74 protein-coding genes and 1 tRNA gene (1 of these 75 running past the window's edge) are annotated in these 115,343 nt (G+C 67.4%); 23 read left to right on the plus strand and 52 right to left on the minus strand.

Going from position 1 to position 115,343, the window contains the following annotated elements:
• The first annotated feature begins 152 nt into the window (after positions 1-152).
• Together RMP09_RS09390 and RMP09_RS09395 are read left to right on the plus strand one after the other, a co-directional pair.
• Positions 153-569 carry a F0F1 ATP synthase subunit epsilon gene (locus RMP09_RS09390; RefSeq protein ID WP_310565716.1) on the plus strand — a complete coding sequence of 139 codons (417 nt, stop codon included), beginning with the start codon at positions 153-155 and terminating at the stop codon, positions 567-569.
• 111 nt (positions 570-680) lie between these two features.
• On the plus strand, positions 681-1,268 hold the full coding sequence (locus RMP09_RS09395) for a cyclic nucleotide-binding domain-containing protein (protein WP_310565717.1): 588 nt from the start codon (positions 681-683) through the stop codon (positions 1,266-1,268).
• Between the two features lie 33 nt (positions 1,269-1,301).
• On the opposite strand, the gene RMP09_RS09400 is transcribed toward RMP09_RS09395, so the two are convergent.
• The 3 genes from RMP09_RS09400 to RMP09_RS09410 are packed head-to-tail and all read right to left on the minus strand — an operon-like array spanning position 1,302 to position 3,336.
• Entirely contained in the window at positions 1,302-1,829 is a 528-nt protein-coding gene (locus RMP09_RS09400) for a TPM domain-containing protein (protein ID WP_310565718.1), read from the minus strand.
• A gap of 5 nt (positions 1,830-1,834) precedes the next feature.
• Entirely contained in the window at positions 1,835-2,740 is a 906-nt protein-coding gene (locus RMP09_RS09405) for a TPM domain-containing protein (RefSeq protein WP_310565719.1), read from the minus strand.
• Positions 2,737-3,336, minus strand: coding sequence for a LemA family protein (locus tag RMP09_RS09410; RefSeq protein WP_310565720.1), 600 nt, complete (start codon positions 3,334-3,336; stop codon positions 2,737-2,739). Before RMP09_RS09410 ends, RMP09_RS09405 begins: the two co-directional genes overlap by 4 nt.
• A 162-nt stretch (positions 3,337-3,498) precedes the next feature.
• On the opposite strand from RMP09_RS09410, the gene RMP09_RS09415 reads away from it, so the two are divergent.
• The 3 genes from RMP09_RS09415 to RMP09_RS09425 are packed head-to-tail and all read left to right on the plus strand — an operon-like array spanning position 3,499 to position 5,534.
• Positions 3,499-3,936, plus strand: a complete 438-nt coding sequence (locus RMP09_RS09415; RefSeq protein ID WP_310565721.1) for a nuclear transport factor 2 family protein — start codon at positions 3,499-3,501, stop codon at positions 3,934-3,936.
• Positions 3,937-3,959: 23 nt separating this feature from the next.
• Positions 3,960-4,955 (plus strand): YheT family hydrolase, encoded by a 996-nt coding sequence (locus RMP09_RS09420; RefSeq protein ID WP_310565722.1) that lies wholly within the window; start codon positions 3,960-3,962, stop codon positions 4,953-4,955.
• Positions 4,956-4,967: 12 nt separating this feature from the next.
• Positions 4,968-5,534 (plus strand): DUF2946 family protein, encoded by a 567-nt coding sequence (locus RMP09_RS09425; protein WP_310565723.1) that lies wholly within the window; start codon positions 4,968-4,970, stop codon positions 5,532-5,534.
• Positions 5,535-5,605: 71 nt separating this feature from the next.
• On the opposite strand, the gene RMP09_RS09430 is transcribed toward RMP09_RS09425, so the two are convergent.
• The 11 genes from RMP09_RS09430 to RMP09_RS09480 all read right to left on the minus strand — a co-directional run bounded on the left by RMP09_RS09430 (position 5,606) and on the right by RMP09_RS09480 (position 20,481).
• Positions 5,606-6,466, minus strand: coding sequence for a c-type cytochrome (locus tag RMP09_RS09430; RefSeq protein ID WP_310565724.1), 861 nt, complete (start codon positions 6,464-6,466; stop codon positions 5,606-5,608).
• A 240-nt stretch (positions 6,467-6,706) separates the two neighbouring features.
• On the minus strand, positions 6,707-8,572 hold the full coding sequence (locus tag RMP09_RS09435) for an alpha-amylase family protein (protein WP_310565725.1): 1,866 nt from the start codon (positions 8,570-8,572) through the stop codon (positions 6,707-6,709).
• Positions 8,573-8,588: 16 nt separating this feature from the next.
• Positions 8,589-10,229: an alpha-D-glucose phosphate-specific phosphoglucomutase gene (locus RMP09_RS09440; RefSeq protein ID WP_310565726.1), complete on the minus strand. Its 1,641-nt coding sequence runs from the start codon at positions 10,227-10,229 to the stop codon at positions 8,589-8,591.
• Positions 10,230-10,318: 89 nt separating this feature from the next.
• Complete coding sequence (locus tag RMP09_RS09445; protein ID WP_310565727.1) at positions 10,319-11,965, minus strand: alpha-glucosidase family protein; 1,647 nt, start codon at positions 11,963-11,965, stop codon at positions 10,319-10,321.
• The gene (locus tag RMP09_RS09450) at positions 11,962-13,305 is read right to left on the minus strand and encodes a GH1 family beta-glucosidase (RefSeq protein ID WP_310565728.1); all 1,344 of its coding nucleotides are present in this window, start codon (positions 13,303-13,305) and stop codon (positions 11,962-11,964) included. Before RMP09_RS09450 ends, RMP09_RS09445 begins: the two co-directional genes overlap by 4 nt.
• A gap of 142 nt (positions 13,306-13,447) precedes the next feature.
• Positions 13,448-14,620 carry a carbohydrate ABC transporter permease gene (locus RMP09_RS09455; protein WP_310565729.1) on the minus strand — a complete coding sequence of 391 codons (1,173 nt, stop codon included), beginning with the start codon at positions 14,618-14,620 and terminating at the stop codon, positions 13,448-13,450.
• Complete coding sequence (locus tag RMP09_RS09460; protein ID WP_310565730.1) at positions 14,617-15,621, minus strand: sugar ABC transporter permease; 1,005 nt, start codon at positions 15,619-15,621, stop codon at positions 14,617-14,619. Before RMP09_RS09460 ends, RMP09_RS09455 begins: the two co-directional genes overlap by 4 nt.
• Before the next feature lie 147 nt (positions 15,622-15,768).
• Positions 15,769-17,070, minus strand: a complete 1,302-nt coding sequence (locus RMP09_RS09465) for an ABC transporter substrate-binding protein (RefSeq protein ID WP_310565731.1) — start codon at positions 17,068-17,070, stop codon at positions 15,769-15,771.
• Positions 17,071-17,138: 68 nt separating this feature from the next.
• Positions 17,139-18,140 (minus strand): sn-glycerol-3-phosphate ABC transporter ATP-binding protein UgpC, encoded by a 1,002-nt coding sequence (locus RMP09_RS09470; protein WP_310565732.1) that lies wholly within the window; start codon positions 18,138-18,140, stop codon positions 17,139-17,141.
• A gap of 167 nt (positions 18,141-18,307) precedes the next feature.
• A complete protein-coding gene (locus RMP09_RS09475; RefSeq protein ID WP_310565733.1) occupies positions 18,308-19,396 on the minus strand; it encodes a substrate-binding domain-containing protein in 1,089 nt (362 codons plus the stop codon).
• A gap of 185 nt (positions 19,397-19,581) precedes the next feature.
• Entirely contained in the window at positions 19,582-20,481 is a 900-nt protein-coding gene (locus tag RMP09_RS09480) for a carbohydrate porin (protein WP_310565734.1), read from the minus strand.
• 332 nt (positions 20,482-20,813) lie between these two features.
• Between RMP09_RS09480 and RMP09_RS09485 the strand changes: the two genes are divergently transcribed.
• Both RMP09_RS09485 and RMP09_RS09490 read left to right on the plus strand, forming a co-directional pair.
• Positions 20,814-20,889: transfer RNA gene (locus RMP09_RS09485), tRNA-Arg, on the plus strand.
• Complete coding sequence (locus RMP09_RS09490; protein WP_310565735.1) at positions 20,862-23,006, plus strand: site-specific integrase; 2,145 nt, start codon at positions 20,862-20,864, stop codon at positions 23,004-23,006. Before RMP09_RS09485 ends, RMP09_RS09490 begins: the two co-directional genes overlap by 28 nt.
• Positions 23,007-23,136: 130 nt before the next feature.
• On the opposite strand, the gene RMP09_RS09495 is transcribed toward RMP09_RS09490, so the two are convergent.
• The 4 genes from RMP09_RS09495 to RMP09_RS09510 form a co-directional block, all read right to left on the minus strand.
• A complete protein-coding gene (locus RMP09_RS09495; protein WP_310565736.1) occupies positions 23,137-23,691 on the minus strand; it encodes a hypothetical protein in 555 nt (184 codons plus the stop codon).
• On the minus strand, positions 23,688-24,800 hold the full coding sequence (locus RMP09_RS09500) for a hypothetical protein (protein WP_310565737.1): 1,113 nt from the start codon (positions 24,798-24,800) through the stop codon (positions 23,688-23,690). The genes RMP09_RS09495 and RMP09_RS09500 overlap by 4 nt, the downstream gene beginning before the upstream one ends.
• 85 nt (positions 24,801-24,885) lie before the next feature.
• Positions 24,886-25,203, minus strand: coding sequence for a hypothetical protein (locus RMP09_RS09505; protein WP_310565738.1), 318 nt, complete (start codon positions 25,201-25,203; stop codon positions 24,886-24,888).
• Positions 25,204-25,396: 193 nt separating this feature from the next.
• On the minus strand, positions 25,397-25,864 hold the full coding sequence (locus tag RMP09_RS09510) for a hypothetical protein (protein WP_310565739.1): 468 nt from the start codon (positions 25,862-25,864) through the stop codon (positions 25,397-25,399).
• 118 nt (positions 25,865-25,982) lie between these two features.
• Between RMP09_RS09510 and RMP09_RS09515 the strand changes: the two genes are divergently transcribed.
• A complete protein-coding gene (locus RMP09_RS09515; protein WP_310565740.1) occupies positions 25,983-26,651 on the plus strand; it encodes a recombinase family protein in 669 nt (222 codons plus the stop codon).
• A gap of 45 nt (positions 26,652-26,696) precedes the next feature.
• On the opposite strand, the gene RMP09_RS09520 is transcribed toward RMP09_RS09515, so the two are convergent.
• The 7 genes from RMP09_RS09520 to RMP09_RS09550 all read right to left on the minus strand — a co-directional run bounded on the left by RMP09_RS09520 (position 26,697) and on the right by RMP09_RS09550 (position 35,428).
• Complete coding sequence (locus RMP09_RS09520; RefSeq protein ID WP_310565741.1) at positions 26,697-27,221, minus strand: hypothetical protein; 525 nt, start codon at positions 27,219-27,221, stop codon at positions 26,697-26,699.
• A gap of 1,202 nt (positions 27,222-28,423) precedes the next feature.
• Complete coding sequence (locus RMP09_RS09525; protein WP_310565742.1) at positions 28,424-29,938, minus strand: amidase; 1,515 nt, start codon at positions 29,936-29,938, stop codon at positions 28,424-28,426.
• A 4-nt stretch (positions 29,939-29,942) separates the two neighbouring features.
• Positions 29,943-30,914, minus strand: coding sequence for a tripartite tricarboxylate transporter substrate binding protein (locus RMP09_RS09530; RefSeq protein ID WP_310565743.1), 972 nt, complete (start codon positions 30,912-30,914; stop codon positions 29,943-29,945).
• On the minus strand, positions 30,911-31,573 hold the full coding sequence (locus tag RMP09_RS09535) for a TetR/AcrR family transcriptional regulator (RefSeq protein WP_310565744.1): 663 nt from the start codon (positions 31,571-31,573) through the stop codon (positions 30,911-30,913). The genes RMP09_RS09530 and RMP09_RS09535 overlap by 4 nt, the downstream gene beginning before the upstream one ends.
• A gap of 141 nt (positions 31,574-31,714) precedes the next feature.
• Entirely contained in the window at positions 31,715-33,622 is a 1,908-nt protein-coding gene (locus tag RMP09_RS09540; RefSeq protein ID WP_310565745.1) for an alkyl/aryl-sulfatase, read from the minus strand.
• Positions 33,623-33,641: 19 nt separating this feature from the next.
• A complete protein-coding gene (locus RMP09_RS09545) occupies positions 33,642-34,628 on the minus strand; it encodes a tripartite tricarboxylate transporter substrate binding protein (protein WP_310565746.1) in 987 nt (328 codons plus the stop codon).
• 35 nt (positions 34,629-34,663) lie between these two features.
• Positions 34,664-35,428, minus strand: coding sequence for a glucose 1-dehydrogenase (locus RMP09_RS09550; protein WP_310565747.1), 765 nt, complete (start codon positions 35,426-35,428; stop codon positions 34,664-34,666).
• Between the two features lie 77 nt (positions 35,429-35,505).
• Between RMP09_RS09550 and RMP09_RS09555 the strand changes: the two genes are divergently transcribed.
• Positions 35,506-36,033, plus strand: a complete 528-nt coding sequence (locus RMP09_RS09555; RefSeq protein WP_310565748.1) for a nuclear transport factor 2 family protein — start codon at positions 35,506-35,508, stop codon at positions 36,031-36,033.
• A gap of 14 nt (positions 36,034-36,047) precedes the next feature.
• On the opposite strand, the gene RMP09_RS09560 is transcribed toward RMP09_RS09555, so the two are convergent.
• Genes RMP09_RS09560 through RMP09_RS09605 form a run of 10 tightly spaced genes read right to left on the minus strand, consistent with a single transcriptional unit; the run spans position 36,048 to position 45,729 of the window.
• Positions 36,048-36,863 (minus strand): SDR family oxidoreductase, encoded by an 816-nt coding sequence (locus tag RMP09_RS09560; RefSeq protein ID WP_310565749.1) that lies wholly within the window; start codon positions 36,861-36,863, stop codon positions 36,048-36,050.
• Positions 36,860-37,621, minus strand: coding sequence for a glucose 1-dehydrogenase (locus RMP09_RS09565; RefSeq protein ID WP_310565750.1), 762 nt, complete (start codon positions 37,619-37,621; stop codon positions 36,860-36,862). The genes RMP09_RS09560 and RMP09_RS09565 overlap by 4 nt, the downstream gene beginning before the upstream one ends.
• Entirely contained in the window at positions 37,618-38,574 is a 957-nt protein-coding gene (locus RMP09_RS09570) for a branched-chain amino acid ABC transporter permease (RefSeq protein WP_310565751.1), read from the minus strand. Before RMP09_RS09570 ends, RMP09_RS09565 begins: the two co-directional genes overlap by 4 nt.
• Positions 38,574-39,455 carry a branched-chain amino acid ABC transporter permease gene (locus tag RMP09_RS09575; protein WP_310565752.1) on the minus strand — a complete coding sequence of 294 codons (882 nt, stop codon included), beginning with the start codon at positions 39,453-39,455 and terminating at the stop codon, positions 38,574-38,576. Before RMP09_RS09575 ends, RMP09_RS09570 begins: the two co-directional genes overlap by 1 nt.
• Before the next feature lie 7 nt (positions 39,456-39,462).
• A complete protein-coding gene (locus RMP09_RS09580; protein ID WP_310565753.1) occupies positions 39,463-40,167 on the minus strand; it encodes an ABC transporter ATP-binding protein in 705 nt (234 codons plus the stop codon).
• Positions 40,160-40,921: an ABC transporter ATP-binding protein gene (locus tag RMP09_RS09585; protein WP_310565754.1), complete on the minus strand. Its 762-nt coding sequence runs from the start codon at positions 40,919-40,921 to the stop codon at positions 40,160-40,162. Before RMP09_RS09585 ends, RMP09_RS09580 begins: the two co-directional genes overlap by 8 nt.
• The gene (locus RMP09_RS09590) at positions 40,918-41,802 is read right to left on the minus strand and encodes an SMP-30/gluconolactonase/LRE family protein (RefSeq protein WP_310565755.1); all 885 of its coding nucleotides are present in this window, start codon (positions 41,800-41,802) and stop codon (positions 40,918-40,920) included. The genes RMP09_RS09585 and RMP09_RS09590 overlap by 4 nt, the downstream gene beginning before the upstream one ends.
• A gap of 34 nt (positions 41,803-41,836) precedes the next feature.
• Positions 41,837-43,069 (minus strand): ABC transporter substrate-binding protein, encoded by a 1,233-nt coding sequence (locus RMP09_RS09595; protein WP_310565756.1) that lies wholly within the window; start codon positions 43,067-43,069, stop codon positions 41,837-41,839.
• A gap of 31 nt (positions 43,070-43,100) precedes the next feature.
• Positions 43,101-44,744 (minus strand): long-chain-fatty-acid--CoA ligase, encoded by a 1,644-nt coding sequence (locus RMP09_RS09600; RefSeq protein ID WP_310565757.1) that lies wholly within the window; start codon positions 44,742-44,744, stop codon positions 43,101-43,103.
• 13 nt (positions 44,745-44,757) lie between these two features.
• Positions 44,758-45,729 carry a Bug family tripartite tricarboxylate transporter substrate binding protein gene (locus tag RMP09_RS09605; RefSeq protein WP_310565758.1) on the minus strand — a complete coding sequence of 324 codons (972 nt, stop codon included), beginning with the start codon at positions 45,727-45,729 and terminating at the stop codon, positions 44,758-44,760.
• Positions 45,730-45,982: 253 nt separating this feature from the next.
• Here RMP09_RS09605 and RMP09_RS09610 point away from each other — a divergent pair, with 253 nt between their 5' ends.
• The 12 genes from RMP09_RS09610 (at position 45,983) to RMP09_RS09665 (ending at position 58,881) form a co-directional block, all read left to right on the plus strand.
• Positions 45,983-47,164: an acyl-CoA dehydrogenase family protein gene (locus tag RMP09_RS09610; protein WP_310565759.1), complete on the plus strand. Its 1,182-nt coding sequence runs from the start codon at positions 45,983-45,985 to the stop codon at positions 47,162-47,164.
• A 15-nt stretch (positions 47,165-47,179) separates the two neighbouring features.
• Positions 47,180-48,235 carry an acyl-CoA dehydrogenase family protein gene (locus RMP09_RS09615; protein WP_310565760.1) on the plus strand — a complete coding sequence of 352 codons (1,056 nt, stop codon included), beginning with the start codon at positions 47,180-47,182 and terminating at the stop codon, positions 48,233-48,235.
• A 13-nt stretch (positions 48,236-48,248) separates the two neighbouring features.
• Positions 48,249-50,357 carry an acetate--CoA ligase family protein gene (locus RMP09_RS09620; protein WP_310565761.1) on the plus strand — a complete coding sequence of 703 codons (2,109 nt, stop codon included), beginning with the start codon at positions 48,249-48,251 and terminating at the stop codon, positions 50,355-50,357.
• Between the two features lie 12 nt (positions 50,358-50,369).
• Positions 50,370-51,146, plus strand: a complete 777-nt coding sequence (locus RMP09_RS09625) for an enoyl-CoA hydratase/isomerase family protein (protein ID WP_310565762.1) — start codon at positions 50,370-50,372, stop codon at positions 51,144-51,146.
• 21 nt (positions 51,147-51,167) lie between these two features.
• Positions 51,168-51,800, plus strand: coding sequence for a TetR/AcrR family transcriptional regulator (locus RMP09_RS09630; protein WP_310565763.1), 633 nt, complete (start codon positions 51,168-51,170; stop codon positions 51,798-51,800).
• A gap of 29 nt (positions 51,801-51,829) precedes the next feature.
• A complete protein-coding gene (locus RMP09_RS09635) occupies positions 51,830-53,485 on the plus strand; it encodes an NAD(P)/FAD-dependent oxidoreductase (RefSeq protein ID WP_310565764.1) in 1,656 nt (551 codons plus the stop codon).
• Between the two features lie 4 nt (positions 53,486-53,489).
• A complete protein-coding gene (locus tag RMP09_RS09640; protein ID WP_310565765.1) occupies positions 53,490-54,764 on the plus strand; it encodes a DUF1254 domain-containing protein in 1,275 nt (424 codons plus the stop codon).
• Between the two features lie 261 nt (positions 54,765-55,025).
• Positions 55,026-55,553 carry a cupin domain-containing protein gene (locus tag RMP09_RS09645; protein WP_310565791.1) on the plus strand — a complete coding sequence of 176 codons (528 nt, stop codon included), beginning with the start codon at positions 55,026-55,028 and terminating at the stop codon, positions 55,551-55,553.
• A gap of 35 nt (positions 55,554-55,588) precedes the next feature.
• Positions 55,589-56,554 carry a VOC family protein gene (locus RMP09_RS09650; protein WP_310565766.1) on the plus strand — a complete coding sequence of 322 codons (966 nt, stop codon included), beginning with the start codon at positions 55,589-55,591 and terminating at the stop codon, positions 56,552-56,554.
• 42 nt (positions 56,555-56,596) lie between these two features.
• The gene (locus RMP09_RS09655) at positions 56,597-56,821 is read left to right on the plus strand and encodes a recombinase-like helix-turn-helix domain-containing protein (protein ID WP_310565767.1); all 225 of its coding nucleotides are present in this window, start codon (positions 56,597-56,599) and stop codon (positions 56,819-56,821) included.
• A 39-nt stretch (positions 56,822-56,860) separates the two neighbouring features.
• A complete protein-coding gene (locus tag RMP09_RS09660) occupies positions 56,861-57,892 on the plus strand; it encodes an aromatic ring-hydroxylating dioxygenase subunit alpha (RefSeq protein WP_310565768.1) in 1,032 nt (343 codons plus the stop codon).
• Between the two features lie 23 nt (positions 57,893-57,915).
• Positions 57,916-58,881 carry a PDR/VanB family oxidoreductase gene (locus RMP09_RS09665; protein WP_310565769.1) on the plus strand — a complete coding sequence of 322 codons (966 nt, stop codon included), beginning with the start codon at positions 57,916-57,918 and terminating at the stop codon, positions 58,879-58,881.
• A gap of 27 nt (positions 58,882-58,908) precedes the next feature.
• Here RMP09_RS09665 and RMP09_RS09670 read toward each other — a convergent pair whose 3' ends face one another.
• From RMP09_RS09670 to RMP09_RS09750, 17 genes are all read right to left on the minus strand, one after another.
• Positions 58,909-59,097, minus strand: a complete 189-nt coding sequence (locus tag RMP09_RS09670) for a hypothetical protein (protein ID WP_310565770.1) — start codon at positions 59,095-59,097, stop codon at positions 58,909-58,911.
• On the minus strand, positions 59,097-60,236 hold the full coding sequence (locus tag RMP09_RS09675; protein WP_310565771.1) for an FAD-dependent monooxygenase: 1,140 nt from the start codon (positions 60,234-60,236) through the stop codon (positions 59,097-59,099). The genes RMP09_RS09670 and RMP09_RS09675 overlap by 1 nt, the downstream gene beginning before the upstream one ends.
• A gap of 17 nt (positions 60,237-60,253) precedes the next feature.
• On the minus strand, positions 60,254-61,036 hold the full coding sequence (locus tag RMP09_RS09680) for an SDR family oxidoreductase (protein WP_310565772.1): 783 nt from the start codon (positions 61,034-61,036) through the stop codon (positions 60,254-60,256).
• Between the two features lie 128 nt (positions 61,037-61,164).
• Positions 61,165-61,602: a Rid family hydrolase gene (locus tag RMP09_RS09685; protein WP_310565773.1), complete on the minus strand. Its 438-nt coding sequence runs from the start codon at positions 61,600-61,602 to the stop codon at positions 61,165-61,167.
• The gene (locus RMP09_RS09690; RefSeq protein ID WP_310565774.1) at positions 61,599-61,940 is read right to left on the minus strand and encodes a hypothetical protein; all 342 of its coding nucleotides are present in this window, start codon (positions 61,938-61,940) and stop codon (positions 61,599-61,601) included. The genes RMP09_RS09685 and RMP09_RS09690 overlap by 4 nt, the downstream gene beginning before the upstream one ends.
• A 4-nt stretch (positions 61,941-61,944) precedes the next feature.
• On the minus strand, positions 61,945-62,934 hold the full coding sequence (locus RMP09_RS09695; RefSeq protein ID WP_310565775.1) for a tripartite tricarboxylate transporter substrate binding protein: 990 nt from the start codon (positions 62,932-62,934) through the stop codon (positions 61,945-61,947).
• 11 nt (positions 62,935-62,945) lie between these two features.
• Positions 62,946-64,418, minus strand: coding sequence for an aldehyde dehydrogenase (locus RMP09_RS09700; RefSeq protein ID WP_310565776.1), 1,473 nt, complete (start codon positions 64,416-64,418; stop codon positions 62,946-62,948).
• An 8-nt stretch (positions 64,419-64,426) separates the two neighbouring features.
• Complete coding sequence (locus RMP09_RS09705; protein ID WP_310565777.1) at positions 64,427-65,215, minus strand: aspartate dehydrogenase; 789 nt, start codon at positions 65,213-65,215, stop codon at positions 64,427-64,429.
• A 22-nt stretch (positions 65,216-65,237) separates the two neighbouring features.
• Positions 65,238-66,896, minus strand: a complete 1,659-nt coding sequence (locus RMP09_RS09710) for a thiamine pyrophosphate-binding protein (RefSeq protein WP_310565778.1) — start codon at positions 66,894-66,896, stop codon at positions 65,238-65,240.
• The gene (locus tag RMP09_RS09715) at positions 66,893-67,741 is read right to left on the minus strand and encodes an IclR family transcriptional regulator (protein ID WP_310565779.1); all 849 of its coding nucleotides are present in this window, start codon (positions 67,739-67,741) and stop codon (positions 66,893-66,895) included. Before RMP09_RS09715 ends, RMP09_RS09710 begins: the two co-directional genes overlap by 4 nt.
• A gap of 5 nt (positions 67,742-67,746) precedes the next feature.
• On the minus strand, positions 67,747-68,592 hold the full coding sequence (locus tag RMP09_RS09720; protein ID WP_310565780.1) for an alpha/beta fold hydrolase: 846 nt from the start codon (positions 68,590-68,592) through the stop codon (positions 67,747-67,749).
• Between the two features lie 145 nt (positions 68,593-68,737).
• Positions 68,738-69,235, minus strand: a complete 498-nt coding sequence (locus RMP09_RS09725) for a cupin domain-containing protein (RefSeq protein WP_310565792.1) — start codon at positions 69,233-69,235, stop codon at positions 68,738-68,740.
• Between the two features lie 248 nt (positions 69,236-69,483).
• Entirely contained in the window at positions 69,484-70,236 is a 753-nt protein-coding gene (locus tag RMP09_RS09730; RefSeq protein WP_310565781.1) for an SDR family oxidoreductase, read from the minus strand.
• A gap of 5 nt (positions 70,237-70,241) precedes the next feature.
• The gene (locus RMP09_RS09735) at positions 70,242-71,012 is read right to left on the minus strand and encodes an ABC transporter permease (RefSeq protein ID WP_310565782.1); all 771 of its coding nucleotides are present in this window, start codon (positions 71,010-71,012) and stop codon (positions 70,242-70,244) included.
• 34 nt (positions 71,013-71,046) lie between these two features.
• The gene (locus RMP09_RS09740; protein WP_310565783.1) at positions 71,047-72,045 is read right to left on the minus strand and encodes an ABC transporter substrate-binding protein; all 999 of its coding nucleotides are present in this window, start codon (positions 72,043-72,045) and stop codon (positions 71,047-71,049) included.
• Between the two features lie 53 nt (positions 72,046-72,098).
• Positions 72,099-72,911 carry an ABC transporter ATP-binding protein gene (locus tag RMP09_RS09745; protein WP_310565784.1) on the minus strand — a complete coding sequence of 271 codons (813 nt, stop codon included), beginning with the start codon at positions 72,909-72,911 and terminating at the stop codon, positions 72,099-72,101.
• 150 nt (positions 72,912-73,061) lie between these two features.
• Positions 73,062-73,880, minus strand: a complete 819-nt coding sequence (locus RMP09_RS09750) for an FRG domain-containing protein (RefSeq protein ID WP_310565785.1) — start codon at positions 73,878-73,880, stop codon at positions 73,062-73,064.
• Between the two features lie 772 nt (positions 73,881-74,652).
• On the opposite strand from RMP09_RS09750, the gene RMP09_RS09755 reads away from it, so the two are divergent.
• Positions 74,653-75,360 carry a SapC family protein gene (locus RMP09_RS09755; protein ID WP_310565786.1) on the plus strand — a complete coding sequence of 236 codons (708 nt, stop codon included), beginning with the start codon at positions 74,653-74,655 and terminating at the stop codon, positions 75,358-75,360.
• Between the two features lie 239 nt (positions 75,361-75,599).
• Positions 75,600-115,343 carry part of the coding region annotated (locus RMP09_RS09760; protein WP_310565787.1) for a hypothetical protein on the plus strand (this coding region is incomplete at its 3' end). Its footprint extends 3,070 nt past the window's final position, so 39,744 of the 42,814 annotated nt are shown.

Genomic DNA, 115,343 nt, shown 5'->3' on the forward strand with positions numbered 1-115,343 from the left:
CGAGTGCGATCACCTGCCCGAGCAGGCCTTCTACATGGTCGGCACGATCGACGAGGCCTTCGAGAAGGCGAAGAAGGTGGCCTGATGGGGCTGGGCGCTGCGTGTCGGCGCCCGTCCTCTGACCATCGTTTTCCCTTTTCACAGGAGTCAATATGAGCACCATCCACGTCGATGTGGTCAGCGCCGAAGAGTCCATCTTCTCCGGCGAGGCCAAGTTCGTGGCCCTGCCGGGTGAGGCGGGTGAGCTGGGCATCCTGCCCGGTCACATTCCGCTGATCACCCGCATCAAGCCCGGTGCCGTGCGCATCGAAAAAGCCGACGGCGGCGAAGAGTTCGTGTTCGTGGCCGGTGGCATTCTGGAAGTGCAGCCCCACTGCGTGACCGTGCTGTCGGACACCGCCATCCGCGGTCACGATCTGGACGAAGCCAAGGCCAACGACGCCCGCAAGGCCGCCGAAGAGGCCGTCAAGAACGCCAAGAGCGATATCGACCTGGCCAAGGCCACGTCGGAGCTGGCGGTGATGGCGGCCCAGATCGCAGCCCTGCGCAAGTACCGCCAGAAAAAGTGAAACGCCGTGTGCGTTTTGCCCGCCCAGACCGGCCCTGAGCCGGTCTTTTTTTGCTCCAAAGCTGGCGCTGTGCGCGCGCGGCTGGGATGATGTTTGCAGGAGTATTTCGGCATGGTCGACCTGCGCGCTTCATCGATGTTTGAGAACCCGGATCTGGCGCCGGAAGAGGTGGCCGCGCGCATGCTGGTCACGCCCACCGCACTGGACGATCTGACCGTGGCCGACGCGATGAAGGTGGTGGGCTACATGCGGCCCAGCGTGATCCCGTCCGGCACGGTGTTCATCGAAGAGGGCGAGATCCGCAAGACGGACTACATGATGCTGGTGCTCGAAGGCGACATCGCGGTCGAGAACGAACTGCCCGGTCTCAACGAAAGCATGGTGGTCAACGTGATCGGCCCGGGGCACCTGATCGGCGAGATGGGCCTGCTCGATGGCTCGCCACGTTCGGCCACCTGCACGGCCACCACCGACATCGTCGTCGCGATCCTCACGCGCACCGCGCTGATGCGCCTGCTCAGGGACGAACCGCGTGTGGGTGCGCGGCTGCTGCTGGCCATTTCCACCCGCATGGCGCAGCGCCTGCGCGAGACCACCCGCAAGCTGCGCACCTTCGCGCAGATGAACAAGGCGATGCACGAAGAGCTGCAGGTGGTGATGAACAACCGCACCGTGCGCGGCGACCAACGCGCCAAGTGACGCGCGCAGGCTGCGCCAGCGGGGCGCGCGGCCTCAGGCGCGTACCAGGGCGTCGGGCAGTTCGTCCGGGTTGACGGTGTCGGCGTCGGCCGGAAAGTGTTCCACCAGCAGGGCCGAGACTTCTTCCAGTGCCTGGGTCAGACCATCTTCAAACGCGCCCTCGCGCAGGCGTTGCCCCAGCCGGTCCACCACCGCCTGCCATTGCGCAGCGTCGACCACGCGGGCCAGCCCCCGGTCGGCCACGATCTCGATGGCATGTTCGGCCAGCAGCAGGTAGATCAGCACGCCGTTGTTCTGTTCGGTGTCCCAGATGCGCAGGCGCCCGAACCATTCGAGCGCGCGCTGGCGCCCCTGCCGGCGCGCGGCCGTGTCATCGTGCGCTTGCCAGGCCAGCGACCAGGGGAGGGCGGCTTCGACGCAGATGCGCACCTCGCCGGTGTGGCGCCGTTCGCTGGCGGCCACCCGCTGGGCCAGCCGTTCGGCCATGCCGTCCGGCACGGCGCGCCGGGTGTCGGCCGCGTACAGCCACAGGTGGCGCCACAGCCGTTGCAGTCGGGTCATGGGCATCACCAGCCCCCTGAGGCGCCGCCGCCCCCGAAGTTGCCACCGCCGCCCGAGCCAAAGCCCCCGCCGCCGCCGAAGCCCCCACCCCCGAAACCGCCCCGGCCGGGGCCGTCCCAGCCGCGGCTGCGGCCCGATCGCACCGGCGCCGAGGGCAGGTGCTGCATGAACAGCGCCACCAGCAAGGCCAGCAGCCCCGCGCCGATCGCGATCCAGAACACCGCGGTGATCATCCAGGCGATACCGCCAGCGGCACCGCCGGTGAGCAGCACGCCGAGCTTGTTGCCGAAGATGCCGCGCAGCACCGCCGACAGGATGGGCACGGCGAAGGCGCCGAAGATCAGCAGGTCCATCGGCTCGAAGTCGTTCGATGAGGCGTCGTGCTGCGCAGGCGCGGGCAGCGCCTCGCCCGCGATCAGCGCCAGGATCTGTTCCACGCCGGCGCGGATGCCGCCCGCGTAGTCGCCTTGCCGGAAGGCGGGCGCCACGGCCTGGTCGAGGATGCGTTTGGCCATCAGGTCGGGGATGGCGCCTTCGAGCGACTTGGCCGGAGCGATGCGCATGCGCCGGTCGTTCTTGGCGACCACGAACAGCAGGCCGTCGCCCACGTCCTTGCGCCCGATCTTCCAGGCGTCGCCCAGGCGCTGGGTGTAGTCGGCAATGTCTTCCGGCGCGGTGGTGGGCACGATCAGCACCACCACCTGCGCGCCGCGTTCCTGTTCGAAGCGGGCCAGCCGTTCTTCGATGGCCGCCAGCGCCGCCGCGTCCAGCGTGCCGGTCTGGTCCATGACGCGCGCGCGCAGTTCGGGCACGGGCAGCAGGTCCTGGCCCCAGGCCAGCCAGGGCGCGAGCGCAAGGGCCAGCCACAGCAGCAGGGTGCGCACGGGGCGTGCGCCCGCCAGGGCGGTCATTTCTTCTCGAAGTCGACCGCGGGCGGCGCCGAGATGGCGGCCTCGTTCTGCACCGTGAAGTTGGCCTTGGGCGCGTAGCTGAACACCATGGCCGTCAGGTTGGTGGGGAAGCTGCGCGTGAGCACGTTGTACGACTGCACGCTCTGGATGTAGCGGTTGCGCGCCACGGTGATGCGGTTCTCGGTGCCTTCGAGCTGCACGCGCAGGTCGGAGAAGCCCTGGTTGGCCTTGAGGTTGGGGTACTGCTCGACCACCACCATCAGGCGGCTCAGGGCGCTGCCCACCTCGCCCTGTGCGGCCTGGAATTTCTGCATCGCCGCCGGGTCGTTGACCATCTCCGGCGTCATCTGGATCGAGGTGGCCTTGGCGCGGGCTTCCACCACTTTGGTCAGGGTTTCCTGCTCGAAATTGGCCTCGCCCTTGACGGTGGCGACGATGTTGGGAATCAGGTCCGCGCGGCGCTGGTACTGGTTGAGCACCTCGGACCAGGCCGACTTGCTTTCTTCGTCCAGGCGCTGGAAGTCGTTGTAGCCGCAGCCGGTGGTCAACAAGGCGGTGGACAGCAGGGCGGCGGCCAGCAGGGCACGGTTCTTCATCGGGTTCCTCCGGGGCAAAGACCTATCATAGTGCGAGGCCTGTGGGACCCGAACCCGCGCGGTGACCGCCCCCGGGCCAGCGCACCGCGCGACCGGGTGCCGGCGACCCAGGGGCCCGTCCCGCGAGACAATGCCGCCTGAACCCCCCATCCCACCCCCGCCATGCGCAAACCCAAACTGCCCCCGGGCTCACCGGACGACACCGAACACGCGTTCTACGAAGCGCTGCAGCACGCCGACATCGACCGCCTGATGGCCTGCTGGACCGACGAGGACGACATCGTCTGCGTGCACCCGGGCGGCCCGCGCCTGGTCGGCCATGCGGCGGTGCGCGCCGCCTTTGAAGCCCTGTTCGCCAACGGCAGCCTCAAGGCCGTGCCCGAGAAAGTGCGCCGCCTCGATGCCGGCGGGTGCAGCGTGCACAGCGTGGTCGAGCGCATCGAGGTCATGGGGCACGACGGCCCCAGCAGCGCCTGGGTGCTGGCCACCAACGTCTACGCCAAGACGGCGCAAGGCTGGCGCATGGTGGCGCACCACGCCAGCCCCGGGTCGGCCAGCGAACCGACCGAGGCGCAGCCCCCCTCCACCCTGCTGCATTGAGCCCCGGCGACCGGAGCGAACGCATGAACCCCGCCTGGGATTACCGAGCGCCCTGGTGGCTGCCGGGCGGCAATGTGCAGACCCTGTGGGCCGCGCTGGTGGCGCGGCGCCATTTCGGCCCGCAGCCGACCTGGCAGCGCCGCCGCTGGACCACGCCCGATGGCGACTTCATCGACCTGGACTTTGCGCAGCACGCCAGCGCACCCAACGCGCCGCTGCTGGTGCTGTTCCACGGCCTCGAAGGCTCCTCGGCCAGCGCCTATGCGCAGGCCTTTGCCGACTTCTCGGCCGCGCAGGGCCTGGCCTTCGTGGTGCCGCATTTCCGCGGCTGTTCGGGTGAACTGAATCTGGCGCCCCGCGCCTACCACTCGGGCGACTTCCACGAAATCGACTGGGTGCTGCGCCGCCTGGCGGCCGAGCACCCGCAGCGCCCGCTGCTGGCGGCCGGCGTTTCGCTGGGCGGCAACGCGCTGCTGCGCTGGGCCGGCGAAATGGGCACACAGGCCGCGCCGGTGGTGCGGGCGGTGGCGGCGGTCTGTTCGCCGCTGGACCTGGCCGCCGGCGGTCACGCCATCGGGCGCGGCTTCAACCGGCTGGTCTACACCCGCATGTTTTTGCGCAGCATGGTGCCCAAGGCCTTGCAGAAGCTGCAGCAGCACCCCGGCCTGTTCGACCGCGAGGCCCTGCTCGCCGCGCGCGACCTCTACGCCTTCGACAACATCTTCACCGCACCGCTGCACGGTTTTGCCAACACCGAGGACTACTGGTCCCGCGCCTCGGCCAAGCCGGTGCTGGCACACATCCGCGTGCCGGCGCTGGCGCTGAACGCGCGCAACGACCCGTTCGTGCCCGCCGCTTCGCTGCCGGTGGCGGGGACGGTCGGCCCGCATGTCACGCTCTGGCAACCCGCGCAGGGGGGCCATGTGGGCTTCCCGGCGCCGCTGGGTGCCCTGGGCCTGCCGGGCCATGTGCGCGCCATGCCCGAGGCCGTGGGCGCCTGGCTGCTCCAGCAACTCTGAACGGAGACCCTCATGGACGACATCGTCAAAGCCGCGCTCGCCAAATGGCCCAACGTGCCGCATTGCCACGGCTGGCTGGGGCTGGACTCGCGCGGCCAGTGGTACATGCGCGACGACCGCTGCCAGCGCAGCGGGCCGTTTGCGCTGGAGCCGGGAGAGGCCGCCACCGCCTGCAAGGGCTCGCTGCTGCGGCACGACAAGCTGATCGACTTCATCCACCGCAACTGCGCGGCCGACGCCGCCGGGCAGTGGTTCTTCCAGAACGGGCCGCAGCGCGTGTACCTCGAACTCGAAGCCACGCCCTTCGTCTGGCGCCTGCAGCCCGACGGGCGGGTGCTGGCCCACACCGGACAGGACGCGGGGGCCGTGCAGCGCTGCCTGCTCGACGAGCACGGCCACCTGTACCTGGAGACCGCGCTGGGCCTGGGCCTGGTGCACAGCAACGACATGGGGCTGGCCGCCGACGCCGTGGAGCGCGCCGACTGGGTGCCCGAAGCGGTGGCGGCCGCCGAACTGCCCGCGGCCTGGCGCTTTGTGCGCAGCCCGCAGCGCCTGACCGGGCAACGGCCCTGGGTCTAGGGCAACGCTGAACCGCAGGCGCAAAAAAGCCGGTCACGAGGACCGGCTTTTTTTGTGGGGGTTGACCCTGCTTACTTGACGGCGGCGGCCATGTACTCGACGGCGGCCTTGATCTCGGCGTCCGACGCGGTGGTGCCCCCCTTGGGCGGCATCGCGCCCTTGCCCTTGATGGCCGAGGCCGTCAGGCCGTCCACACCGGCGCCCAGGCGCGGGCCCCAGGCGGCCTTGTCGCCGAACTTGGGCGCACCGGCCACACCGGCGGCGTGGCAGACCATGCAGGCCTTTTTGTACAGGCCTTCGCCATCGGCGGCGGCCGGGGCCGCCGCGGCGGCGGGCGCTGCAGCGGGAGCGGCGGCCACCACAGCGGCGGGTGCGGCCGCGGGGGCGGCCGCGGCCGGGGCGGCTTCTGCACCGGCCGGGGCAGCGGGCTCGGCCAGCTTGCCGCCGGCGGCGTTGGCCATGTAGACCACGGCGCGGCCGACTTCGTAGTCGCTGAAGTTGCCGCCACCCTGGGCGTTCATGTTGCCCTTACCCTTGAGGGCCGAGGCCAGCAGGGCGTCGTAGCCCTGGCCCACGCGGGCACCCCAGGCGCCGGCGTCGCCGAACTTGGGTGCGCCCCCGGCGCCGGTGGCGTGGCAGGCCGCGCACTGGGTGTTGTAGACCGCTTCACCGGTGGCCAGGGCGCGCGGGCCGCTGTTGCTCTGGAGTTCGACCGTGCCCACACGGGCGATGCGCTTGGCGGTGGCGATCTCGGCGCTCACCGCGTCGGCCTGCGACAGCACGCCGGTGGTGGGCTTGGCGTCCGAGGTGACGTAGTACACCAGGCCGATGATGATGAACACTGGGGCCACGAAGGAGAAGAACGACGTCCAGAGCAGCTGGGCGGGCGTCTTGATCGGGCCGGTGTGGGAGTCGTGCGCGTGGTCGCTCATGGTGTCCTCTGAGGGTGGCGAATCGGTGCCAATGGGGTTCCGGGGGGCGTTGGGGCGTGGCCTGCCACGGGCAGGCAACCCGCGATTATAGGCAAGGGCCTCTGGCCAAAAGCTTTCGGGGAACCAGGCCCACCGGGGTGCTCAGCGCCTGCCGTGACGCCAGGGCGTGCGCCGCAGGCCGTGCAGCCAGGCCGGGCCGACGTGACACAGTGCCCGGCAGGGTTGTTGTGGTCACGGTGTTCACGGCTGTTGCAGCCAGAGTTGCTGGTAGGGCTGCAGCGTCAGGCCTTCGCGCAGCGCAAAGCCGCCGCCGCCGACCAGGTCGACCGCCTGCGCCGGCAGGGCGGCCAGCACGCTGGCGTCCACCGCTTGCACCTGTTCGCTGAAGTTGGCCAGCACCAGCACGGCGCCACGGCCCTGGCCGCGCTGCAGGCCCAGCACCGCCGGGTTCTGCGTCCAGAACGGGGTCAGCGTGCCGCCCGCGAGCGCGGGCAGGTGGCGGCGCAGGCCGATCAGGTGCGTGAGCCCGGTGAACATGCGGCCAGCGGGGGTGCTGGGGTCGCGGCGCTGGGCGTAGCGCGCGTCGTCGCGCGCGGGGCGGTGCAGCCAGCGGCTGTCCACCGCCTTGTGCGCGTCGTCCTGCCAGGTGTGGTCGTTGAGCGTGGCCACCTCGTCACCGAGGTAGATCAGCGGGATGCCGCCGCTGGCCAGCACCACGCCGTAGAGCAGCAGCAGGCGCGGAATGCCGTGCACGTCGCCCTGCTCGACGCCGCAGAGCGAGGCGGCGGTGCCGCTGATGCGGCAGTCCCCCGTGGCCGGGTTGTCCTGGAAGGGTTCGCCGCGCGCGAAGCTGCCGGGAAAGCGGTTGACGAAAAATTTGTTGAGAAACTGGCGGTGGGCGAAGCCGTCGATGCCGAAGTGGATGGCGTCTTCGTCGGCAAAGGTCCAGCCGATGTCGTCGTGGCTGCGCACGTAGTTGACCCAGGCGGTGTGGGCGGGCAGGGCGTGGCGGTGTTCCAGCGCGTGCTGCAGCAGGTTGACCTCGCGCGTGGCCAGCGAGTTCCATAGCAGGGCCATCTGCAGCGGGTTGTAGGAAACCTGGCATTCCTCGGTGGAGATGTAGGTCGCCACCTCGTCGGGGTGCACGATGGCCTCGCTCTTGAACAGCAGCGAGGGCGCGGCGATGCGGCACAGCGCGTTGTAGGCGCGCAGCAGGTGGTGCGCCTCGGGCAGGTTCTCGCAGGGCGTGCCCTTGCGCTTCCACACAAAGGCCACCGCGTCCATGCGCAGGAAGTCCACGCCCAGGTTGGCGATGAACAGCATCTCGCGTGCCATGGCGGTGAACACCGCCGGGTTGCTGTAGTTCAGGTCCCACTGGTAGGTGTGGAAGGTGGTCCAGATCCAGCGGCCGTCGGGCAGCTGGCTGAAGGCGCCGGGGTGCTCGTCGGGAAAGATCTCGCGCACCGTCTGCTCGTACTGGTCGGGCTCGCTGCGGTCCGGGAAGATCCAGTAGTAGGCGCTGTGTTCGGCGTCTCCGGCGGCGGCTTTCTGCGCCCATTCGTGCTCGTCGGACGTGTGGTTGAAGACGAAGTCCAGCACCGGAGAGATGCCTGCTTCACGCAGCGCGGTGAACAGCGCGCGCAGCTCGGCCATGCTGCCCAGGGCCGGGTCGGTGGCGCGGTAGCTGCTGACCGCGTAGCCGCCGTCGTTGTGCGGCTGGGGGCTCTTGTAGGGCGGCATGAGGTGCAGGTAGCTCAGGCCCAGTTCCTGCAGGTAGGGGATCTGCGCCTTCAGGCCCTCGAAGCCGCCCGCCCAGAGGTCGGCGTAACAGACGCCGCCCAGCATCTGGTGCGAGGCAAACCAGTCGGGCGCCTGCTCGCGCTGTGCATCGCGTTGCTGCAGGACGGCCGGGCGCTCGCGCCAGCCGTCGTAGGCCACGTGCAGCAGGTCCTCCACCACCTGTTCGAAATCCGGTTGATCACCGTAGAGGTGCGACAGCTCCCGCACCAGCCGGGGACCGTGTGCCGAAAGGCGTTGCGCAAAAGCGGGCCAGTGGGGCTGGGCGCGCAGGGACTGGGCGAGGCGGTGGGCGATGCGGTCGAGCATGGTGGCGGGCAAAGGCTCAGGTCATGACGGTGGGCGCGCTCATGCCCGTGTGGTGTTCGATGCGCGCGAGGCTGCGCGCCAGCGCGATCAGCGGGGCCAGCGCTTCTTGCGCGGGCACGTCGTGGCGCGCGGCGTCGGGTTCGTGGCGTTCGAGGTAGACGCGCAGGGTCGCGCCTTCGGTGCCCGTGCCCGAGAGCCGGAACACCACGCGCGACGAGTCTTCGAGCACCACGCGCACGCCTTGCTTCTGGCTCACCGAGCCGTCGACCGGGTCGGTGTACGAAAAATCGTCGGCCCAGGCGATGGGTTGTCCGGCGACCGTGCTGCCGCCCAGCGAGGGCAGCTGCGCGCGCAGCTCGGCCATCAGCGCGTTGGCGTTCTCGGTCGCGATGCCGTCGTAGTCGTGGCGCGAGTAGACGCAGCGGCCGTGGGCCTGCCACACGCCGCGCACCAGCGCTTCGACCGACTGGCCGGTGACGGCGACCAGGTTGAGCCAGAACAGCACGGCCCACAGACCGTCTTTCTCGCGCACGTGGTCCGAGCCGGTGCCGTAGCTCTCTTCGCCGCAGAGCGTGATCTGGCCGGCGTCGAGCAGGTTGCCGAAAAATTTCCAGCCGGTCGGGGTTTCGTAGCAGGCGATGCCCAGGGCCTTGGCCACGCGGTCGACGGCGGTGGAGGTGGGCATGGAGCGCGCCACGCCGGCCAGGCCCCGGGCGTATCCGGGCACCCGGGTCGCGTGGGCGGCCAGCACCGCCAGGCTGTCCGAGGGCGAGACGATGAAACGCCGGCCCAGGACCATGTTGCGGTCGGCGTCGCCGTCGGAGGCCGCGCCCATGTCGGGCGCGTCGGGCCCCATCAGGTGGGCGATCAGGTCGTCGGCGTAGGCCGGGTTGGGGTCGGGGTGCAGGCCGCCGAAGTCTTCCTTCGGTTCGGCGTGCACCACCGTGCCGGCCGGCGCGCCCAGCTCGCCTTCGAGGATGGCCTTGGCGTACGGCCCGCCCACGGCCCACATGGCGTCGTAGCGCAGGCGGAAGCCGGCGGCGAACAGGCGGCGGATGGCGTCGAAGTCGAACAGCCCGCGCAGCACGGCGGCGTGGTCGGCGACCGGGTCGATCACCTCGATGGCCATGCCCTCCATGGTGTGCGTGCCCAGGGTGTCGAGCGGGATGTCGGCGGCGTCGCTGAGGCGGTACGCCGACAGCGCCTGGGTGCGTTCGTAGACCGCCTGCGTGAGCTTCTCGGGCGCGGGGCCGCCGTTGGTGGCGTTGTATTTGATGCCGAAATCGCCGTCGGGCCCGCCGGGGTTGTGGCTGGCCGAGAGGATGATGCCGCCGCTGGCGCCGCGGCGGCGGATCACCGCGCTGGTGGCCGGCGTGGACAGGATGCCGCCCTGACCCACCAGCACCTTGGCGTAGCCGCGCGCGGCCGCCATCTTCAGGATGGTCTGCACCGCCACCCGGTTGTGAAAGCGCCCGTCACCACCGAGCACCAGGGTCTGGCCGCTGGCCGGCGCGTCGCCGTGCAGCACGTCGAACAGGGCCTGGACGAAGTTCTCCAGGTAGTGCGGCTGCTGGAACACCGTGACCTTCTTGCGCAGGCCGGAGGTGCCCGGCAGCTGGCCGGCGAAGGGGGTGGTGGTGACGGTCTGGATGCTCATGGGGACTCCTGTGGCGACACGTGGGCTGGGGCCGGGTCTCCCCGGCCGCAGGCACCAGTGTCGCCCAACTCGGGAGCCTGCCGGTCCGGTCAGACGCGGTGCAGGAACAGGCCCCCGTAGGCTTCGCAGCGCACGCCGTCGCCGTCGAGGTGGGCGCCTTGCAGGCCGCTGCCGTCCAGCACCGTGGCGGAGCGCCAGGCTTCGGGCAGCGCCAGCCGTGCCGGGCGGTCGCTGAAGTTGAAGACGCACAGCAGCGTCTGCTGCGCGTGTTCGCGGGTGAAGGCCAGCACCTGCGGGTCGGCGGGCAGCAGGCTCATGCGGCCGTCGCGCAGCGCGACCTGCCCGCGGCGCCAGTGCAGCAGCCGGGTGAAGAACGACAGCATCGAGTCCGCCGCGCCGGTCTGGCGGTCCACCGACAGGGCGCGGTGCGGCTCGGCCACCGGCAACCAGGGGTGGCCCCCGGTGGTGAAGCCCGCGTGCGGCGCGTCGGCCTGCCAGGGCATGGGCGTGCGGCAACCGTCGCGGCCCTTGAACTCGGGCCACATGGTGATGCCGTACGGGTCCTGCAGGTCCTCAAAGCGCAGCTCGGCCTCGGGCAGGCCCAGCTCCTCGCCCTGGTAGAGGCAGACCGTGCCGCGCAGGCTGGCCTGGAAGGCCGCGGCCAGGCGCAGCAGGCGCGGGTCGGGGTTGGGGCCGCCCCAGCGGGTGGCCGAGCGCACCACGTCGTGGTTGGACAGGGCCCAGCAGGGCCAGCCGTCGCCCACGATCTCGCCAAAGCGGCCGAGGAAGCCGTGCAGGAAGGGCGCGTCGTGCGCCTCGCCCAGCAGGTCGAAGCAGTAGGCCATGTGCAGCTTGTCGCCGCCCGCGGTGTACTCGGCCACGCGGGCCAGCCCGTCGTCGTCGCCGATCTCGCCCACCATGGTGGTGTCGGGGTACTGGTCGAGCAGGGCGCGCAGGCGCTGCAGGAAGGGCAGGTTCTCCGGCCGGCTCTTGTCGTACACGTGGCGCTGCCAGCCGTAGGGGTTGAAGGGGTTGACCGCCGGGTCGGGGTTGTTGCGGTCGGGTGCGCCGCGGCCCGGGTTGTCGCGCAGCAAGGCGTCGTGGAAGAAGAAGTTGACCGTGTCCAGGCGGTAGCCGTCGACGCCGAGGTCGAGCCAGAACTTCACCGTCGCCAGCAGTGCGTCCTGCACCTGCGGGCTGTGGAAGTTCAGGTCGGGCTGGCTGGTGAGGAAGTTGTGCAGGTAGTACTGGCAGCGGCGCGTGTCCCACTGCCAGGCGCTGCCGCCGAAGATGGACAGCCAGTTGTTGGGCGGGTTGCCGTCGTCCTTGGCGTCGGCCCAGACGTACCAGTCGGCCTTGGGATTGTCCTGGTTGCTGCGGCTTTCCACGAACCAGGGGTGGGCGTCGGCGGTGTGCGAGAGCACCTGGTCGATCATCACTTTCAGGCCGAGTTCGTGCGCCCGCGCCACCAGCGCGCGGAAATCGTCCAGCGTGCCGAACATCGGGTCGACGTCACAGTAGTCGCTGACGTCGTAGCCGAAGTCCTTCATCGGGCTCTTGAAGAAGGGCGAGATCCAGATACCGTCGGCGCCGAGCGCGGCGATGTGGTCCAGCCGCTGCGTGATGCCCGGCAGGTCGCCGATGCCGTCGCCGTTGGAGTCCTGGAACGAGCGCGGGTAGATCTGGTAGATCACGCCGCCGCGCCACCAGTGGTTGTTGGGTGCTTTGGTGCTCATGTCGGTTGCGGGGAAGAAATGAAGTGCTGGAGCCAGTGGGCACTGGCCTTGGGGGTGCGTTGCTGGGTGGCGTAGTCGACGTGCACGACGCCAAAGCGCTGGCTGTAGCCCTGAGCCCACTCGAAGTTGTCGAGCAGGCTCCAGACGTAGTAGCCGCGGATGTCGATGCCGCTGGCGACCATCTGCGCCAGCTGGGCCAGGTGCGATTGCAGGTAGGCCAGGCGTATCTGGTCGTCGCAGGCGCCGTCCACCGCCGGCGTGTTGTCGGCGGCGCCGTTTTCGGTGATCCAGATCGGGGGCAGCGGCCACTGCGCCAGCAGCTTGCGCGTCACGCGCTCCAGGCCCTGCGGGTAGATCTCCCAGCCGATGTCGGTCAGGTCCGGGCGCTGCGGATCGGGCGGCACGAAGCGGTAACCACGGGCCAGCTCGGCGTCGCTGACCGGGGCCTGCGCGATCGAGCGGGTGTAGTAGTTCAGGCCGATGAAGTCCAGCGGCTGCGCGCAGATGGCGGTGTCGCCCGGCAGGCGCTGCCCGGCCAGCGGGCCCATCTGTTCGAGCATCTCGGCCGGCCATTCGCGGTTGAACAGCGGGTTGAGGAACACGTCGTTGCGTTCGAGCTCGGCCAGGCGCGCGGCCGCCACATCGGCCGGGGCGTCGCTGGCGGCGTCGCACAGCTCGGGGTTGAGCACGATGCCCAGCTGCGTGTCGCGGCGCACGCTGCGCCAGGCCTGCAGGCCCAGGCCGTGCGCCAGCATCAGGTGGTGCGCGGCCAGCAAGGCGGACGGCCGGTCCTGCACGCCGGGGGCGAAGACGCCGAGGTCGTGGCCCAGGAAGGCGCTGCACCAGGGTTCGTTGAGCGTGGCCACGCGCGGCAGCAGGTCGCCCAGCTCGTCGGCCACCAGGGCGGCGTAGTCGGCAAAACGGTAGGCAGTCTCGCGCCGCAGCCAGCCGCCCTTGAGGTGCGCGGGCAGGTCCCAGTGGAACAGGGTGGCGTTGGGGGTGATGCCGCGCTCGTGCAGCGCCGTCAGCAGCCGGCGGTAGAAGTCCAGGCCCTGCGGGTTGGCGCGGCCGTCTTCGGTTATCACCCGGGTCCAGGCGATCGAGAAGCGGTAGTGCCGGAACCCGAGGTCGGCCATCAGCGCGATGTCGTCGGGGAAGCGGTGGTAGTGGTCGCAGGCGACCAGGCCATCGCTGCCGTCCTTGATGCGGCCGGGCTGCGCGCAGAAATCGTCCCAGATGCTGGGCAGCTTGCCGCCTTCGCTGGCGCCGCCCTCGATCTGGAAGGCGGCGGTGGCACAGCCCCATTCGAACGAGGCGGGGAAACGTGGACCTTCAGTCATGGAGCGTCAGGAAAGATGTCGGAGAAACGGGGTTGTTCCAGCACACGCCGTGGAACCGGCTCCGCCGGGCCACAGGCGGGGTCCCCCTGGGGGGAAGCCGCGCAGCGGCGCAGGGGGGAGGCGTATTCCCGGCGCAGGGGGGCTACTTCACCGAGCCGGACAACAGACCGCGCACGAAGAAACGCTGCAGCGAGAAGAACACCGCCACCGGCACCGCGATCGAGACGAAGGCGCTGGCGGTCAGGATCTCCCAGCTCTCGCCGCGCGAGCCCAGCAGGTCGTTGAGCTGGATGGTCAGCACCACCTGGTCCGGCGACTTGCCCAGGAAGACCAGGGCCACCAGGAAGTCGTTCCAGACCCAGAGGAACTGGAAGATCGCGAAGCTGGCCAGCGCGGGCAGCGACAGCGGCAGCACGATGCTGGTGAAGATCTGGAAGTGGGTCGCGCCGTCCATGCGCGCGCTCTCGATGATGTCGCGCGGCAGCGAGGCGATGTAGTTGCGCAGCAGGTAGATCGCCAGCGGCAGGCCGAAGGCCGAGTGCGCCAGCCACACGCCCAGGTAGGACTTGGACGGCACGCCCAGGGTCTCGCCAAGCTCGTTGTACAGGCGCAGCAACGGGATCAGCGACATCTGCAGCGGCACCACCAGCAGGCCCACCACCACCACGAACAGCCAGCGCCGGCCGGGGAACTCCATCCAGCTGAAGGCGTAGGCCGCAAAGGCCGCGATCAGGATCGGGATGAAGGTGGCGGGAATCGTGACCTTGAAGGTGTTGAGAAACGCGTTGCCCACGCCCTCGGAGTCGACCACCTTGCGGTAGTTGCTGGCGGTGAAGCTTGGCGGCGTTTCGGCCACGTAGAAGATGCGCACGCCGCGGTCGCTCTCGTAGGCCTGGTTCAGCACCAGCTTGTACTGGCCGTCGGCGGCCACGGTGAGCGTGCCGTCGGGCTGGCCGTCTTCCTCGTCGAAGATCTGCGCATCGCCCAGCGTGATGGTGCTGCCGATGGGGTGTTCGCCCGGTTCGGCCGACTTGGTCGAGAAGCGCTGCAGGCGGGTGGCGTTGCCCTCGGGGAACAGGCGGCCGGCGATCACGAAGCGATCGCCCTCGGGCACCACGCTCTGGGCGCCGGCGGTGCGGCGCATGTCGGGCCGGGTCTGGGTCGACAGCGAGGTCCACCAGCCCGAGGAGACGATCTGTTCGCGGTCGCGGAAGCTGGAGACCAGCAGGCCGAAGGTGGGCAGCACCCAGGCCAGCACGATGACCAGCAGCAGCGCGTGGGAGACCAGCGCGGCGGGGGAGAGTCGGAGTTTCATCGCTGGGCCTCCTCGGCGCGGAATCGGCGGATGTTGAAGGCCATCACCGGCACCACGGCCAGCATCAGCACCATGGCCAGGGTGGAACTGCGACCGTAGTCACCGCCGCCGCGGAACATCCAGTCGTACATCAGGTTGGCCAGCACGCTGGTGTCCCACTGGCCGCCGGTCATGGCCATCACGATGTCGAACACCTTGAGCACGGTGATGGTGATGGTGGTCCAGACCACCAGGATGGTGGACATCACCTGCGGCACCATGACCTCGAAGAAGATCTGCAGTTCGGTCGCGCCGTCGATGCGCGCGGCCTCGATGGTGTCGGTGGGCACGCCGCGCAGCGCGGCCGAGAGGATCACCATCGCAAAGCCGGTCTGGATCCAGATCAGGATCGCCATCAGGAAGAAGTTGTTCCAGAACGGCACCGTCACCCAGGCCTGGGCCTCCAGGCCCATGCCCTGCACGATGGCGTTGAGGATGCCGATCTGCTCGTTCTCCGGGCCGCGGAAGTCGTAGACGAACTTCCAGATCACGCTGGCGCCGACGAAGCTGATCGCCATCGGCATGAACACCAGGGTCTTGGCGGCGTTGCCCCACCAGACCCGGTCGGCCAGCACGGCCACCACCAGGCCCAGCGCGGTCGACGCGGCGGGCACCACCAGCAACCACAGGAAGTTGTTGCGGATGGTGATGAAAAAATTCTCGTCGGTGAGCACCCAGCCGTAGTTCGCCAGGCCGACGAACTGCTCGCCGGTGGCGTCCATGAAGCTCAGGCGCAGGGTCTCGAAAAACGGGTAGACCAGGTACACGCCCAGCAGCAGCAGCGCCGGTGCGATGAACAGCCAGGGGCGCACGCCCTCGCGCAGCCGTTCGCGTTGCTGGCGCGGCATCGAGGGGCGGGCCAGCACATGGTCCAGCAGCCAGTTGCTGCCCGCGAAATACAGCAGGCAGAAACCGACACTGACCACCACGGCCAGAAGGGTCTGGAAGATTGAATCGAACATGGTGGTCAAAGCAATAAGGGGCGACGGGATGGGCGACCCGTCACGCACGCCGCCTCGCGGTCCAGGGCTCCCGTGGAACTGGCTTTGCCAGGCCACAGGGAGCGTCCCCCCTCCGGGGGGAAGACGCGAAGCGGCGCAGGGGGGGGATTACTTCAGGGCTTCCCAGGACTTCTGGATGTCATCGGTGACCGCCTGGGCCGACTTGCCGCCCGAGTAGTCGACCATGCCCTTCCAGAAGCTGCCGGCACCGACGGCGCCGGGCATCAGGTCGGAACCGTCAAAACGGAAGGTCGTGGCGCCCAGCAGGATCTCGCCCTGCTTGCGCTGGCCCTTGGTCTTGTACTTGGCCAGGTCCACGCCCTTGTGCGGGGTCAGGAAGCCGCCGTCGGCCATCCAGGTCTCGTGGGCCTGCGGGTGCTGCAGGTACTCCATGAAGGCACGGGCGCCCTTGCTGTCTTTGGTGATCGTCATGATCGTGCCGCCACCCAGGACCGGGTTGCCCAGCTTCTTGCCAGCGTAGGACGGGAAGTAGAAGAAGTCCGCGTCGTCGGCCTTGCCTTCTGGGAAGAAGGCCGGGATGAACGAAGCCTGGCGGTGCATGTAGCACTTGGGCGGCGAACCGAACAGACCCTTGGGGCTGTCCTTGAAGCTCACCGTGGCCACGGCCTTGGCGCCGCCGTCGACATAAGCGTCGTTGCGGGCGAACCAGCCGTAGGCTTCGATGGCTTCGACGACGCGCTTGTCGTTGAACTTCATCTTGTTGCTGGTCCAGTCGTCGTAGACCTGCGGGCTCTGGGTGCGCAGCATCATGTCCTCGACCCAGTCGGTGGCGGGCCAGCCGGTGGCGGCGTCCGAACCCAGGCCGATACACCAGGGCTTGCCACCGTCGGCGGCGATCTTCTTGGTCAGGTCCTGCAGCTCTTCCATGGACTTGGGCACTTTGTAGCCCTTTTCCTTGAAGTTCTCGGGCAGGTACCAGACCAGGCTCTTGACGTTGACGTTGTAGAACAGGCCGTAGAAATTGCTCTTGCCGTCCTTGCCCTTGTAGGTGCCCAGGTCGGCCCACGAGCTGCCAGCGGCGAAGTTGGCCTTGACCCAGTCGCGCGACTTGTCACCCAGCGGCGCCAGGCCACCGATGGCGGCCATGTTGGCGGCCAGACCCGGCTGCGGGAACACCGAGATGTTGGACGGCGAGCCGGCCTTGATGTCGATCACGATCTGCTGCTCGGAGCTTTGCGAGCAGGCGTGCTTCACGGTGGCGCCGGTGGCCTTCTCGAAGCCGGCGATCACCTTCTTGAACGAGCCTTCTTCGGCGCCGGTCCAGGGGCAGGTGATGGTGACGGTCTCGCCCTTGAGATTCGGTCCCTTGTAGTCGGCGGCCTGGGCGGTGGCGCCCAGTGTGCCCAGCGCCAGTGCGGCGGCGCCGGCGATCGTGGTGGTTTTGTACATCGTGCGTGTCTCCTCGGTGGGTTGCTTTGCGGCCCATCCGCAAAGCGGGTGAAAAAAGGGGTGGGGGGTCAGATCCGCAGGCCGGCGGCGTCGAAGCGGTACAGGTGCTCGGGCCGGTAGCCCAGGCGGACCGGCTCGCCGGGCTGCACCGTCACCGTGCCCTCGACGCGGGCTGTCAGCTCGCCCAGGGGGCCGGCGTCGACGTAGGCAAAGGTCTCGTTGCCCAGCATCTCGGCGTGGCGCAGCGTGCCCTCGATCGGGCCGCCGGCTTCCAGCCGCAGGTGCTCGGGGCGCACGCCAACGCAGTGGGCGCCCTGGGCCTGCGCGTGCGGACCTTCGATGAAGTTCATCTGCGGCGAGCCGATGAAACCGGCGACGAAGCGCGTGGCCGGGCGGTGGTACAGCTCCAGGGGTGCGCCGACCTGCTCGATGCGGCCCTTGTTGAGCACCACGATCTTGTCGGCCAGCGTCATGGCCTCGACCTGGTCGTGCGTCACATAGACCATGGTCGCGCCCAGGCGGCGGTGCAGGGTGGCCAGCTCCACGCGCATCTTGGTGCGCAGGGCCGCGTCCAGGTTGGACAGCGGCTCGTCGAACAGGAACACCTTGGGGTTGCGCACGATGGCGCGGCCGATGGCCACGCGCTGGCGCTGGCCGCCCGACAGCGCCTTGGGCAGGCGCTGCAGGTAGTCGCCCAGCTGCAGGATGCCCGCGGCCTCGTTGACCCGGCGCTGGATCTCGTCCTTGGGCACCTTGGCGATCTTCAGGCCGAAGGCCATGTTGTCGTAGACCGTCTTGTGCGGGTAGAGCGCGTAACTCTGGAACACCATCGCCACGCCGCGCTCGCTCGGCGGCAGGGTGTTGACCACCTGCTCGCCGATCTGCAGCTCGCCGCTGGAGATGTCTTCCAGCCCCGCGATCATGCGCAGCAGCGTGGTCTTGCCGCAGCCCGAAGGCCCGACAAACACCGCGAACTCGCCGGGTTCGATGTCCAGATCCACGCCGTGGATCACGTCCACACGGCCGTAGCTCTTCTTGATGTCTCGCAAACGCAAACCAGACTGCGCCATGGCTGAAAACCTTTCGTGTCGGCCCTGGTGAAGCAATGGGCCGCGGAACCGGCCAGCACCCCTGGCCGTCACAAAATTACAGCATCGATGCAATCGATTGCATGCTGGGGTTTGCCCTAGGTTTTAGGAACAATCGGGTTACGAATCGGCCGGCGGTCGGCCGGGGCTCAGGCGCTGCTCTCGCGCCGGATCAGCTCGGCGGGCAGCACGATGGCGCGGCGCGGCTGTCCGGCCAGCGCCTCGAACAGCAGGTCCACCAGGGCGCGGCCGGCCTCGGCGGTGGGCTGGCGGATGGTGGAGAGGGTCGGGTGCACGTGTTCGGCCAGTGCGATGTCGTCGTAACCCACCAGCCGCACCTGCGACGGAATGGCGATGCCCCGCTCGTTGAGCGAGCCCATCAGCGAGATCGCGGTCACGTCGCTGGAGGCGAAGATGGCGTCGAACCCCAGTTGCTGGTCCAGCCAGCCATCGATCACCTGCCGGATGCGGGTGTCGCCGAACAGGAAGGACTGCAGCAGGCGCGGGTCCTGCTCGATGCCCGCCTCTTGCAGGGCGCGTGCGTAGCCCTGGTAGCGCTGGCCCGCCTCGGGGTGCGAGATGTCGCCGAAAAACGCGATGCGGCGGCAACCGTGTTCGATCAGGTGCCGCGTGGCCAGGTAGCCGCCCTGGGCGTTGTCGCCGCCGACCACGGGGTACAGCGCATCGGGCAGGTTGGCGCCCCAGACCACCATCGGGAAGCCGTTGCGCGTGAGATCGTTGAGGTAGTCGTGCAGGGTCAGCTGGCCGATCACGATCAGGCCGCCCACCTGGCCGCTCTCCACCAGGTCCGACAGCACATGCTTGCGGTTGTCCTTCAGACGCGTCAGCAGCAGGCTCATGCCGCGCTCGTCCAGCGTGTCGGCCACCGAGCCCAGGATGCTCAGCAGGAACGGGTCCGAGATCATCTGCATGCTGTCGCCCAGGATCACCACGCCAATGGTCTGCACCTCGCGCTTGCGCAGATTGGCGGCGCCCACGTTGACGCGGTAGTTCAACGAGCGTGCCAGCTCGGTGATGCGCACGCGCGTGGCCTCGGGGATCAGCGGACTGCCGCTGAGCGCACGCGAGACCGTGGAGGCCGACACCCCCGCCATGCGCGCGATGTCGGTCATCTGCATGCGGCGTTTGCCGTTGCCGGCGGGGCGTTCGGGGGTTGCGGCAGGGGCTTCGGCGGCGCTGGGCGCGGAGGGCTTCTTCGAGCGGGCGGTGTTGACCATGCAGGGATTATTCCATTGCCTTTTTGGCCCTGCTGTGCTGTGGGCGTCTTGCATGCCAGACGAAAAAAAGCCCGACGCGGTGAAGCGCCGGGCCAACTCTGATCGCCTTGAAAAACACGGGTGGGCCACCCGCGCGGCGCAAGCCGCTGAACGCCCACCCGGTGCGGACCGGTAAGGCGGCCCGGTCAGAACGCGTAGTTGATGCGCACGCGGAAAGCGGTGTCGTTGGACTTGCCGGTTTCCTTGTAGAAGCCCAGGGCCGGGGTGATGGAGGCACCCTTCACGCCCAGCAGCGGGAAGGTGTAGGCCGCGTACACCGAGGTCGACTTGACGTTGGTGGCCTTGTTCTTGCCCTGAATGAAGCCGACGCCGGCATCGCCGAAGGTGGCGTTCAGGCCGAACGCGCTCTTGTCCTGCTTGCTGTTGCTGGCGAAGTTGGCGTTGACGGTGGTGCTGCTGTTGACGGCGTAGCCAGCGGTCAGGCCCAGGCCGGTCGACGAGGCGCCGCCGCCGTCGGTCTTGATCGCTTCGACGCCAGCGCGCACGGTCAGAGCGCCTGCGGCGAACTGGACCACGGGACGCAGGCCGTAGCTTGCGCCTTCAGCCTGCTTCTCGGTCACCAGACCCAGTTCGAAGCGGACCGCCGGCGACGCGTTCACGCCCAGGGCCGCGTGCAGACGTCCATCCGTCTTGCGGCCGCGCAGGGTGTTGCCGTTGTAGCCCACGTTGCCGATGTTGGCGGCCACGTCCTTGCCCAGGGGGAACAGGTCCATCGCTTCGAAGCGGCCGATCTTCAGATCCACGCTGCTGCTGCCGGCCTGGACCCAGGCGTCATCGATGCTCACGCCGCTGCCGGTCAGGCCCACCAGCATGGTGCCGCGTGCCTTGACGAAGTAGTCGCCATTCTTGGCTTCGGCAGCGGCGTTGATTTCGACGCGGCCACCGTTGGTGATGGAGTCTTGGGTGGCGGTTTCTTTGCGGAAGTCGGTGTTGGTTTCGAGGTTGGCGTCGAAGCCGACACCGGCGTGGGCGGCGGCGCTGGCGCACAGGGCGGCCACGGCGGCCAGTTTGAAGATGTGTTGCATGAGGGAGCTCCGAATGTGAGGTGTTGTCAAGAAGGGTCTTTTCCGCTGACCGGTGTGCAAAACGCGGGAACCAAGTCTCGAAAAAGCCATCGAATTGCAACATTTGCGCAAACGTTTGCATTTGGTAGAAACCCTGAAAATGGGCGCCGTAACCAGTACGTAACGCTCAAAATCAAGCCGAATACAACGGCATGGAAAGCCCCAATGGTGCAAAGGTTTGCACAGATGTATTAGAGCTGCCTCTTGCGGCTGTCTCGGGGCGGGGACGTGTCACGGAGCCTGCGGGTGGTCCGGTGTCCGTGTGCGAGAATGCAGAGCTGTTTTTCTGCCGTGCGGCTGTAGCTCAGTGGATAGAGTATTGGCCTCCGAAGCCAAGGGTCGTGGGTTCGATCCCCGCCAGCCGCACCAAACACGTTCAAGCTCTTGTTTTGCAAGGGCTTTTTCGTTTCTGCGTGCCCCTGCTCCATCGCCTTGCTACAAGGGGGCGAGAGATGACCGGTCTTTTTCGGCGTGGTGGCATGTGGTGGGCGCGCCTTGTCGTGCCAGAGCGGCACAGGGCCGCGATTGGACGCCGCGAGTTCATCCAGTCATGCCGGACGCATGAACTTCACATCGCGAAGCTGGTCGCGACGGCGCTGCTGGCCGACTGGCGGCGCCAGCTTCTGGCGGTAGAGTGCGCGCCGATGAACTCCGACGTTTTGAAGCTGATCGACAAAGCCCCGACCCTGTCAGCGGGTGGGTACCTGCCTTTGGATGCCGCGGCCGCGACGATTGGGCTTGGAAGAGCGCAGCTGCTGCGCATTGCCAGCGCCCACAACCTGCAGCTGTGGTGCCGACTGAACCGCGTATCGGGCCACGTCGTGGGGGATGCTGACCTTGAGTGGGACAGTTCGTCATACGGCCCTGCGATGCGCATCATTCCTCAGCCATCGGAGATGCCGGACACGGCCATGAAAACCGAGTTCAGTGGGGTACTCCCCTTGCCTGACTCCATGGCGTGCGCGGGCGCGATCTTGGCCGACGGCCTGGAAGTCCTTGATGTGGTGGTGTTGGCTATGCCCAAAAGCCCCAGTCAGGTGTTCATCCCTGATGAGACGCTTCGCGTTCCTGTTGGGCGCCTTGAAGTGCTGGCGTCGCAGGCGGACGCCGTTCGCCGGCACTTCGCGCGCGGGCTCTCCGAAGAGCAAGTGCAACGGGCCCAAGATGCCGCAAAAGCGCTGGCGGCTGGTGGGGCAGTCCAACCCCTGCCCGGCGGAGAAAAACGCTTCAGCGAGGCCGTGGAGGCTTACTGCAGCGCACCCAATGGGTTGCCTGCGCGGTTGCGGGAGGTTGCGGAGCAGCGTCAGCGCAAGAAGGGGTTGATGCTGTTTGCCGAGTTCATGGGCGATCTCCCGCTGTGTGAGATCGATGCTACGAAGCTCCGCGCCTTCCGGGACGGACCGCTGAGAACGCTCCCCGGCAAGGCGAACAACTTGCCGAAGGAACTGCAGAGGGCAACGATGCCGGAGATCGTTGCGGCGCTTAAAGCGGACGGCAGGGACTGGCCGCTGATGAGCTTGGACATGCAGCAAGAGCGGATGCAGTGGCTCTCACGGCTGTTCGTGTGGTTGAAAGATCGCGCCCAGTGGATCGCGACCAACCCAGCAGCCGCATTGGCGGGCGAGTCCGGTCTATCGAAGGCCGACATGGAGGCTCGCCACCGTGAGGCAGCGAACGCTGAGGATGACGAAGAAGACGGCCAGCGGGTGTTCCAAGCTGACGAGCTGGCACTGATCTTCAGTCAGCCCCACTACCGCACAGGTAACGGCGCGCACATCACGAGGCGGAACGAACGCTGGTATCCGTTTGAATACTGGCTGCCTCTGCTGGGCTTGATGGCTGGGTGTCGGATCAAGGAGGCCGCACAGTTGCATCTTGCAGATGTGCGCGTGCTGGATGGTATCCCGTGCCTGGACATCAACAAGGCTACCCCGGACAAGACGATCAAGAACGATCAGAGCAAGCGCTTCATTCCCCTGCACCCCAAGCTGGTCGAACTCGGCTTCTTGGACTACTGCGAGCGTCTGCGTGCCAGTGGCTACCGTCGGGTGTTTCCTGAACTGACCTATGCGTTGACGCCGGCCAGGTACGCGAAGGAGCCCATCCGCAAGATGTCCGCCATGTTGAAGCGGCTCGGTATGCCCCGCGACAACACCCGTGTGTTCCACAACTTCCGGCACAACTTCAACGGTGCGCTGATGCGTGTCCCGATGTCAGCATTGCCGTATGCCGATGAAGGGCTCAAGAGGCTGATTCGCTTTTCGGTCATGGGGCACGAACTGGGTGAAACCGTCAACGAGCGCCACTACAGCCATGCCGCGATGGGGGAGCGGTATGCGCTGGTGTCGTGTGCGCCGTTTGACTTGCCGCCCATCGCGCGGTTTGACATCGACTTTGCGGTGATCAAGGTTGCCGAAGGCTTGGCCAACAAGGGCGGCGAGCGGCGCGGGCGGGAAGACATGGGGACGTTGAACGCCGTCGCGTAGGTGGGCGGGGTTTCTCTGCCGCGATTTTCAAATTCGCCGCCAAGTTGTTGCGCGCAACCCCATCAGGGGTGCCGCGCGTTCTAGGACTTCGCTGAATCGGTGTGCCATGGCTGCGCCATGGTCACGCCACCTAAGCCCCGATCTCTTCTGAGTCTTTCTGCGTCTTGCGGAGACGCTTGACATCTTCGGCCGACAACTCGCTGATGACCAACTCCGGCAGTTCGCTTTCTGTGACCTCCGCACGCTGATCCATGCGCAGACCGTGGCGCAGCATGTCCGAAGTGTTCTTGATGGCGGTGCTGTATGCCGCAGCGGCACGCATGACCAATACCGCTTCACTGAGCGTGCTGGCTTCCAGCTTCTCGGATGCCTGAATCAGCACTTCGCGCAAGTGCCGCGCGTGTGCCAAGTCGTCGGCGACCAACTTTGCAGCCTCGGTGCGGATGGCTTCATCGGACATCACAAGCCCCATCAGATCGGCTCTGGCGGCGCTCAGCGCTTCGCGCTTCAGCGCCCCCTTCTTAGCCCCGTGTTCGGTGAAGTGACGGTGCAGAGTGCGAACCGGGATGCCCAGCCGTTGGCTGATTGCCAAGGCCGTATAGCCCGCCTCCCTCAGCGCGAGCGCTTCGGCGATCTCGTTCGGGGTCGCGGTTTTCTTTTGTGCCGTCTTGTCCGTCTGGTTCATGTGTCTTCTTCTTCGCCTAGCTGCATTTGCTTCTCGATCTCTATGCGTTCACGCTGCTCTGTATCAAGATAGTTAGAAGCCGCGTTTTGGTCGGGTGGGTCGAAACGGTCGGAAGCCGCGTGGACATTGGCTTCCAGCGGTTCGCCGCCCACTGCATCGGCGGGCATGTGTGCCCGAAAATCCTGATCTGTCCTGGGTGTGGGGCGTGGTGCTTTGGGTGCTTTCCAGCGCCGGTCAAGTCGCCGCAGTTCGTCGCGAACGGTGTCATACAGGTGGGTGTCAGCATCGGTGAATCGCCGGAAGCGCGTCGGTTCGCCTGAATACACACCTGCACGGGTCGGGTGCTGGCGGGGATAGCGCCCCCTGCGACCGTACTGCGTCACGCTCCAGTCCAGCGCCTGCACGATGAACGGGCTGAGGCTGCTGGACAGCTTCCGATAGCGCAGGTGGTCCGCGAGGCGCGTCAAACCGATGTCGGCAAGCGAGAGGCCATCAAGCCCCGCCCCGGTCAGTGTGACCTCATGGCGTGCACTCCAGTCCATCGGGGCCAGCGCCTCGCCGCCATCGTTCGTGCACTTCACGTACAGATGGTGGCGAACGGCGGGGCGTGTGCTCTTGAACGCGTCGGTGAGTTGGTGCCCGTCGGCCAACCTGCGCACGAGAGTTCTCCGGTCGGTTAGCTCGCCCTCGCCCACTGGCTTTGAGCCCCGGCCTGCCTGTTTGTAGAGGTGCCAGTGGTGCGCAGGTGTCACCGTTGCGCGCCTGTACAGGTCTGCCGCTACCTCTGCGAGGGCGTGCCTCGTTGCGCCTGGAATGAAAACATCGAGTGCCACTTCCAGCAAGACCAGCCGGCAGTCTTGCGCACCAATGCTGTCCAGTGATGCGCGCAGGGTGGCGTGGTGCGTGGGGTCTTGGATGGTTGCCCGGAACAGAGCACAGGGCGTGTTTTTCTGATCCGGTGGCAGTTCCGTGCCTGCGTCCGTCAGACCTTCTACGAAGGTTGCCCCCAGCCCCTTGTGCAGTCGCCATGCCTGTGTGCTGTGTGCGGTCCGAAACTCGACCTGAATCCGGTCAATGGACAGCTTGACGCTGCGGGGTTGAGGGGGCATGGGTAGGTAAGTCATCGGTGACTGTGCACGCGAGGCAGCAAGGTAAAGCAGTCGCTCGCCTTACCTTGCTGTCTTGCTTATGCCGTCACGGCGTGTCTGTGGTGATGGTTGCGTGCCCATTGCAGGACGCCACAACCACAAAACGCTCTCCGCTTGGCCCAACGCCGTGTGTCACTGTGGCCCAGCCGAGATTGGTGGACTCTGTGACGTTGCTTTTGGCCAGATAGTCCGCTGCGTCGTCGGCAGTCACCGCGATGGCGCGTTCGATGGACAAGCGGATCGACAAATACTTGACTGGGCGACGCAGCGGCTTGCGACCGCAAGCGATGATCGCCTTGTTTGCTTCTTCCACGACGCGTTCTGCCAAGCGGATGGCCTCAAGGTCGGCCTGTTTTTTTGACATGGTTCTTCCATTTCCTTTTGGGGTGGTGCTGGATAGTCCCCACCAGCACCGTCGGGGTTCATCTGATCTTTGGCACGGTTGCGCCGTGATGGGGAGGGTGTTGGCGTGCCGCGACCGTCTGCGCGACCTGTCACGAAGTCCGTCCATGCGCGCAGCTGCATGCGACGGACCGCGTTTTCCGTGGTGACCTGATTCACTTGGCTGCTTCAACTGCCAGGGTGGCGAAGTGGAGGCCATCGCGCATGTTGTTCTTCACAACAAGAAAGTCATCGCCGGATTCATCGTGGCCGAAGATGATCGTGAAGCCCCCGAAGTCCGATTCGCCGAACACGGTTGCGGTCTTCAGGAAGCTGTCCAGTTGCTGGTCACTGAAGGTGCTGCTGCGCCTTGTCAGTGCGTTCGCTTCTATACGCGCCATGTCTTCAGCGCGGCTGCCAAGGTCAAACTCCGCCAGAACGAGCGTGCGCGCGATTGCTTCGCGAAGAGCCACAGTCATGTTCTCTTCACTGGGAACCGTTGCAAGTGCATCAGAGGACCAATCGCGCCAGTTCTTGCCCTGCATGCCGGCAAGCTTGTCGATCAGCTCCCAGGTTGCGTTATCGAGTCGCACGCTTGTCCTGCGGCCGTCTTTGAGCGGGATTGCTTTTTGTGTGTAGTCCATGCATGGCACTGTAACAGATGCTGTACAAAATGTCAACCAATGTGTGAATGGTTATGTTTTGCGCTATGATGTGTCATATCTAAACGGTCGTCTAGGTTTGACACAAAGGGGGTTTTGGATGAAAGCAGCGGTGGTGTATCGACGGGTGTCCACCTCAGAGCAGGGCCGCAGCGGTCTGGGCTTGGAAGGGCAGGCAGAAGCTGTGCGCCGCTTCTGCGAGGCGGAGGGCTTCGAGATCGCTGCGGACTATGAAGAGGTCGCCAGCGGCAAGCTACCGATAGAGGGGCGGCCCGGATTGGCTGCGGCACTGGACCGCGCGCGCAGACTTAAATGTCCTGTCGTGGTGTCCAAGCTGGACCGGTTGAGCCGCGACGTTGCATTCATCAGTGGCTTGATGGCCAGGGGTGTGCCCTTCATCGTTGCCGAGTTGGGCGCGGACACAGACCCATTCATCCTGCACCTCTTCGCTGCGCTGGCTGAAAAGGAAAGAGCGCTGATCTCTTCAAGGACAAGAGCTGCGCTTAAGGCAAAGAAGGATGCTGGTGCTCAGCTGGGTAATCGAACTAACCTTGACGAGGCTCGCTTGAAGGCTCTCAAAAGTAGGACGAGAGCCGCGAATTTGTTTGCTAGCAGCGTCAATCCGATGATCGTGCAACTCCTGGCGATGGAGGGGAGCATGAATGCGGTTGCTAAGCGTCTAAATGAGCTTCGTTTTCTTACTGTGCGCGGCGGGCAGTGGACGGCTACTGCTGTCGCACGGGTGCTTAGACGTGAGTCGCTCCGCTGAAGGCGCAGCCCATAGTCCGTAGGCTTTTATTGCTGCATGACTTAGTCAGACTACTGTCCGGTCTCTGCGAAGTCTCACCCTGAGCACGTTTTCCGGCACTCTAATTTGCTGAGCAAGGTGGAGTGTTGAATTAACGTCAGGTCGTTGCAGTTGAATTGCCGACTGAGCGCTTTGAAGAATGGGTACCCAGCTGTCAGGAATTAGGTAGTACACCGCTCCCATCCACGCGATTTCGTCCACGATGGTCTGGGGCGCTCGCTGTTGGGAAAGGGAGCCGCCTGCCACTAGATCATCGATCAAGTCGTGAACGAGACCTATTGAGGATGTACTCGTGTGTCCGTCTTCATCCAAGAAGCAGTGCATCAACTCCTTGGCGGCGAAAAATCGTGCGACGCAGTAGTTATTCGTCGTGACAACGATCTCATTCCGAATTCTGCGCTCCCCCGGGAGCCGGTAGCGCTTGAAGTAAGCGAGAACGTACTCGTGTGAATAGCTTGTAGCCCACTTGATTTCAGTGGGTGCTTTTATGTTGGCCGAAGCGAGTAGGCTTAACTTTGCTTCCTCGAACACGGGTATCGGTTGACACTCCGAAGCAGTCTTAGGATTAAGTGGGATGCCGCACGCATCACAGACTCTCCTTTGTATTCCCTCTGCTGTCTCTCGAACGAGCCGAAGATAAAACTCTTGAAGACTGGGTGTCTGGAATTCGTGTTGCTCTGTCATCGCAAAAAAAAGGCGCCCTTAGGCGCCTTATGTGTCTCGTTGAGATCAATGCCCTGTGCTGGCAATGATACTTGCGATTTCCTCTGGGATGCGAGAGGTGGGCTGTGGTGCCGACTTCAAAAAGCCAGCCTCAATAGCTGCCTCGGCAGCGAGAAGCTCGTCTTGAACTGCGTCGCTACAGACGCCTTTGCCCGGCAGGATGGCGAACTTAATGTCTACCAGCCCTTTGTCAAGCTGGCCTTGCAACCATGAATCAAAAGTTATAGCAGTCATAATCAACCTTCCCATTGCGGGGCGAAAAGCCCTCCATTATAACACGAAATTTTGTGTAGTGCGCACTGAGTCACGCGGTGTTGTCGTGACTTGCCCTAAGAACCATTCTTATGGTACGAGACTAGCAAGTCAAGCACTACTTGCAAGTCCATGTGGTTTCTTGGCGTGTACATCGGCAAGAAACTTACATGCCTTAAAGGGTGATCGCCCGCTGCTCTACGAGTTCCGCATAAAGTAGTGGCGTGTGAGCTACACTGGCACAAGTGTGTGCTACATATGCGCTTGCAATGAACGCGATAGAGCAGGGGTCATGTCGTGGGTTCGATCCCCGCCAGCCGCACCAAAATCAATGACTTACGTGGGTTTTTCATGGCCCACGGCATCTCAAAGTCATGCCCTCCGGGCTCCATTTCCCTTCCCATCCGGGCCATACGCGCCCAAAAACCGGCGGTCATGGTCTTGAAGTGGGCGTTTCTGTGGCCCATCCATGGCCCACGCGTGGCCCATCGGTGGGTCCGGTTTTCTCCGTTTTCCCGTTTTGGGACCATCGGCCTCCTGGCCCAGGGTCTGAGCCGCTTGCGGCCACCCTCAGTGGCCCAGCTTCGAACCCGGCTGTTCGATCGTGACGCCCTGACGCGTCCCGACCGGGCGCGCCATGCGCGTCCATCCAGAAAACGCCGGCGCGGCGGCCTGGGCCGTGTTGCGCCCCGGCCGCGAATCCAGGCGCTGGAGCGTCGGCGGCGGGCCGGCCGGCGGGCGTGTTCCGCCGATGCCGTTCAAACCGCGGTGCGCGCGGGGCCGGGCCCTTCGGCGGGGCCGGCCATCAAGGGCGGGTGGGTCACCAGGCTTTGCAGCGAGGGGGTCGGCTGGTTCAGCCGGGCTTCGGGGGGCAGCGGGCGCCCCAGCCCGGGCTGCGCCGCGAAGCAGGCTTCGATGGCGGCGGCCATGCCCAGCAGGCGGTCGTCGGCGCGCAACGGCGCGATCAGTTGCAGGCCGAACGGCATGCCCTGTTCGTCCACCCCGCAGGGCAGTGACAGCGCGGGGTTGGTGGCGAGCGTCACCATGTAGGTCAGGCCCAGCCACTCGTAGTAATTGCGCATGTCCTGGCCGTCGATGCGCTCGGCGTACAGCGCAGTCCAGGGGAAGGGCGAGACAGGTGTGACCGGCGCCACGATCAGGTCCACCTGTTCAAACGCGCGTTCAAAGCGCCGCGCGATGCGGGTCTGTTCCAGGTGCGCCCAGGCGCGGTCGCCGAGGGTGATGGCGTGGGCCATCTCCACGTTGGCGCGCACATTGGGGCCGAGCGACTGCGGGTCGGTGCGGTAGGTGTCGGCGAAGGCGGCCACAAAGCTTTCGGCGCGCAGCACATCGAAGCAGCGGTGGCCGTCGGTGAGGTCCAGCGCCACCGGCTCACACGATCGGGCGTGGCGCGCGAGTGCGGCCACGCGCTGGCGGAAGCTGCGGCGGATGCCCGGGTCCACCGCGCAGACGCCGAAGTCTTCCACCGTGCCGATGCGCAGGCCCGACAGGTCCACCTCCTGCAGCGGCCAGCCCTTGCAGACGCCGGAGACGCTGAGCGGGTCCATGGTGTGGCGGCCCACGCTGGCCGAGAGCATGAGCGCGGTGTCGGCCACCGTGCGGGCCATGGGGCCGAGCACCGAGATGACCGACCAGCCCAGCGGGCGCGCGTCGTTGGCCACCACGCCGGGCGAGGGGCGCAGGCCGACCACGCCGCACAGGGCGGCCGGGATGCGCAGCGAGCCGCCGGTGTCGGAGCCGGTGCACAGCGGCAGCATGTGTGTGGCCAGGGCGGCGGCCGAACCGCCCGACGAACCGCCGGCGTTGAGCAAGGGGTTGAAGGGGTTGCCGGTGGCGCCCCAGACCGGGTTGCGCGTATTGCCGCCGGCGCCCATGTCGGGCACGTTGGTCTTGGCGGTGACGATGGCGCCGGCCGCCTTCAGCCGCGCCACCAGCGCGTTGTCGTGCTGCGGCACGTGGCCGCGCAGGCCCACGTTGCCGCAGGTGGTGAGCAGGCCAGCGGTGTCCTGCAGGTCTTTCACGCCCAGCGGCAGGCCGTGCAGCGGCCCCAGCGGCTCGCCGCGCAGCACCTGCGCCTCGGCGGTGCGGGCGGTGGCGCGGGCGCGCTCGAAGTCGGTGGCGCAGACCGCGTTCACCGCCGGGTTCACCGCTTCGATGCGGGCGATGCAGGCGTCGAGCAGTTCGACCGGCGAGAGGTCTTTGTTGCCGATGCGACGGCGCAGTTCGACCGCGCTCAGGTGGACCAGGGACATGCGTTCACTCCAGCGGGATGTTGGCCTTGTGCACGTAGGCGCGCAGCAGCGGCAGTTCGCGGGCCACGCGGGTGTCGTAGCTGCTGCCGGGTTCGTAGGCCACGTCCACGCCGATCTTCTCCAGTTCGGCCCGGGTCGCCGGGTCGTTGACGGTGTCGGCCAGCGCCTTGCTCAGGGCCGTGCGGGTTGCCTCGGGCAGGCCACGCGGCGCGACGATGGCGATCCAGGGCACCATCTCGTAGCCGGGGACGCCCGATTCGGCGACGGTGGGCACGTCGGGCAACTGCCCGTAGCGGCGTTGCGAGGTCACGGCGAGTGCCTTGACCTTGCCGGCCGCGATCTGCGGCATGGCGGCCACGTTGGTGTCGAACGTCAGCGGGATCTGGCCGCCGATCAGGTCCGTCATGGCCGGGGCGCTGCCCTTGTAGGCCACGTGCACCAGGTTCGCGCCGGCCATGACCTTGAGCATCTCGCCGGCCAGGTGGGCGGTGGTGCCGTTGCCGAACGAGCCGAAGTTCAGGCCATTGGGTTCGCGCTTGGACAGCGCCACCAGTTCCTTGAGGTTGCTCGCCGCCACCTTGGGGTGGGCCAGCAGCACCAGGGGCGAACTGCCGATGGTGCCGATGGATTCGAAGCCCTTCTGCGGGTCGTAGGGCAGGTTGCGCTTGATGGCCGCGTTCACCGTGAAGGTGGTGTTGGACGAGATCAGCAGCGTGTAGCCGTCGGCCGGTGCCTTGGCGACGGCGGTGGCGCCGATGGCGGTGCCGGCACCGGCGCGGTTTTCGACGATCACGGTCTGGCCCAGGCGCTTGCCCAGCGGCTCCATCAGCTTGCGGGCGATGGTGTCGGTGGCGCCACCGGGCGGGTAGGGCACCACCAGGGTGATGATCTTGTCGGGGTAGGCGGCCTGGGCCAGCAGGGGCAGGGCCAGCAGGGCGGCGGCCAGGCCGCGCAGGGTCGGGGAGATCGTTGTCATGGGCGTTTCCTCTTGGGCGTGGTGGGCAGGGGGGTGTGTTCGCAGCGTTGCACCAGCAGGGCGGCCAGTTGGTCCAGCTGGGCCGCCATGGCCGCATCGGCTGGCCCGAACAGGCGCACCAGCCCCATGCCGCGCAGGGTGGACATCACGAGGTCGATCAGGGCCGGGGTGTCGGGCGAGGCCGACAGCTCGGGAAACGCGGTGAGGAAACGCTGGCGCAACTGGTCCTGCTGCGTCTGGCGCAGGCCGGCGATGTAGCGCGTGATGTCGGGGTCGGCACCGCAGCCCATGTAGACCTGCCAGGCCACCAGAAAACGCTCGGGCTCGTAGATGCGCTGCCACAGCAGCTGCAGCGTCTGGCGGGCGCGCTCGGCCAGCGGCAGATCGGCCGCTGGCCAGCCGGGCGCGTTGTAGTCGCTGGCCGCCACCAGCTCGTCCACCACCCGCATCATCAGCACCGCCTTGGTCCCGAAGTGGTGCTGAAAGGCGCCCGGCGTGAGGCCGGCGGCCTTGGCCACCTCAAACACCGACGCGCCCTGGTAACCCTTGTCGCGCACCACCTGGATGGCGGCGCGGATCAGCTGCGCGCGCGTGGCTTCGCTGCGCTCGGCGTGGCGGCCGACCGGCTTGTGGGCGGCCTCAGGGGTGGCTTTGAGCATGTCGAAAGATTACACATTACAGGTGTAATGTGATGACCGGGTTTACCCGGGAAGGAGGCGCCCTGGTGGTGTGCCAGGGGCCCGAAACGGCGCCGGACCAACGAACGGCCGAGCGCCTGGAACGCGGGGCGGGAGGGCCGCTCAGGGTTCGATGATGGGAAACATCGGATGGAATTCGTCCAGCGTCTCGATCAGTGCCCGCAGCGCCTGCGGGTCGCCTTCGGTGCGCAGGCGGCCGTCGCCCAGTGCGGTGGCCAGCGCGGTGCGCCCGGATGAAACCGCCGCCAGTTCTTGGCGGGTGGTGCGCACCACCACGTCGGCCGGCTCGCTGTGGCGGCCCGGCCGGTGGACCAGGGCGCCGTTGGACAGCGTGATGCGTTGTGCCTGCGGCGCGGTGGGGTCTTCCAGCAACCAGTCGATGCGCACAGCCAGGGTCTGGGCGCGGGGACCGTTGAGCCGGATGGCGAGGTAGTCGAGAAAACTGTCCAGCGGCAGGATGGCCAGCACATCGGGGCTGATGGGCAGGTTCACCGGCGGGCCCGCGTCGCCGGCGGCGGCCCGCAGTTCCCGGGCACCGAGCAGGTAGGCGTTGCGCCAGGTGGCCGATTCGGCCTGGTAGCCCAGCTGCTCCATGGCGTCGGCGCACAGCTGGCGTGCGGGCCGGTGGCCCGGCTCGGCGAACACCACCTGGTTGAGCACCTCGACGACCCAGCGGAAATCGCCGGCCTCGAAGTCGGCCCGCGCGCGCGCCAGCACGGCGTCTGCGCCGCCCATGTACTGCACGTACTTGCGCGCCGCGGGAACCGGGGGCAGCCGGTCCAGGTGCGCCGGATTGCCTTCGTAGGGCCCCAGGTAGTGCGCGTAGATGGCGTGCACGTTGTGGGTGACCGCGCCGTAGTAGCCGCGCGCAAACCACTGGCCAGACAGGGCGTTGGGCAGCATGAGCTCGGCCGCGATCTCGGTCGGGGTGAGGCCGTGGCTCATCAGGCGCAGGGTCTGGTCGTGCAGGTAGCGGTAGAGGTCGCGCTGGCCCGCCACGTAGTCGGCGATGCGCCGCGGCTGCGCCGGGGTGTTCCACACCGGCCAGTGGTGCTGCACCACCAGCACATCGGCCTGTGGCACGAACGTGTCCAGCGCGTCGTCCAGGTACTTGGACCAGGCCAGCGCATCCCGTGTCTTGGCGCCGCGCAGGGGGCACAGGTTGTGCATGGTGTGGCAGGCGTTCTCGGCCAGGTTGAGCGCGCGCAGACCCGGGAAGTGCAGGTTCATGTCGGCCGGCGCTTCGGTGCCCGGGGTGAGCTGGAACACGACCTCGACGCCGTCGATGAGGTGCCGCTCCAGGGGCTCGCGCACCAGGTGCGTCGGCGCGATGAAGCCGTCGTGGCCGCTGCCCACCGCCTTGCCCAGGCCGCTGTCGACGTGGGCCATAGGGCCGGGCGGCAGGCCCCAGCCGAACTGGAACATGGCGCGCCGGCGCATGGGCACGCCGGCGAGCATGGACTCGGAGAACGACTCTTCGGTGAACCCATGGGGCGCCCAGACCGGCACCCCGCGGGCGAGATCGTCCGGCCCGATCACCCCCCGCACGCCGCCGTAGTGGTCGCGGTGGCTGTGGGTGTAGACCACGGCGCTGACCGGGCGGTCGCCCCGGTGCGCCCGGTACAGCGCCAGCGCCGCGCGCGCGTGCTCGGTGAACTGCAGGGGGTCGATCACGATCACGCCCTGCGCGCCCTCGATGAAGGTCACGTTGGCGAGCGAGAAGCCGCGCACCTGGTAGATGCGCGCGGTGACCTCGAACAGCCCGTGCGTGTGGTTGAGCTGCGCCATGCGCCACAGGCTGGGATTGACGGTGTCGGGCGCCTCCCCGCGCAGGAAACCGTAGGGACGCTGGCTCCAGGCCACACCGCCGCCGTCGTGTTCGATGTGCGCATCGGGCAACGTCGCGATGAAGCCGCGCTGTGCATCGTCGAAGTCGCGCCGGTCCGAGAAGTCCAGTGCGCTGCGGGTGCGCTCGTGTGCGGCCAGGGTGGCGGCGTGTGCGGGGTTCATGCGGGAGCGGTCTCGCGGGTCACTGGGGGGTGAGGTGGATGACCTTGGCCAGACCTTGCCAGCGCTGGATGTCGGCCTTGACGATCGAGGCGAATTCGGCGGCGCTGCGCGCGGGCGGGATGGTCAGGTTCTGCGCCGTGAACCGCTGGCGCAGATCCTCGGTGGCCAGCGCCTTGTTGATCTCCTCGTTCATGCGCTGGACGATCGCAGGCGGTGTGCCGCCCGGTGCAAACACGCCAAACCAGCCCTCGGCGTCGAACTTGTAGCCCTGTTCGGCCAGCGTGGGCACATCGGGCAGGCCCGGTCCGCGCGCCGCCCCGGTCGCGCCCAGGGCCACCAGCTTGCCGCTGCGGATGTGCGGCAAGGGCGAAGCCACGTCGGTGAAGGCGACGTCGAGACTGCCCGAGAGCAGGTCCACGATCTCGCTGGCCGTGCTCTTGTACGGGATGTGCGTGATGAACACCCCGTTCTCTTTCTTGATCCCTTCCATCACCAGATGCCCGGTGGAACCATTGCCCCAGGAGCCGTAGCTGAGCTTGCCCGGATGGGTTTTGGCGAACTGCACCAGATCGCGCAGGTTCTTCAGGCCGGTGGCGGGGTTGGCCACCAGCACGATGCCACCGGTGCCCATCTGCGTCACCGGCACCAGCTCCTTCTCCGTGTCATAGGGCATCTTGGCGACCATCAGCGGGTTGATGGCGATCGACGACGAGGCGGTGAACAGGAAGGTGTGGCCGTCGCCCGCGGCCTTGGCCACGGCCCCGTTGCCGATCATGCCGTTGGCCCCGGGCTTGTTCTCCACGACGACGGGCTGCTTCAGGCTGCTCTGCACCTTGTCCGCGATCATGCGGGTGAACACGTCCATGCCGCCGCCCGCCGGGCCGGCCACCACGTAGCGGATCGGGCGGTCGGGCCAGTTGCCCGGTGTCTGTGCCGCCGCCACGCCGGCCAGGCCGAGCAGTGCCGTGCCGATCAGGCTTCGGCGGCTCAATGTGTTGCGTTTCATGGTGGGTCTCCTGGGGTGTTGGAAGTGGATCAGGCTCAAAGAACGGCCCGGGTGGCGCCGCCGTCCACCAGCAAGGATTCGCCGGTGACCCAGGCGCTGTCGTCGCTGGCCAGGTAGAGCGTGGCCGACGCCACGTCGTCCACCTCACCCAGCCGGCCCAGCGGCGTGCGCGCCAGGCGCTGGGCGGCCATGGCGGGGTCGACGTTGATGCGCACGCCCTCGGTCTGGATGGAGCCCGGGCAGACCGCGTTGACGCGCACGCGCTGAGCGCCCAGCTCCACCGCCGACGCGCGCGTCAAGCCGAGCACCCCGGCCTTGATGCCGGCGTACACCATGGCGTTGGGCATGCCCAGGAAGGCGGCGGCCGAGGCGATGTTGACGATCGAGCCCCCGCCGTTGCGCGCCATCACCGGCGCCGCGCACTGGATGCCCCAGACAACCGAGTCGAAGCCGGTCGCGGTCATGCGCTGCAGCATCTCGGGGGTGATGTCGGCGATGGGCGTGTAGCGCACCCAGATCGCGTTGCTCACCAGCACATCCAGCCGGCCGTGCCGGGCGTCCAGTGCCGCCACCGCGTTGGCAATGGTGGCGCGGTCGGCCACGTTGCCGGCAAACGCCTCCACACGGGCGCCGGCGATTTGCGCGCGCACCTCGGCGGCCGCGGCCTCGGCCCGCTCGGGCTTGAGGTCCAGCATGCCGACGATGGCGCCTTCGGCCACGAAGCGCTCCGCGATCGCACGGCCGATGCCCTGCGCGGCGCCCGTCACCAACGCTACTTTGCCCTGTAGTTTTCCGCTCATATCTTCGTTACCCTCGGTTGACTGATGACGCCGGCGCCCCGGATGGGCACCGATCTTGTGAACTGCACGGACCGACCATGACCCACGAAACCGACCTGACGAAGCTGCTCGACCGCGAAGCCATCCGCGAGGCCGTGTTCGGCTACTGCCGGGGCATCGACCGGCTCGACGAGGCAGCGCTGCGCGCCAGCTACTGGCCCGACGCGACCGACAGCCATGGGGCCTACAAGGGCAGCGCCAGCGGTTTCATCGACATCGCCTTGCCCAAGCTGCGCGAGAGCGGTCGCATGATCCACCACGTCGGCAACCTGTCGATCGAACTGCGCGGCACCCAGGCGGCGGTGGAGACCTACTTCCTGGCCTGGCAGCGCGACCGCGCGGCCGACGGCGGCGAACACGAAACCTTCCTGGCGGGGCGCTACGTCGACCGCTTCGAAAAGCGCGGCAGCGAATGGCGCGTGGCGGCCCGGGTGGTGGTGTACGACTGGGTGCAGCCACTGGGCACGGCGCCGGTGGCGCCCGAGGCCGAACGCTTCGGTCTGCGCACCCCCATCGGGGCCCGCATGCCGGACGATCCCTGGTACGCCCTGCTGGCTTCGCTCTGATGCCATGGTCCGCCTCACGCGCCTTGCCAGGCGGGCTGGGTGAGTGACGGCATCAGGGTGCTCGTCAGGCCGCCATCGACCACCAGGTCGTGGCCGTGGATGTAGCCGGCGTCCGGCCCGACCAGCAGCGAGAGCGCCGCGGCCATGTCGTCGGCCTGTGCGAGGCGGCGCAGGGGGATGTGGGCCTCCCGCTGCGCCCGGGCGCCGGCGCGCTCGTAGGCCGCTGCCGTGCCCGGTGTGACCGTGAGCCCGGGCGACAGGGCGTTGACCCGGATGCCGTCGGGCCCCCATTCGACCGCCATCTGCTTCATCAGCATGAGCTGCGCCGCCTTGCTCGGGCTGTAGGCCGCCAGCGGCGGCGTGGCGTGGCTGCCCGAGACGCTGGTGGTCAGCACCAGGCAGCCGCGCGCCGCGGCCAGTTGCCGGTGGGCCGCGCGGCCGAGCAGCCAGGCGGCGCGCACATGCACCGCGAAGACGCGGTCCCAGTCGTCCACCGATGCGTCCAGCAGCGGCGCTGCAATGGCCATGCCGGCGTTGCTGGCCACGCAGTCCAGGCCCGTGAAGTGGCTGGCCGCGGCGACGATGCGCGCCGGCTCTCCGGGGTCGCTGAGGTCGCCGGCACACACCAAGACCTCGGCGCCACCGGCGCGCAGTTCGCTGGCGAGGGCTTCGAGTTCTCCGGCGTGCTGGTCGGCCAGCACCAGCTGGGCGGGCCGGCCGCGCCAGCGCAGGGCGTCGGCGGCCAGCCGCACCGCCATCGCGCGGCCAATGCCGCGCGCGGCGCCGGTGACGATGGCGCGCAGTGCTGTCGGTGATGCCGGCGTCGTCATGTCGCCAGAAAGCCGCCGTCGACGGGCAGCGTGATGCCGTTGATGTAACTCGCCAGGGGCGAGGCCAGGAAGGCGATGGCGGCGGCCACTTCGTCGGCCTGTCCCAGACGGCCGGCGGGCGTGCGCTTGAGGAAGCCGGCCAGCCGCGCCGGGTCGGACCGGGTGGCTTCCGTCATGGGGGTTTCGATCACGCCGGGCGCGACCGCGTTGACGCGCACGCCGTCGGCGCCCAGGTCGACCGCCAGCGTCTGCGTCATCATGTGCAGCGCGGCCTTCGACGCGGAGTAACCCGCGCAGTTGGCCTGGGCCGAGAACGCCGCCCCCGACGCCACGTTGACCACGCAACCGCGCGTGCGCCGCAGCGCCGGCAGGAAGGCGCGGACCATCGCAAAGGCGCCGTGCAGGTTCACGTCCATCACGCGGTGCACGATGGCTTCGGCGTCCGGATCGTCGATGCCGCGCCGCACCAGCAGGCCGGCGTTGTTGACCAGGATCGCCGCGTCCCCGTGCTCGGCGCCGACCTTTTCGGCCAGCGCACGCACGGCCACCGGGTCGGTCACGTCCAGCGCATGGGCCCAGGCCTGCAGCCCCTGTGCCTGCAGCGCGTCGGCCACCTGCCGGGCGGCGGCACCGTCCCGGTCGGTCACCACCACGCGCGCACCCTGGTGCGCCAGGGCGCGGGCCGCCGCGGCACCGATGCCGCTGCCGGCACCGGTGACCACCGCCAGCCGGTCTTGAAACACCAGTGCCAGGTTCATGTCGTTGCTCCCGAAGCCTGCGCCTGGCGGCGCTGCCGCCAGGCCTTCCATTCGCCCACGACGCCGCGCCGGAACACCAGCACCACGACGATGAACACCAGCCCTTGCAGCATGAGCACCACCTCGGCAAACGAGGCGAAGTAGTTCTGCATCGCCACCACCACGATGGCGCCCACCAGGGGGCCGGCCAGCGTGTTCACGCCGCCCACAATCACCATCAGCAGGGCTTCGCCCGAGGTCGTCCAGCTCACGTCGGTGAGCGTGGCGATCTGGAACACCAGCGCCTTGAGGGCACCGGCCAGGCCGGCCAGTGACGCCGACAGCACATAGGCCGCCAGCTTGTAGTGGTTGACGCGGTAGCCCAGCGACACCGCGCGGGGCTCGCTGTCGCGGATGGCCGCCAGCACATGGCCGAACGGCGAGTGGACCGTGCGGTAGATCAGCCAGAAGCCCAGGCCGACGGCGACCAGCACCACGTAGTACATCGTCAGGTCGCTGTCCAGCGGCAGCAGCCCCAGCAGCCGGCCCCGCGGCACCTCCTGGATGCCGTCTTCACCGCCCGTGAAGGGCGCGCGCAGGGCGATGAAATACACCAGCTGCGCAATCGCCAGCGTGATCATCGAGAACGCGGTGCCCAGGCGGCGGATGGCCAGCAGACCACCGACCAGCCCGATGAAGGCCGCGCTGGCGCTGCCCACCAGAACCCCCATGAGGGGATCGAGCGACCAGACCTTGACCGCGTGGGCGGTGACGTAGGCCGCCGAGCCGAAAAACATGGCATGGCCAAACGACAGCAGCCCCACGTGACCGACCAGCAGGTTCAGCGATGCGGCCAGCAAGGCCCAGCACAGCAGCTTCATCAGGAAGACCGGGTAGGCCACGAACGGTGCCGCGACCAGGGCCACGACGGCGACCAGCAGGAGGCCGATGGAAAGGGGACGAGTGGCCGACATCACAGATCTCCCCGGCCGAACAGGCCCGCCGGCTTGAAGGCCAGCACCAGCAACATGACGACAAACACGACGATGCCCGCGTAATCGGGCGCCAGCAGGCGCGTGAGCCCTTCCACCACCCCCAGCCCGAAGCCGGCGACGATGGCGCCGATGATGGAACCCATGCCGCCGATCACGACCACCGCGAACACCACGACGATCAGGTTGCTGCCCATCAGCGGGTTGACCTGGTAGATCGGGGCGGCCATCACGCCGCCCAGGCCGGCCAGGCCCACACCCAGACCGTAGGTGAGGGTCAGCAGCAGCGGCACGCGGATGCCGAAGCTGCGCACCAGTTGCGGGTTTTCGTGCGCGGCGCGCAGGTAGGCGCCAAAGCGGGTGCGCTCGACAAACCACCAGGTGGCCATGCAGACCACCAGGGAGGCGACGATCACCCACACGCGGTAGGCGGGCAGGTAGGCAAAAGGCAGGCGGATGCCGCCTTCCAGCGGGCTGGCGTAGGGTTGTCCGGTGGCGCCGAATTTCAGCCGGAACGCGCCCTCCAGGAGCAGCGCCATGCCAAAGGTGAGCAGCAGGGCGTACACCGGGTCCAGCCCGTGCAGGCGGCGCAGCATGGTGCGCTCGATCAGCATGCCCAGGCAGGCCGTGACCAGGGGCACGATCAGCAGCGCCCACCAGTAGCCCAGGCCCAGGTACTCCAGCATGGCCCAGGCGATGAAGGCGCCCAGCATGTACTGCGCACCGTGCGCGAAGTTCACGATGTGCAGCAGGCCGAAGATGATGGCCAGGCCCAGGCTGAGCAGGGCGTAGAAGGAGCCGTTGATCAGGCCGACCATCAGCTGGCCGACGATGGCGGCGGGGGGGATGTCGAAGAGGTTCATCGTGTGCTCAGACGCCCAGCAGGGATTCGATGCGGGCGGTGTCGTTGGCCAGGGCGTGGCGATCGCCCGACTCCACCACGCAGCCTTCGTCGATCACGTAGAAGCGGTCGGCCAGGCGGGATGCGAAACGGAAGTTCTGCTCCACCATCAGGATGGTGAAGCCGCGAGCCTGCAGCTGGGTGATGGTGCGCCCGATGGCTTCCACAATCACCGGCGCCAGGCCCTCGGTGGGTTCGTCCAGCAGCAGCAGCTTGGCGCCGGTGCGCAGGATGCGGGCGATCGCCAGCATCTGCTGTTCGCCGCCGGACAGCTTGGACCCGCCGCTGGCGCGCCGGGCCTTGAGGTTGGGGAACAGGTCGTAGATCTCGTCCACGCTCAGGCCGCCGGGGGCCAGCACCGGGGGCAGCAGCAGGTTTTCTTCCACCGAGAGGCTGGCGAAGATGCCGCGTTCCTCCGGGCAGTAGGCGACGCCCAGTCGGGCCACCTTCTCGGGCACGAGGCCGAGTGCGCTGCGGCCGCCAATGTGCACCTGGCCACGGTGGCGCGCCAGCAGGCCCATGATGGCGCGCAGGGTGGTGGTCTTGCCCGCGCCGTTGCGGCCGAGCAGGCACACCACCTCGCCGGCATGGACCTCCAGGTCGATGCGCTGCAGCGACTGCGTCTCGCCGTACCAGGCTGCGAGGTCCTGGACGCGCAGCAGGGGTTCAGACATGGGCGCCTCCCACATAGGCTTCGAGCACGCGGGGGTCCCGCGAGACCTGCTCGTACGGTCCTTCGGCCAGCACTTCGCCCGCCTGCAGCACCGTGATGCAGTCGCACAGATCGGCCACCACTTTCATGTTGTGTTCCACCATCAGCACGGTGCAGCGCTTGGCCACATCGGCGATGAGCTGTGTCACGGGGCCGATGTCTTCGTGGCCCAGGCCCGCCATGGGTTCGTCCAGGAGCACCAGGCTGGGCTCCAGCGCCAGGGTGGTGGCCAGCTCCAGGGCGCGCTTGCGGCCATAGGGCAGGTCGGCCGCGGTGTGGCCGCTCCAGCGGGTCAGGCCGACCGATTCCAGCAATTCACCGGCGCGGGCGCTGAAGCGGTCCAGGGCGCGGGCCGATTGCCAGAAAGCGAAGCTGCCGCCTTCGCGCGCCAGCAGGGCCACGCGCACGTTGTCCAGCACCGAGAGCTGGCGGAACACGGCCGAGATCTGGAACGAGCGCACCAGGCCGAGCTTGGCGACGCTGGCCGCGTCCAGCGGCGTGATGTCGCGGCCGTTGAAGACGATGCGCCCGGACGTGACCGGCAGGAAGCGCGTGAGCAGGTTGAAGCAGGTCGTCTTGCCGGCGCCGTTGGGGCCGATCAGCGCGTGCACCGTGCCGCGCCGGACCTTCAGGTTCACGCCTTTGACCGCATGAAAGCCGCGGAAGGACTTGCCAAGATCGGTGGCTTCGAGGATGAGATCGGAGGGAGGGCTCATGGGAGGGATCGGTAGGGCGTTTCGGGCAGGCCGCGCACACCCAGGCCACGGAGTTCCACCAGGGCGCCGGCGGCGGGGGCATCGCTTTTGAGCACGTTGCCGCTGTCGCGGATGCTGGTGACGAAAAGGGTCTCGAACGACGGCCCGCCAAAGGCCGGACAGGTGGGGTAGGGCACCGGCAGGTCCAGGGAGCGCAACAGACGACCGTCGGGCGCGAAGCACGCCAGCCGGGCGACCATGACCAGCGCCACCCAGACGCCGCCCTCGGCATCGACGGTGGCGCCGTCGGGGCCGGAGCCCAGGGCCCGCGTGTCGGCGAACACGCGGGCGTTCGAGAGGCGACCGTCGACGGCATAGTCCCAGGCGCGGATGACGCCCGCCAGGCTGTCGGCGAAGTACATCGTGCGCCCGTCGGGGCTGAAGCAGATCGCGTTGGACACCGCGATGCCGCCGTCGATCAGCGTGGTGACGCGGCCATCGTGTTCCAGCCGGTACAGCGATCCTTCGGGGTCGCGCCGGTGCAGCACCATGGAGCCGCAGACGAAGCGGCCCTCGCGGTCGCAGCGGCCGTCGTTGAGCCGCATCGGCGGCCGTGGGTGCCGCACCGTGGCCAGCGTGGTCAGCCCGCCCCCGGCGAGGTCCAGCGTCGCGAACCCGTCGCTCAGCGCCAGCAGCAGGCGGCCGGGGCCGGCCAGTGCGATCGATCCCACGTCCTGCGGCGTGGACCACGACCGCACCGTGCCGTCGCCCGCGGGCCACCACCGGTGCACCTGCCGGCCGCTCGTGTCCACCCAGTACAGGGCTTGCTCGTGCGCGTCCCACAGCGGGCTTTCACCCAGCAGGTCGCGCACAGGCAGGGGCAGGTGCTGGGTGGGGGCCACGGTCGGTCCGTCGAGGTTCGGTGGATCGGGGTGATCACTTCTTGACGAAGTCGCAGCCGCCTTCGGCCAGCGGGCGGTACATCTGCTCGGGCGAGAGCTCGCCGACCACGTCGTAGTAGTCGTACTTGTTCTTCACCTGGCCCGCGGTCTTCACCTTCACCGCATAGAGCGGGCGCATCACCTGGCCGTCCTCGCGGATCATCACGTTCTTGCCCGTCATGTCGTTGATGGGCGTGCCCTTCATCTTCGCCACGACGGCGGGGCCGGCGTCGGTGCCGGTGGCCTGCACGGCCTTCAGGTAGTGCGTCACGGCGCTGTAGGTCGCGCCCATGTTGTAGGTCGGCGGCAGGTTGTTGTAGCGCGGCATGAAACGCTGCGCCCACTTGCGCGAATCCTCGGTGCGGTCCCAGTACCAGGGATCGACGAAGCTCAGGCCCTGCGCCACGTCCAGGCCCATGCCGGTGACGCTGTTGATCGCCATGCCGAACACCGACACCACCTGGCCGCCCTGGGCGATCTTGAACTCCGCCGCCTGCTTGAGCGCATTGGTGGTATCCAGTCCGCCGTTGAGCACCACGATGGCCTTGGCGCCGCTGCTCTGTGCCTGCAGCAGATAGGACGAGAAGTCGGTGGCGCCCAGCGGGTGCTTGACCGAGCCGACCACCTTGCCACCGCCGGCCTCGACGAACTTGGTCGCGGCGGCCTGGAAGGCGGCACCGAAGGCGTAGTCGACGGTGATGAAGTAGAAGGTCTTGATGCCCTGGTTGAGCAGCATCTGCACGCCCGCACGCGGGTAGGTGTAGGTGTCGATCAGGAACTGCATGGACATCGGCGAGCAGCTCTTGCCGGTGAGCTGGTCCGACACCGAGCCGGCGATCAGGTAGGGCTTCTGCTTTTCCTTCATCAGACTGGAGACGCCCAGCGCGATGGACGAGGCGGAGCCGCCGACGATGGTGTCGACCTTGTCGACATCGAGCCACTTGCGCGCGGCGTTCAGGCCGACGTCGGGCTTGTTCTGGTCGTCGACCACCAGGATCTCGATGGCCTTGCCGTTGACCTTGCCGCCGAAGTCCTCGACCGCCAGGCGCGCGGCCAGGACCTGGCCGGGACCGCCGTTGCCGGAGTAGGGACCGGCCATGTCGGCCATCACGCCGATGCGGACCGTGTCGTCGGAAATCTGCGCCAGGGCCGGTGCAGCGGACGCCAGCGCCAGGGCAGCGAGGGCGGTGGTCCTGCGCAGCGCGCCGGGATAAATGCCTTGTGTCATCTCATGTCTCCTGTGGTGGTGTGGGGAAAAATCAAACGGTGTCGGTCGGCAGGCGGTGGTGCTGGAACTGTTCGCGCAGGTGGCGCTTCTGGAGCTTGCCGGTGGCGGTGTGGGGCAGGGCGTCCACGATCACCACGTCGTCGGGCTTGCACCAGGTGGCGACCTTGCCGTCGAACCAGCCCAGCAGCTCGTCGGGGCGCACCTGCGCGCCGGGCTTGAGGTGCACCAGCAGCAGCGGGCGCTCCTGCCAGCGGCGGTGGGCCACGCCGATCACGGCGGCCTCCTGCACGGCGGGGTGGCCCACGGCGATGTTCTCCAGCTCGATCGAGCTGATCCATTCGCCACCGGACTTGATGACGTCCTTGGCGCGGTCGGTGATCTGGATGAACCCGTCGCGGTCGATCGTGGCCACGTCGCCGGTGGAGAACCAGCCCTCGGTGTCGATCGCCGGCTCGGCCAGGCCGAAGTAGCCGGACGCCACCCAGGGCCCGCGGGCCCGGAGTTCGCCGAAGGCCACGCCGTCGTGCGGCAGCGGCTGGCCGGCGTCGTCGAAGATCTCGATCTCCACGCCAAAGAGGGGCCGGCCGGCCTTGCACTGCACGTCGTGGCGGGCCGCGCCCTGCAGGCCTTCGTGCTGGGCCAGCAGCCGGCCGACGGTGCCCATCGGGCTGGTTTCGCTCATGCCCCAGGCGTGGATGGCGAAGGCACCGAACAGCCGGTCGAACTTCTCGATCAGGGCGCGGGGGGCCGCTGCGCCGCCGATGACGACGCGGTCGAGGCGGACCTGCGACAGGTCGAGCTCGGCGCCGTGCCGTTCGATGTGGTCGAACAGGCCCAGCCACACCGTGGGCACCCCCATCGTGAAGTTGCAGCGTTCGTCGACCAGCAGGCGGAAGATCGCTTCGCCGCTGAGGTTGGAGCCGGGCAGCACCAGCTTGGCGCCGACCATGGCGCTGGTGTAGGGCACGCCCCAGGCGTTGACGTGAAACAGCGGCACCACCAGCAACACGCTGTCGCGCGCATTCAGGCCCAGGCCGTCGGCCGCGGCGGAGGCGAAGGCGTGCAGCACCGTCGAGCGGTGGCTGTAGAGCACCCCCTTGGGGTTGCCCGTGGTGCCCGAGGTGTAGCACAGCGAGGAGGCCTGGCGCTCGTCCAGGGACGGCCAGCGGAAGTCGGGCGCGGCGCGGTCCAGCAGGCTCTCGTAGTCCAGCACTTCGATGCCGTTGATCACCGGCCGCTGTGGCGCGTCGCACAGCGCCACCCAGTGGCGCACCTTGGGGCAGCGCGGCGCGAGCGACTTCACCAGGTCAACGAAGCCCAGGTCGAAGCACAGCACCTCGTCGCCGGCGTGGTCGATGATGTAGGCGATCTGGTCCAGGTGCAGGCGTGGGTTGACGGTGTGCAGCACCGCGCCCATGCCGGGCACGCCAAAGTACAGCTCCAGGTGGCGGTGGGTGTTCCAGGCCAGGGTGCCCACGCGGGTGGCGTCGCCCACGCCCAGCGCGGCCATGGCGTGGGCCAGGCGCTGCGCGCGGGCGCCGATCTCGCGCCAGCAACTGCGGTGCTGCGTGCCGTCGGGCAGCTGGGAGACGATCTCCCGGTCGCCGTGGTAGTTCGTCGCGTGCGTGAGCAGCGTCGAGATCAGCAGCGGGCGGTCTTGCATCAGGCCAAACATGGTGCTTCCTGGGTCAGTCGGGGCGGATGTTCTTCTCGCGGATCACCGGGCCCCAGGTGCTGAGCTGGCGCTGCAGGTGTTCCGAGAAGGCGGTCTGGCTCACCACGCGCGGTTCGACGCCGGTTTTCATGATGTCTTCGGGCATGTCCTTGCTGACCAGGGCCGCGTTGATGTCGGCGTGCAACCGGGCCTGCAGCGCGGGCGGGGCGGGGGCGGGCACGAAGACGCCGAACCAGCTGCCGGCGTCGAACCGGGCGAAGGAGGGGATGCCCGATTCGGCCACGGTGGGCAGGTCGGGCGCCAGCATCGAACGCTGTGCAGTGCTCACGGCCAGGGCCCTGAGCCGGCCCGTCTTCACATGCGCCAGCGCGCCGGTGGAGTCGAACATGGCCTGCACCTGGCCGCCCATCAGGTCGTTCAGGGCCGGGGCGTTGCCGCGGTAGGGCACGTGGGTGATGGGCACGCCGGCCGCGGCGCCGAACATCTCGGCCATCACATGCACGCTGGAGCCGTTGCCGCTGCTGGCGAAGGTCACGGGGTTGGCGCCGGCCGCGGCGCGTGCACGCATCCAGGCCACCAGCTCGCTCACGTTGCGGGCCGGCACCGAAGGGTGGACCAGCAGCACGCCGGTGGATTCGCCGATCAGGGACACCGGGGCCAGCGCCGACGGCGCGTAGGGCAGGTTCGGCAGCATCAGCTGGTTGCCCACGAAGCCGAAGCTGGTCACCAGCAGGGTGGCGCCGTCACCGGCCGCGCGTGCGACGGCGGCGGTGCCGATCACCGTGCCGCCGCCCGGGCGGTTGTCGACCACCACCGCGTTGCCCCAGGCCTCGCTCAGGCGCCGTGCCAGGGCCCGGGCCAGGGTGTCGGTCACGCCGCCGGCCGCGTAGGGCACGACCAGGGTCACGGTGGCCGCCGCCGCAGGCTGCTGCGCACCGCTGGTGGTGCTCAGCCCAAGCAGCCCCATGCCAGCGACCGCTTGCAAAATTTGTCGCCTCTTCAGGCAGATGTGATCGGCTGTTTTCATGTGATTTTCTGAAAATTTAACCACTCGGTAAGTGAGCGAATGCTAGGGCCCGTGGGGGCGCTTGGCAAGCGGGTTTATTTAGGGTTTTCCTTAGTTATATGGTGTGTTTCGGGGCTCTGTTGCTCCGCTTGTCGCCCGGCTGACAGCTTTTTGTGGGTGCGGGATAGTCCCTATTTGACGTGTTTACTAACCGGTCGGTAGAATTTTCGCCATGACCACCGAATCCCCTCTTTCCGACGCCGACTACGAAGCCTTCCGGCTCGAAGTCGAGGCGTTTGCCCAGTCCCAATGTCCGGCCGATCTGCGCGAGCGGGTGCGCAGCAACGCCAAGCTGGGTCGCGAGGACTACGCGGCCTGGCAGCGCATCCTGAACGCCCGGGGCTGGGCGGCGCCGGGCTGGCCCGAGGCCTTTGGCGGCACCGGTTGGGACATGCGTCAGCGCTACCTGTTCGAGCTGGTCATGGCCGAGCGCGACTGCCCGCCGCAGTACCACCACGGCCTGGGGCACATCGGCCCGGTGCTGCTGCACTTCGGCACGCCCGAGCAGCACGCGCGCTTCATCCCCGGCATCCTCGATGGCAGCGACTGGTGGTGCCAGGGCTATTCCGAGCCCGGCGCCGGCTCCGACTTGGCCGCGCTCAAGACCCGCGCCGTGCGCGAGGGCGACGAGTACGTGGTCACCGGTCAGAAGATCTGGACCTCGCACGCCCACGAGGCCGACTGGATGTACACCCTGGTGCGCACCAGCAGCGAGGGCCGCAAGCAGGAAGGCATCACGCTGCTGCTGATCCCGTTGAACAGCCCGGGCATCCGCATCCAGCCCATCCAGACCATCGACGCCTGGCACCACGTCAACGAGGTCTTCCTCGACGAGGTGCGCGTGCCCGTGGCCAACCGGCTGGGCGAGGAGGGCGGCGGCTGGAAATGCGCCAAATTCCTGCTCGATCGCGAACGCCTGGCGCCCGCCATCGTGGTGCGGCTGGAACGGCTGCTGCAGCAGGTGGCCGCCCAGGTGCAGGTCAGTCCGCACGGCACGGGCCCGTTCGCCGAGCGCCTGCTGCTGGCCGAGGCCGAGGTGCGCGCCGCACGCGAGCTGCTGCTCTCGGCCATTGACGACGAGATGAACGGCCGCCTGCGCGCGTCCAAGAGTTCGGCGCTCAAGCTGCACTGCTCCGAACTGGCGCAGCGCATCATCGGCATCGCCTTCGACGCGCTGGGCCCCCGCCGGGCCGCGCGCTTCGTGCCGCTGGCCGAAGACGGCGCACTGCAGGTGGCCGAAGACGACCAGAGCAACATGATCCACAACTACCTCTTCTACCGTTCGCGCACCATCGCCGGGGGGACGAGCGAGGTGCAGAAGAACGTGATCGCGCGCGAACTGTTCGGCGTTTGACACCAGGAGCCCGACATGCAGTTCAGCGCAGACACGATGTTTCCCGGCGACCTCTTCGAGGCCGCCACCCGTTTTGCCGCCGACACGCTCGCGGCCGGCGACCGCGCCAACGCCTGGCAGCAGGCGGTGGCCATGGGCTGGCCGGCGCTGCTCGTCGACGAGGCGCGCGGTGGCGCCGGCGGCACGCTGGCCGACCTCGGCGCGGTGATCGAGGGCTGCGCCCGTCATCCGGTGGGCCTGCCGCTGGTGCGCCGCTGCGCCCAGGCGCCGGCGCTGCTGATGGCCGCAGGCAGCGCCGGCGCAGACGACACGCTGCGCGCGCTGTGCGCCGGGCAGGTCGACCTGGACGTGGTCGATGCGCCGGCGCTCACTGTCACCGCGCTGGCCGATGGCGGTGTGCGCCTGGACGGCGTGCTGGAAGGGGTGGACGCCGCACTGCCCTTCACCCATGTGCTGGTGAGCGCTGGCGCGTTGCTGCTGCTGGTGCCGCAGGACGCGCTGCCGGCGCCGACGGCGCGCTTCGTCGGCATCGACGGGGCGCAGATCGCCGACCGCGTGCTGTCCGGTCTGCTGTTGCCGGCCTCCGCGGTGCTGCAGCGGGGTGAGGCCGCGAGCAGCGCTGCCGCCATCGCGCAGGACCTGGCCATCTTCGCCACCACGCTGGACATGGCGGCCACGCTGGGCGCCACGATCGAGCAGTGCATCGCCTACCTCAGCACGCGGGTGCAGTTCGGTGTGGCGCTGGCCACCTTCCAGGTGCTGCGGCACAAGGTGGTGGAAATGTACGTGGACTACGAAAGCGCCAGCGTGCTGCTGGCGCGCCTGGTGGCCGACACCGTGGTCACCGGCCGGCTCGCCGCGCGCGACGTGGCGCTGTGCAAGCTGTACCTCAACGAACTGGCGCGTCGCGGGGCCGAGGCCTCGATCCAGCTGCACGGCGGCATGGGCCTGACCGCCGAACTGCCCGCCGGACGCCTGGCGCGGCGCCTGCTGTGTGCCGGGTTCGCGCAAGGCGACCGGCTCACCCAGCTGGCGCGCCTCGCCACCGAACCCACCGCGGCGCGCCTCTGAGATCCTTCCGACCATGCATCCGCTGCACCCCTTCTTCCATCCGCGATCGGTCGCCATCATCGGCGCCTCGTCCGACCCTGAGCGCATCGGCGGCCGGCCGCTGCGGTTCCTCATCGAGGCGGGTTTCGCCGGCGCCCTCTACCCGGTCAACACCGCCGGTCATGCCGAGCTGCAGGGCCGGCGGGCGTACAAGACCGTCACCGACATCACCGAGCCGATCGACCATGCCATCGTCGCGGTGCCCCTGGCCGCGGTGGAGCAGGCCGTGGCCGACTGCGCGCGCCAGGGTGTCAAGGCGGTGCAGGTGTTCACCGCCGGTTTTGCCGAGGCAGGGCCCGAGGGCGCTGCGCTGCAGGGGCGCCTGGTCGAGATCGCGCGCGGCGCGGGCATGCGGCTGATCGGCCCCAATGCGCTGGGCCTGATCAACCCCGCCATCGGCCTGTTCGCCACCTTCTCCACCCTGCTCAACGGCCTCAAACCGGGTGCCGGCCGCATCGGCCTGGCCACCCAGAGCGGCGCGTTCGGCAGCGCCACCTACGGCGCCGCGGCCTTGCGCGGCCTGGGCCTGTCGGTGGCCGTGGCGACCGGCAACGAGGCCGACGTGGACGTGGCCGAGTGCATCGCCTACCTGGCGCAGGACCCCGGGACCCGTGTGATCTGCACCGCGCTGGAGGCCTGCCGGGACGGCGTCGCGTTGCGCGCGGCCTTGCTGGCGGCGGCCGATGCCGGCAAGCCCGTGGTGGCCATGAAGATCGGCCGCTCGGCCCTGGGCGCGGCCGCGGCCGCCACCCACACCGGCGGTCTGGCCGGCAACGATGCGGTGTTCGACGCCGTCCTGGAAGAATGCGGCGCGGTGCGCGCCTCCAGCATCGACGAAATGCTCGACATCGCCCAGTACTGCGATGCCGCCGCCCAGTTGCCGACGGGCCCGCGCATCGGCGTGGTCACCGGCTCGGGCGGCATCGGCGTGCTGATCGCCGACGAGGCCGAGCCGCTGGACCTCAGCTTGCCGCCGCTGCCCGAGAAGGCCTTGCGTGCCCTGCAGGCCGTGCTGCCGTTTGCGGTGCCGGCCAACCCTTTCGACACCACGGCCCAGGTCACCTCGGTGCCGCAGGGCATCGAGCGCACCGTGGGCGCCATGCTGGCCGAAGGGGGCTGTGACACCGTGATCGCCTACCTGGCGCACGCCGGTCTGTCGCCTCAGCGTTTTGCCGGCACGGAGGCTGCACTCGCCGCCCTGGCTGCGCAGCACCCGCAGCAGCAGCTGATGGTGGTCATGCTGGCCACACCCGAGGTGCAGCAGCGCCTGGCGGCGGCCGGCGTGGTGGTGTTCGCCGATGCCAGCCGGGCGGTGCGCGCGCTGGGTGCGGCCTGGTCGATGCGCCAGCGGCGCGCGGCGCTGCACCGCGTGGCGCCGCCCGTGCCCGCGGCCACGCCCCTGCCGGCGGTGGCCACCGAGGCGCAGGCCAAGGCCTGCCTGGCCGCGGCCGGGCTGCCGGTGCCCGCCGAACACGCCTGCGCCAACCGCGCGGCGGCGGTGCAGGCGGCCGACGCCATCGGCTATCCGGTGGTCGCCAAAATCCTCTCCGCCGACATCACCCACAAGACCGAGATCGGCGGCGTCATGCTCCATCTGGCGGACGCCGACGCCGTGGGCCAGGCTTTCGACGAACTGCTGCGCCGGGCCGCGTTGCACCGCCCCGACGCCCGCGTGGACGGCGTGCTGATCGCGCCCATGCTGCGCGGCGGCGTCGAGACCATTGCCGGCGTGGTGAACGATCCCACCTTCGGGCCGATGCTGATGTTCGGCCTGGGGGGCATCGCCACCGAGCTGTTCCGCGACGTCGCCTTCGCCTCCGCGCCGCTCACGCCTGCCCGCGCCAACGCCCTGATCGACCGCACCCGTGCCCGGCAGCTGCTGGCGGGCTGGCGCGGGGCGCCCGCGGCCGACCGCGCGGCCTTGGTGCAGGCACTGGTGAAGCTGTCCGAGTTCGCCGCGGCCCATGCCCACGAGCTGGCAGCGGTGGACATCAATCCCCTGGTGGTGCGCGAACACGGCTGCGCCTGCCTGGACGCCGTGATCGAACGGCGCAGCCCCCTTTCCCCATCTCCCACCCCCTGAACGCGAGGATTTATGAGCAACTGGAACACCCTGATCGTGGACGTGGCCGACCGTGTGGCGGTCGTGACCCTCAACCGGCCCCCCGTCAACGCGCAGAACGCCGAGATGCGCGACGAACTCACCGCTCTGTTCGACGAACTGAGCGACCGGGACGATGTGATGGCCGTGGTGCTGACGGGCAACGGCAAGGTCTTTTCCGCCGGCGCCGACATCCGCGAGCGCCCCAACCTGGGCACCACCCCCGGCGCCTACGGCCGCCACAACCGGCGCGTGCGCGAGACGCACAACGCCATCTCGGAATGCAGCAAGCCCATCATCGCCGCCGTCAACGGGGCGGCGCTGGGCGCGGGCTTCGGGCTGGTCATGGCGTCGGACATCTGGGTGGCCAGCGAGAACGCCTACTTCTCCATGCCCGAGATCAACGTCGGCCTTGCCGGGGGCGTGTCCTTCCTGCAGCGCATCTTTGGCCAGTCGCGGGCGCGCCGCATGTTCTTCACCGGCATGCAGGTCAGCGCGCAGGAGATGTACCGCCTCGGCCTGATCGAGGCCTGCCTCCCGCCCGACGAGCTGATGCCCTACGCCATGGGCATCGCCCACGAGATCGCCAGCAAGTCGCCGGTGGCCGTTCGCCTGGCCAAGGAAGCCGCCCGCATGACCGAGGTGATGCCGCTGCGTGACGCCTACCGCTACGAGCAGAGCAACACCGTGGCCCTGTCCAAGACCGAAGACGCCCGCGAGGCGCAGATGGCCTTCCTGGAAAAGCGCAAGCCGGTCTACAAGGGCCGCTGAAGTCTGCGCGAAGATCTCGCCATGACGACCGAAACCACCACCCACGACTTGTCCGATGGCCGGGAAGCCCAGCTCCTGTCCATTGCCCGCCAGCTTTTTGCACGCAAAGGCTATGACGCGACCTCGCTGCGCGACATCGCCGAGGCGGCCCAGATCACCAAGGCCGCGCTGTACTACTACTTCCCCAACAAGGACACGCTGTACGAGCGCGTGGTCATCGAGTCGATGGCGTCCTTGCTGGCCGAGGTGCAGGCGGCGGTGGGGCGGGCCCACACACCCACCGAGAAGGTCCGGGCGTTCTTGCGGGCGTCGGCCGAATCGATGGAGCAGCGGCGCGACCAGTGGGTGGCGGGTTCCAACGCGTTCTGGCAGGCGGGTGCGACCGGTCGGCGGGGGCTCGCGCTGCAGCACCGCGACGACTACGAGCACCTGCTGCGCCAATGCATCACCGACGGCATCACCAGCGGCGAACTGCGCCCGGTGGACCCCGCCATCGCTGGACGCCTGCTGCTGTCCGGCCTCAACCAGATGGCCCGCTGGCACCGCCCCGGGGGCGACCTGCGCGCCAACGAGGTGATCGACCAGTACCTGGACATCGTCCTGATGGGCCTGATCAACCGCGCCGGACCGCCTGCCAGGCCGCCCGGGGCCTGAACACGACACACACCCGAGAGGAGACCACCATGACCCCTGCCCGCACCGCCGCTGCCGAACGACCCTTGCTCGACGTGATCGTCGTCGGGGCCGGATTCGGCGGCCTCTATGCCACCTACAAGTTCCGCGAGATGGGACTGTCGATCCAGTGCTTTGAGGCTGGCGGCGATGTGGGGGGCGTCTGGTACTGGAACCGCTACCCGGGTGCCCGTGTGGACCTGCCCAGCATCGACTACAGCTTCGGCTTCTCCCGCGAGGTCGAGCAGGAATGGACCTGGTCGGAGTACTTCGCCGCGCAGCCGGAGCTGATGCGCTATTTCGACTTCGTCGCCACGCGGCTGGATCTGCGCAAGCACTACCGCTTCAACACCCGGGTGCAGCGCGCCGAGTGGGACGAAGACCGTGCGCGCTGGGTGGTCACCACCCAGTCGGGCGAGGTGTATGAGGCCCGCTACTGCGTGATGGCCACAGGGCCGTTGTCGGTGCCGCGCGACCCCGACATCCCGGGGCTGGACAAGTTCAAGGGCGAGCTGTACCGCGCGGCCAAATGGCCGCACCAGCCGGTGAGCTACGCCGGCAAACGGGTGGCGGTGCTGGGCACGGGCTCCACCGGCATCCAGATCGTGCAGGAGGTCGGGCCGCAGGCGGGCGAACTGTTCGTGCTGCAGCGCACGCCGAGCTTCACCATGCCCATGCGCAATTTCCCGCTCACGCCCGAGTACACGGCCGAGGTCAAGCGCCACTACCCCGGCCTGCGCGAGGCCGCGCGCAACAGCCCGGCCGGTGGCCTGCGCCCGGCCAGCACGCGCGCCTTCTTCAGTGTGCGGCCCGAAGAACGCCAGAGCCTGCTGGAAGACGCCTGGCAGCGCGGCGGTCTGGCCATGCTGGGCACCTTCTCGGACCTGCTGTTCAACGAAGAGGCCAACGAACAGGTGGCCGAGTTCATCCGCGGCAAGATCGGCGAGGTGGTGAAGAACCCCGCCACCGCCGAGGCTCTCAAGCCGCGCGGCTACCCGGTGTTCGCGCGCCGGCCCTGCCTGGATTCGAGCTACTACGAGACCTACAACCTGCCGCATGTGCACCTGGTCGACCTGACCCAGGAGCCCATCGTCGAGATCACCGAGCGCGGCGTGAGAGTCGGTTCAGGTGGCGCCACGCGCGAGATCGAGCTGGACATGCTGATCCTGGCCACCGGCTACGACGGCCTCACCGGCGCGCTCACCGCCTTTGATGTGGTGGGCAAGCGCGGGGAAACCGTCAACCAGAAGTGGAAAGACGGTGCGCACTCCTACTTGGGGCTGATGCTCGAAGGCTTCCCCAACCTCTTCATGACCACCGGCCCCACCGGCCCGGCGGCGCTGGCCAACATCGTGCGCATCAGCGAGAACGATGTCGACTGGATCGCCGCGGTGATGACCCACATGGACCAGAACGCCCTGGCCAGCGTGGAGCCCACCCAGGCGGCCGAAGACGCCTGGATGGAACTCGTGCGCACGATGGCGCAGCGCTCGCTGCTGTCCAAGGCCAAGACCTGGTACGTGGGGGCCAACGTGGCGGGCAAGGCCCAGGGCCTGACGCTCTACACCGGCGGATTCCCGAAATACCGCGAGCACTGCACCCAGGTCATGCAGCGCGGCTGGAACGACCTGAGCTTTGTGCCCGCCCGGGTCGCGGTGGAGGCCTGAGTCCATGGGGGTGACGGCCGGCGCGGTGGCGTCGGCCTTCGAATACGCCTACCCGCTGTTCGCACTGGCCCGCACACGCTGGCGTGCCGTCGGCGACACGGGCAACCCGCAGCGGCACGCGCCCAACACGCTGCAGCACATCCGCCAGCTCAGCGATGCGCGTTCGCGCTGGATCACGGCGCCCAACAACGACACGCTGTACGCCAACGCCTGGCTGGACCTCAGCCAGGGGCCGGTCCGCATCTCGATGGGCGAGCAGCCCGCGGGCCGGTACTGGTCCGTTGCCTTGATGGACGCGTTCACCAACCACTTCGGCCTGCTGGGGCAGCGTCTGGACGGGACCGGCCCGGTGGATGTGTTCATCGTCGGGCCGTCCCACCGGGGTCTGGCCCTGCCGGGGCGCACCGTGGTGGCGCCGGGGGACGACGCCTGGCTGTTTGCCCGCTTCCTGGTCGAGGGGCCGCACGATCTGCCGCTGGCCCATGCCATGCAGGACCGGCTGGCGGTGCATGGGCCGGGTGACTCCCCCTGCGTGCACCGGTCGGTGCCGGTTCGGGCGACCGATCCCGCCAACTTTCTGGCCGTGGTCAACGAGGCGCTGGGGCGCAACCCCGTCCCGCCCGAAGACGGGCCTTTGCTGGCGGCCTGGTGGCCGCTGGGCCTGCGCCCTGGCGAAAGCGATGTCTGGGCGCGCCTGGACGGCGCCACACAGCGGTCCTGGCAGGCGAACGTGGACGCCGCGTTGGACCGGGTGCGCCGCTTCGGCACCCAGGACCGGCGCAACATCCAGGGCTGGATCGCATCCGACCAGCACATCGGCAACTTCGGAAGCCACCACGGTTTGCGTGCCTCGGTCGCGCTCGGGGGGCTGGGCGCCCTGGCGCCCGAGGAGGCGATGTACTTCGTGAAGTACGACGACGCCGAGGGCGAGGTGCTGGATGGGCAGCACAACTACGAACTGCGCATCCCCGCGGCCGGCATTGCCGTCGATTGGTTCTGGTCGTTCACGCTGTATGCGCCCCAGGCCGATGGCCAGCGCTTCCTGTACGACAACGAGATCGATCGCTACTCGATCGGCAGCCGCACCCGGGGGCTGCGGTACCGGCCGGACGGGTCGCTGGTGATCAGCGTCCGGCACACGGCGCCGGCGGATCCGGACGCCCGGGCCAACTGGCTGCCCGCGCCCCGGGCGCGGTTTCAGATCGCCTTGCGGGCCTACCTGCCGCGGCCGGCGTTGCGTTCCGGTGCGGTGCCGATGCCCGGGGTGTTCAAAGCCTGATGGACGGCACCCCCGCCGCTGCGGCCGCGGCTGCGGGACCTGTCGTTCTGCGCGGCGTCCTGGCATCGGGCGTCCCCATGCCGCGGGCCAGGCCGTGCGTCCAGCCCATCCGGTGTCGGATGCGATGGGGTGGGCCTCAACAGTTCAGTGAATCACTCGGGATTTGATGGACGCTTGACGTGCGCATGTCCTGCCTCTACGATTCAGCTGTTTCCCAAACGAAACATCAGTTCACATACGAAACATGAAGGTCGCGTGACGATGCCTACCGAGCCCATCCCTTCTGCCCGATACCAACCCCCCGTCGGCATGAACCTGGCCGACTGGATGTGTTCCCGCGTGGCGACCCGTGCCACGCGGCGTTACGACTGGGACGCCCTGAAGTTCCAGGCCGACCTGGACCCCCGGTACCGGCGCGCGCAGATGCGTTACGTCGGGACCGGGGCCACCGGCGTCACCAGCGACGAGAACACGGTGCCCGCCGAGCACTTCACCTTCTCGACCATGATCCTGCCGGCCGGGGCTGAGGGCCCGCTGCATATCCACACCGATGTCGAGGAAGTGTTCTTCGTGCTGCGTGGACGGGTCAAACTGATCGCCGAACTCAACGGCGAGACCTGGGCAATGGAAGCCGGCGAACGGGACCTGATCTCCTGGCCGGTGGGCGTCTACCGCGGCGTGATCAACATCGGCGACGAAGAGGCCCTGATGTGTGTGATCGTGGGCAACCCCAAGCCCGTCACACCCACCTACCCGCCCGACCACCCGCTGGCCCAGGTCAAGCGCTGAGCGGGACCCGGCCGCCTCCATCGGAATCCGTATCCATGAACATCCTAGGCATTGACCAGATCACCTTCGGCGCACAGGACCTGCCCACCTGCCGCCGCTTCTTTGCCGACTGGGGCCTGACCCTGGTGGACGAGGACCCGCAGCAACTGGTCTTCGAATCGCTCAACGGCTGTCAGGTGGTGGTGGCGCACAGCGACAAGCCCGGCTTGCCTGCCGGGGTCGAGCCCGACCCGACCTTGCGCGAAGTGGTCTGGTGCGTGGCCGATGCGGCGGCGCTCGACGTCCTGCGCACGCGCCTGCGCGGCCAGCCCGGTTTTGTGGACGACGGCGCGCGCATCGGCTGCACCGACCCCAACGGGCTGGCGGTGCGGGTGCAGGTCACCCGCAAGCGCCCGGTTGAGCTGGCCGCGGCGGTGAGCAACACCTGGACCGAACGCAAGCGCATCAACCAGCCCGCGCCGGCCTACGACCGTGCCACGCCGGTCGAAGTGGGCCATGTGGTGTTCTTCGTGGCCGATCTGGCGGCCACCACCGCGTTCTACGAACAGTGCCTGGGTTTCGTGGTGTCGGACCGCTACCCCGGCCGCGGCGCCTTCATGCGCTGCGCACCCGAAGGGGGCCACCACGACCTGTTCCTGCTGCAACCACCGGTGCCGCGCAAGGGTCTGAACCACGTCGCCTTCACCGTGCGCGATCTGCACGAGGTCATCGGCGGGGGCATGCACATGTCCCGCCAGGGCTGGAAGACCGAACTTGGCCCGGGCCGGCACCCGGTCTCGTCGGCCCTGTTCTGGTACTTCGAGAGCCCGGCGGGCGCGCTGGTGGAGTACTACACGGACGAAGACGAGCTGACAGGCGACTGGCAGCCGCGCGACTTCACCCCCGGCCCCACGGTGTTCGCCGAATGGGCCATCAAGGGCGGCATCGATGGCCACACGCGCCGCCAGCTCAACGCCGAAGCGCCCAGCGGGCGCTTCATGACCGACAAACCCAAGGCCTGACCGGCCGCTCTTTGCTTTTTCACCGTCTGACGGAGACACACCATGCGCACCCCGGAGCTCTACAACGAAACCCACCAGTCCCGTACCGCGCCGCCCACGGCCTACGAAAGCCTGCTCGGCGATTCGATCGAACGGGCGTTTGCGCAGGGCATCCACGACCTGGCCGGCCTGGTGGCCTACCTGAACACCGCCGGCCCGGCCGGCCCCAATGGCCAGCCCTGGACCGAGCAGAGCTACTGCCAGGAAATGGCCCGCCTGGGCGCCTGAGGCGCCCCCCCACCCGATCACCGCGACAGGAGAACACCGATGAACACCGCCGTTGTCAACGTCCAGCTCGATCCCGCAGATGCCGTCCTGGAAGAGGGCCTCAAAGACCTCTGGTACCCGGTCTGCCCGTCCAGCTTCGTGAAGGAAAGCCCGGTCTCGCTGCGCCGCCTGGGCTACAAGATCGCGCTCTGGCGCGACCAGGCCGGCAAGGTCCACGCGCTGGAAGACCACTGCCCGCACCGCGGCGCGCCGCTGTCGCTGGGCGTGATCCTGGGCGACCGCATCGCCTGCCCCTACCACGGCGTGGAGGTGCGCTGCGACGGCACCGTCACCCGCGTGCCGGGCAGCCCGGGCTGCAAGCTCGAAGGCTCGCGCCCGACGCGGACCTTCCACACCGCCGAGAGCAACGGCGCCATCTTTCTCTACAACGCCAGCCACCCGGCGCTGGACGAAGCCCCGCCGCTGCGCCTGCCCGAGCAGCTGACCTCGCCCGAGTGGAGCTCCTTCCTCTGCTACACCGAATGGGGCGGCGACTACCGCTACGTGGTGGACAACGTGATGGACCCGATGCACGGCGTGTACCTGCACAAGCAGTCGCACACCATGAGCGAAGGCGAGAACACCGCCGAGTTCCAGATCCGCGAGGTCGAGAACGGCTTCATCTTCGAGAAGAAGGGCCAGCGCGGCGTCAACTTCGACTGGACCGAATGGCTGGACCTGGGCATCCACGTGATGCGGCTGGAGATCCCCTACCCCAAGACCGGCGGCCCCGGCGGCAACTTCACCATCATCGGCAGCTACACGCCCATCAACCCCCGTGCGGCCGGCGTCTTCCACTGGCGCTGCCGCAAGGTCGACGGCTGGCAGCGCGACACCTGGCGCTTCCTGTACAAGAACCGGCTGGAGCAGCGCCACTGGAACGTGCTGGAACAGGACCGCGTGGCGGTGGAGAACATGGAACCCGACGCCAACCAGCGCGAGCACCTGTACCAGCACGACATGGGCATCGTGCGCCTGCGCCGCCACCTGCGCAGCCTGGCCGCCCGACAGCTGGAGCAACCCCTGCGCTGATACCGTCCACCACAGAGCACACGATGAGCAACGCCACCCCCTTGCAGGCCTGGGTCCACACACTGCGTTTCGAGGCCGACGACGTCATCAGCGTCGATCTCCGCCCGGTGGAGGGCACCGCGTTCCCGGCCTTCGAGGCGGGTTCGCACATTGACCTGCACCTGCCCAACGGGCTGGTGCGCAGCTACTCGCTGTTCAACGACAGCCGCGAGCGCCACCGCTACGTGGTGGGGGTGCTCAAGGACCGCGCCAGCCGCGGCGGCTCGCGCTGTGTGCACGAGCAGCTGCGCGTCGGGATGCGCCTGACCATCGGTGCGCCGCGCAACAACTTCCCGCTGCACGAGGACGCCAGCCACTCGGTGCTGATCGCGGGCGGCATCGGCGTCACGCCGGTGCTGTGCATGGCCCGGCGGCTGCAGGCACTGGGCCGCAGTTTCGAGTTTCTGTACTTCGCGCGCTCGCGCCGCAGCGCCGCCTTCATCGCCGAGATCGAGGCCTTGTGCGCCCCGGTGACCTGGCACTTCGACGACGAGCAAGGCGGGCCGCCCGACCTGACCGCGCTGCTGGGGCGCCGCGCGCCATCGGCCACCGAGCATTTCTACGCCTGCGGTCCCGCCGTGATGCTCGACAGTTTCGAGAAGACCTGTGCCGCCCTGGGGCACACCCAAGCGCACATCGAACGTTTCACCGCGGTGGAGGTGGCGGCCGCGGCCGATGCAAAGCAGCGCTTCACCGTGGAACTGCGTCGCAGCGGAAAGACCTTCGAGGTCACCCCCGAGACCAACCTGCACCAGCGGCTGATCGACATCAAGGCCAACGTGCCCTTCAGTTGCGAGGAGGGCATCTGCGGCTCCTGCGAGACGCGTGTGCTCGAAGGCGAGATCGACCACCGCGACTCGGTGCTCACCGACGCCGAACGCGCCACCAACAGTTCCATGATGGTCTGCGTCTCGGGCTGCAAGAGCGCGCGGCTGGTGCTGGACCTCTGAGCCACACCTGAGCCTGGGCCGCAGGTCTCAGGCCGAGGCGGTGGGGTAGGGGCTGTTGTCGGCGCTGGCCAGCCAGGCGCGCGCCAGCACGGTGAGCGCGATGTCGGTGGTCTGGGTCAGGGCCTCGACGGTCTGCCCGCCGCCAGGCCGTGCCGGGTCGCGCCAGATGAAGGGCACCCGCGTCAGCGGCGCGTGGTGCAGGCCGCCCTTGAACATCAGGCCGTGGGCAGGTCCACGTGCCAGGCGTCGTAGCCGTAGACCCAGTCGGCGTTGCCCTGGGTCTTCATCCACTGGTTGCCGCGGGAGCCGATCTGGATCTGCGCGGTGCGCTCGCGGCGGGCGTTCTCGTAGGTCTGGAGCGCTTGCACGGCCGCGGACCGGGTGGCGACGCCCGCCAGGCAACGGCCCAGCACCACCGCGTCTTCGATGGCCATGCCCGCACCCTGTGCCATGAAGGGCAGCATGGGGTGGCAGGCGTCGCCCAGCAGCGTGACCGTGCCCACCGACCACCGCGGCAGCGGCTCGCGTTCGTACAGTGCGCTCTTGAGCGTGCTGTCGCAGGCCGCCAGCAGGGCGCGGGCGTCGGGGTGGAAGTCCTGGTAGAAGCCGCGCAGTTCGTTCACGTCGCCTTCGCTGGTCCAGGACTCTTCGGTCCAGCTGTCCTGTCCGGTGGTGGCGAAGATGAAGGTCTCGCGGCCCTGGTTGAGCGGGAAGGTGACGATCTGGCTCTGCGGGTTCGGGCCCCACCACTTGGTGAAGGCCTCGATCTCGGGCACGTGCCGCACGCGTTCGGTGGGCACCACCGAACGGAACGAGACCACGCCGGTGAAGCGTGGCGACTCCTCGCCGAACAGCGCGGTGCGCACGCGCGAGTGGATGCCGTCGGCGCCCACCACCACGTCGAAGGTTTCGCTGTGGCCGTCTTCAAAGACCAGCTGCGCGCCCTGGTCGTTCTGTGCCAGCGTCTGGATCCGTTGGGCGAAGCGGATCTGCTCGAGCGGGAATTGCGCGGCGAGTGCGGCCAGGATGTCGGCGCGGTGGATGGTGACCTGCGGTGCGCCGTAACGCCGTTCGGCTTCGCCCGCCATGCCCAGGCGCGAGGTTTCCTGCCCGGTGTCCCAGTCGCGGCTGATGCGGAAGGTGGGCTGTGCCCCCAGACGCCGGATCGCCGCGCCGGCCCCCAGCCCGTCGATCGCACGCACGACATTGGGCGTGAGGTTGATGTCGGCGCCCACGCGCGAGAAGCCCCTGGCCTGCTCGAACACCGTGACGTCGTGGCCTTGCGCCTTGAGGGCGATGGCCGCCGCCAGCCCGCCCACGCCGCCGCCGGCGATACCGATCTTGAGTGCTGTCATGTGGATCTCCGGAAAGGTCAGAACACGCCGGGAAAAGAACCCCCGTCGAGCAGGATGTTCTGAGCGTTGATGTAGCCCGCGTGTGCGCTGCACAGGAACGCGCAGGTGCGGCCCAGCTCGTCGGGGGTGCCGAAGCGGCGTGCCGGGTGTTTGGCCAGGCGTGCCGCGCGCACCTGTTCCACCGTGTGGCCGTCGCGTTGTGCCTGGGCCGCGAAATTGCCGGCCAGCCGCGCCGTGTCGAAGGTGCCGGGCAGCAGGTTGTTGATGGTCACGCCCCGGGCCACGGTGCTGCGCGCCAGGCCGGCGACGAAGCCCGTCAGGCCGCTGCGGGCGCCGATGGACAGGCCCAGTCCGTCGACCGGCGACTTCACCGCGCTGGACGTGATGTTGACGATGCGGCCCCAGCCGCGCGCCATCATGCCGTCCACTGTGGCCTTGATGAGTTCGATGGGGGCGAGCATGTTGGCGTCGATGGCCCGGTACCAGGTGGCCTGGTCCCACTGGCGGAAGTCGCCCGGCGGCGGTCCGCCCGCGTTGGTCACGACGATGTCGAAGTCCGGGTGGGCGGCCAGGATGCGCGCGCGCCCTTCGGCGGTGGTCACGTCGGCGGCCACGCTGTCCACCGGTCCGGCGCCGGGCAGGGCCCGCAGGCGCTGCGCCGCCGCCAGCAGCGGTGCTTCGGTGCGCGCCACGATGACCACGTGCACGCCCTCGGCCGCCAGCGCCGCGGCGCAGGCGTGACCGAGTCCGGCGCTCGCGCCACAGACCAGCGCCTTCCTGTCCTTGATGCCCAGATCCATCTTCGTCTTCCTTGTGGCCGCGCGATCGGCGGCCTATGACATGTCCGGTTCGGCGGACGCCGCCGGTCTGGTGTGGCCAGACGGTGGGCGTCGCCCCCCGGGGGGTGGGGTGCTGCAGCGGGTGGGGGTCATGTCGTGCTCGTGCTCGTGCGCAGGTCCACGTCCAGACGGGCCCAGGCGTCGATCTCGACCCTGAGTTCGGGAAACACCAGGGCGCTGACCGCGACCAGGGTGGAGCAGGGGAGGTGATCGCCGAAGAACGCGCGCCGGGCGCGGCCCACCGCGTCTTTGTCGGCGATGTCGGTCACGTAGACCACGGTTTTGACGATGTTGTGCCGGTGGCCGCCCGCGGCCCGCAACAGCGCTTCGATCCGGCCCAGCACCACCAGCGTCTGTTCGCAGGCGTCCAGGGGCTGGCCGGCATCGGCCGCGCGCTGCGTGGCCGGGTGGGCGGTCTGGCCGGAGAGCACCACGTCGTTGCCGAAGCGCCAGCCGTTGGTCCAGTGGGCGTGCGGCAGATCGGGCGCCTCGGCGCAGGCGATGCGGTGGGGCACGGTCGCGTTCATTGCCCGCCGGCCTTCACACGCTCGACGATGCGCTCGCGCACCGGCACGAAATCGTAGGTGGGGTAGACCTCGGTCCGGAACACGCCCCAGGCCGAACGCTCCAGTTCCAGGTTCACCGCGCCCAGCCGGTGCGGCGGCACCTCCAGTGTGACGATCTGCCCCAGGCCCATGGCCACGGTCCAGGACACGACGCGCGTGCCCTCGACCGGAAAGTGGTCCCACCAGCCACTGTCTTTCAGGCGCGCCTGCACGTCGTCCAGCGTCAGCCCCGCATGGTGCTTGAGCACGATGGTCAGCAGAATCGTGGGGTCCGGGCTGGCGTCGTGGACGTGGTTCATGCGGTCATTCCAGGGTGATGGCCTTGGCCTTGATGACCTTGGCCCAGCCGGCCGTTTCGGCGCGGATGTGGGCGCCGAACTCGCCGGTCTTGAGGTTCCATTCGGCCAGCCCCTGGGCCTTGAGCTGTTCGCGCACGGCCGGCTGCGCCAGGGTCTCCTGCGCGTCGCGTGCGAGTTGCTCCACCACATCGGCCGGGGTGCCCGCGGGCGCCAGCACGCCGTACCAGGAGGTGACCACCACGCCGGCCACGCCCTGCTCGGCCAGCGTCGGGATCTCGGGGGCCACCGGTGACCGCACGGTGTCGGTGATGGCCAGGGCCCGCAGCCGCCCGCTTCTGATGTGTGGCAGCACCGCCGGGAGGTTGCTGAACATCAGCGGAACGGTGCCGGCCAGCACGTCGTTCATCGCTGGCGGGGTGCCCTTGTAGGGCACGTGCAGCAACTCGGTGCCGGTCTGCGCCTTGAACAGTTCGCCCGCCAGATGCAGGCCGCTGCCGATGCCCGGCGACGCGAACGACAGGCTGTCGGGTCTGGCCCGGGCGGCGTTGACCACGTCCTGCGCGGTCTTGAGGTCGGCGCCCGGGAAGGCCACCAGCACATTGGGCGTCTTGGCCAGCATGGCGACGGGCACGAAGTCCCGGTCCACGTTGAACGGGAACTTGGGCATCAGCGTGGGGTTGATGGTCAGGTTGCCCGCCGGGATGACCAGCAGCGTGTGGCCATCGGGCCGGGCGCGTTTGACCTTCTCCATGCCGATGTTGCCGGCCGCGCCGGGCAGGTTTTCCACCAGCGCCGGCTGGCCGTACTTTTTGCCCAGGCCGTCGGCCACGAGGCGGGCCAGCGTGTCCACCGGTCCGCCGGGCGGGAACGGCGCGACCAGGGTGAAGCGGTCGGCGGCCAGCGCCTTCTCGGCCGCGGACTGTGCCCACGCGGGTGCGCTGAGCAGCATCAGCGCCGTCAGCCCCGCGATCGAAAAAGTGCGTCGTGCCAACATGAATCCGTTCCTCAGGACAGGGCCCAGGGCATGGGCTGTTCGTTCAGGCCGATGTAGAAGCTCTTCTGGCTGGTGTATTCGAGGATGCCCAGGCGGCCCTTCTCCTGGCCATAGCCGCTCATCTTCACGCCGCTGAAGGGGGTGCTGATGGAGAACAGCTTGTAGGTGTTGACCCAGACCGTGCCGGTCTGCAGCGCGCGGCCGATGCGCCAGGCGTTCTTGAAGTCGCGCGTCCAGATGCCCGAGGCCAGGCCGAACATGTTGTCGTTGCACTGGGCGATCAGGTCGGCTTCGTCCTGCCAGGGCAGCAGGGCCAGCACCGGGCCGAAGATCTCTTCCTGGCACATGCGGGCGCTGTTGGGCAGGCCCTCGAACACGGTCGGCAGGTAGTAGCTGCCGGCGTCGTAGAAGCCACCGCGGGGGCGCTCGCCGCCGCACAACACGGTGCCGCCTTCGTCGCGGCCCAGTTGCACGTAGCGCTCGATGCTGGCGCGGTGGCCGAGGTTGACCAGCGGGCCCATCTGCGTGTCTTCGCTGGCCGGGTCGCCCACGCGCAGGCGTTTCACGCCGTCGAGCAGGCGGCGCTTGAATTCGTCGTAGAGGCTCACGTGCACGAAGGCGCGCGATCCGGCGATGCAGGACTCGCCCGAGGAACTGAAGATGCCGTAGAGCACCCCGGCCACGGCGTGGTCCAGGTCGGCATCGGGCATGACGATGGTGGGCGACTTGCCGCCCAGTTCCAGCGAGGTGGGCATGAGCTTCTCGGCCGCCAGGCGCTGGATGCCCAGGCCCACGGTGGTGCCGCCGGTGAAGGCGATGCGCTTGATCAGCGGGTGCTTGACCAGCGCGTCGCCGACCACGCTGCCCTTGCCGGGCAGCACGCTGACGATGCCGTCGGGCACGCCGGCCTGCTGACAAATCTTCGCCAGCTCGATGGCCATGCGGGGCGTGATCTCGGCCGGCTTGAACACCACCGCGCAACCCGCGGCCAGGGCGGGCGCGAGCTTCTGCGCCTCGCTGGCGATGGGGCTGTTCCAGGGGGTGATGGCGCCCACCACACCCAGCGGCTCGTGCACGCTCAGGCTCAGGTAGTCGCCGCGCGATGGCGTGACGGTGTCTTCCCAGGTCTCGGCGGCGGCGCCGAAGAACTGGAAGGTGCCGGCGGCGCTGGTCACCAGCGCGCGGCATTCCTTGATGGGCTTGCCGTTGTCCAGCCGCTGCAGCTGCGCCAGCGCTTCGGCGCGTTCGCGGATGCCCTGCGCCACGCGGTACAGGATGCCGGCGCGTTCGTGGTGCCTGAGCCCGGCCCAGGCGGGTTGCCGCCGTGCCTGCTCGGCCGCCAGCACGGCTTCGTCCACGTCGGCGGCGGTGGCGGCGTGCAGGCGCGCCACGGTGCTGCCGTCGTGCGGGTATTCGGTGGTGTATTCGGGGCCGGACGCATCGCGCCAGCGGCCGCCGATGTAGCTCTGCAGTGACTCGGTCATGGTCAGACTCAGATGGTCACGGCGGCGCCGCGGTTCTGCAGGAAGCGCAGCGCCGACAGCACCGTCAGGGCCGAGGTTTTGGGGTTGTCGGGCAGGGGCTTGCCCCGCATGGTGATCTGCATTTCACCGAACGCGCCGCGCACGTCGATTTCGTGGATGTTCTCGGTGACGGTCGGGTCGGCGATCAGGCGCACGCGGGTGGCGTCCAGGCCGAGACCGGCGAGCGATACGGTGGCCGCCACGTTGGCGTTCTTGGGATAGAGGTGGGCCGCTTCGCGCGCCGAACCTTCCAGGATCACGGTGGGTTCACGGATGCGGTCCAGATCGGTCACCTGCTCGGCCGGCGTGCCGCGCCAGCCGGCGGGCGGCTTGCGGCCGGTGTAGGTCACGCTGTCCAGTCCGGCGATGCGCGCGGCCGCCAGGGCGTCCACCCCGCCGATGGCGCCCGAAAGCAGGTGCACCTGGGTGCCACCGAGCGCGGCCGCAGTGGCCAGTCGCTCCGGCAGGCCGGGTTCGGCCAGGGCGCCCACCGACAGCACCGCGCATTCGATGCCACGCTCCAGCGCCGGCAGCACATGGTCCGTCAGCGCGGAGTGACCGGCACACTCCAGCACCAGATGCGTGCCGTGCGGCACGGCATCGACGACCAGAGCGGCGCCTTGCAAGACCTGCTCGGCCTGCGCGCGGTGTCCCTCGGGCACCACGACGTGTGTGATCCGCACGCCCGGGTGACCCGCCATGCGGGCAAACAGGGTGCGGCCAATCGCACCAAAACCGATCAGGGTGACGTTCTGCATGTGGGGCATTCCAGTGGTCGCGTCACTTCTTGGGGGGGCCGGCGAATTTGGCCGCGAAGGGGCCCCAGGCGTTCATGTCCACTTCCACCACCGCGGGGCCTTGCACCGCCATGGCCTCGCGCAGCGTGGCCGCCGTCGCGTCCGGATCGCGCAGGCGCCAGTGCGGCACCTGCATGGAGGCGCAGAACTGCGCGAAGTCGGGCGTGTGCAGGTCCACGTAGCAGTGGCGGCTGCCGTAGATGTCGTCCTGGATGTTGCGGATCACGCCGTAGCGCTGGTCGTTCATGACGATGAACAGCACATTGGCCTGCTCTTGCGCTGCGCAGGCCAGTTCGCCCACGTTCAGCATGAAGCCGCCGTCGCCGCACAGCGCCACGGTCTTGCGGCCCAGCCCGTGCTGCGTGTCGGCCACCGCCGCGCCAATGCCCATGGCCAGGCCCTGGCCGATGCCGCCGCCCAGGGCGTGCACCCCGGCGCGGGGGTGGTCCAGTGCCGGTTCGCGGTTGCCCCACATGGTGTTGGACAGGGTGATGTCGCGCACCCACCAGATGTTCTTGCGCGCCACTTCACCCAAGGCGTTCTTGAGCTTCACGTAGGGGCCGATCGCGCCATCGATCAGCGCGACCGCCTCACGCCGCGCCTGCTGCACGTCGTGTGCGAGCTCGGGGTCGATCTGCATGCGGCCTTCCAGCCGATCGGCCAGGGCGTTCAGCGTGAGCTGCGCGTCGCCCTGGATGAACCGTTCGCTGGTGTAGGCGCGGTTTTCGGCGAGGGGGTTGGCGTCGATCCGGTAACGCGTGGCCGGCAGGTGCAGCTGATAGGTCAGGGTCTCGTTGCTGCGCAGGCGCGATCCCACCACCAGCATCGCGTCCAGCGTTTCGTAAAAACGCTCGACGGGTTTTTGCAGGTTGTAGCTGCCCAGGGTCTGGGGGTGGTCTTCCGGCACCGTGCCACGCCCTTGAACCGAGGTGACGATGGCGAAGCCCATCTTCACGAAGCGTGCCGCCGCCGTGCTCGCGTGGCGCGCGCCGCCGCCCAACCAGAGCAGCGGGCGGCGGGCCTTGAGCAGGCGCTCGGCCAGCGCGTCCACCAACGCCATGTCTGGCTGCACCGGCGGCACCGCCACCGGGGCGATGTCGGCCGGCAGGTCCACCAGCATCTTCTGCACGTCGATCGGGATCTCGATACTCACCGGGCCGCAAGGCGGCGTCTGGGCCAAACGCACCGCTTCGCGCAGGGTGGCCAGTGCGGTCTCGGGGTTGCGGATGCGCAACGCGTCCTTGCCCACCGCCTTGAGCATGGCCAGTTGCGCCGGGTGCTCGTGGATGAAGCCCAGGTCGCGGTCCAGGAAGGGCGATTCGATCTGGCCCGTCAGATGCAGCAGGGGCGTGCCTGCGGTGATGGCTTCCACCAGCGCACCCGCGGCGTTGCCGCAACCGGTGCCCGTGCTGGTGACACACACCCCCAAGGTGCCGCTGACGCGGGCGTAGGCATCGGCCATGTTGCAGGCGCCCGCCTCACCACGCGCCGACACAAAGCGGATCTTCTGGCGCCGGTGGAAAGCGTCCAGGATGGGCATGTTGTGGATGGAGATCACGCCAAAGGCGGCCTGAACGCCACAGGCCTCCAGAAAGCGCGCGGCCAGTTCGCCGACGGTGATGCGGGTGGAAGACGTGCTCATGCGACTCGTTGGTTCGGGGGTTTGGAAGGCCATGCGCCCCGGCTGGGCACATGGCTGATGCGTTCGGTGAGCTGGGCGGCGGCCGCCTGGACCTGCTCGACCAGACCCGGCAGCTCGGTGTCATTCACGCGCTGGGCCGGCACGGCGATGCTGACGGCCGCCACCACTTCGCTGCGGTCGTTGAACACAGGGGCGCCGATGGTGGAAATGCCGGTCTCGAAGCCGCCCTGGCTCACGCCATGGCCCTCGACGCGGTGCTGCCCGATCAAGGTCAGCAATTGGTCCAGCGTGGTCGGCGTGCGGGAGGTGTAGGCCGGCAGCGGGTCTTCAGGGTAGAGCTGGCGCAGGCTGGCGCGGTCCAGGTTGGCCAGCAGGATGCGTCCCAGCACCGTGGCGTGCGCCGGCAGGCGCGCGCCCACCTGGATGGAATGAAACATCGCGTTGCGTCCGGCGGCCTTGGCGATGAACACCACTTCGCGCCCGTCGCGCACCACCAGGTGGGCCGAGTAGCCGCAGCGGTCGCGCAACTCCTCGATCACCGGGCGTCCGTGTTCGGTCAGCTCCATCGAGGCCAGGTATTCGAAGCCCAGGCGCAGCACGGCCAGGCCCAGCTTGTAGTTGCCGCTGTCGCCCACCCGCTCGACGAACCCCCCCTGCTCCAGCGTGTAGAGCATGCGGAACACCGAGGCCCGTGGCAGGTCGAGCCGGCGCGAGAGCTCGGCCCCTCCGAGCTCGCGGTCGTCGCGGCTGAATTGCATCAGCAGTTGCAGCCCGCGCTGCAGGGCGGGGACGGTGTAGCGGTCGTCGGCGGAAACAGGCGCAGCGGAAACGGTTTTGTCGTTCATGGGGGTCACTCGGCGGGTTGGAGGGGAACCAGCCCCGTCAAGGCGTTGACGGCGTCCGCAGCTTCAAGCGGGCAGGCATGACCGACCGGTCCCAGGTCGTGCCGATCTTGCCCGACGCTGCGCGCCACGGCCTGACAGGCCGCGGGCGGGGTGATGGTGTCGGCGCTGCCACTGGCCACCTGCACCGGGCACTTGACCTGTTGCAGGTCGGCCAGCAGGTCGCCCTGGTCGAGCAGCCGTGCGGCCTGGGTGTAGCCGCCCACGTGGACGCGTGCCATGGTTTCGCGCACGGCGTCCACCAGCGCGGTGGGCGCAGCGGGCGAGAGCATGGCCGCGCCGCGCGCCTGGGCCATGCCTTGCGGGCCGAGCCGGGCCAGCAGGGCCAGCCGGCCGCCCAGCTTTTCGGCGCGTTCGGCCGCCGGGGCCTGGCCGTACCCGCGGGCCGGCGCCAGCAGCAGCAGCCGCTGCACACGGCCCGGCCGCAGCAAGGCGGCCCGCGCCACCATGAGCGCGCCCAGCGAGTGGCCCACCAGCGTGACGGGGGTGCGCACATCCAGCGCGTCCAGCCAGGCCCACAGGCGCGTGGCGTAGTCCGTCGCGTCCGGTGCCACGGGGACCAGCGGCGTGCTGTCGCCATAGCCTGGGGCGTCCCAGGCCAGCACCCGCACGGCCGGGTGGGCCTGCGCCGCCGCCAGTTGGAACACCCAGCTGCCCGACGCCGAGCCGATGCCGTGCAGCAGCACATGCGTGACCGTCGCGGCCGGGCCGGCCTCGCGGTACGCCACGCGCACGCCACCGCCCAGCTCGGCGAGCCGGACGGGGTGCTGCAACAGGCGGTCGGAAGGGGTCATGGGAAAAGATGGGAGGCGACGTGAGAAGGATGGGGTCCAGAGGTGCCGTGGAACCGGCTTCGCCGGGCCACTGGCGCCGTCCCCCCTCGAAGCGTCGAAGGCGCGCCACAGAGGGGGGAAGCCGCGCAGCGGCGCAGGGGGGTGTTCACCGCCTTATCTTGGCCAGCGGCGAATCCGGCGGGTAGGTCGGTGTGATCGGCTTGGGCGAACCCAGCATCACGCACATCAGCGCGTCTTCGTCGCCGACGTTGTGTTCCTCGCGGTACACCCCGGGCGGCACGGAGATCAGGTCGCGTTCACCGACCACGGCCTCCCAGCGCTGGCCGTCTTTCTCACAGATCACCTTCATGGCGCCGCGCATGACGAAGAAGATTTCTTCCACGTCGTAGTGGATGTGCGAGGGGCCGATGTTGCCGGCCGGGATCACCATGGTCGAGAAGGTGAAATGGCCCGCGGGCACGGTGTTGCCGTCGGTGGCCACGCCGGTGCCGCCGGTGCCCACGTAGCGCATCTGGGCGCGGCGGTACTTCGGGTCGAAGTCGGCCTGGAACTTCAGCGCGTCCCAGTCGTAGCGGCGGGTGGACTTGCGCGCCACGCGCGTTTCCATCCACTCGGCAAAGCTCTGGCCGGGCTGCGGCCCCATGCCGGCCTGGATCTCGGCCTCGGGCGGGATGTTGGCGTCCATCAGGCCGCGGTCGTTGAACCGCGGCTCGTTGGCGGCGAGGGTCTGGGTGGAAACGGTTGCGTTCATGGGGTCCTCTCGGTGGGTGTTGGGGACGGGGTGTGTGCGGTGTCGGGTCGCGCAACACCGCGGAGCCGGCTGTGCCGGGCCGCTGGTGCTGCCTGCTGGAGGGGGTGACGGGCGGAGCCCGGCGCGGGGGTGTTCATGGTTCAGTGCATGACGAAGCCGCCGTTGACCGGCAGCAACTGGCCGGTGACGAAGCCGGCGCTGCGCGTGAGCAGGAAAAGCGCGGCGGCGTTGACGTCATCGGGGACCTGGGGACGCTGGATGGCGCGCCCCTGCAGGTAGTGGTCGTGCCGGGCCTGCGGGATGTATTCGGTGGCCTCGACCAGCGTGAGGCCCGGGGCGATGGCGTTGACGGTGGTGCCGTCTGCGCCCAATTCACGTGCCAGCGAACGCGTCATGGCGATCACCGCACCCTTGCTGGCCGTGTAGGCGAGCAGGCGCGGGGCGCCCCACAGTGCGGTGTCGGACGCGATGTTGACCACGCGCCCGCTGCCGCTGGCGGCCAGGTGCGGGCGGGCGGCCGCGGTCACCAGCCAGGTGCCGCGCACGTTCACGTCCATCACGCGGTCCCAGGTGTCCACGGTCAGCTCGTCCAGGCCTTTGCCGCCCGAGTTGGTGATGGCCGCGTTGTTGATGAGACCGTCCAGCCCGCCCAGGGCGGCGGCTGCCGCGGCCACACCGTCGTGGATGGCGGCCGGGTCCATCAGGTCCATGGGCACGTAGTGCGCGGCGGCGCCCAGCTCGGTGGCCAGGGCCTGGCCGCGCTCGTGCAGCACATCGCTGATGACCACCCGCGCGCCGGCGGCCACCAGGGCGCGGGCAAAGCTTTCGCCCAGCCCGCGGGCCGAGCCGGTGACCAGCACGCGCCGGCCCTGCAGTTGGATTTCTCGGGTCATGGGCATCAGCGTTGTGCGGAGGGCAGGTAGTGCAGCACGCGCTTTTCGGCGATCACCACGGCGTAATACGCCACGATGCCGATCACGGTGAGCGCGCCGATGACCACGAACACGCCGGCCGTGTTGCCCTGGCCTTCGAAGAACGTGAGCAGGTAGCCCAGCCCCATGTTGCCGCCGACCAGTTCGCCCACCACCACGCCGATCACCGCCAGCGTGCTGGCGATGCGCAGGCCCGAAAACAGCGGCGGCAAGGTGGTCGGGAACTCGACCATGTGGAAGATCTGGAACCGGGTGGCCGAGAACGAGCGGGCGAGGTTGGTCAGGTCGCCGTCCATGGCGCGCATGGCCGACAGCACGTTGATCAGCACCGGGAAGAACACGATCAGCACGGCCACCAGGATCTTGGGGTACATGGTGTAGCCCAGCCACATCACGAACAGCGGCGCAAACGCCACCTTGGGTGCGATCTGCAGCGCCAGCAGGTAGGGCGATAGCACGGCTTCGACACGGGGCGAGACGCCCAGTGCGTAGCCGATCAGCGCGCCCAGCAGGGACCCGAGCACGAAGCCGATCACCACCTCGGCGGCCGTGATGCCGGCGTGCCAGAGCAGGCGCTCGGCTTCCCAGATGCGCGCGCCCTCGGCCACCACGGCCGACAGCGGCGGCAGCACGAATTCGGGCATGCCGACCAGGCCGGGGCCGTACTCCCACAGGACCAGGAAGACCACCAGAACGCCGAAGCTCCAGGCGGCGGTGACCAGTTTTTCTTTGTGCACGTCAGGACTCCGTCTCGTCACGCAGCGTGGCCGCTCACTTGCCCACGAACTGGTTGGTGTAGAGGTCCTTGAGCGGCGTCTCCTTGGGCACCACACCATTGGTCACATAGAACTTCTGCAGCTCGCCCAGGCGCGCTTCGTCCATCATCCCGGGCACCTTCTGGCCGGCGTAGACGTATTTGTTGTAGAGCTCGAAGGCCTTCAGGATGCTGGCCTCCTTGCCCTTGTGCGCCGGCACATGGTTCACATAGGCGGCGGTCGCGGCCTTGGGGTCGGCCATGATGTCTTTCATGCCCCTGAGCGTGGCGCGCACCAGCTTCTGGACCAGCTGCGGGTCTTTCTGGATCACCTCGTCCGAGGTCAGGATGGCCTGCGCCATGCTCTTGAAATAGATGTCGGCCGGCAGGATGTCCACCTGTGCGCCGGCGTCCATGGCGCTGACGGTCCAGTCCGGCACGCCGGCCATGGCCGTGGCCTTCTTGGCGGCGAACTGCTGCCACACGCCCGCCGGGCCGGCGGCCTGGATGTTCACGTCGTTCTTGGTCAGGCCGACCTTGCTGAGCATGCCCAGCAGCGCGTAGTAGGTGGTGTCGGTGTAGGCCAGCACGGTGACCGTCTTGCCCTTGAGCTCGCGCGGGCTTTCGATGCGTTCGTCCTTGTGGCTGACCAGCTGGGTCAGCGAGCCCGAACCCAGCACCGCCACCGCCTTGACCGGGATGCCCTGGGCGCGCGCGATGATGGGGGTGTCGCCGATGGCGCCGCCGATGACCGCGTTGCCGGCGCCGATCTGCTTGGCCACGTCCACGCCGCCGCGCGCGGTGACGAAATTCACCTTCAGCCCCTCCTGCTCGTAGTAGCCCTTGGCCTGCGCCAGCATCCACGGGCCGAAGGCCGGCAGCGTGCCGGGGGCGGGCAGCAGGTAGGTCACCTCGCGCAGCTGCGCCTGCGCCGCCAGCGGCGCGGCCAGGGCGGTGGCGGCCAGCAAGGCCAGGCAGGTGCGGCGGGTGCCGGCGAGGGTTTTCGAAAGCTTCATGGTCGTCTCCGGAGTTGTCGTGAGAAGCGGTGGGAAAGGGGGGGGGCGCGCGGTCAGTGCACGTTGGCGTTGGCGTCGAGCTTGAGCAGGTCCATCAGGCGGGCCACGTAGTCACCGACGTCGTGGTGCTTGCGTCGCTGCATGGGGTTGTCGCGGCCGGGGATGTCCACCACGATCTCTTCGACGATGGTGCCGGGGCGCTCGCTCATGACCAGGATGCGGTCGGACAGCGCCACGCCTTCGGCCAGGTCGTGCGTGATGAACAGCACCGTCTTGCCGTGCTCTTGGACGGTGCGGGCCAGGTCCTGCTGCAGGATCATCTTGGTCTGCGCATCCAGGGCCGAGAACGGTTCGTCCATCAGCAGCACCAGCGGGTCCACCGCCAGGGTGCGTGCCATGGCGGCGCGCTGGCGCATGCCGCCCGAGAGCTGGTTGGGGTAGTGGGCTTCAAAGCCCTTGAGGTGGCACTGGGCCAGGAGGCGGGTCGAAATGGCCCGCCGTTCGGCCGCTTTGACGCCGCGCAGCTCCAGCCCGAATTCGACGTTCTGGGCGATGGTGCGCCAAGGCATCAGCAGGTCTTTTTGCAACATGAACGCCACGTGCATGTTCGGCCCGGACACCACCTCTCCACCCACTTTGACCGTGCCGGCCGATGGCTTGGACAGCCCGGCGCCCATGTTCAGCAGGGTGCTCTTGCCGCAGCCCGATGGGCCGATGATGGACACCACCTCGCCCGGCGCGATGGACAGGCTCACGCTCCGTGCCGCCAGCACATCGGGTGCCCCGTTGCGACCCGGAAAACGTTTGTCCACCCCGATGAACTCGATCGCGGGGGTATCAGGAGATGTTTGGGGTGTGGCCGGCATGATTCGTTTTATAGAAGAAACGATGATTCATTACGGAATCAATCGTAAACCCAATCACGGGATCGGGCCCATACCCGACCAATCTACAGGGATATGCGTGGGCTCAGGTCAGCGCGGACGTGAGCCCGCTCGGGGCGCCGGGGCGCAACGTCAGCGTGGCGCCGCGTCTTCGCCCGCCGGGCGGTGTTGGTAGTCTTCGATCAGCCGGTCCCACACCATTTCCAGTTCGTAGCCGCTGGCCCGGGCGAGCCCCTCCAGATCGGGAAACAGCGAGGCGTAGGTCACGTTCATGCGGTACAGCGCCGCCAAGGCTTCGTGCCGCATTTCGATGGGCAGCACATACTTGGTCAGCAGCTCGGTGTGGGGGTCGTAACTGTCCAGCAGTTGTTCGAGGGGCAGGTCGATGCGTCCCGGCACCACAAACAGGCCCGACTGCGCCACCAGGCGGCGGTCCATCTCGGCGGGCTCGCCGAACCAGATCACGGGGTTCACGTTGGGCCAGAAATAACGCTCAAAGTGGCCGTCGATTCGGGGATCGATGACGTCGCGCGTCAGATGGGGGGTCGATTGCGGCGCGGTCGACCACAGCCGGGGCGTGTTCAGTGCGTACACCGCCGCGTCCGAGGAGGCCTGCTCCAGCGCAAAAAAGGCGGCCACATAGGGCGATTTGGAAAAGTCGAGCAGGCGGGTCGGCGCACCATGATGTTGCATCAGGGACAGGCTGCGCAGATCGTCTCGCAGAGGGTGCTCGTCGCGCAGGTAGTTGTGTGCTTTGCGTCGAAAGATGCGCAACGCCCGCATTTCGCGCAGGGGCCAGAGACTGCGGTCAGGGCAGTAAGCCAGCAGGCGCCGGGCCAACGATGTCATCAACGGCCAGTTGGCCGAGATCTCGCCCCGGAATGCCCACCCGTTCAGGCGCTCAGTTTCCTCGACAAACGCTTTCCAGTGGGTCAGGCGAACAACGCGCATGGCTATCGACGACTCGTTAAGGGCTGTGGGCGAGCCAGTGTATGCCGCTGGGAGGTCCCGAGCATGGGGGCGCAAGCTCTTCCGATCCGCTTGTGAAATGGAATGGGCCGTGCACCGGATCGGTCAACAGACACCCAGACGATCCCCGATCCTTGTTTGTGCGGCTGCTTTTCGCCGTTCTTCTATCCAGGGCCGCCGGACTTTCGTCCCTATCCCACGGGTCGATCTGTTCAGAGGACTGGCCGGATCCAGCCCAGACGGCATTGCCGATGCGGCGCAGCTTCGTGTGGCGCCGCACCGCGGCAAGTTCAATGTGGTGCGGGAGGCTTGCGCCACACACGACCGCCTTGCGCGCGTTGCCTCCAATGGGCGTGACCCGCACACCCGCCAGGTGGCGGCTTCCAGACGAAATGTCCGAGACCATGGCGCCGCTTGCATGAAGGTTGGAATCCGCCGCTTTTTTGCCGAAAAGGGTGTGGTGATCAAAAGACCATCGCCCTGAGAACGGTTGCCACAGACGGCTGGATAAGAGCCCGGAGGCATCAAACAACTGGAAACGTCAATCCCCGGATGCAGAGCGTGATGGGGCTCGCAGCGACGGTAGTTTTATCGATTTTCTGTTCATTGAAGCTCGCAAACCCTTGATTTATCGGGGTTTTTTCATGGTATGTTGCAGGAGCGATTTTCCCAGTTTCGCGTTTCAAAATGTTAATGGTTTTGTTTTAGTTCTTATCCAAAAAAGGGTCCGACCATGTATAAAAACCTAGTGCCAGTGAACAAGGCTCGCCACGCCAACAAAAAAGTTCGTCAGGTTCAGGGCTTCGGCTTTGCCTCTGAGTTTCATATCGCTTCCATCATGGTTCACGAGTTCGCTCGTGCGGCGTCCATCTACCCCGTGGTGTTCTTGGAAGACAAGAAGGAAGACAGCTTCCGCCCGGTGGTGCTGATGGGATTGGATGCAGGTGAGAACCTGTTTGTGGGCGAAGACGGCAAATGGCAGGCCTCCTACGTCCCCGCCATCATCCGCCGCTACCCGTTTGCCCTGGCCAGTTCCGGGGAAGAGGGCAAATTCACGGTCTGTATCGATGAAGGCAGCGAGCTGATCAGCGACACCGAGGGCGTCGCCTTGTTTGACGACAAGGGTGAACCTGCCGAGCCGCTGGAAAACGTCAAGCGCTACCTGGGCGAACTGCAGCAAATGGACGTCTTCACGCGCGAATTCTGCAAAAACCTGGCCAGCCACAACATGTTCACGCCGCTGAACATGCGCGTTCGTCAAGCCGACAAAATCAAAAACATCAACGGCTGCTACGTGCTCAACGAAGAACGTCTGAACTCGCTGTCCACCGAAGGTTTCGTTGAACTGCGAGAGAAGCGTTATTTGCCCGCCATTTACGCCCACCTGGTCTCGCTCGCGCAAATCGAACGCCTGATCATGCTGAAGGACGATCGCCTGGCGGCGATGGCCGAGGCTTCGTAAGCCGTCCATGACCTGATGCCACACCGCGCCCTGCCGGTGTGGCGATTTGTTTTTCGCCCCTCAGAAAAGTCACTTGTATGAAACCGTTCTGGCCGACTTGGAATCGTCCCCGCAATGCCATGCGTGGTCGTAGCAAACACTCGCCTGGTCAGTCGGTCAGAGGTGGTCCCAATGGGGGGCTTCGGGCCGAGGTGGCGCGCATTCGTGACGCCTACCGCGTGGAGGCGTTGGAGCCCAGGGTGCTGCTGTCGGCAGACCCGCTGCTGGCGCCGCTGAAAACATTTTTCCTGCCCGAAGACCGGGCCATGCAGGACCGGCTGAACGAGGCGGCGCAGTCGGCCACCGGGACCAGCGCGTTTTCGTCTGCCGACGTTTTGCAGGGTTCATTCCAGCAGTCCTATGGCCAGTCGGTGGGCGTGCTCGCATCGCCGGTGCTCAATGGGCTGGTGTCGATGGCTCCGGGTGAGGGCAGCGCGTCTGCTTTGACCCTTCAGGAGCAGCCCACGGCGACCCAGGTCACCGTGTTCAACGCCACAGATGCGTCCATTTATTCCGGCACCGCGATCACCGGCTTGCAACTCGAAAGCGGCGTTGAAGACGCTTCGGTTCGAACCTTTGGCGAGCCCATCGCAGCCGCTGATGAGCAACAGGACGCCAACCTCCAGTCTTGGGCGTTGTCGCTGCCCGCGACCCAGCCGGTTGATCCGCTTCTGGAGACCCGCGCAACCGCCAATTGGTTGCAATCGGGCACATACGACCTGGCCCAGCTGGGCAGCTTGAACGGTTCGGGCGACCTGTGGCTGTCGTCTGACGCCGTGCTCAAGGGCAGCGGCAGCTTTGGCGGCACCCTCACGGTGGAAGGTCTGCTCAGTCCCGGTTATTCGCCGGGTGTGCAAAACGTTGACAACCTGACGCTCACCGACAGCGCCACCACGCTGGTTGAAATTGGGGGTGAAACGGCTGGCACGGGCAGCGGTTTTTACGACCAGATCAATGTCACCAACCTGGCCTCGCTGGACGGAACCCTGCAGGTTGATTTGATTGGAAGCTTTCGCCCGAAGGATGGGCAAATCTTCAATGTCTTGAATTTCGGCAGCTACAGCGGTGCATTCGACGAAGGCCTGGGCCTGATCGACGCCGGTGCGGGTGTGTTCTTTGAGGTGCAGCTGGAAGCCCATGCGATCAACCTCAAAGCCCATGTGCTGGACGAAAGCCTCAGCTACCTCCTGGGTGCGGTGTCGTCCAGCGTCGTGGCAGACGACGCTGCGTTGGAAGACCGTGTCGGTCTGTGGCTGAACTACGGCTATTTCCAGAACAACACGAGTTTCAGCTTCAACGGTGATCTTGCACTCGGCCAGGGCCTGGGCCTGAGCGGCACCACCACCATTGGCTTTACCGACCACGTGCTGATCGACGGTGAGTACGTCGATGTGTTCAGCATGGGTTTTGAGAACGCCAGCGGCTACCTGGGGCTGGACGCGGATGACCCCAGCGCTTTGGGCATCGCGGCCACCGACGCCGATGTGGCGGTGCTGTTCATGCGCAGCGACGACCCCTTGCGCGACCTCGGCTGGATCTGGGCCGAAGGTCAGGTGGGGGGGCTTTCCTTGTTGGGTGGCGCCGATGTGTCGCTCACCGCCACCGACTTGTCGCTGGACTTTGCACTGGCCCTGGGGGCATCCAATACGGCCATGCTCGACCTGTCCGCCGCTGCGCGCACGGTCAACGTGGGCACCCGCAGTGTCGTTTTCGACGACAGCGACGCCGACCAGCATGCCGCCCTCTCGGGCACCGCTGCGCTGGAAGTGGGCGGCCTGGTGTCCTTGTCGGGCACGATGGGATTTGCCTCGACGGCCCAGCGCCTGGTGGTGGCGGGTGAAGGCATCGAGGCCCGCTTCAGTGCCGGGGGTGTCAGCGCCGGTGTGAACAACGGCAGTTTCGGCCTGGTGCTCAACGCGGATGACAGCTTCTTGCTGGAAGCCAGCGGCGCCCTGTATCTGAACGGTGGTGGCTTCGCTTCGGTCAGCGCCAGCAACGCCCTGTTGCGGCTGAACACCACGGGCGTGGCGCAGGCAGAGCAAGTGCTGCAGGCGGGCGCCTATGCCCACACCTTGTCGGCCATGAGCGCGTTGGGCGACCCCGTGCTCAACATCACCGGTCTGCAAGCCCGTTTGGGCGACGCCCTGGCCTTGGCCGGCGACTTCGCATTTGAACGCGATGCCGCCACCGGCGAATTGCAGGTGTGGGCCCATGCGGCGAGTGCTTCGGTGCGCGCGGGCGACATGCGCGCCGGCGTGTCCGACGCACAGGTGGCCCTGGTCATCAGTGACGACGTGAGCGCCGGCGGCATCGTGCTGCAGGCCAGCGGCGCTGCCGACCTGGCCCTGGGCGACGCCGTGCAGCTGTCCGCCTCGGCGGTCAGCGTGCAGTGGAACACCACGGCGGCGGACGCCACCGGCCGTTCCATCGTGGTGGCCGGCATGGCCCACACCTTTGCCGCGCTGGAAGCGGGCCGACAGGCCGTGGCGCTGAGCGATGCCAACCTGGTGGTGAGCGACTTCTTCAGCGTCAGCGGCGACTTGGCCTTGCTGGCGTCCACCACCACCGTCCAGCTGGCGGCGGACACCCAGGGCACCGCGGTCGACGAGGCCGCGGACGGTTTGTTGGTGGACCTGTTCACCCTGGGCGGACACAACCTGAGCGCCCAGGTCGGCGTGGCGGGCGGCCTGGGCTTGCAGTTGAGCGGTGTGTCGTTCGGCCTGGCGCTGATGGGCGCCCAGGGCGACAGCAGCCGCCGCTGGACCAGCCTGCAGGCCAGCGCCGACAGCGTGGCCATGACCGGCATCGACGGCGTCACCCTCAGCGGCAGCGCACTCCGCGTGGACCTGAACACCGCGGCCCATGCGAACGACGCCGTGGTGGACTACGGCGCTGGCGCAACCAGCCTGAGCGTGCCCACCGGTGCCAGCAGCAGCCAGGCGCTGGACATGGACGGGGCCCAGGGCACGCTGTTGCGCGCCAGCGGTGAGCTGGCCATCGACCTGTTCGGCTTCTTCACCACGCAGGGCACCTTCTCGTTCGAGCGTGCCGACCAGGAACTGCAGCTGGCCGATGGCTCGCTGGTGCAGGCCGCCGTGCTGACGCTGGGCGCTACCGACGCCAGCGCCTTTGCCGGTGTGGGGGCGGGCACCGCCAGCGCGCAGGGTCTGAGCCTGAGCGGTGTGGATTTCGCGCTGGCGTTGGTCAGCGACAAAGACAACACCCAGCGCCGCTGGACGGCCTTGCAAGCCAGCGTGGCCACGGCCGACTTCAACGGCGTGGATGGCCTGACGCTCAGCGCCGCCAACGTCAACCTGGTCATCAACCAGGCGCAGGAGCCACAGGACGCCGTGCTCAACACCCTGCTCACACCGATCACGGTGGGCGTGGGGGCCGACGCGCAAACCCTGTCCATCGATGGTGCGGACGGTGAATCGCTGCGCGCCAGCGGTGACTTCGAAATCGATGCCTTCGGCTTTGTGCAATTTGCCGGCAGCCTGGCGCTGGAAAAGCGCCAGGCCGAATTGCGCCTGGACGATGGCCAGCAGGTGGCGGTGGATCTGCTCACCCTGGGCGCGCAAGACCTGAACGGCTTTGCGGGCGTCAACGGCGGCACAGCGGCGGCGGTGGGTCTGTCGCTGACCGGTTTGGATCTGGCCCTGGTGTTAGCCAACGAGCAGGTGGACAGCGGCACAGCACGCCAGTGGACCAGCCTGCAGGCCAGCGCAGGGCAAGCCGCGTTGGTCGGCGTCGAGGGCCTGGAACTGGCCGGGCGCAACCTGGCGCTGGACATCAACCGCGCCGCCGCCGACGGCAGCCTGGTGGACTACGCGGCCCAGTCGCTGGCGGTCACCACCGCCAGCGCGGGCGAGGTCGGCAGCACCACCTTGACGCTGGACGCCGCCCAAGGCGAACTGACCCGCGCCAGCGGTGAACTGGCACTGGACGCCTTCGGGTTCCTGCAGGTCTCGGGCGCTTTCGCCATCGAGCGGCGCGACGGCAGCGTGACGCTGGCCGACCTGCCCGGCACAGCAGACACCGACGAATCGCAGACCGCTGTGGCGGTGTCGCAGCTGCTGGTGGGTGGCAATGGCCTGAGCGCCTTTGCGGGCGTGGGCGGCGGTCAGGCCAACGCCACGGGCCTGGTGCTGGACGGCGTGGACTTCGCCCTGGCGCTTCAGTCTGAACGTCTGACGCCCCAGCAAATCACCGACGGCGCCACCGCGCGCCGCTGGACCAGCCTGCAAGCCGAGGTGGGCGAGGCGGCATTTGTGGGCATGGACGGACTGCGTCTGTCGGTGCACAACCTGGAACTGGCCATCAACCGCACCGCGGCGGACGGCACGGTGGTCGACTACAGCGACGGTGCCACGGATCTCGTGGTGAGCACCGGTCCGGCCAGCACACTCGCCCTGAGCCTGGACGGCGCCCAGGGTGGGCTGCTGCAAGCGGCGGGTTTTGTCGCGATCGACCTGTTTGGTTTTGTGCAGCTCGAAGGTGAACTGGCCTTTGAAATGGCCGATGCGAGCCGCACCGTGCGCCTGTCCGACGGCACCGATGCCGACGTGGGCTTGCTCGTGGTGGGGGGCACCGGCCTGAACGCCTTTGCCGGATTGAACGGCGGCGAAAGTGACGCCCTGGGCCTGCAACTGGGCTCGGTGGACTTTGCGCTGGCGCTGATGAGCGACAGCAGCAACCCCGCCCGCAGCTGGACCACGCTGCAAGCCGCCGCGGACAGCGCCGCACTGGTGGGTGTCGAGGGCTTGACGCTGCAAGGCAGCGATCTGGCCCTGGCCATCAACCGCAGCTCTGTGGTCGGTGGCCCGGTGGTGGACTACGCCCTGACCGATGCCAATGACCCCGACAGCGTGCGCAAGACCGTCGTCAGCGTGCCCACCGGCCCGGACAGCGCGCTCGATTTGAGCCTGGACGGGATCGATGGCGAACTGCTGCGCGCCACTGGCCAGCTCAGCCTGGACGCCTTTGGTTTCCTCCAGGCCTCTGGCGGCTTTGCCATCGAACGGCGCACCGCGCACGTGGTGTTGAACGACGGCGTCGTATCTGAAGACCCGGCCCTGGCTCAAGCACCCACCGAACTGTCGGTGGACCTGCTGACCATTGGCGCCACGGCTGTCGATGCCTTCGTGGGCATCAACGGTGGGTCGGCTGACCGCATCGGTCTGGCGCTGCAAGGCGTGGACCTGGGCCTGGCCCTGATGACCGAACAGCTGAGTGACGAGCAGGTGGCGGCTGGCGCCAACGCCCGCCAGTTCTCCAGCTTGAAGGCCCAGGCCGAGCAGATTGCCTTTGTCGGTATCGACGGCATCACCGCCAGTGGCACCGACCTGCAGATCGAGATCAACCAGGGCCAGGCGGGTGTGGGCGCAGCGCCCGACAGCGTGGTGGACTTTTCTGGCCAGCAGCTGGCCGTGGCCGCCGGGGCGGCGGGTGCCAGCGTATCGCTGGACAGCGATGGCGCCCTGGGCGAGCTGGTGCGCGCCTCCGGTCAGGTGGACATGGGCGTGTTCGGCTTTGCCAGCCTGAGCGGTTTCTTCAGCTTCGAAAGCGCCAGCCGCAGCCTGGTGCTCTCGGACAACAGCACCGTCATGGCCGATGCCCTGCTGGTCGGCGGCAGCAACATCGACGCCTTTGTGGGCGTCAACGGCGGCACCGATGACGCGGTGGGCCTGAGCCTGAGCGGCGCCGAATTTGGCCTGGCCCTGCTGGCCAGCCAAGCCGACCCGTCGCGCAGCTGGACCACGCTGCAAGCCACGGCCAGCAGCCTGGCGTTTGAAGGTATCGAGGGCATGACCGCCCGCGGCACCGACATCGCGCTGGCCATCAACCAGGCCTCCCGTGTGGGCGATGCCGTGGTGGACTACCGCGTCGGCAAGACCGACCTGCTGATCGCCACCAGCCGCGAAACCAGCCTGCGCCTGGACTTGTCGGGTGCCGAGGGCGAGGTCATCAAGGCCTCGACTCAGCTGGAGCTGGATCTGTTCGGCTTCTTCAGCGTTGAAGGCGGATTCGCGCTGGAGCAGCGCAGCCAGTCGGTCACGCTGTCGGATGGCAGCGAGATCGAATCGGCGCAGCTGGTCACCATCGGTGCCAGCGAAGTGCAGGCGTTTGCCGGCATCGGCGCGGGTGGCGATACCCCCGTTGGCTTGAGCCTGGGCGATGTCAACTTTGGTCTGGCCCTGATCAGCGACCCCGACCATCCCGAGCGCAACTTTGTCACCCTGCAAGCCACCGCCGCCAGCGCGGCCGTGCAAGGCATTGATGGGCTGACGCTGCGCGTGCAGGACCTGCTGGTCAACGTCAACCGCGGCATCACCCTGGCCGCGGAAGCCGAGCAGACCGAACAGACCAACACCCGCCTGGGCTTGTCCATCCCCCTGGGCTTCCTGGGAACCCTGGTGTTTGGTGACGGCAGCGACACCGCCGAAGTGGCGGTGAGCGCGGACCTGACCAATGCGGAGCTGCTGCTGGCCCTGACGGCGGCCATGGGCAGCCTGGCCAGCGTGGGCGCGGGCAACGTGCGCGTGACCGGCAACCGCGACGATGGGTTTGAGATCGAATTCATCGGCACCCTGGCGGGCACCGCGGTCAGCGGCATCACCGTGCAGTCGGCCGCGGCGGCCGTCACCGTCACGGTGGACGAAAGCACCCCGGCCGACGCAGGGCAGGACGAGATCAAGCGCCTCAACATCGAAGCGCTGCGTGCCACGCCCACACCCGCCAGCGCCACCGTGACCACCGTGGTGGCCGGTCAGGCGGGGGTCAACGAATCCCTGGCGCTGAGCTTCAACACGCCCACCGTCGGGGGCACCTACAACGTCTACTTCGTCACCGACGGCAGCGTTGCCGTCACGGAACAAGCGATCGCCGGCCAGAGCGCGGTGCAGCGCCTGACGGTGCTGGCCGACACGCAAGCCACCAACAGCACCGCCAGTGCCCAGGTGAGCACCGTGCAGAACGGCAGCGCCGCTGGCCAAAACGAAGCCTACAGCGTCACCTTCACCAAGCAGTTCGGCTCGCAGGGCTTCAAGCTGTACTTTCAAGACCAGCCGGTCTTGCCGGTGGTGCCCAAGTTCAACAACGCCGAAGACCCGGCCGAGACCATCACCAACCTCAAAGCCGCCTATGCCGCGCTGCTCAACGGGTTGGACGGCCGGACCGTCGGCGTCAACGACATTCAGGTGGTGCGCGACACCAGCTACACCGGCACCGGCAACCGCTACCTGGTGGAATTTGTCGGCGCGCTGGCGGGCGTGAACGTCAAAGCCATCGGCATGCAGAGCGAAGCGGGCAGCTTCAAGAACGTCAACACCCGGCAGGGATCGGGTGGTCAAAACGAGGTGCAGCAGGTCCGCATTGAGCGCGTGGGTGCGGGCAGCTTCACTTTGAGCTTGAACCATGGTGGCCAGACCTACACCACCACCGGCATCGAATTTGGCGCCAATGCCGCCACGGTGCGCTACGCCTTGAACGCCGCGATGGGCGGCGACCGCACGGTGGCCGTCACCAGCAGCACGGCGGGCAGCTACACCATCACCTTCACCGACGGCCTGGCCGCACAAGACCTGGCCGAGCTGTCGGTCAACCTGAACCCGCAGGCGCAAGCGGCCAGCGGCCAGTTCAAGCTCAGTTTTGGTGGCCTGACCACCAACAACATCACGTACAGCAGCGACGGCGAGGTGTTGGCCAAGCGGGTGCAGACCGCGTTGGCCAGCCTGGGCAACATCGGCTCTGGCAACGTCAAGGTCAGCTTCAACGCAGCGCAGTCCAGTGGCCAGCAAACGGGGCTGGACATCAGCTTCACCCGCAACCTGGCCAACAGTCCGCAGCCGCAGATCAGCCTGGGCGGCTCAACCCTGGTGAACGCCAGCGCCGAACTGCGCAGCGTGGACGCGGGCATTGCCACCCAGCAGCAAGAGCAGTGGGTGGTGTTGGGCGACGACGCCCTGACCCATGGCTACCGCTTGAGCCTGACACACGCAGGCACCACCTACCAGACCGGGCTGATCGCCGGGGATGCCCAGGCATCCACCATCCAGGCGGCGGTGCAAAGCGCTTTTGGCGTCATCGCCGGGGCCCGGTTTGAGGTGGTCAAGGGGGCCGACGGGGCGACCGATGCCGACACCTTCTACCTGTCGGTGGGCGGCTCGCTGGCCGGCCAGAATCTGCAGCCCGTGGCCTTGCAGGCCGACGGCAGCAGCAGCCTGGCAAGCGGCGTGACGCGCACCTTTGTGGTGGGCAACACCGCACAGAACCTCAGCAACATCCGCTCGGCCTACGCCGAATTGCTGAACACCGATGTCAGCAATATTGCCGTGCAGCTCGACAGTGGCGCGGTGGGCGCCGAGCGCTATCTGGTGAGCTTCGTCGGCGCACTGGCGGCCACCGACATCGCCGACCGTGGCGTGGGCGTGGTCAGCACCGACCTGGATCCGCGCCTGTTGGCCAACGGCGCTGCCGCCGTGGCCGCCGTGCAGCGCCTGGCCGTTGACCGCGATGGGGACACCACCGGCACATGGGCCCTGAGCCTGGAGCACGGGGGGCAGACCTACCAGACCGCCACCCTGGCCCTGGGGGCTTCGGCGGCCGACGTTCAAGCCGCGCTGCGTGCAGCGGTGGCCGGCGACAACAGCCGCCTGGGCGATCTGGGCACCATCAACGTCACGGCCGACGGCACCGACGCTTACCGCATCAGCTTTGCCGGTGATCTGGCGGGCCAGGCCGTCAAGGCCCTGCAGGTGCAGAGCCTGGCGACCGACAGCACCTTGCCCGAGGGCAATTTCCAGCTGTCGTTGCTGCGCGACGGCGAGCGGGTGTACAGCCCGGCGATTGCGTACGACCAGCAAGCCGCTGTGCTGCTGGCGAATGTGCAGGCCGCCGTGGACGCGCTGCTGGGGGCCGGCAACGTGCAGGTGACCCAGGACACCAGCCAAAGTGCCGACAACAGCGCCGCCTTCTTGCTGACCATGGTGGGTGATCTGGCCTTGACCGACGTGGCCGACCTGCGCAGCCATTTCGGCAGCAGCACCGACACGGATCGCAACCTGAGCCTGGCCTTCGTCAAGCCCAGCAACATCGCTCAAGGCCGTGCGGCCAGCGGCGAGGTGCAACGCGTGCAGCTCGACTCGCCCTACAGCGACGTGACCTACACCGTGTCGTTGACCCACGCGGGTCAGACCGTCACCACCGGTGAATTGAACACCAGCATGTCGCAGGCCGACGTGCAGGCCAGCCTCGATCAGGCCCTGCAAGGCATGGCCGGCGCCAGCGCCGAACTGCAGTTCTACAACGGTCGCGAATGGCAGGTGGCCTTTGGCGGCAGCCTTGCAGGCGCGGATGTCGCTGCCCTGGTGATTGAAGAATCCGCACCCAGTTTCGACGTGGCGCTGTCCACGATCGAACTGGGGCACACCAACGTCACCCCAGCCCAACCGCAGCGCACCCTGGTGGTGGACTACAGCGACGGTGCGACCGAACTGACGGTGGCTGACGGCGCTGATGGCTTCACCCTCAGCCTGGACGGCGCGGAAGGTGAAGTGACCGAAGCCCGAGGCAACCTGGAAGTTGACCTGTACGGTTTCGCCCTGGTCAAAGGCGAACTGGCCATCAAGCTCAGCCAGCAGCAGGTGACCCTGGCCGACGAGCAGCGCGACAGCGAAGGCCTTGTGACCCGTCCCGCCAGCCAGCTCACCGTGGATGCGCTGACCTTCGGGGGCAGCAACCTGCGGGCCTTCGTCGGCACGGGCGGTGCCTACAACGACAGCGACGAACTGGCCGATGGCGCCACCGGCCTGGCGCTGAGCGGTGTGAATTTCGGCTACGCCGTCATGACCGAACGCCTGACGGGCCTGGAGCCTGCGGGCACCCAGGCGCGCCAGTGGACCGCGGCGCAGGCCGGCGCCGACAGTGTCTCGGTGGTCGGGGTGGAAGGGCTGGGCCTGAGCGGCACCAACCTGAACCTGGAGATCAACCGTGCGGCGGCCGACGGCGTCTTGGTGGACTTTGCCACCCAAGCCTTGTCCATTCCCGCTGGATCGGGCAGCAGCGACACGACGGTTGAACTGGGCATGGACGGCGCCGATGGACAGCTCACGCGCCTGACCGGCAGCCTGGCGCTGGACCTGTTTGGTTTCGTGGCGGTCGAAGGCGACTTCGGCATCGAGAGCAAACAAGGCCAGGTGAGCCTGGCCGGGGTGGAAGACGACCCGCTCACGCCAGAGAACGAAACCCTGGTGGACGTGGACATGCTGCTCATTGGCGGCAGCAACCTGAGCGCCTTCGTGGGCGCGGGCGACGTGGGCCTGAACCTCTCTGGCATGGGCCTGGGTCTGGCGCTCATGACCGAACAGGTGCCGGCACCGGCGGCGGGCCAGCCGGCCCAGACCGCGCGCAGCTGGACCAGCGCGCAAGCGACCATCGACAGCGCCAGCTTCGAAGGGGTCGAAGGCCTGACGATCGAAGTCAACACGCTGGCCCTGCAAGTCAACCGCCAGGCGGCGGACGGCTCGGTGGTGGACTACGGCCTGACAGCAGACAGCGCGGATGCGGCCGATGCGCGCAACACCGAGCTGGAGATCCTCACCGGACCCGAATCCAGCCTGGTGCTGGAGATGGACGGCGCTGACGGACAGCTCACGCGCCTGACCGGCAGCCTGGCGCTGGACCTGTTTGGTTTCGTGGCGGTCGAAGGCGACTTCGGCATCGAGAGCAAACAAGGCCAGGTGAGCCTGGCCGGGGTGGAAGACGACCCGCTCACGCCAGAGAACGAAACCCTGGTGGACGTGGACATGCTGCTCATTGGCGGCAGCAACCTGAGCGCCTTCGTGGGCGCGGGCGACGTGGGCCTGAACCTCTCTGGCATGGGCCTGGGTCTGGCGCTCATGACCGAACAGGTGCCGGCACCGGCGGCGGGCCAGCCGGCGGTCACGCCGCGCAGCTGGACCAGCGCGCAAGCGACCATCGACAGCGCCAGCTTCGACGGCGTCGACGGCCTGACGATCGAAGTCAACACACTGGCCCTGCAAGTCAACCGCCAGGCGGCGGACGGCTCGGTGGTGGACTACAGCCTGACAGCAGACAGCGCGGATGCGGCCGATGCGCGCAACACCGAACTGGAGATCCTCACCGGACCCGAATCCAGCCTGGTGCTGGAGATGGACGGCGCCGACGGCGAGTTCACGCAGCTGACGGGCGGGTTGGTCATCGACGTTTTTGGCTTCCTGCAGATCTCGGGCGATTTCGGCATCACGCAGGCGGATGCCAGCGTCACCATGGCCGATGGCAGCACCGTGGACGGCCGCATGCTGTCCATTGGCGTCACGGACGGTCGTGCCTTTGCGGGCATCGATGGCGACAGCGAGGACCGATTGGGCCTGGAGTTGACCGGGGTCGATCTGGGTCTGGTGCTGTTCGACAGCCCTGATGCTGTCGGTGCGTCCTGGATGGCCCTGTCGGCCACCGCCGACGGCGTGGCTTTCCTGGGCATCGATGGTTTCACCTTGGCGGCGCAGGGCATTTCGCTGGAGATGAACAGCGTGACCGGCAGCACCCTCGGGGTGATGGCGCTGAACAACACCGCCGTGGCGGCGGGCGCGGGACAAACCGTGCAGGTGAGCACGGATGCGACACGCGGTGAGGTTCTGGGGGTGCGGATCGATCGCGCCACCCTGGCCATCTCGGATTACGTCTACATCAGCGGCGGTTTCTATTTCGAGCAAGCCGCATCGGCCCTGATCGATATCGGCACGGGGCTGAGCTCCAGCCAGGTCAGCAACAACGCAGCGCTCAAGCGCAGCCTGGACAAGATCAATGGTGTCGCCGACGACTATGGCCGCATCGAGGGTCTGGAGGCGGCCTCCACCTTCCTGGCGGCCACCGATGTGGACATTTTTGTGGGCCTGGGGCCTTACTTCATCGACGCCGACGGCAATGGGCTGTTCGACGCCGGTGAAAGTCTGAACGACGACCGTTGGGGCATCACGCTGGACAACATCGACCTCGGTCTGGTGTTCATGAATCCGACGCTGCTGGCCGATCCCGACAATGTGGTGCCCAACCTGTATGCGCTGCAGGTGAACTGGGACGCCGCGCTGGAAATCGACTGGACGCTGTTCCAGTTCCAGCTGCAAAGCCTGCAGGTCACGCTCAACCAGGGCGGGAACTGGCGCGGCGTGACCGGCGCTCGTCCGTTCATCGATTTCACCAGCAGCTACGACGGTGGTGCGTTGGCGCTCAGCGTGGGCGGTGCGGACTTCGTTTTCGATTACGACCGGCCTCTGATCGGGGTGACACTCAACGATGCCTTGCTGGGCATCGGTGGCTTCTTCTATATCGAAGGCGATTTCGCTTTCGAGAAGAGCAGCGGCATGGCACTGGACATCAACACCCAGTTGCCCAGTCGCCTGACCGGCAGCGCGGTCGGGCTGAACACGAGCCTGAGCGAGTTCAAGCGCCAGGGCTACCTGTCGGCCGACAACAGCCGCCTGGAAAATCTGCCGGTCGATGCCATCTTGTTTGGTGCGTCCAACGTGTCCATCAAGGTCGGGGACTACGACGATCCGTTGATCCACCTGCAAGACATCGACGTCGCGTTCGCCACCTTCCAGGCGACCAAAGCGGTCGATCCCCGCGCTGTCATTCCGCGCATGTACTCCATGCAGGCCTTCTGGCCCGTGGCTTTGAACCTCGACTGGGGGTTCATGCAGCTGGCCGTGGACGACATCACGCTCAAGCTCAACAGCGGCGACGAATGGGCGGGCGTGAAGGTTGCGCCTTACGCCGACCTGCGCTCGAGCTTTGGCGAACAAGGCCTGCGCGTGGCCACCGGTGCCGATCCGGTTTTCCTGAACTACAACAGTTCCTTCTTCGGTGTCGAGATCAGCCGGGCCCGCATCGCCCTTGGCGATTTCTTCTTTCTGCAAGCTGGTGTGTCCATCGAGCGTTCCTCCGGAACGGCGGTCGACATCAACACCGGTTTGAGTGCCCGACCGGTTGCCCCGCCGCCCGAACTGCAACGCCTGGTGCAGCGCGGGTTGATCAACCCGCTGGACTACTCGCGCATTGAAAACATGCCGATGCAGGCCACGGTGGTGGGCTTCTCAGACGCGATGCTGTTTGTGGGCGCAGGTCCGTATTTTGTGGACAGCAACGGCGACGACCAGATCACCGCGGCCGACGAGCCCTCTGCCGATGCCACCGGTTTCGTGGTGGACAACCTGAACCTGGGTCTGGTCCTGTATTCCGACCGCCTGGGCGACGTGCCGGATCTGTGGGCACTGTCCGCCACGGTGGACCAGGTCGGCTTTGTCGGGCTGGATTTCCTGACGCTCGAAGCCAATGGCGTTCGCATCGCCGCCAACCAGGGCGGTGCGTGGGCCAACACCCAGATCAAGCCGTTTGTCGACTTCCAGTCCACCTATGGCGTGGACGGTTTGTCGGTGTCCACGGGCGGGTTGCCCATCGCGATCGCATTCAACAGCTCGCTGATGGGCGTGTACGTTGAAGACGCGACCATTCGGATCAGTGAGTTCGTTTACGTGCAGGGCGCGTTCGCCTTCGAACAGGGCCTGCGCCAACGCATCACGGTGGACACGGGCGCGCGCTTTGGTGACGTGGCCTTTGCCTCCACCGCGGCGTCGCTGCAAGCGTCCAGCCTCACTTCTGGCATTGAGCTCTCGAGCGACTGGACCACCCTGTCCAACCTCGAAGTCGAAACCATGACGCTGGGCATCGCCAATGCCAACGTCTTCATCGGTTACGGCATCCCCGACTTTGACTCCGACCTGCCGGTGGACGAGCAATCGGACACCTTTGGCATCGCCATTGAAAACGTGGATGTGGCCCTGGCCATCATGACGCCCACCGGCAGCATGGTGAAAAAGGTGCCCAAATTCACGGCGCTCAGTGCCTCGGCCGACTACTTCGGCGTGCTGGGTGGCGGCGATATCTTCCAGCTCGAAGGCCGCGACATCGATGTCCGCCTGAACTGGAGCTCGGGCTGGGTCAACACGCCCGACATCATCCCGTCGGTGGACTTTGTGAGCAGCTTTGGCCCGCAGGGCCTGGCCGTGCCCACCGGGGCAACGCCCATCTTCCTGGACTTCTCTGACGGCGCCATGATCGAGGCGCAAGTCAGCAACGCCACCTTGATGGTGTCGGAGTTTGTGTACCTGCAGGGCGATTTCGCTTTCCGCCGCGGTGGCACCAAGGAAATCGACGTCAAGGCCGGTTTGCTGGGCACGGTGCAAGACGTGCGCGCCAACTCCATTGAATTTGGGGCCAACAACGTCCAGGCCTTCATCGGCGTGGGCGGCCCTTACCTGCAGGACACCAATGGTGACGGGCAGGTGACCGACCACGAGATCACCATCGACGGGGTGACCTACGCGGCCGACGAGGTCAACGGCGAAGCGATTGGCCTGGTGGTCAACGACCTCGACTTCGGCATGACGATTCTGACGACCCAGTCGCCGAACCTGAACGACCCCTTGTCGTTCCTGGTGCCCAAGGGCACCAAGTTCACCGCGCTCAAGGCCTCAGGTCAGCAAATCGCTTTTGTCGGCGTTGAAGAGCACGTCGAGTTTTCGCTGGAAGACATCGCGGTCAGCGTCAACCAGAGCAGCCGGGCGGGCGTGATCGCCGACTTCACCGAAGGGGGCACCAGCACGGGCATGGCGATTGCCACCGGCGACGACAGCCAGCCGATCATGCTGGACATGCACGAAAGCGTGCTGTCGGCGTCCATCGGGTATGCGCGCCTGAACATCATGAACGTGCTCGCCGTGGAAGGCGGCATCACGTTCCAGAAGCGCATCATCGAAGAAGCCGACGTGTACCTGGCGGGCTTGCGCGTGCCGGGTGTCGGCATTGACGCCCTGGTCATTGGCGGGCGCAACCTGTCGGCGTTCGCCGGCATCAACGGTCCTTACCTCACCGACACCAACGGCGACCACGAACTGGACGACGAAACGCCCAATCCGGACGCCATCGGCTTTGCCATCGCCGACCTGGACTTCGGTCTGGTGATCGCCAACCCGAGCCTGATGGGTCAGACGCTGCAGAACGTCACGTTCATCGGCGTCACCGCCGAGGCCGACTACGCCGGCCTGGTGGGCACCGACCCGTGGGTGACCTTGAACGCCCAGGATGTGAAGTTTGGTCTGAACATGGCCATGGCGCAGGGCTACCCCGTCCCCGCCACCTTTGTGGATTTCTCCAGCGTGCAGGACGGAGGCTTGGAGGGACTGGACATTCCCATTGGCAGCACCGCCAGCATCAACATGGGATCGCTCGATGCGTACGAAATCCGCATCGGCTTCCAGGCCAACCTGGGCTTGTTCGGCCTGTTCGAGATCAACGCACCCGCCTTTGATTTCACCTTTGAACTGCCCGACACCGGCGACCTGATTCCCGAGATCAACCTCAGCGGCCTGCTGGACTTTGACTTCGGCATCCCGGACAGCGCACCCGACTGGCTCAAGGGCGTGGTGGACACGCTCAAGAACATCAACCTGACCATCAGCGTCACGGGCATCACCGGCTCGATTGAAATCCCCGACCTGCAGATCAACGTCGGTGACTTCGTTCACTTCCAGGGCGACTTCAAACTCACGCTGGGCGACAGCTTCACAGCCAATGCCTTCACCGGCATCGACCCCATGCTCGGCGGTGCGGTCGACAGCCTGATGGATCTGGCCGTCAACGAGCTGGTCAAAGTGGGGACCGGTGGGGTCGCGCTCGACCTCAGCGATCTGGATGCGGTGCAGAGCTTCCTGGGCTTCTCGTCCGACTTCTCCGTCCTGAAGAATGTGCTCTACCAGGGCGTGTCGTTTGGTGCCAGCAACGTCAACCTCTTCGTGGGCGCTGGCGACCCCGACTTCAGCCGGCCGCTGGCCGACCAGGGCCTGATCGGCTTTGGCATGCAGGACCTGGATCTGGCCATTGGCGTGTACAAGCCCACGCTGCCGGGTGTGCTGGGGACCTTGTTCAAGGGCAGTGAGAAGCCCATCACATCGATCAAAGCCACGGCCGACGAGCTGGGCGCCTACGGTTTCGGCGACTTCCTCAAGATCCTGGGCCGGGACATCACGCTGGAATTCAACGACGGCGGCTTCTGGGGCCCCGAGATCAACGTGCTGGGGGTGCCGGTTCAGTTCGTGCGCGCCTTGCCCATCTATTCGGACATGCGGTCGGTGAAGATCGACCCGGTCACCGGTCAGATCACCGAAACCGCGGGGCATGTGGTGGGCACCGGGCGCGACCCGGTGGCGCTGGACTTTGATGGCAAGCCCTTGATGGGGCTGGACATCGGCCTGGCAGAAATTTCCCTGGCCGACTTCGTGCACCTGCGCGGTTCGCTGGCGTTCCGCAAAGGCGAGATCTACAACGTCAAGATCGATGCGGGCGGCCTCGAACCGGTCCTCAGTGACCTGGGCGACGTCTCGGGCATCGACTTCAACAACATCAACCTCAACGTCCAGGCCATGACCCTGGGCGGCGCCAACCTGGAAGGTTTCGTCGGCATTGGCGGACCCTACCGCTACGGACCGGATCTGGACCAGGACGGCATCCTGGACTACGTCAACGCCAGTGCGGTGGGTCTGGAAGTCCACAACGTCGACTTCGGCTTCGCCATCATGAAGCCCATGCAGCTGGCCATGATTCCGGCGCTGGAGCCGCTGTCGCCATTCTGGGTGTCGGCCAAAGCATCGATCGAACGGGCCGGGCTGGTGGGCATTGATGACAACGTGCTGTCGGCCGAGGTGTTCGACATCGAGTTGAACATCAACACCTTCGTCGTCAACTCGCCCGTGATGTCGGCCGCCTTGCAGGTGTTTGGTCCGCCCACCATCAACTACAAGGAGAGTGAGGCTTTCAAAAACTACACCGAAGACGCCGACGGCAACGGTGTGCTGGACCTCGGTGAAGACCTCAATGCCAACCTGCGCCTGGACGAAGGCGAAGACGCGGATGGCGACGGTGTGCTGGATCTCAGCGAAGACCGCAACCAGAACGGAAAGATCGACACAGCCGGTTTTGCCTTGCCCGCGGGCGGCAACAACATGGTGTTCATCGACTTTGACCAGGAGATCATCCAGGCCAAGGTGGGTTACGCCGAAATGAACCTGGGCGGCGTGTTGCAGATGTCGGGTTCGATGGCCTTCACCAAACGCTCCGGCGAGCGGGTGACGCTGTCCAACGGTGACGAGACCGTCGTCACCACCATGGCGATCGGCATCAACGACGCCAATGCTTTCCTGGGCGTGCCGACCGAGGTTGACGGTCAGTTGCGCGGCTACTTCTACGACAGCAACGGCGACGACCGCATTGACGAGGCCGATGAGACCAACCAGGCCGCCGTCGGCCTGGTGGTGGAAGACCTCGATCTGGGCCTGCTGGTGGCCGCCGAGACCTATTTCTCGCTGGAGCGGATCAGCATCGGGGTCTACCTGGCCGGCCGGGCGACCGTCAACACCATCAAGCTCAACGGTGTGACGGGCGTGACGATGGCGGCGCGCGACATCGCGCTGGAAATCAACACCGGTGTGCGCGCCAGCCTGGCCATTGGTGACATCACGCAGGACCCCGTCACGGGGGCGGTGAGCTACAACGCCAATGTGCAGCCCTCGTTCGGTTTCACGACCATCGACTTCAGCGAGAGCACCTGGTTGCGGCCGTCGGAAGACGCCAACGGCAACAACACGCTGGATCTGGGCGAAGACCGTGGCAACGGCATGCTCGATGCGGGTGAAGACCTCAACGGCAACGGCCGCCTGGATGCGGGTGAAGACCGTGGCAACGGCGCGCTGGATGTCGCGATGACGCTGCCGGGTTACGCCATTGAAACCGGCAACCCGTTCGAGCCCATCGTGCTGGACTTCAAGTCCAACTTCCTGCGCATCTTCGGTGAGCTGGAGATCGACATGTTCGGTCTGGTCAAGCTCGACGGGGCGTTGGACTTCCGTTTCAGCGAAGAAGACGGCCTGACCGCCTTCGCCGACGTGACCATGCAGGTGGGACCGGACGGTTTCAACCTCCAGAGCGATGCCACGGGCTTGCTCGTCATCAACAGCGGCGGCGTGGCCATGCGCCTGGACCTGGCCAGCAGCCTCGACCTGGGCCCTGTGGCCAACCTCGATGTGGCGTTCCAGCTGAGCCTGAACTCCTTCGGTCGCGACATCGTCTACGAAGTCCCTGAACAGCTGCAGGACCGCACCGGGTTCACCAGCTTCACCGTCAGCGCCGCGCCTCCCGGCAAACCCGACTGGGTGGGCCCGTATGTCGCGTTGACCGGTCGCGGTGACCTGACGCTGCTCAACGCGCTCACGCTCGAAGGCGACTTCGCGATGATCGCGTCGTACGCCAACGATCAGTTCCGCCTGGAACTGGGCGTCAGCGCCGAGCTGGCCATCGAGCCTCTGGCCCGTTTGAACGCCACCGGCACGCTGGGTTTTGTCGCGGGCGGTGCCGGCGCCGGCTTCTATGGCAGCCTGGAAATCGGCGGAACCGGGCAGGACTCCATCATTCTGGACGGCGGCAGTGCCTTCAGCATTGGCGGGCGTTTCCTGCTGCAGATCAACACCACCAACCAGACCCAGCAGGCGCGAGGACGCGATGCGCTGGGCAATGTGTACGACGCCGATGGCAACCCCATCATGGTCGACCTCACACCCGAGTCGCTCAAGATTTCGGGTCGGGCACTGGTCTCAGTCGGCCCGATCGAGATGCGCGGTGCGGTCGATTTCCTGATCGACGGCTCCGGTGTGCAGGTGGCCATGGCCGTGGTGCTGGACCTGGGGGCCTTCGGCTCCATTGAAGTGGAAGGCGCAGCGGCCATTGGTGTGGACGCCAACGACCAGCCGTTCTTTGCGCTGTACATGAATTTCCAGACGGAAATGAACATCGCCATCCTGAAAATTCAGGCGGGCGCCACGCTGCGCATCAACACCAGCGATCTGGACTACACCACCTTGCAAGGGGATGTGATCGAGGGCGGGACCTTGTTCGACCTCGAACTGGTGGGCAAGATCGACCTGTTCCTGTTCGACGTCGATTTCTCGGGCCGCATGAGCGTCGTCGACGACGTCTTCAAGCTGGAGTTCACGGGCTCGCTGAACTTCTTCAACGTCACCACGGTGCAGATGTCGGGCTACATCGACTCGGAGGGCAACTTCGAGTTCCGCGGCAAGATCGAGATCGATATTTACATGGGGCCGTTGCACCTGAACGCGGGTGCCAGCCTGATCTTGAGCAGCCAGCCGCGTTTTGCGGCGGCGGTGTGGGGTTCTCTGGACTTTGAACTCGACCTGGGCCTGTTCACCATCGACTTCACCATCGCCGGCTTCCGCGGCGAAATCGACATCACCGCCGCCAGCGCCTACCTGGCCGCCCGCGTCACGGTGATGGGCATTTCGGTGTCGGGCAGCTACCTCTGGTCGTGGACCGATCCACCGAAGATCAGCCACCTCGACGGCGACACGCTCGTGCTCAACATGGGCGACGCAGCGGGCCGCTATGGCGAGTCCGAGTACAACGAGATCGTCAACGAAGGCGTGTCGGTGGAGTTCGACGCGTCCACGGACGAATACATCGTGCGATCGCTGGGCGTGGAAGAGCGCTACCAACGCAGCCGTGTGCGCACCATTCGCGGCTACGGCGGCACCGGCAACGACTCGTTCTACATCGGTCAGGGCGTGGACGCCCGACTCGATCTGGATGGCGGCACGGGCAACGACAGCTTCCTGATCCAGGGCGGTGTCGCGGGCAGCATCATTTCCGGCGGCGCCGGCAACGATGAATTCCTCAACGGCACCGCAGCGGGCCTGTACTACTTTGGCGACGACCGACCCGCCAGCGGCAACGCCTGGGTGGGCCGTTACACCGGCGCCACCGGAAACGACCGCTTTGTCGGCGGCGGCGGCGCGATCACGGTGGACATGGGCCTGGGCAACGAATCGGTCAGCACGGGTCCCAACAGCGACACGGTGATCGTCCGCGGTGGCAACACCAAGATCGACACCGGCGCTGGTGGCGACACCATCCGGCTGGACCCCAACTACGGTGGCGGCAACCTCACCATCACCGGCGGTGGCGGTTTCGACACCCTGGTGGTGGCCCCCATGGCCAGCACCGGCCCGCTGGTGCTGGGTGCCATGCAGCTGGTGCACGAAGCGCCGTCGGGTTATCTGACGATCAGCTTCGACAGCAAGCTCGATCGCATCGAGATGACCGACACGGCGGCGCAGACCGTGCTGCGCAGCACGGCCGACGTGAACTGGGATTCGACCGACTTCTCGCTGCTGGCCAGCGGGACGGTCGACGTGCGCGGCGCCACCTTTGTGGCCGCTGACGCGCTGCTGAGCATCAGCGCCAACGCCTTTGTGGGCGACTTCAACACCACGCTGGCCGCCTTGAGCCTGGAAGCCCGCGACACCAGCGGCAGCACCAGCACCCTGGTGGTCAACGAAGCCGACAGCCTGAATCTGGTGGCCGACCGCTGGAGCCGGGGTGGCCTGTCCACCCAGCGCGGCGACATCCGCGTGACGCTGGCGGCGCAAGAGTCGCTGCTCAGCCTGAACTCGGGCTGGCTCAGCAGCGGCGCGGGCGACATCCGCGTCAGCGCGGACGACATCAACTTCGTCGCCGGCCGCAACCGCGTGGCGGGCAGCGGTTTGCTGGTCCTGTCGGCACAAACCGCCGGCCAGGACTACCGCGTGGGCGGTGCAGCGCAGTCGCTGTTTGGGCGCGACCAGTCGGTGGCGGGTGCCACGGGCTTCATGGCCTTGTCCATGGGCGACCTGGACGCGCTGGCCGATGGCTTCCAGGAAGTGCAGATCGGTGACCACCGTGGCCAGGCCTTCATGATCGTGGGCGACATCAAGGACGCGACGGTTGGCATCTTTGATTTCCAGACCAAGTTGACCGATGCGTTGCGCCTGAGTGCGGACGAAATCGTGATCGCCGGCAACGTGCAGGTGGCCGGTGCGGTCAGCACACAAAGCCGTTTGCTGCAGGTGCGGGCACTGAACTTCCAGGCCCCGCTGGGCGCGCCCGATTCGGGCCTGACCGCACAGCGCCTGAGCCTGACCGCCACCGAGCAGGTGGACCTGAGCGGTTGGCTGATTGCGCAGGAGCGGATCGACCTCAACGTCACCGCCAGCACCGGCATCGACGCGTACGTGAAGGTGGGCGCCGAAACGACCAGCTTCTTCGGTTCCACCAGCGGCAGCATGCAAGTGCTGAACAACGGCGGTGTGATGCACATCGCCACCAGCGGTGCGGTGGTCAGTGCGGCGGGCATGGACGCCAGCGGCACGGCCGGCCGGATTGAAGTGGACGCAGGCGGCAGCCTGACGCTGCGCAGCGGTGCCACGGTGCAAGCCGCCCTGGCCCATTCGGTGGTGGATCTGCGGGCCGACGGGTACATGCACCTGCTCAGCGGCAGCGCCGTCATTTCCGGCGCACGCTTTGAAGGCAACACCGCGGTGCTGACCGGCGAGGGGGCCACCCTGTCGCTGCAGTCGCTGCAGGAACTGCGCCTGTCGGGCTCGGTCACTGCGGCCGGCACGATGAGCATCGACGCCGGCGAGTCGGGCCCCAACGACGGTGCCGACTACTTCGACTTCCTGCTGGGCTCGGCCATTGAAACCGTGGCCACCGGCAGCCGGGCGCAACTGACCGACGGCCCCACCATTGAACTGGCCCTGGCCGACCTGGCCCTGGGCCGCCTGGGTGGAGACGAGTCGCGCAACGGCGCCGCGCTGTCGGCGCTGGAGTCGCTGATCACCGGCTCCACCCTGCGCCTGAGCGAAGCCGCCCTGGCCAACCTGGTGGTGCGCTCCATCAACGAGGTGGGCTTTGGCTCCCTCAGCGACGCTCAAAAACACCTGGTGGCGACCACACTGGGTTATTCCGTCTACACACCGCCGCTGATCGCAACGGGTCCCGACGCAGGCAAACCCAGTGGGGCGCCCACGGCCTACTTCAACCCGCAGACCGGCGCATTCACCACCCAGCTGGTGGCCGGCAACACGGTGGCCAGCAGCGCGGGCTACACCCAATACAACGGTGTGGTGCTCACCCGCACGCTGGCTGACGGCAGCCTGGCGGTGCGCGGCACCCTGGTGCAGGGTGTTTCGGCCGACTACAGCAACAGCCAGATCGACTGGGCGGGTGCGGGCGTGCCCGCGCCGGCCGCCGCGGCGGCGTTCACCGCCCTCAGCGGCGCGCAGCAGCTGGTGGTGGCCGAGCACCTGGGCTACGTGTTCGACTACTACGCCATGCCCGGTGACCTGTGGGAAAACGGCACCGACATCACGACCGACGACGTGCCGCGTCCCGATGTGGACGCGGGCTGGTCCAGCCTGACGGCGGCGCAGCGCGCCATCGTCACCCACTACATCGACCACGTCAGCACCGTCACCGCGCGCACCCTGCCCGACGGGGTGACCGACCCCAACCAGTTCGTGCTGGTGCAAGTGCCGGCGGTCAAGAACTTCTTCAACTACAACGCCGCGCCCGGCCTCAAGCAGGTGCAGGGCTTCACCCAGGGCGTGGTGACGGACTACCGCAACGACCAGATCCACTGGGGCACGGTGGTGGCGCCCGCCGCCAACACCGCGTTCGAAGGCCTGACCGCCGCGCAGCAGCAGGTGGTGGCGTCCGCGCTGGGCTACAACCTGTACCGCGGCACCCACTGGGTCAATCCCCAGGCCGCGCCGCAGCTGCAGGTGGTGACCGGTTTTGGCACCGCCGACTACAACCTCTCGGCCATCGACTGGGGCGGCGTGGCCGCGCCGGCAGACGGCACGGCGTTTGAAGGCCTGAGTGCTGCGCAACAAGACGTGGTGCTGGCCGAGCTGGGATTCGCCCGCGTCAGCCGCGCCGTGCTGGTCAACCCGGACGCCGAAGCGGCCCTGCGGGTGGTGACCGAGCTGCCGAACCCGGACACGGCGTATTCGACCCGAACCGACCTCAACTGGGGCAGCGTGGCGAAACCCGCCGATGGCCTGGCCTTCGGCGACCTGACGGTGGCGCAGCAAGACGTGCTGCTGGCCGATGCCGGCTACAGCCGCTGGAGCGGCCCGGTGTTCTTCAATGGCGACACCCATACCTACCGTCTGGGCTTCACCCAGGGCACCGGCAACGACGCCGACTACGCCAACGACGACGTGCGCTGGAGCGACCTTGAAGTGCCCGCCGCCGACACCGCTTTTGACGAACTGAGTTCGGAGCAGCAAGCCCGCGTGCTGGCCGCCATCGGCTTTGACGCCTACAACGGCACCGTGTACTACAAAGCCGGTGCTGGCTACGACAGCCTGCGCCAGCAGTTTGTGGAAGGCGAGGGCGGCGACTACCGCAACGCCGACATGAGCTGGGGCACCAGCGACCCGCTGCCGACCAACCGCTGGATGGTCACCGACCGCACCAATCCCGAGCGCAGCTTCAGCCTGTACGCCCTGGACGAAAACAACGACGGCCAGGTGGACGCGCTGCAAGTGCGCGACCCGCATGTGCTGACGGGGCAGCGCGGCTACGGCTTCCTGCTCACCGGCACGCTGACCACCCTGCAGGCCGATACCGACCTGAACATCGAGGTGCAGGACGCCGCCATCATGCGCGGCACCATCAACCTGATGGGGGCCAACTCGTCGCTGCTGGTGCAGTCCGACACCTTCACCTACTGGGAAGCCGAAGCCACGGTGCCCGGCAGCATCACCTTGATGGGCGGTGTGGCGGTGGACGGTACCGACCTGTCGGGCAGCAACGACACCGCGGCTGCGCTGCAAGGCACCAGCCTGTATGTGCACGCGGCTTCGCGCATGTACGCCAAGGGCGGCAGCACCACCAGCGCCAACGTGCTGTTGCAGGCCTCGCGCGACATGGAAATTCACGGTGCGGTCACCGCGGGTGGTTTCAACACCACCAGTGGCCTGGTCTGGACCGCGAACGACGCCACCGTCACCCTGAAGGCGGGCCAGCAGATCCTGATCGACACCGCCATCACCGCCACCGGTCATGTGCAAGTCGAGACCACGAAAACACCGGGCGCCGACGACGCCGACTTTGGCGTCATTGTGAGCACGGCGGGGGGCCTGAATGCGCTGGGCCGCACGTCGGGCACGGTGGGCTCGTCTGTGCTGATCGACGCCGTGGGCGGCATCAGCGTGATGGGACAAATCACCTCTGGCGGGGCCGTGGTGTCCCAGCTGGTCGACGGCCGTGCGGTGGAGTCGGTGGATTGGGTCGAAAAAGACTCCAGCATCACCCTGCGTTCCAACGCCCAGGTGTACCTGGGTGGCATGGCCACGGCGCGCGACGGCAGCCTGGCCGAACGCGGGGGCACCTTCCGCGCCAGCCAGCTGATCCGCATTGAAGGCGGCATCAGCATGGACGGCATGGGCGTCAAACTTCCAGGCACCGGCCGACTGCTGACCTCGCAGGAAGACGGGCGCATTGAAATCGACGCGGTGGGCAATGCCGACCTGTTCGGCTTGATCGTGGCCGGTGGCGAAATCGTGGACCACCGCGACAGCCTGGGCGCCTTCCTGGGCAGCACTGCTCACTACAAAGACGGCGACTCCGTGATCACGGTGCGCGCCGACGGCCAGGTCAACCTGGGCAAGGGCCTGACCGCGGGCAAGCTGATCGACGTGCGCGGGGGCTCGGGCAACCAGGCCGCCACCGCCGAGCAGCCTTGGCTGGACGACGGCGTGGTGCTCAGCGGCGACACGCGCTTGCGCACCTTCCGTGAAAACAGCGAAATCAGGCTCAGCGCATCGGGCGACGTGACCATCTTGTTGCCCGCCTGGGAGCAGGAGATCATGGCCGACGGCTTTGCCGAACTGGCCTCCGGCAGACTCAGTGCGCCGGTGCGGTTCGACCTCAGCCTGGACCTGGGCACCGTGGTCAAGAGCGGCACGGTGTCGGTCTCGGTGGCCGACACCGCCGACAACAACGACCTGCTGGCCCTGGTGGCCGACGTGCAGGCCGCCATCAACAGCGCCCTGGGCGTGACTGCCGACGACATTCGCGTGCGCCTGTTTGAGGGCCGTCTGCAGTTCATCACCGGCGGCTACAGCTTCAACCTCACCCGCGTGGCCGGCGGCGGCGCCGAACGCCTGGGCCTGACGCAAATCGCCGACAGCGGTGCCACCACGGGCGCAACCACGTCCGTGCGTCTGCCCACCATCGACGCCAGCGAACGCGGCTCCAAGGTGCTGATCGGCAATCCGACGCTGGAAGCCGGATCGGTCACGGTCTCGGGCTATGTGCGGGCGCACAGCGCGATTGAATTCAACACGCTGCCACGCGCTTCGGGCGCGCAAGACGTGTTCCTGACCGCCAGCAGCCGCCTGGAAACCCTCAGCGGCGGCATGCTGCTGAGCCCCGCAGGCCATGCGGTGTTGCAGGGCGAACTGGTGGCGCTGGGTCGGTACGCCGACATCGTCATCAATGCCAAGCAGACGCTGGAAGTCAAGGGTCTGCTGGAAGCGCAGCGCGACATCATCATCAACGCCGGCACCGCATCGAGCGTGCGCAGCGGCGAGGTCAGTCTCATGACCTCGGGTGACAGCCGCATGGTCACCCGCGATGCGGGCGGCCGCATTGTGCTGACCGGCCTGAACGACGTGGTGATTGACAGCGTCATCGGCACCGGCAACCCCAACCTGGGGCGATTGGACATCCGCTCCACGGCCGGCACGCTCACGCTGGCCGAGCGCGGTGGCGTGCTCGAAACCGGTGCCTTCATGACCCTGCGCGGTCAGGACGTCAACATCCAGGGCTGGCTCAAGAGCAGCCTGGCCACACCGGCCACGTACGACGAGGAAGTCACCATTGAAGCCACGCGTGACATCACGCTGGGCGGTGACTTTGACCTCGCGGGTTCCATGACCGTGCAAGCCGGGCGCCACATCACGGCGCCGCAGCTGAGCCTGAGCGAATCGGCTCCGGGTCAGCGTTTGCAGTTCAGCGCGGAAGGCAACATCAGCCTGGGCACGGTGGACGGTAGCGGCGGCGTGGTGCTGGCCGCGGATGTCCAGCTGATCCTGGCCGCGGGCGAAAACCTGCTGGTGGGCAGTGACGCCGTGCTCTACAGCCAGGCGCACGACAGCCGCATCAGCCTGCTGGGCAACCGCGTGACGGTGCTGGGCACACTGCGTGCCGGGGCTTCGGTGGACGCCGACACCCAGGCCGTGACCTGGACCGGTCAGCGTGCGGCCATCGAGGTGCGCGCCGGCGAGAGCTTTGTGCTGGGCAGTGGCAGCGTGGGCGGCGACCTGTACGCCACCGGCGCCATCACCGTCAACACCGGCCTGGACGACGACGGCATGGGCATGCTCATGTCGGCCAGCAGCTCCATCCTGGTGGACGCCACCGGTACCTTCAAAGGCAGCACCGCCACGTGGAGCGATGCCGAGCCCGCCGCCAACGGCAGCATTGCCCTGACCAGTGATGGCGACCTGTCGTTGCGCGGTGAAATCGCTGCGCAGGACGTGGGCGCCGACATCGCCATCACCAGCCGGGCGCAGGTGCTGATCGACGGGCTCATCACGGCCAACGACCAGTTGGTGATCAATGCCGGCACCCACGAAAGCGGTGTGGCGGTGCTGGTCGAGACCCTGGTGGTGAACACCCGGACGGTCGACGGCGCCACGGTGGTCGATTACGTCTCGGGCGGTACCCTGGACACCGCCGCGGGCGGCACCATCCGGGTCAACGCCACCGACAGCATCTTCATCAAAGGCGTGCTGGGCCAGATGGACCTGGGCGCTGCCAAGGTCGGCCTGCTGAGCCTGGTGTCGACCGACAAGGACGTGCTGGTCTACCGCAACATCGACGTGCGCGACCAGGTGGAAATGAGCGCGGACAACATCCGTGTGCTGGCCGGCAGCTACGTGTACGCCACGGGGGTGGACTCGCAGGTGTTCCTGCGGGCGCGCAGCAGCCTGGAAGTCTCGGGCAGCAATGCGGTGGCGCCCCAGGCCAGCAACGACGCGCTGATCCTGGCCGACAAGCTGATCCACCTGCTGGCCCCGGTGGCCCAGGTCGACGGCATCGTCACCGTGGGCATCGCAGGCAAAGGTGCGCAGGACGGCCGTGTGCTGTTCAACGTCGGCCAGAGTCTGACGATTGCGGGGGGCTTCATCACCTCGGACGATCGCATCGAGCTCAATGCCGGTGTGGACATGAACTGGAGCCGCACGCAGCTGGAGGCGGTGATCCCCAAGGCCGCGCTGATCGGCGGCAACATTGTGGTCAGCGGCGCTGGCGTGCTTTCCGCACCCAACGGCAGTATCGCGCTGCAGGCCGGTGGCGACATCACCCTCAACGCGGCGGCCACCGTGGCGGGCTCGCGCTCGGTCACGGTCGATCGTTACACCACCGTGGCCGAAACCATCACCACCGTGACGGGTTACGAACAGGTGGCAGTGGGCGTGGTGAAGGTGCCTGTGGTGACCTGGGAGACGACCCAGATCACCGAAATCGTGGAATACAAAGAGTTCAAGGTGGGTTCCGAATACACCACCATGGACGTGACGCTGAGCCAGATGGGGTACTACAACCCCAACAAGCCTGCCGCGCAACGCTTTGTGGAGGTGTTGATTGAAGGTCTGGACTACCGCAACAGCGAGGTGGACTGGGCCGGCTCAGGCGCGCAGGCGCCCGGCTTCGACTACACCGACAAGGCCACTTACCTGGACTTCACCGGCCTGAACGACGCGCAGCGTGCGGCCGTGCTCAAGCACACCGGCTACATGGCGCTGTTCCAGTTCGACTACGACAACGCCGTGGTCAAGAGCACCAAGAACGGTGTGCTGCAGCCCGACCAGGCCATCACGCCCGAATGGGACGGTGCCGAGCAGGTCGTGTACTACATCGACGCCGACGGCTGGCGCGACCGCTATGTGCGCATGCCCAAGGGGGCCAACGTCGACATCCTGCGCGTCGAATCGGTGGGGCAGACCCGCTTCCTGACCGGTGACGCCAGCATGGCCACCACGCAGCCGATTGGCGGCACTGCCCTGGACAACCAGAACGTCGACAACGGCGGCACCTGGACCACGTTGCGCGCAGGCGCCACCGGCGAATACGTGGGACGGTACAAGGAATTTGGCCAGGTCGATTACGAGCAGATCACCTCGCGCTACTACTTCCCGGTGGATGGGTTCCAGGGCGGCATCGACCCTCACGCGCCCAGCGAAGACGGTCGCGCCACGTGGAACGCGGTCTACGACGACGAAACGGGTATCAAAACCTACGAGATCGGCGGCCGGGACCCATCCCTGGGGACCACGCTGGAACGCCATCCCGAGTGGTACTACACCGTGGGCAATGCCAACGAGATTGCCTTCAACACCGACGACAACGGCAGCACCAGCAGCAACACCTATGTGGACAACACGGGGTCCATCACGCTCGACGCCCGGGTCCGGGCGGCCATGGAGCTGTACCAGTCCGGGCGCTACACCGACCGCATCCAGGCCTTCGACACCTACATCGACGCGCTGACTTTTGACACCTCGGCTTTCACGCAAGTGGGGTCCGCGCGCACCGACTACAGCCAGTTTGGTTTCCAGTACAAGTACTGGACGGCCTGGGAAGACATCACCGGCCAATGGAAGGTGGACCCCCAGGGCCGGGGCTGGACCGGCGACGACGTCTTGTTCTATTCGGTTCAGAGTGTCATCAACGACCAGCGGGAGTACAGCGCTTCGTCGGTCGATTACAGCAACCAGGACCCCTACAAACAAACCGTCAACAGCGGTGGGTTCAACATCGGCAGCTACGCCAGCCCGTCCAACAACCCCGGCGACTACCGCTACGACGAACTGCGCACTGCGGTCAGCTACTACGACAACACGGGCAAGAAAGGTGGCAGCGAGTTCAACGTCTACCAGGTGGACGGCCGCAAGGAGCTGGACAAGACGATCAATGAGGACTACCTCGACTACACCTACGCCTGGACGTCGAAGTGGAAACAAATCAAAGACCAACGCATCCAGCAAGACTTCAAGCTGGTGACGCTGGACCGCGATCTGTTTGAAAAGCTCCCCGTGGAGCAAACCACCACCAAGCAGGTGCCGGTGGTGACGTTTGAAAACGTCACCCTGTGGGAAAGCCGCCCGATCACCACGACCGAAACCGTGCTCAAGACGGTGCTGGACAGTGCCGAAGCCACGGTGCGCGCCTTCGGTGGCGCCAACACGTCCATCGGCGGCGAAAGCATCCGCATCGATGCGGGTGGCAAGGTCAGCCTGAGCGGCAAGATGGTGGCCGCCCAAGATCTGACCGTGCGCGCCGACGACACCCTGCGGCTGCGGGGTGTGGCCACCACCGAAGTGGACGGTGTGGTCGTTCCCATCTCCGCCAGCTTGACGGCCGAGACCCTGAACCTGTGGGCCGGCAACCTGATGGATGTGGCCGATTCGGGCGAGCTGACGGTGACGCAAAACACCAGCACGTCGTCCTCGGCGGCCATGTCGCTGGCTTCTGACCGCGACATTCGCCTGGGCGGCAGCAGCAGCGCCGACGCGGCCACCACGCTGACGGTCAGCGCGGGGCGTGACCTGTCTTTGTCTGGCAGCCTGACCGCGGGTGCGGTGGTGCTGCAAGCGGGGCAAGGCGTTTCTCGCAGCGGCGGCATCAGCGCCGACGCCGATACCCAGGTGGTGGCCAGCAGCCAGGGCATCAGCCTGAGCGCCGGTGCCAATGGCGGCGACATAACGCTGACCGATGCCACCCTGAGCGCGGCCACCGCAGGCCAGTTCATCACGCTCAGCGCCAGCCAAGGCAGTGTGCTGCAGACCCTGGTGGAACGCAGCCACACCGATGCAGACACCGGCGCGGTGACCACGCAAACCCTGCCCAGCGGTCTGCTGCTGGCCAGCCAGGTGGTGGCCAGCGCGGCCAGCGGCATCACCCTGAACACCCAGACCAGCACGGTGGACCTGGTGTTGAGCGACACCGGTGACATATCGCTGATCAACCTGGGCGCCTTGACGGTGACCCGGGCGCAAAGCCAGAACGGCGCCATCGCCGTGCACAACGTGGGCGACGTGGACGCGCTGCGCCTGGAAGCCCAGGGCCTGAGCGACCGCAACGACATCACGGTGGTCACCGAGCGCCGTGGCGGCAGCAGCGCGACGGCCAACCTGCGGGTGGGCGAATTCAGCACCGGCAACAGCCTCGGTGTGCGCCGTGGCGACGTGAGCTTCCGGGTCGAAGGCGTGCTCGCATTTGCCGACCCCACCAAGCCGATCTTGGCCGACGAACTGGACCTGGCCGTCTTTGGCGGTCTGGGCAGCATCGCGGCACCGCTGCAAACCCAGGTCAATGCCCTGCGGGTGCAGACCAGTGGCGCGGGCGATGTGTTCGTCAACCAAGGCAGCCAGACGCTCAAGCTCAACCTGGTCCTGGTCGCCAACGGCGACTTCAACCTGACGGCGGCGGGCGCCGTCGATCTGGTGGACGTGGCGACGGGCGCCGTCGATCTGGAGGGTGTGCGTTCGCAGTCCAACAGCGATGCCAACGACATCAGCATCCAGGCGACCGGGGACATTTTTGTGCGCCACGTCTCGGCCGGCACCTACGCCGAAACCGAGGCCGACCTGCCGTCCATCAAGGCCGCCGATGGCAGCCTGTCCACCCCGGATACGCTCAGTTCGCTGGGCGATGTGTTCCTCACATCCACCGGCGGCCGCGTGCTGGAAACCTTTGTGGACGATGCGGTCGACGTGGTGGCCGACGAGTTCGTCGTGAGTGCCTTCCAGGGCATCACCGGGCTGGAAACCGCCATCAACACCCTGAACGCGGTCACCGCCAGCGGCGACATCGGTCTGTCCGACCGCGACGGCGTGCGCGAGAAAAGCGCCGGTCTGGATGTGCTGCGGGCGGTGGTCACCACCACCGCCAGTGGCGACGTGTCCATCAGTGCCCAACAGGAACTGCGTGTCGGTCGCCAAGAGGCCGTGGTCGCTGGCGTCACCCGGCCGGGTTACAGCGGCCTGGTGCAGGGCGATTCGATCCGCCTGGCCAGCACCAGCAACAGCGTTTCGGTGCTGCGCCCTGCCAGCGGCGAGGCCCTGGTCTACAACAGCGGCGTCGCGTTTGTGGCCGGTGATTCGGTGCAGCTGTACCGTTACTTCGGTGCACCCGAGCGCATTGAATACCGCGCCGGCGACTTCATCCAGTTCGGTGAAGGCACCCTGACCAACCCGTACACGCGGGCGCTGCCGGGCAACATGTCGGCGGACACCATCATTGTCGAGACCGGCGGCACCCTGACGCTGGACGGCAGCCTGTCGGCCAACCGCCGCCTGGAACTGGTGGCCGGACAGGATCTGATCCTGTCGGGCACGGTGTCGGTCAAGCCCAGCTACCACAGTGGTAGCGCCACACCTGGCGCGGTCATTGAAGAGGTGGTCTTGAAGGCCCGCGGCAGCAGCAATGTGCTCAAGGCCTTTGACTTCAACAACGACGGTGACACCACCGACAGCTTCAGCGAGGCCCAGGCCGGCATCGACTTCAATGGCAACGGCAGTTTTGCCGACACCATCAACGAGTCGGCCGTGGTCACGCTCACCGGCTTCATCAACGTGCAGACCAACGATCTGCCGGCGCAGAACTTCGAGATTCGGGCCCTGCGCGACATCTACATCGACCTGGAACAGCCGGGCACTGCGGTGCGCGACTGGACCCTGTCCGGCTTTGTGGGCGGCCTGACCGGCTTCAAGGCGGCTCAGAACGTCACGCTGCGGGTCGAAGGTGCGTTGACGCTGGAGGGCGGCATCGTCGCCGCGGACCCAACGGGCACCGCGGCCGGTGTCGGTCGTCTGGAGTTGCGAGCCGATTCCATCACCTCGGACGGCGCTTCGGTCTTCATTGCCCGGGACATGTTCGTGGACACCCGGGGTTCGGCCCAGCTCAACACCCTGATCGACACGCTGACCCTGGATTCCCGCAACAGCGGCGACGTGCGTGTGAACGAGGCGACGGGCCTGGTGATTCACCGCCTGCAGGCCAACAACGGCCGCATCGAAGTGATCGCCGGTGACGACCTGTACGTGCGCGACGTGCACAACGTGGCCGATGGCGACGACATCGTTGTCAAATCGGCCGGCGACCTGTACGTGGACAGCATCGAGGCCGGGGCCTCGGTGGGGGCGCTCAAGACGGGTGGCCTGGTGGCCATCGATGCCAAGGGCCGCGTCTACGAATGGCAGGCGCTGCAACAGCTGGTGGCCCACAACACCACCACCACGGCGGCCTCCGCGACAGTGGCGCAGGTCAGCCGTCTGGACTTTGACGGCCAGGCCGGGATCGTGGCCACACAGGTGGCATCGACCAGCCAGCCGCAAATCACCGGTCTCGTGTTCGATCAGCGCGAACTGACCGTGGGCGACATCTACACGGTGTGGATCGGTGCCAACAGCTACAGCACCACGGTGGTGGTGGGGAGCACCTGGGCAACCTTGCTGGGCAACCTCAAGAGCCAGATCGACGGCGGCCCGACCACCGCCACGGTGGTGGCCGGTGCGCGCCAGCTGGTGCTGACGGCGGATGCTGCCAACCAGGCGTTCGCAGCCAGTGGCGGCGTGGCCTTTGCGGTGGCCGATGGCAATGTGTACTCGGTGCAGATCGACAACCGCAAGTACAGCGTGACCGCCAGCACCAGCGACAACTGGACCAGCGTGTTGTCGGCGCTCGAGACCAAGATCGAAGCCGGCGAACCCGGCGTGCTGGGCAAGGCGGTCACGGTGGATGCGGTCAACCGCAGGCTGACCCTGACGGCCCTCACGGTGAACAAGGCCTTCCAGGCCACAGCGGCCCTGGAATACGCCGCCTACGACCAGCAGTCGGCCGACTTGTATGGCTACCAGCTGGAAGTGCGCGACGGCTCCTGGAGCGCGGCAACGAACAACCTGGCACTGGCGCCCTTGGTGCTGAGCGACCCGACGGTGCGCGGCACCGGGGCCGAGCTGGAGGTGCGTGTCATTGCCAGCAGCAACGCCTTGAGCACGGGCATCACCCAGGTCAACCAGGTGGGCGCGTTTGCCACCGGCTCGGGCGTGCAGTCCAACAACCAGACGGTTGTGACCCTGGCCGGTGTCGACCAGAAACAGGTGAGCAGCATCAGCTTCCCGCGCACGCTGGGGCTGGGCTATGAGTACAGCATCAGCCTCACCAGCGGCACGACCACAACGACCTACACGGTGCAGCCAGGCGTGGCTGGGCTGGCCGCCAACGCCACCTGGGCCGATGTGCTGGGCCGTTTCAAGGCCGCGATGGAGGCCGACAACGTGGTGACGGTGGGGGTGGACGAAAGCGCCCGCGAGCTGACGCTGACCGCCAAGCAAAACAACACCCCGTTCACGCTCGGCGCGCTGCAGTTGCGCGAGTCCATGGCCGCGGTGGTGGCCAACGCGGTGGCCGACAACGGCGCTTCACCCGTGCAGGCCGCCGGCACCGGGGGCTTCCAGATCACCGACCTGACTTTTGCCACGGGCGCGCTGAGCGCCAGCAGCGAAGCGGTGGTGGTCATCAACGGCAACCGGTACGCCACCCAGGTGGGCAACAACGTGATGCTGGAACTGGGCAGCGTGGGGACCGACGCGGTGAGCTTCATCGCCACCGTGCCCCCCACGAACCTGGGCACTCCGGCGGTGTCGCAGCAGATGGCCGTGGACTTCTCGGGATTGGCCCTGAGCGGCGTGCGCGATGTCGAACTGACGGTGACCGGTCACACTCCGGTGCTGGTGACCGGGCCCGCCAACACCAACGCTTTGGCCTTGTCCATGGCCACGGCGCTGAACATCAGCGGCATCACCGACAGCGCGTCCAGCGGCGTGTTGACACTCTCGGGCACCACCGTGCCCGCGGTGTCTGTGCAGACGGTGAGCGAATTGGCCTCCGCCAGTGCTTCGGTGATCGACCTCAGCGGCGTGAGCCTGACGGGTCTGTCGTCGGTGGTGCTGGAGTTGGATGGCCAGACGTATTCGATGGCCGTCAGCGGGTCGACCACCATCGCTTCGGTGGCGATCAATTTGGCCGCCCAGGTGAATGCGGCGACCGCCACCACGGGCTACACCGCCGTCAGAAGCGGCAACACCATCACGCTGGACAACACCGCCAGCGCCGCGGCTGTGGCCGCCACGGTGGTCGGCAAGGCGCCCCAGGCCAGCCTGGTGCAGGGACGGGTGCAGGTCATCGACTTCGGCGCCGTCACATGGCAACGCGGTGCCACCTACACCGTGACGCTGGCCAGCCCGGCCAACAGCTTCAGCACGGTGGCCACCAGCGCCGACACGTCCATCGGTGACGTGGCGGGCCGACTCGCCAGCGCCATCAACGGCAACGCCACGTACACCGCCAGTCTGGTGGGCAACCGGGTGTTGATCACCCAGGGCGCCGCCAGCAGCACGGTCACCGCCTCGTCCCTGGGGGTGTCGCAGCCCGTGTCTGGCAGCACCGCGGTCACGGTCTCGACCGGCAGCAAAACCGGCGCAGCGACCGTGGTGGATCTCACCGGCGTGGCCGCGGTCAACGGTGCGACCTACCAGCTCAAGGTGGGCGATCAGACCTACAACCACACGGCGGGCGCCAGCGAAACGCTGGCCAGCATTGCGGGCGCGCTGCGCGATCTGGTGGTGGCCTCGACCGACCCGGACACGGCCACCGTGCGCAACCTCACGGTGAACCAGAACTGGACGTCTGTCCTGGGTGAACTCAAGCGCCAGATCGAGGCGGGTGAAAGGATCGGCGTCACGGTCAACAGCAACGTCACCGTCTCCTCTGGGGTGACGGGTGCCCAGCTGGTGTTGACTTCGACCAGCAGCGACTTCGTTTTCGACGTTGACGCGGTGGCGATCGATGCGGGCAATGCCGTCACCGGCCAGGGCGCAAGCCCGGTCACAGTCGCCAGCGCAGGCCAGGCACAGGTGACCGAGCTCAGCCTGAACAACACGCTGACGACCGCCTCCGGCGAGCGTTACGCACTGGTCGTCACAGACGCCAGCGGCGTGCAGCACGAATACGTGGTGGACACCGACGTGCGCGTCTTCTCGCCTTCCGTCGTGCCCGTCAGCACCACCACGCAGGCGGCCAGCACCAGCCAGGCGCAAGTCAACGTGTTGAACCTGTTCACCACGGTCGAGGTGGGCACCACCTACCGCATCTTCCTGATCAACCAGGCGGGCACCCAGTTCACCTACGACCAGCAGGCCACCAGCGCGTCCCTCAGCTCTTTGCTCAACGCTTTTGCCACGCAGATCAATGGCGAGAGCGGCCGGTTTGTGAACGCCGTCGTGGAGAACAACGCGCTGACCCTGACCGGGACCAGCAACGGCGCCCGCTTTGTGTCCGACGCGCGGATCTTGCCGGCGCAGATCAACGGCAGTGGCGTGCTGGTGTTCGACAACTTCAGCCCGGCAGCGGGCATGGTGATCAATCTCAGTCTGAGCTGGACCGTGGGCGGCGTGGCCGACTCGGCGCTGTTCACCCACACGGTGGCGGCAGGCGCCACGGGCTGGGCCGACGTGTTGGGCGCGCTGAAAACGGCGATCGAAGCCGACAGCGCACTGGCCGGGGCGGTCACGGTAAACGCCGGAACGCGCACCCTGACGGTGGCCAAAACCGGCGTCAGCGGCATTCAGCTGCAAGGTTTGGCGGTGTACCAGGACATTGTCCGCAACGCCGACCAGGTGCTGCAGGCGCTGGCCGACGCCGTCAACGCCGATGCCGCCAACGGTCTGCAGGCGGTGGTGTACCCCAGCATCAACACACTGGAGCTGACCGCCGAGGCCAACAACCAGCCGTTCACCGTCAACAGCCTGACGCGTCAGATCCGGGCGCAGGTGCTGGACGATGGCGTCACGCCGACCAACCTGCCCAGCGTGGCGGTGCAGATCAGCCAGGTGCAGTTTGCCAACCAAGACCCGGTGGCCAACCAGCGCTACACGCTGAGCATCACCCACGGCAGCACCGCCAAGAACTATGTGGTGGAGACCGGGCAAAACGGCGTCACCAACAGCTGGACGTCGGTGCTGGCGGCCTTTGAAACCGCTATCGACGCCGATGCCAAGGTGTCGGCCGCCGTCAACGTGTCCACGCGCACCATCACCCTGACGGGGCTGGTCAACAACGAGGTGTTCACCGTCTCGGGCGTGAACGCGTTCACCCTGATCGACAACACCCAGACCGTGGCCAACGCGACCGCAACGGTCACGGCGCCCGGAACCGATGGCACCCAGGTATCGACCGTGGTGCTGCCGGGGGGCGGGGCCACACCCACCAGCTCGGTGGAATACGGCGTCACGCTCAACGGTGTCAAACATGGCGTGACCGTGGGCGACACCGTCAACGGTGCAACCGTTGCCGCCACCTGGGCCAGCCTGATGGCGGCGCTGGAGTTCAAGCTCGAAGCCACCGGTTTGGTGGTGGTGGGCGTCAGCACCGGCGACCAGACCCTGACGCTGACCGCCAGCCAGGCCAATCGGGCCTTCACGACCAGCGCCAGCCGGTTGGACACCACGGTGGGCAGTCCATCCAACCCGGTGGTGCAGCCGGACGACTACGTGCTGATCATTCCCGATCGCACCCCGGGGGACTTCGGCCTGGCGGCCGAAGACAGTCTGACCGTCGTCTCGCTGCCGACCAACGCGGACGAGCTGATCAATCTGGTGGCGGGCACGGGCGACCTGGTCGTGGTGTCCGATATCAACGTCGGTCGCAATGGCGACGGCGAGGTACGCTTGCGTGCCGGAGGGGGCATCACCCTGGGCGGCACCGTCACGGCCAGCACCCTGGACGTGCAGGTGGGCGGCGACCTGAGCCTGACGTCCGACGTGGGCGCCATGGCCATCGTCATGACCGCGCCGGGCGATCTCACCATCGACCAGAGCGGCGCGTTGAACCTGACTTCGCTGCAGATTCTGGGCGAGGGCAACATCACCATCGAAGCCGATGGACCGATCACCATCGGTGCCATCACCGGCGTGGCGGGCAACATCACCCTGGTGTCCAGGACGGGCGGCATCACCATTGGTTCCTTGTCGGCCGGTGGCAGTGTGGTGCTGACGGCCACCAACGGCGGTGTGAGCCTGGGGTCAAGCGACGACTCCGTGATCACCACGGTGGAAATGGACAGTCTGTCCGTCACCGCCCTGGGGGACATCAGCGTCTACGAAAAGGACGCCCTGGTGATCGAACGTCTGGTCAGCGGCGGCGGTGCCGTGGCGGTGCAGGCGGGCGGTGCGCTCACCGTCAACGGTGCCATGGCGGCCAGCGGTACCAACACCGTGTCGCTGAGCACGTCGGCTGGCGGCATTCGCCTGAACGAGAGCATCCGCAGCGCCAGTGGCACCATCAGCCTGGATGCCGCCGGTGATCTGGTCATGGACATCAGCGGCGACGTGTTGTCCACCAGCGGCAACATCGAACTGACCACGGGCGGCGCCCTGACCATGACCGGCGAGACCGAGGTCAACGCGGGCAGTGGTCGCTTGACGCTGGAGGCCGTTGGGCAGATCACGTTGGGCAAACTGCGCAGCACCAGCAGCGCCGACCTGACCATCACCTCGGGTCAGATCGTGGACGCGGCCGAAGGCAGCATCGACATCGTCGCGCAGACGGCACAGTTGGTCGTTCAGGCGGTCGGCGGCATCGGTTCACTGCTCAACCCGATCGAAATCGACGTGGCCGCGCTGGATGTGCGCAACACGGGCGGGGGCGACATCGGGCTGGTGGAAACCGGTTCCCTGTTGATCAACCGCCTGCAGCAAACCGGCGGCGCGGCTTCGGTGTCCACCGTGGGGGGAACGGTCACCGTTGCGGGGGCGGTCACCGCCACCGGCGACCTGACGATCAACGTCGGGGGCACCAGCAGCGCCATGGTGGTCAATGCCGCCATGGAGTCGACCAGTGGGACGGTCAGCCTGAACGTGGACGGCGGCAATCTGAGCCTCGCCAACAGCGTGACCGGCGTGAACGTGGCCCTGGTCCTGTCCAAGGGCAGCCTGGTCAACGCCGGCGCCATCACCCATGCCGACGATGGCCACGGCATCACCCGCACCTACAAGGACCACTGGCTGACGGTGGACGTGGGCGGAGAGGCCGTGTTCGACCCCGAAATCCAGTGGCTGATGGCACGCGGTTTTGCGACCACGAACGCCGCAACGGGCGAGGTGGTGGTCAGTGGCCTGGAGCCCTACCAGGAGGCCGAGCACTTTGCCAACGGGACCGTTCTGCGCCAGGCCTATGGCTCCTTCATTCAGGCCACAGGCACCGGCGACCCGCTGGACCCACAAGGTCAGATCCGCATCGCCGTCGAGGGTTCGGTCGGCCAGGCCGTGGCGGGCTTTGACCTGTCGCCGGGCTCCATCATGCTCAACGGTCGGACCTTGAGCGCGTCCAGCAGCGACCGCGGCGCCATGTACATGCTGGCCACCGACACGGTGCTGGTGGAGTCGATGGGTGAGGGCCTGACCAGCACGGCCAGCAAGGGCGGCGAGACGGTGCTTTACACACTCAACGGCACCCTCAAGACCGAGGGTGTGCTGGACGCCAATGGCGAAGGGGTGGACCTGGGGGGTTACGACGTGGACATCCAGGCGGCCGTGCGCAGCCCGGACGGCTCACTGAACCTGAGCAACCGCGACCTCGGCGGGACCATGGTGTTTGGCAGCAATGCCAGCATTCAGGGGGCCTACCAGGTGGACGGCAGCGAGCTGGCCTTGTTGCAGCCGGGCTTCTCCGAGATCACCATTGGGGGCGCTTTCAGTGGCAACGAGATCGTCTTCGGCGACGCTGCAGACGCGGGCACGTCCGACATCGTGTTCCAGGACAACGTGGTGGTGAACAACCCGGTGGTGGGCGGTGAAATCCACCTCAACCAGTCGGTCACGGTCGCCGGCAGCCTGCGCATCACGGGTTCAGGTTTCACCACATACTGGAACGAGAACTCGGTGGTGTCGGCTTCCGATTCCATCTTCCTGGACGACTCGATCATCCTGACCGGCCATGTCAAGGCGGTGGCCGGTTCGGACGGCTCGGGCAACATGGTGCTGGGCGGGCAAGCCTGGCACATCATCAACGGCAACGGTCAGGACGGCGCCGACAGCCTGGAGGTCAATGCCCCCGGTGACGTGACCTTCGCCGGTCGCATCGGCTTTGCCGAGCCGGCCCAGACCGAATACCCGCAAGACCCGTTTGAAGGCTTGAGCGTGTTGGGTGTCGAGGTCAGCCCGGGCGTGTTCAACCTGCCGGACGACGTGACCTTCGAAGGCGAGGTGTTGCTGCACGGTGACCTGACCATCCATGCCAGCGGCACGGTCCGTTTTGCGGACAGCGTCAGCATCCTGGGCGGCAACCTGACCATTCTGGGTGCCGAGCGGGTGATTTTTGACAGCGGGCTTTCCGTGCAGGCCAATGGGGCGGTGGGTGGCGACATCCTGATCGAGTCCGATGAAATCGACTTCCTGGGCGGTGCCAATTCCGTTGCGTCGGCCGGTGGTCAGCTGACCCTGCGCTCGACCACGCTGGGTGTGGGTTACGAAGTGGGCGATCCGCCTTATTCCGACGCACTGCGCTTGAACCTGTCGTCGCAAGACATGATGGCGCTGGTCGACGGGTTCGACCGGATCGTGATTGGCCACGAAGTCAATGGTCACGCGGTGAGCGGAACGGGTGAGGTTCGCATTGGCGCGCACAACGGCTCCAGCGTGCCGCTGTTCTGGGACAACCTGGCGGTGTACGGCGGCAGCATCGAGGTGGCCGACATGCCGGCGGGCAGCGACTTCTTCTTGCGGGTGGACGGTTCGATCACGCTGGACGCGGTCAACAACATCACCCTGAAGAACCGCATCGAAGCCGGTGTGGACAGCCGCAACGACATCGCGCTGTACTCGGCCCATGGCCTGGTGCTGCAG

The sequence above is a fragment of the Hydrogenophaga sp. genome (genome assembly GCF_031426985.1).
Lineage (GTDB): Bacteria > Pseudomonadota > Gammaproteobacteria > Burkholderiales > Burkholderiaceae_C > Hydrogenophaga.

Excerpts from the sequence above, each read along its gene's own strand:
- RMP09_RS09445 (WP_310565727.1), bottom strand. The coding sequence starts at position 11,965 with ATGAGCACCAAAGCACCCAACAACCACTGGTGGCGCGGCGGCGTGATC.
- RMP09_RS09540 (WP_310565745.1), bottom strand. The coding sequence starts at position 33,622 with ATGAACCCCGCACACGCCGCCACCCTGGCCGCACACGAGCGCACCCGC.
- RMP09_RS09620 (WP_310565761.1), top strand. The coding sequence starts at position 48,249 with ATGCATCCGCTGCACCCCTTCTTCCATCCGCGATCGGTCGCCATCATC.
- RMP09_RS09565 (WP_310565750.1), bottom strand. The coding sequence starts at position 37,621 with ATGAACCTGGCACTGGTGTTTCAAGACCGGCTGGCGGTGGTCACCGGT.
- RMP09_RS09685 (WP_310565773.1), bottom strand. The coding sequence starts at position 61,602 with ATGAACGCGACCGTGCCCCACCGCATCGCCTGCGCCGAGGCGCCCGAT.
- RMP09_RS09405 (WP_310565719.1), bottom strand. The coding sequence starts at position 2,740 with ATGACCGCCCTGGCGGGCGCACGCCCCGTGCGCACCCTGCTGCTGTGG.
- RMP09_RS09675 (WP_310565771.1), bottom strand. The coding sequence starts at position 60,236 with ATGACAGCACTCAAGATCGGTATCGCCGGCGGCGGCGTGGGCGGGCTG.
- RMP09_RS09740 (WP_310565783.1), bottom strand. The coding sequence starts at position 72,045 with ATGAAGCTTTCGAAAACCCTCGCCGGCACCCGCCGCACCTGCCTGGCC.
- RMP09_RS09615 (WP_310565760.1), top strand. The coding sequence starts at position 47,180 with ATGCAGTTCAGCGCAGACACGATGTTTCCCGGCGACCTCTTCGAGGCC.
- RMP09_RS09535 (WP_310565744.1), bottom strand. The coding sequence starts at position 31,573 with ATGCTCAAAGCCACCCCTGAGGCCGCCCACAAGCCGGTCGGCCGCCAC.
- RMP09_RS09660 (WP_310565768.1), top strand. The coding sequence starts at position 56,861 with ATGAACACCGCCGTTGTCAACGTCCAGCTCGATCCCGCAGATGCCGTC.
- RMP09_RS09410 (WP_310565720.1), bottom strand. The coding sequence starts at position 3,336 with ATGAAGAACCGTGCCCTGCTGGCCGCCGCCCTGCTGTCCACCGCCTTG.
- RMP09_RS09450 (WP_310565728.1), bottom strand. The coding sequence starts at position 13,305 with ATGACTGAAGGTCCACGTTTCCCCGCCTCGTTCGAATGGGGCTGTGCC.
- RMP09_RS09415 (WP_310565721.1), top strand. The coding sequence starts at position 3,499 with ATGCGCAAACCCAAACTGCCCCCGGGCTCACCGGACGACACCGAACAC.
- RMP09_RS09670 (WP_310565770.1), bottom strand. The coding sequence starts at position 59,097 with ATGTTCAAGGGCGGCCTGCACCACGCGCCGCTGACGCGGGTGCCCTTC.
- RMP09_RS09570 (WP_310565751.1), bottom strand. The coding sequence starts at position 38,574 with ATGTCGGCCACTCGTCCCCTTTCCATCGGCCTCCTGCTGGTCGCCGTC.
- RMP09_RS09465 (WP_310565731.1), bottom strand. The coding sequence starts at position 17,070 with ATGTACAAAACCACCACGATCGCCGGCGCCGCCGCACTGGCGCTGGGC.
- RMP09_RS09640 (WP_310565765.1), top strand. The coding sequence starts at position 53,490 with ATGGGGGTGACGGCCGGCGCGGTGGCGTCGGCCTTCGAATACGCCTAC.
- RMP09_RS09725 (WP_310565792.1), bottom strand. The coding sequence starts at position 69,235 with ATGGGGCCGCAGCCCGGCCAGAGCTTTGCCGAGTGGATGGAAACGCGC.
- RMP09_RS09515 (WP_310565740.1), top strand. The coding sequence starts at position 25,983 with ATGAAAGCAGCGGTGGTGTATCGACGGGTGTCCACCTCAGAGCAGGGC.
- RMP09_RS09715 (WP_310565779.1), bottom strand. The coding sequence starts at position 67,741 with ATGAACGACAAAACCGTTTCCGCTGCGCCTGTTTCCGCCGACGACCGC.
- RMP09_RS09435 (WP_310565725.1), bottom strand. The coding sequence starts at position 8,572 with ATGCTCGACCGCATCGCCCACCGCCTCGCCCAGTCCCTGCGCGCCCAG.
- RMP09_RS09695 (WP_310565775.1), bottom strand. The coding sequence starts at position 62,934 with ATGTTGGCACGACGCACTTTTTCGATCGCGGGGCTGACGGCGCTGATG.
- RMP09_RS09575 (WP_310565752.1), bottom strand. The coding sequence starts at position 39,455 with ATGAACCTCTTCGACATCCCCCCCGCCGCCATCGTCGGCCAGCTGATG.
- RMP09_RS09720 (WP_310565780.1), bottom strand. The coding sequence starts at position 68,592 with ATGACCCCTTCCGACCGCCTGTTGCAGCACCCCGTCCGGCTCGCCGAG.
- RMP09_RS09470 (WP_310565732.1), bottom strand. The coding sequence starts at position 18,140 with ATGGCGCAGTCTGGTTTGCGTTTGCGAGACATCAAGAAGAGCTACGGC.
- RMP09_RS09395 (WP_310565717.1), top strand. The coding sequence starts at position 681 with ATGGTCGACCTGCGCGCTTCATCGATGTTTGAGAACCCGGATCTGGCG.
- RMP09_RS09555 (WP_310565748.1), top strand. The coding sequence starts at position 35,506 with ATGACCCACGAAACCGACCTGACGAAGCTGCTCGACCGCGAAGCCATC.
- RMP09_RS09750 (WP_310565785.1), bottom strand. The coding sequence starts at position 73,880 with ATGCGCGTTGTTCGCCTGACCCACTGGAAAGCGTTTGTCGAGGAAACT.
- RMP09_RS09650 (WP_310565766.1), top strand. The coding sequence starts at position 55,589 with ATGAACATCCTAGGCATTGACCAGATCACCTTCGGCGCACAGGACCTG.
- RMP09_RS09645 (WP_310565791.1), top strand. The coding sequence starts at position 55,026 with ATGCCTACCGAGCCCATCCCTTCTGCCCGATACCAACCCCCCGTCGGC.
- RMP09_RS09500 (WP_310565737.1), bottom strand. The coding sequence starts at position 24,800 with ATGCCCCCTCAACCCCGCAGCGTCAAGCTGTCCATTGACCGGATTCAG.
- RMP09_RS09440 (WP_310565726.1), bottom strand. The coding sequence starts at position 10,229 with ATGAGCATCCAGACCGTCACCACCACCCCCTTCGCCGGCCAGCTGCCG.
- RMP09_RS09400 (WP_310565718.1), bottom strand. The coding sequence starts at position 1,829 with ATGACCCGACTGCAACGGCTGTGGCGCCACCTGTGGCTGTACGCGGCC.
- RMP09_RS09510 (WP_310565739.1), bottom strand. The coding sequence starts at position 25,864 with ATGGACTACACACAAAAAGCAATCCCGCTCAAAGACGGCCGCAGGACA.
- RMP09_RS09710 (WP_310565778.1), bottom strand. The coding sequence starts at position 66,896 with ATGAGCACGTCTTCCACCCGCATCACCGTCGGCGAACTGGCCGCGCGC.
- RMP09_RS09745 (WP_310565784.1), bottom strand. The coding sequence starts at position 72,911 with ATGCCGGCCACACCCCAAACATCTCCTGATACCCCCGCGATCGAGTTC.
- RMP09_RS09455 (WP_310565729.1), bottom strand. The coding sequence starts at position 14,620 with ATGAAACTCCGACTCTCCCCCGCCGCGCTGGTCTCCCACGCGCTGCTG.
- RMP09_RS09560 (WP_310565749.1), bottom strand. The coding sequence starts at position 36,863 with ATGACGACGCCGGCATCACCGACAGCACTGCGCGCCATCGTCACCGGC.
- RMP09_RS09690 (WP_310565774.1), bottom strand. The coding sequence starts at position 61,940 with ATGAACCACGTCCACGACGCCAGCCCGGACCCCACGATTCTGCTGACC.
- RMP09_RS09610 (WP_310565759.1), top strand. The coding sequence starts at position 45,983 with ATGACCACCGAATCCCCTCTTTCCGACGCCGACTACGAAGCCTTCCGG.
- RMP09_RS09680 (WP_310565772.1), bottom strand. The coding sequence starts at position 61,036 with ATGGATCTGGGCATCAAGGACAGGAAGGCGCTGGTCTGTGGCGCGAGC.
- RMP09_RS09665 (WP_310565769.1), top strand. The coding sequence starts at position 57,916 with ATGAGCAACGCCACCCCCTTGCAGGCCTGGGTCCACACACTGCGTTTC.
- RMP09_RS09430 (WP_310565724.1), bottom strand. The coding sequence starts at position 6,466 with ATGAGCGACCACGCGCACGACTCCCACACCGGCCCGATCAAGACGCCC.
- RMP09_RS09600 (WP_310565757.1), bottom strand. The coding sequence starts at position 44,744 with ATGTTTGGCCTGATGCAAGACCGCCCGCTGCTGATCTCGACGCTGCTC.
- RMP09_RS09655 (WP_310565767.1), top strand. The coding sequence starts at position 56,597 with ATGCGCACCCCGGAGCTCTACAACGAAACCCACCAGTCCCGTACCGCG.
- RMP09_RS09630 (WP_310565763.1), top strand. The coding sequence starts at position 51,168 with ATGACGACCGAAACCACCACCCACGACTTGTCCGATGGCCGGGAAGCC.
- RMP09_RS09580 (WP_310565753.1), bottom strand. The coding sequence starts at position 40,167 with ATGTCTGAACCCCTGCTGCGCGTCCAGGACCTCGCAGCCTGGTACGGC.
- RMP09_RS09585 (WP_310565754.1), bottom strand. The coding sequence starts at position 40,921 with ATGAGCCCTCCCTCCGATCTCATCCTCGAAGCCACCGATCTTGGCAAG.
- RMP09_RS09730 (WP_310565781.1), bottom strand. The coding sequence starts at position 70,236 with ATGACCCGAGAAATCCAACTGCAGGGCCGGCGCGTGCTGGTCACCGGC.
- RMP09_RS09495 (WP_310565736.1), bottom strand. The coding sequence starts at position 23,691 with ATGAACCAGACGGACAAGACGGCACAAAAGAAAACCGCGACCCCGAAC.
- RMP09_RS09505 (WP_310565738.1), bottom strand. The coding sequence starts at position 25,203 with ATGTCAAAAAAACAGGCCGACCTTGAGGCCATCCGCTTGGCAGAACGC.
- RMP09_RS09545 (WP_310565746.1), bottom strand. The coding sequence starts at position 34,628 with ATGAAACGCAACACATTGAGCCGCCGAAGCCTGATCGGCACGGCACTG.
- RMP09_RS09530 (WP_310565743.1), bottom strand. The coding sequence starts at position 30,914 with ATGACAACGATCTCCCCGACCCTGCGCGGCCTGGCCGCCGCCCTGCTG.
- RMP09_RS09525 (WP_310565742.1), bottom strand. The coding sequence starts at position 29,938 with ATGTCCCTGGTCCACCTGAGCGCGGTCGAACTGCGCCGTCGCATCGGC.
- RMP09_RS09625 (WP_310565762.1), top strand. The coding sequence starts at position 50,370 with ATGAGCAACTGGAACACCCTGATCGTGGACGTGGCCGACCGTGTGGCG.
- RMP09_RS09595 (WP_310565756.1), bottom strand. The coding sequence starts at position 43,069 with ATGACACAAGGCATTTATCCCGGCGCGCTGCGCAGGACCACCGCCCTC.
- RMP09_RS09705 (WP_310565777.1), bottom strand. The coding sequence starts at position 65,215 with ATGCAGAACGTCACCCTGATCGGTTTTGGTGCGATTGGCCGCACCCTG.
- RMP09_RS09480 (WP_310565734.1), bottom strand. The coding sequence starts at position 20,481 with ATGCAACACATCTTCAAACTGGCCGCCGTGGCCGCCCTGTGCGCCAGC.
- RMP09_RS09390 (WP_310565716.1), top strand. The coding sequence starts at position 153 with ATGAGCACCATCCACGTCGATGTGGTCAGCGCCGAAGAGTCCATCTTC.
- RMP09_RS09635 (WP_310565764.1), top strand. The coding sequence starts at position 51,830 with ATGACCCCTGCCCGCACCGCCGCTGCCGAACGACCCTTGCTCGACGTG.
- RMP09_RS09700 (WP_310565776.1), bottom strand. The coding sequence starts at position 64,418 with ATGACCGAGTCACTGCAGAGCTACATCGGCGGCCGCTGGCGCGATGCG.
- RMP09_RS09475 (WP_310565733.1), bottom strand. The coding sequence starts at position 19,396 with ATGGTCAACACCGCCCGCTCGAAGAAGCCCTCCGCGCCCAGCGCCGCC.
- RMP09_RS09420 (WP_310565722.1), top strand. The coding sequence starts at position 3,960 with ATGAACCCCGCCTGGGATTACCGAGCGCCCTGGTGGCTGCCGGGCGGC.
- RMP09_RS09425 (WP_310565723.1), top strand. The coding sequence starts at position 4,968 with ATGGACGACATCGTCAAAGCCGCGCTCGCCAAATGGCCCAACGTGCCG.
- RMP09_RS09460 (WP_310565730.1), bottom strand. The coding sequence starts at position 15,621 with ATGTTCGATTCAATCTTCCAGACCCTTCTGGCCGTGGTGGTCAGTGTC.
- RMP09_RS09550 (WP_310565747.1), bottom strand. The coding sequence starts at position 35,428 with ATGAGCGGAAAACTACAGGGCAAAGTAGCGTTGGTGACGGGCGCCGCG.